Origin of the sequence: Sphingomonas longa, assembly GCF_016892685.1 — a bacterium.
GTDB lineage: Bacteria > Pseudomonadota > Alphaproteobacteria > Sphingomonadales > Sphingomonadaceae > Sphingomonas > Sphingomonas longa.
The window spans coordinates 1-111,777 of sequence record NZ_JAFEMC010000006.1 but is presented as its reverse complement, the minus strand read 5'-3'; the positions used below and the strand labels follow the sequence as shown (position 1 = coordinate 111,777).

Sequence of the window (111,777 nt, the reverse complement as noted above, 5' to 3'; positions counted from 1 at the left end):
GCTGACCCGCTACAGCCGCACGCTGAACGGCGTGAAGGCCGCCTACGAAGGCCGCACGATCCGCGCGACCGGCTTCGCCGCGAAGACCGACACGCTGTATGCGCGCGACGAGATCCAGGGCAACGGCCTGTCCGGCCCGTATCGCCTGTCGACGCGCCGCATCGTGCCGAACAGCGACAAGCTGCGCATCGAGACGCGCGACCGCTTCCGGTCGGAGCTGATCCTCGACGTGCGCCAGCTGACGCGCCACATCGATTACGACATCGACACGGCGGCGGGCACCGTCCGCTTCCGCAACCCGATCCTGAGCCGCGACGGCAACCAGAATCCGGTGTTCATCGTCGCCGATTACGAGGTCGAGGGTGGCCGGACGAGCAAGCTCGCCGCCGCCGCGCGCGTCGCCGCCCGCGTCGGTCGGGTCGAAATCGGCACCAGCATGATCCGCGACGAGACGATCGCCAAGTCGACCGTGATCGGCGCCGACCTGAAGGCGAAGCTCGGCGTCACCGAACTGCGCGCCGAACTGGCCGCAGGCGGACGCGGCGGCATCGGCGCCGGCACCGCCTATCTGGTCGAGGCGGACACGCACACCGGCGGCATCGACGTGCTCGCCTATGCGCGGCAGCAGGATGCGATGTTCGGCGTCGGCCAGCAGAATCTGGTCGAGGCGGGCACGCGCAAGCTGGGCGTCGACGGCCGCCTGAAGCTGAGCGATCGCCTGTCGGTCACCGGCACCGCCTGGTACCAGACGCAACTGGTCGGCCCGGGCGAGCGGATCGCCGCCGATGCGCGCGTCGAGTACCGCCGCAACACCGGCACGCTGTATGCCGGTACCCAAATCGCGTCCGACCGCGGCCTCGACGGGCGCGACCGCGACAGCCGGCTGTTGACGCTGGGTGGCACGCAGGCGCTGTTCGGCGACAAGCTGACGCTGGGCGCGGAGACGCAGATCGCACCGGGCGGCGACAAGGCGAGCACCGACTTCCCGGAGCGCACGCGCGTCACCGCCGGCTATCGCATCACGCCTGGCATCCGCCTGATCGGCGGGTACGAGATCGCCTCGGGCCGGGATTTCGTCGCGCACACCGCGCAGGCCGGTTTTGACCTGACTCCTTGGAGCGGTGCGAAGCTGTCGAGCACGCTGAACCAGCAGGCGGCGGGCGAGAATGGCAGCCGCACCTTCGCGCAATATGGCCTCAGCCAGTCGGTGCCGATCGGCACGCGCTGGACGATCGACGCGACCATCGATGCGGCGAACACCGTGAAGGGCAACATCTCGCCCCTCGCCGCGGTCAACGCGTTCCAGCCGGCGGCGTCGGGCGGCTTCCTGTCGCAGACGCAGACCAACGGCGACTATGCCGCGCTGACGCTGGGCACGACCTATCGCGGTCCGCGCTGGTCGTGGAACGGCCGCGCCGAATATCGCGATGCCGATACCGAGCAGCGGCTCGGCTTCACCAGCAACCTGCTGCGCGCGCTCGGCGAGGGACAGACGCTGGCGTCGTCGGTCCGCGCGTATCGCGTGCGGGACGAGGCGGGGCGGATCGCGGCGACGGCCTCTGCGGATATCGCGCTGGCGCTGCGCCCGCTCGACAGCCGCTGGTCGGTGCTGGAGCGGCTGGAGCTGCGTCACGAGCGGGCGGATAGCGGCTTCTCCGCCGCCAACGCGCTGGGGGTGCCCGCGTATGGCGGCGGCGACCAGATCACCGATCGCATCGTCAACAATCTGGCGCTGAACTATCGCACCGGACCGGAGGGGCTGTCGCACGGGACGGAAGCCACGCTCTATTACGGTGCGAAGTATGTCCGCGGCCGGTTCGCCGACGACGTGTACGACGGCTTCATCGACGTCGCCGGCTTCGAACTGCGCCACGACGTGGCCAAGCGCTTCGACATCGGCGTGCAGGGTTCGGTCAGCCACGCCTGGGACCGCGGCGTGTGGTCGTGGAGCGGCGGCCCTTCGGTCGGCGTCACCCCCGGCGGGAATGTGTGGGTCAGCGCCGGCTACAACATCGGCGGCTATCGCGACCGCGATTTCTCCGCCGACCGGTACACGCGAAAGGGGCCATATGTGACGATGCGCGTGAAGTTCGATCAATGGTCGCTGAAGTCGGTGGCGGGCCGACTCTTCGGGCAGCGGCCATGATCCGGGTCCGCTTCCTGACCGCGGCGATGCTGCTCCCGATCCTGACGGCGACGGCGCCGTTGACGATCGTGAAAACCAGCGCGGTCGCGGACGACAGGATCAGCACGCTCAATCCCAAGGCGCTGCCGGGGGCGCTGGTCGATTACAGCATCCTCGTCACCAACCCGCTGGGCACGTTCAGTGCGGGCAACACCGGCGCCGTGGTGACGGGCGAACAGTTCACCGATCCGATCCCGGTCAACATGTGCCTGGTGGTGACCAACTATCCGGGCGCGACCGCCCCCGTCGAACTGGCGGACGGCGTGGCGGCGGGCGCGCTGATCGGCAGTGGGCTGACGCTGCCGTACACCTCGCTTGCCAGCCTCACCGACGGAATCGAATTCTACGACGGCACGACCTGGAACTATGTTCCCGTACCCGACGCGAACGGGTGCGATGTGAAGGTGAAGCAGATCAGGATGAAGCTGAATGGAAACCATTTTACCGGCGGTACCTTCCGCCTCCGCTTCCGCACGCGAGTAAACTGATGCCCCCCCTCCCCCGCAACTGTAGCGATCATGGCAGCGACGTCACCGTCGTCGCCAAAATCTTCGTCACGCACAACGAAGCCAAGGCGGAGGCGTTGATCGCGACGCTGATCGCGGAGGCGCTGGAGCGCTGGTTGCTCGACGACGCGACCTTCTGGCAGCGGGTCCGGTACCGGACCCGGCAGCTTCGCGCGCAGGCGAGGCCGCGCGGGACGATGGGGGAGCCACGGTTTTGCTGAAGGACTATGATCTGCGGGACGACGGACTGGCCGCCGCGGGGGTGGCCGACCGGCGGCGACCGGGCAAACGCCACCGCGCCGTATTGTTGATCGGGCGCGCGACCTATGCGGGAACAGAGGTCGCGTGCCTGATCCACGACATCTCGGCGGGCGGGATGATGGCGCGGTTCGCGGTGCCGCCGGTGGTGGGAGACCGGATGACGATCGCGATGCGGGGCCTGGACATGGTGGAGGCGACCGTGCGCTGGGTGCGGGACCGCAAGGCCGGGCTGGAGTTCGCGATGCCGCAACCGGTGGAGCGGGTGTTCCAACCGGTCGACGAGGCCGGGCTGATCGCGCGCGCCCCCCGGTTCGCGCTGGTCCGGCCGGCGCTGCTCCGGTTCGGGGACAAGCGGCTGGCGGCACGGACGATCGACGTGTCGGCGGGCGGCGCGAAGATCGCAACACCGTGGCCGATGCGGGTCGGCGACACGGGACAGTTGCTGCTGCCCGACACGGGATCGTCGCTCTACGGGCGCATGTGCTGGGTGCGGCCGAGCGATGCGGCGGGCGAGGCCGGGGTGCGATGCGGTTTCCGCTTCGTCACGCCACTGTCGCTGGAGGCGCTGGCGCACATCCTGGCGGGCTGATCGTCTTATGGCGTGATCCCCGGCGGGGGGAATGCTCTATTCAGGGGATGTCTGGTGCGGTCGAGAAGACTCGAACTTCCACGTCCTTTCGGACACAACGACCTCAACGTTGCGCGTCTACCAATTCCGCCACGACCGCACGTGAACTCCGCCGGGTAACCGGCAGCTGGCAGGCCGCGGCCACTAGCAAGCGGTGCGGGGGACCGCAACGGGAATCGTCAGCGGCGTTGCGATCCTCGTCGCAGGGGGAGGCTTACTCTTGTCCCCTCCCCTTTAGGGGAGGAGCCGGGGGTGGGGCGGTGCCGCATGCTCATCGCGCGTGGAGAGGCCCCACCTCAACCCGTCCCCTCATGGGGAGGGGCTATATGCCTATGCTCCGCCGTCGCCGGCGAACGTCAGTTCCAGTTGTTTCGAATTGGAGGGCACGTCGAGTTTGGCGGAATTGAAGTCCAGCGTCGTTCCCGGTGCCAGCGTCCGGCGTTCGGGCGTGATCGTCCAGCTGTATACCAGCCGCCCCTGCGCATCGCGAAGTTCGGCGCGGATGTCGGGTACCCGCTGCCGCTCCGACGAGGGATTGATGACCTGACCGCTGACCGCGAACAGTTCCGACCCGTTCTCCAGCTCGCGCCGCTCGATCGGATTGTCGCGCAGCCGCAGCGGGCTTTCAGCCGGACCGATGCTCAGCCCCAGTTGCTGCGCCAGTCCGGGCGCGCCGACCCACAGGATCGCGGCCGCGCCGACCAGCATCAACAATCCGGCCAGTACCGCGAGCAACGTCCAGAACCGGGCGGGCTTGCGCCGCGGCTTGAACGGGGCCTGATGCGCGAAGGCATCGTAATCCTCCGCCTGCTGCTCCACCGCAGGACCGGCATAAACGGGTTCGGCGAAGGCGGGCTCCGGCTGCATCGGGTCCGAATAGCTGGGGTCGGCGAAGACCGGCGGCTCCTCGGGCTGCGGCGGTTCGGCCCGCACCGGTTCGGCCTCGGCGGCGAGAGGCGTGAGCGGCTCCGGCGGCAGGTCTACCGGCGTCGGTTCCTGAAACCAGCTATGCCGGCAATTGGCGCAGCGGACGGTCCGCCCCTCCACCCCGATGGCGCTGTCGGGCACCAGATAACGTGTTCGGCACTCTGGACATTCGAGGATCATGCTACGCCCCAGCACGCCGACGAAGCGCGGCCGTCATGAATGTGCCACGCCCGCGCCGCGGCTGGCAAGCGCGAAGCGGTGCGCCTCCGCACCGGCTGCCAAGCGCGAAGCGGCGCGCCTCCGCGCCGGCTCCCAAGCTTGAAGCGGCGCGCCGCACGTGCCAAGCACTGGGCGGCCATGACGACGATCGTGCAATTCGAGAATGTCGGCTTGCGTTATGGCACCGGCGCGGAGACGCTGACCGATATCAGCTTCAGCCTGCAGGCCGGGTCCTTCTATTTCCTGAGCGGGGCGAGCGGCGCGGGCAAGACGTCGCTCCTGAAGCTGCTGTACCTCGCGCAACGCCCCAGCCGCGGCGTGATCCGCCTGTTCGGCGAGGATGCGGTGGTGCTGCCGCGCGAACGATTGCCGGGTTTCCGCCGCCGTATCGGCGTGGTGTTCCAGGATTTCCGCCTCGTTCCGCATCTGTCGACCTGGGACAATATCGCGCTGCCTCTGCGCGTCGCCGGCATCGCCGATGCGGAGATCGAGCGGCCGGTGCGCGAGATGCTCGCCTGGGTCGGGCTGGCCGAGCGCGCCGACGCGAAGCCGGCCACGCTGTCCGGTGGCGAGCAACAGCGCGTGGCGATCGCGCGCGCGGTCATCACCCGGCCGGAGATGCTGGTCGCGGACGAGCCGACCGGCAACGTCGACCCGGATATGGCGGACCGGCTGATCCATTTGTTTGGATCGCTCAACGCGATCGGCACCACCGTGGTGGTCGCGACCCACGATCTGCACCTCGTGTCGCGCATCCCGACCGCGCAAATGATGCGGCTGGATCACGGCCGCCTGCTCGATCCCACCGGTGCGCTGCGCTATCCGCCGCCGCGAGGCGAGCCGTGACGCTCTTTGCGGCCCGCCGCCGCCCCGACACGACGCGCCTGCTCGACGAAGCCGGCGGCGTGCGCGCCATGACGTGGGTCATGGCGATCATGGTGTTCCTGACCGTGCTCGCCGCCGCACTCGGCCTCGGCACTGCGAGTGCGGGACGGCTGCTCGACCGGCAACTGGCGGGACGGTTGACCGTGCAGGTCGTCGAGGGCGAAGCAGCGCGTCGCGACGCCGCCGCTGCACGCGTCCTGGCGGTGTTGCGGACGATGCCGGAGGTGGCGCAGGCGACCCCCGTAGATCGCGCCGAGCTGACGCGGTTGCTGCGCCCCTGGCTGGGCAGCGACGCCGCTGATGCGGGCCTGCCGGTGCCGGCGATGATCGATGTCGATCTCGCCGCGAACGAAGACGGTGCCGCCGAGGATCGGGCAGCCGACCGCGTCGTCGCGCGCGTCACCGCGGCGAGCAAGGCCGCGCGCGTCGACCGGCACGCGCGCTGGATGTCGCCGGTCAGTGGCCTGATGCGCTCCGTCACCTGGCTGGCGGCGGGGGTCGTGCTGCTGATGGCGGGGGCGACGGCGGCGGTCGTGGTGCTGGCGGCGCGCGCGGGATTGGAGGCGCACCGCGCCACGATCGAGGTCATGCACATGCTCGGCTCGACCGACGTGCAGGTCGCTCGGCTGTTCCAGCGGCGCATCGCGCTCGACACCGGCATCGGCGGGATCGTCGGGACCGTCGTGGCGCTCGGCGTCATCGCGCTGATCGGCGGACAACTCGCGGCACTGGGGTCGGAACTGATCGGCGGCGTCACGCTGGGACCGGCGGACTGGGTGCTGCTCGCGATCCTGCCGCTGGGCTTCGTCGCGCTGGCGATGGCCGCCGCTCGCTTCGCCGTGACCCGTGCACTCAGGCGTACGCTGTGATCCGGCTGCTGGGGTTCCTGGGTCTGGTGTGGGCGCTGGGTTTCGCCGTGTTCATGGTCTCCTTGCCGCAACCGCTGGAGGGGACGACCACCGATGGCATCGTCGTGCCGACCGGCGGGGCCGGACGCATCGATCGCGGATTGGAATTGCTGCGCAGCAAACAGGCGAAGCGGATGCTGGTGACGGGAGTCGGCTCCGGGGTGAGGCCTGCCGATCTCGCGCGGACCTATCCGGGATCGACGCGTCTGTTCGCATGCTGCGTCGATCTCGGCACCGATGCCGTCGATACGCGCTCGAACGGCGAGGAGACGGCGCAGTGGGTTCGCGCGCACAATTACCGCACCGTGCGCCTCGTCACGTCAGACTGGCATTTGGCACGGGCGGGAATGGAATTGCGCGCGTCGATGGGCAAGGGCGTGCTGGTGCTGGGCGACGGCGTGCCGAGCAGCCCGCGGCTGGGTACGCTGGTCAACGAATACAACAAGCTGATCCTGCGCCGGGTCGCCATCTGGTTGGGAAGATCATGATCGTCCGGTTGCGTAATATCCTGTTCGCCTTGGTCTTCTGGACAGGATCGGTGCCGATCGTGCTGTTCGCGCCGGTCGGGGCGCTGTTCGGACGCCGCGTACTGCGCGTCTACGTGCGCGGCTGGGTGAAATATCACGTCTGGTGCGCGCGCATATTCCTGGGGATCACCGTGCGTGTCGAGGGGCCGAAGCCGACCGGACAGGTCCTGTACGTCGCCAAGCACCAGTCGATGTTCGACGCGATCATCGCGCCCGACCTGTTTCAGGCGCCCGTCATCGTGCTGAAACGCGAGTTGGCCGACATCCCCGTCTGGGGCTGGGCCGCCAAACGGTACGGCGCAATCGCTGTCGACCGCGAAGCGTCGGGCGTCGCGCTGCGCCGGATGCTGCGCGAAGCCGCCGCAGCACGAACCGCCGGCCGGTCGGTGCTGATCTTCCCGGAAGGGACTCGGGTCGCCGCTGGCGAGCAGCCACCGTTGCGGCCGGGCTTCGCGGGCCTGTACCGGTCGCTGAACCTGCCGATGGTGAGCATTGCCAACGACAGCGGCCGGCTCTGGCCCCGCAAAGGGTTGAAGCTGCCGGGTGTCGTGACGTTTCGATACGGCGAACCGGTCCCGCCCGGCCTGCCCCGCGACGAGGCGGAGGCGCAGGCGCACGCCGGGATCAACGTGCTGGATACGGCGGCCGATTGATCGCTCGCCGGGGCAACCGCCTCAACTGAAATGCAGCCGCCGGTATCGCCCGCGGAAGTACAGCAAAGGATCGCGGCGCGGTTCGAAGCGGACGCGCTGGACGTGACCGACCAGGATCACATGATCGCCCGCCTCGTGCCACGCGAACTTGGTGCAGTCGAAGCTGGCGAGCGAGTGCTCGATGATCGGCGCGCCTGTGTCCCACGTCTCCCACGGCGTCGCGGCGAAGCGGTCTTCGTGGCGGCTGGCGAAGCGGCCGGATACGGTCTGCTGCCCGGTGTGCAGTACGTTCACCGCAAACCCCTTCGCCGCGGCAAACGCCGGCAAAGACTGAACGGTGTTCGCGAGGCAGACGAGCAGCAACGGCGGGTCGAGCGACACGGCGGTGAAGCTGTTGGCGGTCAGCCCGACCGGCTTGCCCTCCACGTCGATCGTCGTGACCACCGTCACGCCCGTCCCGAAGCACCCGAGCGCATCGCGCAGCGTCCGCGGGTCGCTGCCCGCGCGATATTCCGGCACCGCGCGCGGCGCCGCCTGTTCGAGGAATTCGAGCAACAGCGCGTTGAACGCGTCGGCGCGATCGGCCGCAACCAACGGTCCACCTTCGGAAATGGCGGCTTTGCGTGCCCCCGCGATGTCGTGGCAGGGGCCGTCGATCACCAGCGTCGGCACCTTGATCCGGGTCGCCGCCGCATCGAGGCGCGTCCGCATCGGGGCGTCGCCCTCGTCTTCGTCGAGCAGGACCAGCCCGGTCGCGAGGTGCTCGCCCCCCTCCCCCAGCGTCGCCAGCGCGACCTGCGCACCGAGGCCGGAGCCGACCACGACCGGTCGCGACCCGAGCGTCTCCAGCACGCCGCGAACATCCGCGACGTGCGCGTCGAGATCCGCCGCGCCCTCGCTCGCCGCACGGCTTTCGCCGTGGCCGCGCAGGTCGAGCGCGATGACGTAGCGGCCAGCTTCGGCCAGCGCCGTCACCGCCTCCGCCCACATCGCCCGGCTTTGCCCTTCGCCGTGGAGCATCAGCACCGCCGGTGCGTCGGCGTCGCCCAGCGCCACGGCGACCAGCGACGCACCGGCTGGAACGGCGTCATATCCGCGGGGAGCGATCGTCATGCCGACGCCATGCGACAGCGCTTCGCGGCGCGCAACCCGGCTGCCGACCCGCCCCCCTTACTGAGAGAGCCGTCCGTCCTCTCCGGCGGCGGGATCATAGGCGAACAGGATGTCGGGATCGGGCCGCGGCAGGTCGTCGACGATCGCGGCCGGTGCGACCTGATGCAGGATATGGGCGATGATCGCACGGCGCGCGGCCTTCTTGTCGTCGGCACGGACGCAGTACCACGGCGCGATCGCGCTGTGCGTGCGCGCCAGCATCGTGTCGCGAGCGGCCGAGTACGCCTTCCACTTCTTCTGTGCGACGGCATCCATGTCCGACACCTTCAGCGCCTTGAGCGGATCGGTGCGGCGCGCGTCCAGTCGCTTCTTCTGTTCCTTCTTTGTAATATCCAGCCAGATCTTCACCAGCTTGATGCCACTTTCGACCAACATTCGCTCGAAATCTGGCGCGTCGCGAAGGAACTCCGCCTGTTCCGCCTTGCTGGAAAAGTCCATCACCACTTCGACGCCGGCACGGTTGTACCAGGAGCGATTGAAGATCACGAGTTCCCCGGCCGCCGGCAGATGTGCGACATAGCGTTGCAGATACCACTGCGTCCGCTCCCGGTCCGAGGGCTTGGGCAGCGCCACGACGCGAGTCGCGCGCGGGGACAAATGCTCGATGATCCGTTTGATTGTGCCGTCCTTGCCGGCTCCGTCGCGCCCCTCCAGCACCACGACGACGCGCTCACCGGACGCTGCCATCGCAGTCTGCAGATGCACAAGTCCCAATTGCAGTCGTTCCAGGCGGCCCTCCACATCGTTCCGATCATCGTTCATCGCGATACCTTTGAAAACAGCTTTTGAAACGCAGCGTTCGTGTTTCGCACACTCACGTGTTTACGTGCATTTGAGTCAACTATGTTGTATACGATGTTGGTCTGGGTGTTGACGCACTGTTGCGCATCGCTACGTACACTCGGACCAAAGGAGTAACTGATGTCCCCCGACACCACTGATACCAATGCCGTTGAATTGGCAACCGAGCTGACGATTGCTTGGCTCGGCAACCCCAACACTCGCACCTCCGCCGATGAAGTTCCTTCCTTCCTGGGCAAGATGCACGATACGGTCTCCGCGCTGCTGAACGCCGGCAGCCAGCCCGCTCCGACGGCCGAAACGTCGACCGAGTATGTACCAGCGGTCAGCGCGCGCAAGTCGCTCGCGTCCAAGGATCACATTATCTCGTTGATCGACGGGAAGCCGTACAAGACGTTGCGCCGCCATCTGGCGACCAACGGCCTGACCCCGGTCGAGTATCGCGAGCGTTATGGCCTGAAGCCCGACTATCCGATGGTCGCCGAGAACTACTCGGAAAGCCGTCGCGCGATGGCGAAGAAGATCGGTCTGGGCCGCAAGCCGGGCACCAAGGTCGAGAACCAGGGCGCGAACCGTCGTCGCAAGGCGACCGAGGCGCAGGCGGCGGAATAAGCCTCTGCCGACGCAAGGAAAAAGGGGCGGTCCGCTCGGCCGCCCCTTTTTCTTTGCCTACTGACCGAACACGCCGCTTCGATAGAGCAGGGTGATCGCGACGCGCCGGTTGCGCGGGTCGCTGGGGTCCTTGACGATCATCGGCTCGCGGTCGGCGACGCCCTCGATGCGTTCGAACCGGTTTTCCGGAATACCGCCGAGCGCCAGACGCCGCCGCGTCGCTTCCGCCCGGCCGGTCGCCAGCATCCAGTTGTTCATCGCGCGCGGATCGCCGTACGGCACGCTGTCGGTATGCCCGCGGATCATGATCGGGTTGGCGGTGCTGCGGATCGATTCCGAGATCATGCCGATCAACTCCGCCGCACGCGGGTCGAGCGCGGTCGTCCCCATCGCGAACATCGAATAATCGGCGTCGTCGACCAGATCGATGCGTAATCCCTCGTCGGTCCGCACGAACTTCACATGGCTCGCGAGCTTGGCGAGGTCCGCGGACTGTGCCATCTTCTGCATCACCTGCCGCTTCATCTGCTCGAAAGTCTTGATATCCTCCGCACGGCTGGCCGGCGTGCTGCGCAGCGAACCCTTCTTCCCCATGCCCACTTCGGGGCCGGCCTGGACCGACGCGGACGGGATACCCATCGACGCGATCGCCGCCGCCGCCGCTTTCGGGCCGGTCTTGTTGTTCGACATCATCGATTCGCCGCCCAGCGGTCCCGAGCCGCCGATGCCGAGCTTCTTCGAATCCATCAGCGTCGGCGCGAAGTAATCGGCCAATCCCTTGCGCTGCTTCTCGGTCGTCGCTCCAAGCAACCACAGCAAAAGAAAGAACGCCATCATCGCGGTCACGAAATCGGCATAGGCGACCTTCCACGCACCGCCGTGATGGCCGCCGTGACCCTCGATGTAGATCTTCTTGACGATCACCTTCGGCGGGACGTTGTGCCCGTGGGGAGCTGCCTTCGCCATCGTTTACTTGCCCCGGAGGCCGTCGAACACTTCGGCGAAGCCGGGCTGGTTCTTGTGCTTGATGCCGGAACGCGCCGCTTCAATCACCAGCGGCTGCGGATGGCCGTGGAGCGAGGCGATGATGATCTGCTTGACGACGTCGTAGATCGCGGCATCGGCGTCGATGACCTGCTTCAGGCGACCAGCGAGCGGCGACACGACGCCGTACGCCAGCAACACGCCCATGAAGGTACCGACCAGCGCCGAGCCGATCATGCCGCCCAGCACCGACGGCGGCTTGTCGATCGAACCCATCGTCTTCACGATGCCGAGCACCGCCGCGACGATGCCCAGCGCGGGCAGCGAATCGGCGAGGCTGGACAGCGTCGTATGCGGTCCCTCCACCTCATGGTGGTGGGTCTTGATCGAGTGGTCCATCACCTCTTCGACCGCATGCACGTCCAGCGTCCCCGACGACACCACGACCAGGCGCAGCGTATCGGCGATCAGGTTGATGAGCGTGTGGTCCTTCAGCAGCTTCGGGTATTCGGCGAAGACGGCGGAAGACTTGGGGTCCTCGACATGCGGCTCGACCGCGATCGGGCCCTCCATGCGCAGCATCTTCATCAGCTTCGACACCAGAAAGATGACGTCGAGATAATCCTGCTTCTTGTACTTCGGTCCCTTGAAGACCTTGCCCAGTCCGCCGCCCATCGCCTTCAGTTCGGCGCCCGAGTTGCCGATGATGAGCGCGCCGGCGGCCGCGCCGCCGATGATGAGCATTTCGTGCGGGATCGCGTGCATGACGGGGCCGAGCGCACCGCCGGTGAACGCGAAGCCTCCGAACACCATCGCGATCAGGACGACTATGCCGATGGTTGGGAACATTGTGGGGGCTGCCTCCGGTGGCCGGCATCGCCGGCGTTACCCCACCCGATTAGCGCAAAGTCGTCGCCATTCGGTTACCGGCCTAGTAACTCAGCGTAGATAATCGAACAATGACAGCTGCGACAGCTTGCTGAAGCTCTGCTGCGTCGCCTGCAACGCCGTCATCAGCTGCTGCATTTCGATATACGCCGCCGGAACGTCGGTATCCTCCAGCTTCGAGCGGAGTTCGCTGCGGTCCGTGCCAGTCGTCGTCTGCAACGACTGCTGAAGCTCGACGCGGGCAGACCGCGCGCCGACCGACGCCTGCACGACATCGACCCGGTCGCCGGCGACCTGAATCTCGTCGAGCGCGGCGCGTGCCGATGTTCCGTTGGGGTCGCCCGCGGTCAGCGCCTTGGCCAGCGTGTCGAGCATGTTCAGCGTGTCGCCGGTCGCGCCCTTGAAGATGCGGCTCGCGCTTTCGGTGGCCTGCACCGACTGGTTGTCGGCGATCGGCACTTCGGACACGTTGGTCGTCGCGTACTGGAAGACGCCGTCCGTATCGCGGGTGACCGCCAGCGTGCCGTCGGGCGTCCCGAACAGCGGCTGGCCGCGGACGTTGCGGGTGTTGGCCAGGCCGACGATCGCGTCGACGATCGACGCCAGTTCGGTGCCGATGATCCGGCGCGACTCGACCGTTTCCGTGCCGTTCGCGGCCTTGGTCACCAGTTCGCGGGCGCGCTGGATCTGCGTGCCGATCTGGCCGAGCACGCCGTCCGCCTGATCGAGCAGCGATCCCGCCAGCGTCATGTTCTTGCCGTAGACTTGCGCATCCTGGTCCTTGCGCGCGATCTCCGCCAGCTGCTGCGACACGGCGGGGTCCTGCGATGGCGCCTGCACCTTCTTGCCGGTCGCGATCTCCGTCTGCAGCTGCGTCGCGCGCGCCGTCATCGCGGAGATGCGCTTAGCATTCAGGTCGTAGAAGGATGCGGTCGATATCTGCATGGCGATCACCGGATATCCAGGATGGTTTGCAGCGTGTCGCGGGCGACCTGGATCACCCGGCTGGAGGCCGAATAGGCCTGTTGGAAGCGCATCAGCTCGACCGCCTCGCTGTCCATGTTCACGCCCGTCACGCTGGTCAGCGCGCTGACCGCGCCGTCGCGGATCGCGGTCTGCGCAGCGACGATCGTGTTCTTCTGATCGAGCGCGCTGGCGTTGTCGGTCGTGATCTGAGTCAGCTGACCTTCCCAACCGCTGTCCGTGCGCAGTTTCTGAAGGTCGGCGAGATTGCTGGCGTCGCGCTTGCCGAGGCCGCCCTTCGCCGCCGCGATCTTCGCGCCGCTGTCGAAGTTCAGCGAAATCTCCGTGGGCTTGGTGCCCACCTTGAACATCTCCACGCCGGTCGTGCCGGTCTGGTCCTCGCCCGCGAGCTGCGTCGTGTTGACCTTGTCGACCAGATCTTTGGCGACGTTGTTCAGGTTCGTGCGCGATGCGGCGGATTTCTGGGCACCGTCGACGATGCCCGCCAATTCGCCGCCGTTCAGCGACACGGTCAGGCGGTCGAAGCCGTTGACGACGGACAGGCCGACCGAACCGTCGGTGTTGCGCGAATAGGCGAGACCATTGACCGTGTTCTTCTCCACGAACGCGGTACCCTGTGAACCACCCAGCTTCACGCTGGCGCGACCGAGCGCGTCGAGCGTGACGCCGACATCCGCCAGCGTGCTCATCTGGTCGAGGATCTGGTCGCGCTGGTCCGCCAGCTGCGCCGCCGCCGCGCTGTCGGGCGGGGTCCGGCCGAGGCCTTCGTTGATCTGCACCAGCGACGTGGCGAGCGAGTTCAGCTGCGTCGTCGCCTGATTGCCGGCGGTGTCGAGATCGGCGTCGATCTGGTCGAACGCCTGCCCGGTCGCGGTGAACGCGATCGCCGCGGAGCCACCCGCGTTCAGCATCGTAGTGCGCAGCGCACCCGAATCGGGCTCGGCCGCCAGACCGGTCGCGGCGTTGAAGAAGCTGGTGACGCGACTGGCGAGTTGGTTGCCCGTCATCGCCTTCTCGATCCGGTCGAGCCACTGCGCGCCAGACGCCGAGCGGGCGAGGTCGGCGCCCGAGGACCGGACCGCCAGTTGCGCGTAGCCGTCGCCCGCACGGACGATGCCCGTCATCAGCACGCCGTTCGCGGCGCTGCGATCAACCGCGCCGACCCCGGCGCTGATCTCCGTCATCCGCACGCTGCGACGCGTGTAGCCGGCCGATCCGACATTGGCGATATTCTCGCCAGTGACGGTCAGCGCGCTCTGGTACGCACGGACGCCGGATGCGCCGATCGAGAGAAGATCGCTCATGACCGGCCGTTATCCGGGGGGCTGATTAAGATCTGGTTGAGAGCGCGACAGAAACTCCGTCATCGCCTTGCCGATGCCGAGCGGCGTGTGCTGCGCCATGTCCTTGACGGTCAGCTGATCCTGCATGTCGCGAAAGGTGTCGCTCGCCTTCGAATCGAACAGTGGGTCGGCCAGTTTTGCCTGGCGCATCGATTTCAGCATCATGCCGGTGAACACTGATTCGAATTTGTCACCGGCCTCTTTCAGATTGGCCTTGCTCGTCACCCGGCTCGAGTCGACCGAGATGCCGGTGGTCGGCGCCGCCGTCGCGGACGCAATGGACGGGATGTCGGTCACAGGACGATCAACTCCGCCTTCAGCGCGCCCGCTTCCTTCAGCGCTTCGAGGATCGCGACGAGGTCGGCGGGCGATGCGCCGATCGCGTTCACCGCCTTGACGACATCGGCCAGCTTCGGACCGGGCGTCAGCAGGAACATCGGCTTCTTCTCTTCGTCGACCGAGACGTTGGAACGTTGCTCGACCGCGGTCTGGCCGTTCGACAGCGGCGCCGGCTGGCTGATCCGCTGATTCTCGTCGATGCGCACGGTCAACTTGCCGTGCGTCACCGCCGCCGCCCCAACCCGCACCGCGGAACTGATGACGACGGTGCCGGTACGCGCATTGACGATGACCTTGGCAGGAGGTTCGGCGGAGACGACATCGAGATTCTCGATCGCCGACATCAGCGTTGCGCGCGGCTCCGCGCCCATCGGCGCGCGCACCTGCACCGACACCGCATCGATCGCCTGCGCGACGCCGGCGCCGAGGCGACCGTTGATCGCGGCGGCGACGTTCTGTGCCGTCGTGAAATCGGCGCGCTGAAGATTGAAGGTCAGATTCGGCGCGCTGTCGAACCCGGTCGCGACTGCGCGCTCGACCGTCGCACCTTCCGGAATACGGCCGGTCGAGGGGACGTTGACGACGATCTTCGATCCGTCCGCGCCTTCCGCGCCAAGACCGCCAACCGCCAGGTTGCCCTGCGCCATTGCGTAGATCTGGCCGTCCGCGCCCATGAGCGGCATCATGATGAGGCTGCCGCCGCGCAGCGACTTGGCGCGGCCCATCGATGCGACGGTGATGTCGATCCGCTGACCGGGCTTCGCAAAGGGCGGAAGGTCGGCGGTGACCATCACCACCGCGGCGTTCTTCATCGCCGGGTTGACGGTCGGCGGCAATTGCAGCCCGAAGCGCGAGGTCGCCGCCTTCAGCGACTGCACCGTATATTCGAGGTTGTCGTCCCCCGTGCCCGGCAGACCGACGACGACGCCGTAGCCGGTGAGCTGGTTCGAACGGATGCCCTGGAACCCGCCCAGATCCTTGATGCGATCGGCGCTCGCGGGAGCGATCCCCGCGGAAGCGGCGATCAGGATCGTGAGCGCGAGGAGGAGATGACGGATCATGGCCACCGTCTTGCCAGCAAGATGGTTACCGAATCGTTCACGTTTTCCGCCGTGCAGCAGCGAAGGCATCAGAACGGGCTCACCACCGAGAAGAAGCGCGACAGCCACCCCTGACGGCTGGCGCGCGCGACGTCGCCCTTGCCGGTATAGGAGATCTGCGCATCGGCGACGCGGGTCGAGGGAACGCGGTTGTCGAGATCGACATCGGCAAAGCGGACGATGCCCTTGATGCGGACATATTCGTCGCCGCGGTTCAGCGTGACGCGCTTCTGCCCCTGCACCATCATCGTGCCGTTCGGATAGACTTCAGCCACCGTGACGCTGACTTCGCCCGACAGCGAATTGGCCTGATCGGCAGACCCGCCGCCCTTGAAATTGCGATTGCCGCTGGCGGACGCGTCGGTCGGCGAGAACAGGTTGAGCAGGCCCGATGCCGGCGGCGTGATGCTGGCCCCGCCAGACGAGTCGAGCTTGGAATTAGCCGTCTTCGACGCGGCGGTGCGCTCGACCAGCACGATCGTCAGCGGATCGCCGACCCGGCGCGCGCGCCAGCCCTCGTACAAGGCGGCATAACCGCTCGACACCTGGAAGATCGCGCCGTTGGCAGGCGCGGCAACCGGAACCGGCAGAGGCAGCGGCGCAGGGCGGACCGCGGTGAAGTCCTCGACCGGCTTCTTTTTGCCGAACAGCCCGGCATGCGCGGGCGACGGAGCGGCGGCGGCGAGCACCAGCAGGCCCGACGCCGCGGCAAGCGCGACCTCGATCCACTGGAGCCGGACGGTGCGATGGGCGGATGTCACGATGCGACGCCTCACAGGTTCTGGTTGACGTATTTGAGCATGTCGTCGGTCGCGGAGATCATCTTCGAATTGACCTCGTAGGCGCGCTGCGTCTCGATCATGTCGACCAGTTCCTCGACGACGTTGACGTTCGATGCCTCCAGCATCCCCTGCCGCACGCGACCGCGGCCGTCCTGACCGCCGATGCCGAGATTGGCCGCGCCGCTCGCCGCCGTCTCAATCATGTAATTGTCGCCGGTCGATTGCAGGCCGGCGGCATTCGGGAAGCCCGCGACCTGGATCTGGCCGAGCTGCGACGCCTCCGCCTGACCCGGGATCGTTGCGGACACGGTGCCGTCGTTGCCGATCGTGATCGTCGTGGCGTTGGCCGGAATGGTGATGCCGGGCATCACCTGATAGCCTTCGCTGGTGATGATCTGCCCCTCCGGCGAGCGCGAGAAATTGCCGGCGCGCGTATAGCCCAGGCCACCGCCCGGTAACTGCACCTGGAAGTACCCGTCGCCGTCGATCGCCATGTCGAGGCTGTTGGTCGTCTGCTGCATCGACCCCTGCGTCTCGATCCGCGCGGTGCCCTGCACCTTCACGCCGGTGCCGAGGTTCAGGCCGGTCGCGTAGCGCGTCTCGCCGGTCGATTGCGCGCCGGGCGCGGTCACGACCTGATAGGACAGCGTCTCGAACGAAGCGCGATCGCGCTTGAACCCCGTCGTGTTGACGTTGGCGAGGTTGTTCGAGATGACCCGCATGCGCGTATCCTGAGCGTCGAGCCCGGTACGTGCGATGTGCATGGCGGCGTAGGTCATGCGATTTCTCCCTTAAGACGGCAGGCGCATCAGCGATGCACCGCTTTCATCCATGTCCTTGGCGGACTTCATCATGTTGGCGGACACTTCGTAGGCGCGCTGGTTCTCGATCATGTCGATCAGCGCCTGCGTCATGTTGACGTTGCTGCCTTCCAGTGCCCCGCCCTCCACCTTGGCGTCGAGATCGGCCGGCAGGGTGCCGCCGCCGCGCACGCGCAGCAGGTTGTCGAGACCCTTGACGGTGTCGGTGCCCTTGGTCGACGCCAGCTTCAGCCGGTCGACGATCTGGGGCGTGCCCGTCGCATCGCCCTGCGCCACGATCGAGATCGTGCCGTCGCCGCCGATCGTCACCGAATTGGCCGGCGGCAAGGTGATCGGGCCGGACTGGCCCATCACCAGAAAGCCGTCGCCGGTCTGGAGTACGCCCGACGGCGCGATCGTCAGGTCGCCACGACGGGTATAGGCTTCCGATCCGTCCGACGCCTGCACCGCCATCCACGAGTCGCCGGCCATCGCCACGTCGAGCGCACGGCCGGTGCGGCTGATGACGCCCGGCGAGCGATCGGCGTCGGTCACCTCCTCCGACGTCGGCGCACGCGCCTCGATCTGGGTGCCGCCGCCCTTCAGCTCGATGCGATCGAACACGACGCGGTCGGCGCGGAAGCCGGTGGTCGAGACGTTCGCCATATTGTTGGCGATCGCCGCCTGCGACGACATATGCGCCCGAAGCGCCGTCGCCGCGGTATAGACGAGCTTGTCCATCCTGTACCTCCGCGCCCCGCGTCAGATCAGCTGCGGATGTTGAAGATGGTCTGCGAAACCTGGCTGGCGGTATCCAGCGCCTTGGCGTTCGCCTGGAAATTGCGCTGTGCCGCGATCAGGTTGACCAGTTCCTCGGTGATGTCGACGTTCGAACCCTCGATCGTGCCCGACATCAGCTTGCCGAAGCCGTCCGCACTCGCCGAACCCAGCGACGCCTCACCGGACACGCCGGTCGCTTCCCAATAGGCGGTACCGATCTGGCGCAGGCCGGTGGGGGTCGAGAACTTCGCCAGCGCGACCTTGCCGAGCGGCACGATGTCGCCGTTCGAGAAGCTGGCGCGGATCAGGCCCGAGTCGGTCACCGTGACGCCGGCGAGCTGGCCGACCGCGATGCCGTCCTGCTTCTTGGTGCCGACCGAGAAGGCGCTCGACAGCTGCGTCGAACCCGAGAGGTTCAGCGACACCGTCTGCGATGCGGCGCCCGACGTCGGAACGAACGCATTGAACGTCACGGCGGCGGTCGGCGTCTTCAACGCGCCCTTGTCGTCGAACACCATCGTCACCTTGTCGACTGCGGGGCTGCCCGTCGTCATGCGCTGGTCGCCGATGAAGGTATAGACGTCCCACTCACCCGTCGTCGCCTCGACCGGCGGCTGCGCGGCCGGATCGGCGGCGGTACCCTCCTTGGTGCGGACGTAATAGCTGGTCATCGTCTGCGGATTGCCGTTCGCGTCGTACACGCGGGTCGCGACCGAGTTGTTGTAGGTCGACGTATCGGCGCGATCGAACTGGTAGTTCGCGGTGTTGCCCTTCAGCGTCGAGGTGGACGACACCTGCACCGGATACGACACGACGCCGGTCGCCTTGGGCGTACCGCTGGTCTGCTGGATCTGCAGGTTGGTCAGGCCGTCATTGCCGGTCGCGGTGACGTTGCCGTCGCTGTCGACCGGGTACACCATCAGATAGCTGCCCTGCGCATCGACGACGTTGTTGTTCGAATCGACCGAGAAGCTGCCGTTGCGCGTATAGTTGACGGAGTCGCTGGTGCCGGTCGACTTCATGATGAAGAAGCCTTCGCCGACCAGCGCCAGATCGAGCGCGTTCGACGTCGTCTGGAGGTTGCCCTCCTTGAATTGCTGCGTGTTGCCCTTCACGACCACGCCGGAACCGACCATCTTGCGCGGATCGGTCGACACGCTCGACGCGATGACGTCGGCGAATTCGGTGCGGCTCCTCTTGAAACCGGTCGTCGCGACGTTCGCCAGATTGTGGCTGATCGTCGCCATGTCGGTCTGCGACGCCTGGAGGCCGGAAAGCGCGGTGTAGAAGGACATTGGGTAGCTCCTGCGTGAAAGGGGTCAGGCGATCGGGGGCGGATCGCGCGGGGAAATCAGGCGATCGAGCGGATCGCGGAGGTCGGCACCTGGCCGAGGCCGGTGATGTTGAGCGTGGGTTCGCCGCCGGCGGGCACGGACACGGACTGGACCGGTGCCCAGACCAGACCGCGCGCGGTGACGGTGGTGCCGCCGTTCGCGGCATCTACCGTGACCTTGTACGGGCCGCCTTCGATCGCGTTGCCGGCGTCGTCCTTGCCGTTCCAGTCGTAGGTGGTGCTGCCCGCGGGCTGCGCGCCGAGTTGCAGCGTCTTGACGACACTGCCGTTGGCGTCGGCTATCGTCACGAGAACGTCGGTCGCCGGCTTGTCCAGTTCGACCGCGCCGGTGATACCGCCCGATTGACGCTCGTAGGCGGTATCGCCTTGGGTCAGCACGGTCTTGCCCACGAAGCTCATCGCGTCGGTCGCGCTGGTCGAGCCGAGCTTGGTCGAGATCGCCTTCATCGTCGCGTTCATCTCGCTGATGCCCGCAACCGACGAGAACTGCGCCATCTGCGCGACCATCTGCGTGTTGTCGACGGGGCTGAACGGGTCCTGGTTGTTCAGCTGCGCCGTCATCAGCTTGAGGAAATCCGTCTGGTCGAGCGATGATTTGGTGCCCGCAGTCGACACCTTCGACGCCATCTTGGCGGAATAGGCGTCGATGCCAGGCTGGATCGCATAATTGGTGTCGAGGGCCATGATATCAGCGTCCCAGCTTGAGGGTGTCGATGATGAGGCTCTTGGCCGTGTTCATCACCTCGATGTTGTTCTGGTAGCCACGCGCGGTCTCCATCATGTCGACCAGCTCGCGGGTTTCGTCGACGGCGGCGTCGAACACGTTGCCGTCCTTGTCCGCCATCGGGTTGGACGGATCGTAGCGTTGCGTCGGCGCTTCGCCGGCGGTGACGACCTTCTCGACATCCACCGTGGACATGCCGCTGGCGGCGTCGAAACTGGTGCGGAACACCGGCTTCATGGTCTTGTAGGCCGCCTCCGCCGTCGATGCTGAGTTGCCGGCATTGGCGAGGTTGGACGCGGTGGTGTTCATCCGCACCAGCTGCGCGCTCATGGCGCGGCCGGCGACCTGGAAGATGGAGAGCGGGCCGTTTCCGTTGACCTGCGACATCATTCGCCCTTCAGCGCGCGGGTGATCTGGCCGATGCGACCATTCAGGAACGACAGCGTCGTCTGATACTGGACCGCGTTCTCGGCGAAGGCCGTCTGCTCGTTGTTGAGCTCGACAGTGTTGCCGTCCATCGAGGTCTGCGTCGGCACGCGGTATTGGGTCGCGGCGTCGATGCCGCGATCGTTGCTGCCCTCGGCGGACTTCAGCGCCGCCTGGAAATCGATGTCGCGCGCCTTGAAGCCCGGCGTCGACGCATTCGCGATGTTCGATGCGAGTACGCCCATGCGCTTGGCACGCACCTCCAGCGCCGCACCGTGCACCCCGAAAAGACTGTCGCCTGCCATCATGGCCTCCGTCACGCCCCGATGGCGCAACCGACCATAAGCAACCGCCGTGCCAGTTTTCGGAAAACGCTTGTGGCGGCGTGATTTGCCGGCGATCGGCAAGGCGCGCGGCAGGATGTTGCCGGCCGCCGGCAACCGCCTTGCCGGGAGGTGCGCTGGAGATCGCCGGCGAAGCGGGGAAACCGAGGCGCAGGAGGTTTAACCCACGCCTCATCCGTCACTCCAGCGAACGCTGGGGGTCTCGACCGGCTTGTGCGGCGCGGTCTGGAAATAAAACGGGGGAGACGCCAGCTTCCGATGGGGTGGCGGAGTGATGGGTAAGCAGCCGATGGTGTTGCGGGGTGACGATGGGCGAGCGAGGCTTGGGTCCTTTCAACCGAGCCGCCATAAACCGGCACACCCCTTGCATTCACGACCCGCATGGATGTTTCCACCTTCATCGACCCGGCGGCGATGGCGATTGTCGGCGGCGGCACGCTAGCCGCCGTGATCCTGCGCACGCCGGCAGCCGATCTCGCCCGTGCACTCCACGCCCTTCGCGTCTTGCCGCGCCGCCGGTTCTCGGCCGAGCCGCTGCTGCTCCAGATCGGCGCGCTTGCGCGCATCGCGCAGCGGTGCGGCGTCGTCGCGCTCGACCGCACCGTCATCACCGACCGCGATCTGGCCGCCGGCATCGCCGCGATCGTCGACGGCGCGCCAGCGACCGAAGTCGAAATCCTGATCCGCGACGCGCGCCGCACCCGCATCGAACGCCATGTCGTCGCCGCCGATGTCTGGGCGGCCGCGGCCGAAGTCGCCCCGGCGATGGGCATGATCGGCACGCTGGTCGGCCTCGCCAGGATGTTCGCATCGATCGACGACGTATCGGCGATCGGCGGCGGCATGGCCGTCGCGCTGCTCGCCACGCTCTACGGGGCGGTCCTCGCCAACCTCGTGCTCGCACCGGTCGCGGGCCGTCTGCGCGCCGCCGGTCGCCGTGAAGCGTCCGAGCGCCTGCGGATCGAGGCGCCGCTCGTCGCCCTCGCGGCGCGCGAGACACCCGTGCATCAGTTGAGGAGCGCCGCATGAACGACTGGCCCGATACCGCCGCGCCCCGTCCCCTGTGGCTGGTGACGCTGGCCGATCTGGCACTGCTGCTGGTCGGCTTCTTCGTGCTGATCCAGGCGACCCGCGCTCAGCCGAGCGCGCTGGCGCACTCGCTGCGTGCAGGCTTCGCGGCGGATGAGCCGGTGCTGCCGGTCGCAGCCGAGGGCGTGATGGGCTTCGCGCCCGGATCGGCGGTCGTGCCGGACGGCGGTGCCGCGATCAGTGCCTGGGCGCGTGGCGTGCTGGCCGATCCGCGCGTATCGCTGACCGTGACCGGCGCGACCGACGGCACCGCGAACGATGTCGATGCCGCGACTGGCTCGGCCTCGCTCCTGGCCGCCGACCGCGCACGCGCCGTCGCGGCGATCCTCGCTCCGCTCGCGCCACGGCGTATCACCGTGTCCACCGCCAGCGCACGCGCGCGCGGCGTCACCGTTACCCTCGCCTTCACGGGTGACCGCCAGGAAAAGAAGCCATGATCGCTGTCTTGCTGCTCGCCGCCGCGACGCCGTCCTTCCAGAACGTTGCCGCCCTCGACCGGGCCGTCGCCGCCTTCACCGGCCGCGGCATCGGCGACGAAGGCGGCGCACGTGCGGGCATCGACCCGAGGTTACGGCTCCAGACCTGCCCCACCGTCGCGTTGTCGTGGCGTACGGCGGCCCACGACGCGGTCGTTGTCGCCTGTTCCGGCCCCGATTGGCGCCTGTTCGTGCCGGTGCGCACGCCACCGGGCCTCGTCGCCGCACCGCCGCCCACCGCCACGGCGGCGATCACCCGTCCCGCCAAGGTCGATCCGGTGATCCGACGCGGCGATCCGGTCGTGATCGAGGCGGGATCGAACGGATTCGCGATCAGCCGCGAAGGCGTGGCGATGGCCGACGCCGCGCCGGGCGCCCGTTTCATGGTGCGAGTCGACGATGGCAAGGCACCGGTCCAGGCAATGGCGCTTGCGTCGGGTCGCGCGACGCTGCCCGGATGGACCGAATAAAAAACGCTAAAGCCTTGCCGCGAACGGTCGTTTTCCCCGATGTCAGCGAGAACCGGAAGGTGCGGACGTCATGGACTCAATCGGAATCAAGACAGGGAGCATAGCGCGGATCGCGCCGAGCGCACCCGTGCAGGCGGCGAAGGCCGCGACCGAACCCGCGGTCCAGACATCCTCTGCGATCGATACGGCAGCCGTCGCCTCGGCCACGCTGACGAAGTCGATGGCGACCTCGCCGCCGGTGAACACCGAGCGTGTGGCCGAGATCAAGAAGGCGATCGCGACCGGCAAGTTTCCCTTGCTGCCGTCGACCATCGCCGACCGCCTCATCGCGTTGAAGCTGGAGTGGAACTCGAATGCAAAGGCGTGATGCTCTGATTCGGGTAATTGACGCCCTGCATGCGGAGATCGCCGCGCTGAAGTCCAACGATGTCCGCGGTCTTGAACGCGCCACCGCCGACAAGCTGGCCGGGATCGAGGCGATCGCCGTTGCCGGCACCGGCCCCGCCGCGCCCGAGCTGCGTGCGCTGGCCGATGAGGCGAACCGGCTGAACGAGACGTGCCGGATCTATGTGAACCTTATGGCGGCAAATACTCGCCGCCGCCTGCAAACCTTGACCGGCGACAGCTTTGCCGGTCACCGGCCGATGGTGAACGCCTACGCGTAAGGCGGTGGGCGCGCACTGCTCGCCAGCGCCGTCACCCGCCCTTCCCCGCCACCCCGGCGAAAGCTGGGGTTAAGCGGCTCCATCCCTGATCTGACCTCCAAAGACAGGAGACCTCAGCTTTCGCTGCGGTGACGGATGAGCCTTGGGTTCCGGTTAGCAACAAACTGGCACGCCCCTTGCTGTGATGCACTTCGAACAGAGGTGATCCAGCAACCGTGACCGTCAGTCCCATCAACACGAGCCGCATCCAGTCGGCCATCGCGCAGGCGTCGAGTACGACCGGCGTCGATTTCGATTACCTGATGGGGCAGGCCAAGCTGGAAAGCGGCTTCAACGCCAATGCCCGCTCGGGCACCTCCTCCGCGTCCGGCCTGTACCAGTTCATCGAATCGAGCTGGCTAGGCATCGTCAAGAAGCACGGCGCGGAACACGGCATGGGCTGGGCCGCGAACTCGATCGGTCAGACCGCGTCGGGCCGCTACACGGTCGCGCCGGGTGCACGTCAGGCGATCCTGAACCTGCGCAACGATCCAGCCGCCGCCAGCCTGATGGCCGCCGAGCACGCCGCCGACAACAAGGACGCGATCGAGGGTTCGCTGGGCCGGTCCGCGACCGGCACCGACCTGTACATGGCGCATTTTCTGGGGATCGGCGGCGCGACCAAGTTCCTGTCGGCGCGGGAGCGCAATCCGGACGCCAGCGCCGCGGCGCTGTTCCCGTCCGCCGCGCGCGCCAACCGCAGCGTCTTCTACGCCAGCAACGGCAGCCCGCGCTCGCTGGAGCAGGTGTATCAGCGCTTCGCCACCAAGCTGGGCGCAGCGTCCGACACCGTCGACGAGACGCGCAACGCCAACCTGACCTTCGCCGCACAGGCACTGAACATGGGCGACGCCACCGTCGTCACCGGCAACAACGAAAGCGCCGCCGATGCGCTGTCGTGGGCGCAGGGGAAGCTGGAGGGCGCGACGAACAGCGTCCTGCGCCCCACGCCCGATACCGCGCGGCTGGCGTACATGATGCTCAGCCGGATGGGGAACTGAGATGGGCAAATTGCTCGCCAATGCCCGCGGGACGGCGCTGCCGCTCGCGATCCTGCTGCTGGTCGTGGTCATGGTGGTGCCGATCCCGGCGCCGCTGCTCGACGTGTTCTTCATCGCCAACATCGCGATCAGCCTTGCGGTGCTGATGGTCGCGCTGAACGCGCAGAAGCCGCTCGACTTTTCGTCCTTCCCGACCGTGCTGCTGTTCGCGACGCTGTTCCGCCTCGGCCTCAACGTCGCCTCGACCCGCATCGTGCTGGTCCACGGGCATGAGGGCGAGAGCGCGGCGGGCCACGTCATCGAGGCGTTCGGCACGTTCCTGATCGGCGGCGACTATGTCGTCGGCATCTTCGTGTTCGCGATCCTGATGATCATCAACCTGATCGTCGTGACCAAGGGCGCGGGCCGCGTGTCCGAGGTCAGCGCGCGCTTCACCCTAGATGCGTTGCCCGGCAAGCAGATGGCGATCGACGCCGACCTGAACGCCGGCCTCATCACGCCCGATGAAGCCAAGGCGCGCCGCGTCGAAGTCTCGACCGAAGCCGATTTCTACGGTTCGATGGACGGTTCGTCCAAGTTCGTGAAGGGCGACGCCGTCGCCGCGATGCTGATCCTGGCGGCGAACGTCGTCGGCGGCCTGATCCTCGGGCCGGTCAGCCACGGCATGTCGATCGCCGACGCCGCCAAAGGCTATATCCTGCTCGCCATCGGCGACGCGCTGGTCGCGCAGTTGCCGTCGTTGATGCTGTCGATCGCCGCCGCCGCGATCGTGACCCGCGTGTCGTCCGACAAGGATCTCGCCGGCCAGATCGGCGGCCAGTTCGGGTCGCCCCGCACCTGGACCCCCGTCGCGGTCATCCTGGGCCTGCTCGGCCTGCTGCCGGGAATGCCGCACCTCATCATCCTGACCGCTGCCGGTATCGCCGGTTTCGCCGCGTGGAAGCTGCGCCAGATCGCCGCCCGCCCCGCCTTCGTCCCCGCCCCTATCGCCGAGGAAACGCCCGATCCATCGAAGATCGCATGGGACGAGGTCACCGACGCGATGCAGGTCAATCTCGACATCGGCTACGGCCTCGTGCCGCTGGTGGACGAGCGTCGCGGTGCGCCGCTGATGGGCCGGATCACCGGCGTCCGCCGGCAATTGTCGAAGGAGTTGGGCTTCGTCGTGCCGCAATGCCGGGTGCGCGACGACATCAATCTCGCCCCATACACCTATCGCATCATGGTCAACGGCGTCTGCGTCGGCGAGGATCAGGTGTCGCCCGACGAGATGCTGGCGCTCGACACCGGTCAGGCCTTCGGCTCGCTGTCCGGCAAGGCGACCAAGGACCCGACCTTCGGCCTCGACGCCACCTGGATCGCGTCCGGTGACGCCGATGCGGCGACCGGCGCGGGCTATCTGGTGGTCGATCCCGGCACCGTCATGGCGACGCATCTGAACCACGTGCTGGGCGTGCATGCGTCCGAGCTGCTGGGGCCGGACGAGGTCCAGTCGCTGCTCGACGGGCTGAAGGATCGCGCCGGCCAGCTGGTGGCGTCGCTCTGCCCCGCCCCGCTGCCGCTGACGACGCTGACCGCGGTCCTGAAGGGACTGCTGGCCGAGAACATCTCGCTCAAGGAATTCCGCCGCATCGCCGCCGCGCTCGCCACCGCCGCGCAGCGCACCCACGATCCGGAGGAGCTGATGGAGGCGATCCGCCCCGCACTCGGCCCGCTCATCATCCAGAAACTGTGCGGCGTCCGCGAGCCGCTGCGCGTCATGACGCTGGAGGGACAATTGGAAGGTCTGCTGGGACAGGCGATGCGCGCGGATACCGCCCGTCGCCACGTCATCGAACCCGATCTCGGCCGGCGTATCGTCGAGGCGCTGCAGATGGCGGCACAGCCGCTGCTGGCGGAGGCCAAGCCCTTCGCCCTCGTCGTTCAGCCCACGATCCGCATCGCCGTGCGCAAGCTGGTCAAGACCTGTCTTCCCGACACGCCGGTGCTGTCGTTCTTCGAAGTGCCCGAGGAGAAGGCCGTGGAGGTCGTCGCGATCATCGGCGGCGCGCATCAGCCGCAGGCGCTGGCCGCATGAGCGCCGAACCGATGCGCCATGCGTTCGCCGATGCCAGCCCGCTGATGGCCGGCCCGGTCGCGGCCCCCCTCACCTATCGCCCCGGCCAGCGCGCCACCGACCGCGACGCACTGGTGCGGCAGCATCTGCCGCTGGTGCGCAGGCTGGCGTGGCATGTGCACGGATCGATGTCGACGATCGTCGAGGTCGAGGATCTGGTGCAGGTCGGCCTCGTCGCGCTGGTCGAGGCGGCGGCCGGGTTCGAGGATCGCGGGCAGGTCACGTTCAAGCAATATTGCGTCACGCGCGTACGCGGCGCGATGATCGACGAACTGCGGCGTCAGGCGACCACCACGCGCGGCGCGATGAAGCGGAGGCGGCTCTATAGCAACGCGGTCGCGGAGCTGACCCGCGCCACCGGCCGCGCGCCGGACGAGGCGACGCTCGCGATGAAGCTGGACGTGACGGTCGAGCGGCTGCGCACCGACTATGCCACGGCGGAAGCGGTCCGATTCGACTCAATCGACGAAGTCTATGCCGACGACCTGCCCTGGTTCGCCGATAACGGCCCCGACGCGTTCGAGCAGCTGGCCGAAGGCGAGGTGCGCACGCGGCTGATCGCAGCGATCACCGCCCTGCCGGAGCGCGAGGCGCAGGTGATCCAGCTCTACTATATCGAGGAACTCAACCTGGAGGAAATCGGGCAGGTGCTGGGCGTCGGCGCAGCGCGGGTCTGCCAGATCAAGGCGGCGGCACACGCAAGGCTGAAAAAGGCGATGGGACGCAGCTAAACGATTGTTGCGGCACAACATGAAACCGCTGTTACTTTTTTACCTCAGGTCGTTCCGAAACGGGACTAGGCCTTTACGAACAAGATTAACCTTGCTTTAACCTTCGTATCGCGGGCCGGAGAACGGCCCCGCATAACGGGGGTTTAAAGACCATGAAGAAGTACGCACTCGCCGCGGTCGCGGCGCTCGTCGTCGCGCAGCCGGCATCGGCTATTACGATCAACCTGTTCAACACGGGCGGAGTCGAGCAGGGCACGGCTGCCTATAACGGCTTCCGCACCGCGGCGAACTTCTGGGAAAGCGTGCTTCGCAACAACAGCAGCGTGAACCTCAACGTCGGCTTCAGCGCGCTCGGGCCGGGCATTCTGGGTTCCACCGGCAGCACGACGAACGTCGCCTATACCGGCGACGTGCTCCGCGCGCTCGACCGCTCGCGCACCACCGCGCTCGACATGCAGACGTTGCTGCCCAACACCCGCAGCAGCAACTTCGTCGGCGGCGTGGCCGTCGATGCGGTCATCTCCGGCCCGAATGCGAACGGCAACGGCGTGCAACTGCCGTTGACCCGCGTCATCGACAACGATGCCAGCGCCAACAATTCGGCGCTGTCGGCCAACACTTCGCTGATGAAGGCGCTCGGCCTGACGCCGACATACGCCGCGAACAACCCGAACCAGATCGATGGCTCGGTCAGCTTCTCGTCCAGCTTCGCCTTCGACTTCAACGCCAGCGACGGCATCACTGCCGGCAGCTTCGACTTCCTGGCCGTCGCGATCCACGAGATCGGCCACGCGCTCGGCTTTCGGTCGGGCGTCGACGTCTATGACGGCAACACGGGTTTCGGCGGCAACCTGAACGGTTTCGCGATCATGTCGATCTGGGACCTGTTCCGCTACAGCGAGCAGAGCGCATCGGCGGGCGTGCTGGACTGGGCGATCGGCGGCAATCCGTATTTCTCGCTCGATCGCGGCCAGACGATCTACGACGCCAACTCGTACTTCTCCACTGGTCGCGCCAACGGCAACGGCCAGCAGGCGTCGCATTGGCTCGACACGCCGCCATCGCCCGAAATCCTCGGCCTGCTCGATCCGACGCTCGGCCGCGGCCAGATGGGTGCCGTCGAGGCGCTCGATCTCGCCGCCTATGACGCGATGGGCTGGGACGTTCGTCTCGACGTGCTGAGGAACAGGGATGCCTATTTCTCGACCGGCTTCATCCAGTCGGTCGGCGGCAACCTCGCCGTGCCGGAGCCCGCGACGTGGGCGATGATGATCGGCGGCTTCGGGCTGGTCGGTGGCGCTCTCCGCCGTCGCCGCGCGGTGAAGACGACCGTCAGCTTCGCCTGACCGAACGCATGCGCGGCCCGGTGGGTCGCGCGTCGCGCTCCTAAACGGAGAGTCGAAAACGGAAAACCCCGGCGGTCTCGCGACCGTCGGGGTTTTCTTCGCCCTATCGCCAATGCCTGGGGAGGCGGCGAATAGGGCCGATGCCGGCGCCCTGTCAGGCTTGGGGGGCTGGCGCCGGGATCGATCCGACCGTTCGGATTACTGGAGCAGCTTCAGCACGGACTGCTGCGACTGGTTCGCCTGGGCGAGCATCGCGGTCGAAGCCTGGCTGAGGATCTGCGCCTTGGCGAGGGCGGTCGATTCGGCGGAGAAGTCCGCGTCCTCAATCCGGCTCTTGGCATCCATCAGGTTGGTCGACGTGGTGGTCAGGTTGTTGACCGTCGACTGAAGGCGGTTCTGCACCGCACCCAGATCGCCGCGACCGGCGGAGATTTTGTCAAGCGCCGCATCGATCACCGCCATCGCTGCCGAGGCTCCGGTCTGGCTACCAATCGACACCGCCGACGTGCTGCCGACTGTCAGGCCCGCATCGGCCGTGCCCGTGCCGGTGATGTTCAGCGCCGCGCCCGGCTCCGCCGTCAGGGTGACGCGACCGACCGCCGCCGTCGTGACCGAGGCCAAGCTGGCATTGTCGATGCCCTTGGCATCGGACAGGCCGGTGGTCGTGCCGCCGAGCGTGATGTTGGTGCCGTCCTTGGCGGTCAGCTTCAGTCGACCGCTCTCGGTGCTGGCGACGATGTTGCCACCCGAGCCCGACACCTGATTGATCTTGGCGGCCAACGCCTCTGCGTTGCTTTCGGCCGGGCTGAGCGTAACGGACAGGCCGTTGATCGTCAGCGCGCCGGAGCTGGCGACCGCACCAACGGCGACGGTCATCGAGTTTTCTGCCGTCGCCGAGACGCGGGTCGTGCTGCTCTGTGCATTGACCGCCGTGGCGACCAAGCTGGCGTTGGCCGACGCTGCGATGATGTCGGCGCCGCCGTTGATCTGCAAATCGCCTGCACCCAGGGCAGCGGTCACGACTGTGCTCGTCACCTGCGCCTGAAGACCGAGGTCGGCGCTGGTCGCCTTGACCATCTTCATGTCGATCGTCTCGCCGGAGTTGATGCCGGTCTGGAGCTTGATCGTGCTGGCGCTGCCGTCGAGCAGCTTGACACCGTTGAAGGTGGTGGTCTTGCTGACATTGGCGATTTCGCTGGTCAGCTGCGACATCTCGGCCTGCAGGGCGGTGCGATCCGAGTCGCGCAGTGTGCCGGTGGCCGACTGGGTGGCCAGTTCCTTCATACGCTGCAACATCGAGGTGACCTCGCCGAGCGCGCCTTCCGCGGTCTGCGCCAGGCTCATGCCGTCGTTGGCGTTGCGGACGGCCATCGCCATGCTGCGCGCCTGGCTCGCCATGCGGTTCGAGATCGCCAGGCCGGCGGCGTCGTCCTTGGCCGAATTGATACGCTTGCCGGTCGAGAGGCGCTCCATTGCCGTCGACAGCGCGGAGGACGCGCTCATCGAAGCGTTGGCAGCGCGCATTGCCGAGGTGTTGGTCGCGATAACGGTCATCATCTGTCTCCGTTGGTCTACGGCTTCCCCGCCGCCCCCAGAGCGGAGGGCCGAGCCGTCACAGCAAGGAACGACAGGGAAGGCCGCGACTTAAGCGGAAAAAATGAGCGGTCGCGAAATAGCTTTCGGCGGCGGATCGGCACCCTCACGGGTGTGTCCGCGCCCGTAGGATGAACCCCGCGTACGACACGCTCGCGCGCGCCCGGAAAATATCTGCCGCCCCCGGCAAGGTGTTTACTCCGCGTTTACCGAACCGGGCGCAAAGCTTCAGCATTCCAGGGGGTATTCAGCCTTGCGTTCGATTTTTCCGTCTGCCGCCGTCACCCAGACCCGCTACGCGCTGCTGTCGTCGTTGCGCGCGCAGGGGCTCGGTATCGGCTCGTTCGAAACCGGCCAGCCCTTGCCGGGCGACCTGTTCATGGTCTGCGCCGGGGAGGCCGCTCCGGCTCCCGCGCGCACCGTGATCCTCGCCGAGCCGACACCGGGCGAAGGTCCGTCCGTGGTGCCGGGTCGCGACGGTGCGCCGCACCGCGTGACCTTCGACGCCAACGATGCCGCGGTGGGTTCCGCGATGGTCCGCGCGCTGGTCGGCGGGCCGGAGATGCCGACCGCCGCCGATCCGGAGACGCTGGCGCTGTTCGCGCTGGCCGAACGGGTGGCGCAGGCGGACATCACCGTCCTCATCAACGGCCCCACCGGCACCGGCAAGGAAGTGCTGGCACGCGCGATCCATATGGGATCGACCCGCGCCGCCAAGCCCTTCATTGCGATCAACTGCGCAGCCCTGCCCGAATCGATGCTGGAAGCGTTGCTGTTCGGTCACCAGAAGGGCGCGTTCACCGGCGCGTCTTCGGGTGGCGAGGGCTTTTTCCGCGCGGCGGAGGGCGGCACGATCCTGCTCGACGAGATCGCGGAGATGCCGCTGTCGCTTCAGGCGAAGCTGCTGCGCGTGTTGCAGGAGCGCGAGGTGGTGCCGATCGGCGCCTCCGTGCCGCAGCCGATCGACGTGCGCGTCGTCGCCTGCGCCAACCGCGACCTCCAGTCCGAAGTCGCCGCAGGCCGCTTCCGCGCCGATCTCTATTACCGCCTCGCCGTCTTCCCGCTGACGACGCGCTCGCTCGCCGACCGGCCGCAGGATATCCCGGCGCTCGCCGCGACGATGATCCTGCGCCATGCCGGCACCCGCGCCGTGGTGCCGTGGCCGACGCACCGCGCGATCGAGGCGCTGGTCCAGCACGACTGGCCAGGCAATGTCCGCGAGCTGGAGAATGTGATCCAGCGCGCGCTGCTCTTCGCCGGCGGTGCCACGATCGAGGCCGAGCATATCGTGTTCGACCGCCGCGTCGCCTTCACCTTCCAGCCCGCGTCCGCCCCCGTGCAGGCGGCGGCTCCGGTCGAGGCGACGTCACCCTCCACCTTGGGCAACGTCGTGCAGATGAGCGAGTTCGCGGCGATCCGCGAGACGCTGAAGGCGTGCGGCGGCAGCAGGATCGAGACGGCGAAGCGGCTCGGCATTTCCGAACGGACGCTGCGCTATCGCCTCGCCAAGGCGCGCGAACAGGGTGAGGATCTCGCCCGGGTGGCCAACTCGTGAGCGTCGGTCCAGTCGGCGGTGTCGGCGGCATCGACCGCGTGATGCAGCTTCGCGCCCAGATCCTCGAACGCAATCAGGCGCTCGCCCGCGCCAGCGCCGCGCCGGCTCCCACTGCCGCGACGGAGGCGAAGCCGACCAGCTTCGCCGACACGCTGGAAGGTGCGCTGAAGAGCGTCAACGACAGCCAGAACGAGGCCGCCAAGCTCTCCGAAAGCTACGAGCGCGGCGAGACGGTCGACATCGCCAAGGTGATGCTCGCCCGCCAGCAGGCCAGCGTCGGCTTCGAAGCCACGCTGCAGGTCCGAAACAAACTGCTGTCCGCCTACAAGGACATCATGAGCATGCCGGTCTAAGCCATGAGCACCGCCCTCACCACCACCTCCGCCGGCGGCCCCGAACGGTTCGCCAATCCCCTCCGCCAGATCCAGGGCGTCATGGCGCAGCCGGCCGTGCGCCGGACCGCGCCGATGGCGCTGATGGTCGGCCTGATCGGTGCCGCCGCGCTGGCATGGACCAGCCTGTCGACGCCGCCGCAGAAGACCTTGTTCTCCGGTCTCGCCGATGCGGACAAGGCCGCGGTCGTGCAGAGTCTGGAACAGGCGAGCATCACCGCGCATGTCGACGACGGCACCGGCGCGATCACCGTCGACGAAGACGCGTACAGCAAGGCGCGGATGCTGCTGGCGTCGCAGGGCCTGCCCAAGGCGGCACCCGGCGGCTACGCGATCCTCGACCAGTTGCCGATGGGCGTCAGCCGCGCCGTTGAGGGCGAGCGGCTGCGTCAGGCCCGCGAGACCGAGCTGGCGCGGTCGATCCAGGACATCGACGCCGTCGCCGAGGCGCGCGTGCATCTCGCGACACCCGAGGCATCGGTATTCGTCCGCGACAAGGCGGAGCCGACCGCGTCGGTGATCGTCAAGCTCAACGCCGGCCGCTCGCTGTCCGACGCGCAGGTGTCGTCAATCATCAACCTCGTTGCCTCGTCGGTGCCGGGGATGAAGCCCGATTCGGTGACGATCGTCGATCAGGCGGGCGCGCTTCTGACCAAGCCGGGCGGGCGCGACGCGCTCGGCGCGGCGGGCGACGAGCGCCTCGACGTGCAGAACCGGGTCGAGGACAAATACCGCCAGCAACTGACGCAGTTGCTGACGCCGCTGCTCGGCGCGGGCAATTTCAGCGCCGAGGTGCAGGCCGACGTCAATCTCGACGAGACGCAGGCGACGCGCGAAAGCTACGAGAAGCAGGGCGCGTTGCGGGCTGAAACCGGCAACTGGACGGGCAATCAGGCGTCCGGCGGGCAGGCGCCCGGCGGCATTCCCGGCGCACTGTCGAATACGCCGCCGCCCGCCTCGACCTTGCAGGTCCCGACGCCTGCGGTCGGCGCGAGTGGTGGACCGCAGCCGGTTGCCGGCGGTCCCGCCCCGGACGCCGCGAAACAGTCGGACAGCTACCAGCGCGCCTATGATCTGGGCCGCGAAGTCTCCGTCACGCGCGCTGCGCCGGGATCGATCAAGCGCCTGTCGGTCGCCGTCGTTCTGCGCGAGCCCGACAAGGGTCGGCGGACCGCGATGGAGATCACGCAGATCACCGATCTGGTGAAGAGCGCCGTTGGCTATGATGCCAATCGTCAGGATCAGGTCACCGTCATCAGCAAGAAGTTCGCCGGCTCGACCGACGCGGTCGTAGCTCCCGCGTGGTACGACAACGCGTGGCTGCCGATGGTGGCGCGCAACCTGACCGCCGTCGTCATCGTGCTGCTGGTGCTGCTGCTCGGCGTCCGCCCGCTCGCCAAGTCGCTGATGAAGAAGCGCGACGATGCGATGCCGGGTGCGGCGCAGGCCGGCGCCCCGCTTGGTGCCCTCGGCGCGGGCGTGACCACGGTCGGTCCGGACGGCGTGCCGGTCGTCACCGCCCCCGTCAGCCTCGACCAGATGGAGAATTCACGCGGTTATGACGAGCGGATCGGTGCGGTGCGCGGCTTCACGCGGGACAATCCCGCCCGCGCTGCATTGGCCGTGCGCGACATGATCAAGGCGGACGCGAAGTGAGCGAAGCCGCCGCCGGGGCACCACCCCGCAGCTATACCGGAATCGAACGCGCCGCCGTACTGATGATGATCGTCGGCGAGGAAGAGGCCGCAGCGATCCTTCAAAAACTGGAGCCCGACGAGGTTCGCCAGCTGGGCAGCGCGATGTTCGCCGTCGCCGACGTGTCCGAGGAGGAGGTCGAGCATGTCCTCGACGATTTCGTCGGCCGCGCCCGCGACCGGACCGGCATCACCTTCGATCCGGGTCCGCAGATCGAGGCGGTGATGAACCGTGCGCTCGGCCCCGAGAAGGCGGAGAGCGTGCTGGCGCGCATCACGCCGCCCGAGGCGGCGTGCGAGTTGGAACTGCTCGACTGGATGGAGCCGAACGAGATCGCGTCGATGATCGAGAAGGAGCATCCGCAGATCGCCGCCGTCGTCATCGCCAATCTCGATCCTGCGATCGGTGGTCAGGTACTGGAGCTGATGCCGGAGGTGGCCCAGCCCGACATCCTGCACCGCATCGCCAAGCTGGGCCCGATCACGCCCGATGCGGTCGAGACGCTGAAGGACGTGTTGTCGCGGCGGACCGGCGGCAGCAGCTCGACCGTGATGCTGGGCGGCGCACGCGAGGCGGCGAAGATCCTGTCGGGCGCGCGCAAGGCGACCGAGCAGCGGGTCATGCCCAAGCTGTTCAAGATCGACCGCGATGTCGCCAAGCAGATCGAGGAGGCGCTGTTCGTCTTCGACAACCTGCTGGAGATGGACGACAAGAACCTGGCGACGCTGATCCGCAACGTCGACGGCGAAGTGCTGGTCAAGTCGCTGAAGGGCGTGGACGAGGCGATCCGGGCACGCTTCCTGGGCTGCATGTCGGCCCGCGCCGCGGACGGTATCCGCGACGAGATGGAATCGCGCGGCCCGATGAAGCTGGCCGAGGTGCTGGAGGCGCAGAAGGCAATGATCGCCGTCGCCCGCACGCTGGCCAAGGACGGCACGATCATGATGGGCGCAGGCGAGGACGACTATGTCTGACTTTCAGCCTTCCGGCGGCTTCGTCGCGGGGTTCGCCGCGCGCCACGAAGTTGCAGCCGGCCTGTTGCAGGCAGCCTTCTCCCCGCCGGGGGGCTTCGCGCCGTCCGACCCGCGCGACCGGATCGCGACGGCGAGCGGAGGGATGCCGCGCCACTTCTCGCCCGCCAATCCGGGCAGCAACCCCACCGCGGGCTGGAACCCGCTCGATGCATGCGCACCCGCTGCGGAGCAGCCGCTCGTCGACCCCGTCGCCGCCGCGCGGGCGGAAGGCTATGCAGAGGGGCTGGCCGACGCCACGGCGCTGGCGGGGGCCGAGCGCGACCGCGATGCGGCGTTGATCCAGGGCATCGCCGGGCAACTTTCCACAGATCGTATCGACCGCACCGTGATCGCCGCGCAGCTTCGCCAGACCGTCATGCTGCTCGTCACCCGCGTCGTCGGTGATGTCGGCGTCGCCGCCGATCGCCTGAGTGCGCGGGTCGAGGTCGCCGCCAGGATGCTGGCCGATGCGCAAGAGTCCGCGATGCTGCGCGTCCACCCGGACGATGTCGCACTGCTGGAGGGGCGCCTGCCCGCGACCATCTTCGCGGTCGGGGACGCGCATGTCGCACGCGGCAGCTTCGTCCTCGAAAGCGCCTCGACGATGGTCGAGGACGGACCCGGTCTGTGGCTGGAGCAATTGACCGACGCGATCGATCGCGTGCCGCTCCCGCAGGGTGCCGTCGCATGCTGAACCGCTTCGCCGCCGATTACCTCGACACGCTCGCCAATGCCGATTTCCGCCCCACCGCCAAGGTGTCGGGCCGGCTGATGTCGTGCGACGGCCTGTTGATGGAGGCGGTCGGGCTGTCGTTGCCGGTCGGCACCGTCTGTATGGTCGGCGACACGGTGGAGGCGGAAGTCATCGGCTTTCGCGGCGAGCGTACGCTGCTGATGAATCTGGGCGGCCCCGCGCCGCTATTGCCGAAGGCGCTGGTGCGGCCGCTCGGTGCGGCCGGCGAGGCGGAGGTCGGCGACGCGATGCTGGGCCGCGTGGTCGATGGCGCTGGCAAGCCGATCGACGGGCTGGGCCCGATCCGCGGCGCGCAGACCTGGCCGCTGGCGGGCAAGTTGCAGGGACCGCTGGACCGTGGCCGCGTGCTGGAGCCGCTCGATGTCGGCGTCCGCGCGATCAACGGGTTGCTGACGGTCGGCAAGGGCCAGCGCATCGGCATCATGGCCGGCTCCGGTGTCGGCAAGTCGGTGCTGCTCGGCATGATGGTCCGCGCCGCCAAGGCCGACGTGATCGTCATCGGGCTGATCGGCGAGCGTAGCCGCGAGGTTGCCGACTTCCTCGATACCAAGGTCGCGGGTGAGGCGCGCAAGCGTTCGGTCGTCGTTGCTGTACCCGCCAACCACTCGCCGGTGCTGCGAATCCGCGGCGCGCTGCGCACGCATGCCATCGCGGAGTATTTTCGCGCGCAGGGCAAGAACGTGCTGCTCATCATGGATTCGCTGACCCGCGTCGCCCATGCCGGTCGCGAGATCGGGCTGGCGCTCGGCGAGCCGGCGTCAGCACGCGGCTATCCCCCCTCCGCAATCGCGATGCTGCCGAATTTGATCGAGCGCGCCGGCACCGACGCGCACGGAACGGGCGCGATCACCGCGATCTATACCGTGCTGGCGGACGGCGACGACGGCAACGATCCGGTCGTCGACTCCGCGCGATCGATCCTCGACGGGCATATCGTGCTCAGCCGTGCGCTGGCGGAGCGCGGCGTCTATCCCGCGATCAACGTCGGCCCCTCGGTCAGCCGCGTGATGACCGACATCGCCGGGCACGACCACCTCGCCGCCGCGCGCGTGCTGCGCCGGCATCTGGCGACCTATGAAGAGAACCGCGATCTGGTGCTGATGGGCGCATACCGGGCCGGCACCGATCCGGCGATCGACGCCGCCATCGCCTACCACCCCGCCGTCACCGACTATATCCGGCAGGACCCGGAGGAGACGGTGTCGCTGGGCGACGCCGCCGCCGAACTGGTCGGCGTGTTCGGCACCCCGTGAGCCCTGACGCATGAGCGCCGACAAGTCGAAGATGCTGGCGCGGCTGCACCGGGTCCGCACGCTCCAGCTCGGTCTGGCGCGCGCGGACGAGGTCCGGCATGCAGAAGCGCTCGCGAGCGAGCATCAACTGACGCAGCGTATCTCCGCGCTGGTCGACGCGGTCGCCCCGACGACGCAAGCGACGGGCGCGCACAGCCTGTCCGCCGCCGCCTATTACCGCGAGCGCCTGCAAAAGACCGCCGACGCCGCCTTTACGCGCGTCGAGATGGCCGAGCGCCGCGCCGATGCCGCGACGGAGGCCACGCGCGCTGCCAAGCGAGATCAGAGCGCCGTCGAGAAGCTGATGGAGCGCGCGCGCCAAGCCGCCACGATGAAGGAAATGCGCGCGCTGGAAGACGCGCCGGGCATCCCGCGGGGAAAACGGCACGGTCCTTGCTGATCGGGTCCTGAAAAGTCCGGGACACTGCCACGTCATGATCCAGTCCACTGCCGCCACGCTCCGCCTCGCCGTTTTGCCGGGCGCTGCCGCTCCCGGTGCGCCGGTCGCGGTGAACGGGGGCGGTGTGTTCACGCTGCCGGGCATCGACGTGGCCGGCGACGTGACGCCCGGCGCGTCGATGCCGAACCTCCCCGCAATGATGGTCGCCGGATCGGCCGACGATCGGCAGCCGAATGCCGCGACCGGCAAGGGCTTGCCGATGCCGGGCGTATCGCCGGCACTGCCGCCCGCGGGCGACGCTTCGCCCCGCGAGAGCCTGCCCGTGGCCCTGACCTCGTCGATGCCGCAGCCCGCACCGGACGCAGCAGACGACGAACCCATCTCGTGCGGGCTGATCATCGACAAGCCGCTGGGTTTGAAGCCGGTTGCGCCAGGCGATCCGCGACCGGTGCTGATGCCGACACCGAAGGTCCCGCTGCCCGTCAAGGCTCCGCGATCGGACACGCCGCCCGCGCCAGCGCCGGTAAACCCTGCCTCCCCACCGGTCGCCGGTGCTCCCGCCGTTGCGCCTGTCATCTTGACGCCGCCGACCGCCGTACCGATCGACGCTCCGACCGCAGCCCCGCAGCCTCAGGCGGATACGCCAGCGATTCTGCCCGACATTCTCACGCCACCGCTCATGCCGCCGGCGAGTGGCAAGCCGTTCGTGCCGCCCACCATCCTCACTCCGCCCGTCCCCGCGCCGCGGCCCACCGTCGCGGAGGAATTCCCGCTGCCGGTCGAGATCATCTATGTCGATGTCGACATGCCGGTGAAACAGGTGGCGGACGGCCCTCCGGTCGCGGCCGCTGCTGTCGTGGCGGCGCATACGCCGCCGCCGTCGAAGCCCGGCACGCCGCCTGTCGATGCCGACTCCGGGGGACCGACCGAATCGCCACCGAGCGACCCGGCGCCCGTCGGTGCCGACATCGCCGCGCCGATCGTATCGTCCGCCCCCGTCTTGCCGACCCTGACACCGACGCCGACGCCGACCCCGACGGACGTGTCGCCAGCGACCCTGCCCGTCACCGAGGTTGCGCCGCCTTTGGCGTCGGCCAGCGCGCCGGTCGGCGTGTCGAGCCACGTGGGCGTCAAGAAGGACAGGGCAGCGACCGCGCAGCTGCGGCCCGCCCGGACGCCTGTGCCCACGTCCGACCCCGTCGTGGCCAAGCCACCAGCGCCCGAGCAGATATCCGTCGCTCTCGACGCATCACCGACGATGACGCTCCCGCGATCGCTTCCGATCGTGGAACATGCGCCGGTAGACGCAGCACCGGTGCCGGTCGACGCGGCGAAACCGAGCACGGTTGCGGCACCTGCCGAGAATGCCGTGAATCCCGCCACGTCCGAAGCCCACATGCTACCCGTCTCGCCGCCGATCGTCGCACTGGCGGCGGCAGTCCCGATCGCCGGCGCCCTGGTCCAGCAGCCTGCACCAAAGGCGCCCGCCGGTGTCGCACCGGCGCCGCCGCGCGACGAGGTCGCAGAAATGGCGGCTGCGATGAACGCCACGATCACCGCGCCTGCACCAGTCACCGTCGCCACATCGCACCCGGACCCCGTCGGAGCGCGCGATGGGGCACCGGTCCTCGCAACACCGCCCGCATTTTCGGCTACGCCGGCACCGACGCCGGTGGCCTCGCCGCCTCCGACCCTGCCGATCACCACCGGGGCCGCGTCCCCGATCACGCCGGCTGCGGCCACTCCTCCGCTCGTCACCACACCCGTGACGGTAGCAGAGGTACCGGTCGCCGCTCGTACCATCGACAAGCCTGCGATCGAGACCCGCGCCGACGCCGTGCGGCCGGCTTCAGCCCCCGATCTGTCGCCCGCGCCGGTCGGCACCACAGCCGCCGCCGGCATCGTCTTCGGTGCCGCCAAGCTGGCGGCGCAGCGCAGCGAGCGCGAGGATCGCACCCTGACGCTCGGCAGCGAGGCGCTGGCGGCGACGACCGCGCCGGCCGAGCGGCTGGCGGTGGCCGCGACTCAGGGGGGCAACCAGCCCAGCCTAAACATGACGGACCAGCGATGGCCGCATGCGATGGTCGCGCATATCGAGGCGTTGCGCGATGCCGTCGCGGATGCCGCGAACGCCGCCGACACCCGCATCCGGCTGGTGCCCGACGCGCTCGGCGGGATCGACATCGGCGTGCGGCAGGACGGCGACACGCTGCACGTCCATTTCGCCGCCGATCAGCCGCAGACGCGCGCCTTGCTTCAGGAGGCGCAGCCGCGACTTGCGGAAGCCGCGGAAGCGCGCGGCCTGAAGCTGGGGCAGACCTCCGTCGGTACCGATGCGGGGCACAGCCAGCAGCGCCAGCAGCAACAGCCCCACCAATCCGCCGCCCAGCCGGTGCGCCGGAACAGTTTCACCGCGACGACCAGTGCCGACGAAACCGGCGACGGCCGCATCGCATAATTTTCGGGAGTTCGAACCATGAGCGAAGCCAAGGAAGACGCCGCGCCCGCCAAGAAGAAGGGCGGGAAGAAGAAGCTGTTGATCGGAGTCGTCGGCCTGCTGGTGCTGGTCGGCGGCGGCGTTGGCGCGGGCGTCTATGCGGCGCAATCTGGCATGATCGGCGGCAGTCACGACGCGAAGGCGGAGCATGAAGACCCGGACAAGCCCAAGCTCGTCCCGAAAAGCGAGCAGAAGCAGGCCGGCGAGGGTGCCGAGGGGGGTGAAGGCGGCGGCCACGGCGGCGGCGAAGGCGAGGAAGGCGCGTCGACCGCGCATGCCGGCAAGCCCACGCCCGAGGGCGAGGGCGGCGAGAAGTTCGCGTCCAATTATTTCGCGATGGAGAAGGATTTCACCTCCAACCTGCGCGATTCGGTGCACTTCGTCCAGGTCGGCGTCGCGGTGTCCACGCCCTATGACGACAAGGTCATCACCAACCTGAAGACCAACGACATCGCGGTCCGCTCGGCGATCCTGATGGCGCTGGGCGACACCACCGAGGAACAGGTTTTCAGCACCGAGGGGAAGCGCCAGCTCCAGGCGAAACTGGTGAAGGCAATCAACGACACGCTGGAGCAAAAAGAGGGATTTGGAGGCATTCGTAACGTTTACTTTACCAGTTTCGTTGTTCAGTGAGGCATGGTTAACGCCCCGCCAACATCCGATCGACGCACCCGCGAGCGCGAGCCCGCGCGGGAGACGGTGCTGGGCGCGGCGAAGCTGAACCCGTTCGGCGACCTCAATACGCTGCAACATCTGTCGGCGCGGCTGGCACGTACGCTGCGCCCGGTCTGGGAGCAGTTGCTGCGTCAGGAAATCCGCTGCTGGGCAGAGCCGCTGAGCGTCCAGCGGTTCGGCGACTACCGGGTGGAGCGCGGCGACGCGCTGACCGCCTGGGCCCCGCTGGGCATGTCGCCGGAGGCCGGCGCGAACGGCGGCAAGGCGTGGTGCGTGGTCGAGGGGCGGTTCGTGCTCGAACTGCTCGACCTGTTCTTCGGCGGATCGGGAACGGTATCGCAGCCGCTGCCGACCGAATTCTCGCCCGCTGCGGAGGCGATGGCGCAACGGATCGCGCGCGCGATCGCCACGCCGCTCGCCGCCGCGTGGGAACCCCTGACCCGCGTCGCGTTCCAGGCGGAGCGGACCGAGGCGAATGCCGACATTGATCCCGACGACGCCGTCATCGTCACCCGGTTCGGCATCGCCGCGGGCGACGCACAGCCGCAGTTCGTCGACATCCTGTACCCCGTCGCGGCGCTGAAGCCGCACGGTGCGACGCTGACCGGCAAGGTGCTCGACAAGGCCGAGCCCGATCCCGTCTGGCGCAACAACCTGACCCGCGCGACGATGGCCGTTCGCTTTCCCGTCCGCTCCGTGCTCGCCGAGCCGGTGGTGGCGCTGACGAAGCTGATGGACCTGAAGCCCGGCGACGTCATCCCGATCTCGATCAACGCCGACGTCCCCGTGATGGTCGGCCGCGACCGTCTCGGCTGCGGCACCGTCGGCACCTCCAACGGCCGCGCCGCCATCCGCCTCACCAGCCTCGCCTTTCCCGAAGGATCCGACCAATGAACGACATGACCGGCGGCTTCCCCGTCGACAGCGCCGTCGCCGCCAATTTCCGGCTGCTTCAGGACGTCGACGTGAAGCTCACCGTGGAGATCGGTTCGACCAACCTGACGCTGCGCGAATTGCTCGCGCTGGGCGAAGGCAGCGTCATCGAGCTCGATCGTCAGGCCAACGAGCTGCTCGACGTGTTCGTCAACGGCACGCTGATCGGTCGCGGCGAAGTCGTGACGGTCGGCGATCGTTTCGGCGTTCGGATGACCGAACTGGTTTCCCCCGACAAGCGCGGCTGATCCACGATGCTCTGGTCCTATATCCTGAAACTGGTCGTCCTGCTGCCGCTGGTCTGCGGCCTGATGATCGGATGCCTCTATCTCTGGCGCAAGCTGGAGACGCGGATGCCCGGCAAGTCGGCGACGCGGCTGATCGTGGTCAAGGAGACGATGATGATCTCCCCCGGCGTCCGCCTCGCGGTGCTGGAGTTCGAGGGCAGGAACCTGCTCGTCTCGGTCGCGCGCGGCGGCGTGACATTGGTCGACAAGATCGATGCGGGCCAGACCCTTCCGGTCCCGATCAGGACGGGAGCGATCCGGTGAGCCTCGCCGTTACCCTCAAGGCCCCGCGCGGCACGCTGTTGTGGATCGTGCTCGCGATCCTGCTGGCGATGATCGTGTCGGCCCCGGCGCTGGCACAGGCGGCGCCGGCCGCTGCCCCGGCCGCAGCGCCCGCTCCGGGTGTCGGCGACGCGGTCGACCGCGCGCTCGGCCAGCTCGGCGGGCAGCAGGGTCAGTCGGCGCCGCTGTCGCTGTCGCTGCAAGTGCTCATCATCATGGGCCTGCTGACGATCCTGCCCGGCATCCTGTTGATGATGACCAGCTTCACGCGGATCATCATCGTCCTGTCGGTCCTGCGTCAGGCGCTGGGGCTTCAACAGACTCCGCCCAATCAGGTGCTCGTCGGCCTGTCGCTCTTCCTGTCGCTGTTCGTGATGGCGCCGACGATCTCGCAGATCAACACGACCGCGATCCAGCCCTATGCCGCCGGGCAGCTTGCCGGCACGCAGATGATCCAGACCGCCGGCGCGCCGCTGCACGACTTCATGACGAAGCAGACGCGGGTGAAGGACGTGACGATGTTCGCCGGCATGGCGAAGGCGGGCCCGTTCGCCAGTCCCAAGGACATCCCGTTCGCGATCCTGCTGCCGGCCTACATCACGTCGGAACTGAAGACCGCGTTCCAGATCGGGTTCCTCGTCTTCCTGCCCTTCATCGTCATCGATCTCGTCGTGGCGACCGTGCTGATGGCGCTGGGCATGGCGATGCTGTCGCCGACGATCATCTCGCTGCCGTTCAAACTGCTGCTGTTCGTGCTGGTCGATGGCTGGGCACTGACGATGGGCAGTCTGGCGAACTCGTTCGCGGTCTAGACACTCCTCCTCCCCTTCTGGGGAGCGCCTGAACAACCCTCGTGATTGCGGACCGCCGAGACATGGACGCCGATTACTTCCTCACGATCGCGAACCAGACGATGTGGGTGCTGGCGCTAGCCAGCGCGCCCATTCTGGTGCCGGCGCTGCTCGCGGGCCTGATTCTGGGCATGGTGCAGGCGGCGACGTCGATCAACGAACAGACGCTGACCTTCGTGCCCAAGCTGGTCGTGGTGGCGGTGTCGATCCTGATCTTCGGCAGCCTGATCCTCGGCCTGCTCAGCGACTTCACCGTCGCGATGTTCGAGCGCATCCCGGATCTGGTGAAGTGAGGCGCAGCGCCAGCGCGGCCACGCCCCCGCGTCCGGCGCACGCCGGGGCGGAAGCCCGGCCGGCGGGGCGCAGCACCCGTCCGACGACGCGGCTTTGCCGCGGCGCGCCTCCCGTCCACAGCGTTGTAGCGCCGCGGCAAAGCCGCGCCGTCGGTCCTCGGCCCTGCCGAGGCCGGCCGGGCTTGCCCGCGTGGCGCGCAACGTGCGCGCTCTCGCAGGCCGCGCCGTGTTAGGACTCGGCCTCGCCATCGAGCCGCAGCTCTGGGCGCTGATCTTCGTCATGGTGCGGATCGGGGCGGCATTCATCGCCGCGCCCGTGTTCGGCGCGGTGGCGTTGCCGCTGGTGGTGCGCGTGTCGCTGACCGGCGCGATCGGCATCCTCGTCCTCGCCGCGCATCCGATCGTGCCGCCGCCCTCCGTCTTCTCTGTCACCACCTTCGTCTCGGTCGCGGCGGAGGCGCTGGTCGGCTTTTCGATGGGCTTCATCCTTCAGGTCGCGTTCGCCGGACCGCTGATCGCGAGCGAGATCATCGGCGGGTCGATGGGCATCGGCTTCGCCTCCTCGATCGATCCGCAGAACGGCAAGTCGACCCCGGCGCTCGGCCAGTTCTTCTCCGTCATGCTGACGCTGTTGTTCCTGTCGCTGGACGGGCATCTGGTGCTCGTCGACATGCTGGTGAAGAGCTATGACGCGCTACCCCCCGGTCAGGCGTGGCTGGGTGCGGAGAAGATCAAGGCGATCGCGTTCTTCGGCGGCTATGCGTTTCTCGCCGGGCTGTTGCTGGCGCTGCCGGTCGGGTTCCTGCTGCTCTGCCTCAACATCGTCGTCGGCATGATGAGCCGCGCGGCCCCTGCCCTCAACCTGTTCTCCGTTGGCATGCCGGCCAGCCTCGCGGTCGGCGTCATCGCGCTGGCGATCGCCTTCCCGGCGATGGGCGATTACATGCTCATCATCATCTCCGAGAGCCTCGGCGCGGTCCAGACGCTGGTGCTCGGCTGATGTCGGAGGGCGGCGAAAAGACAGAAGCCCCAACCCAACGCCGCCAGGAAAAGGCGGTCGAGGACGGCAACGTCCTGCGCTCCCGCGATCTGGCGACTGCGTTCGTCGTGCTGGCCGGTGTCGCGTGGGTGGTGTTCATGGGTCCCGCCCTGCTCGCTGCGTGCAAGGAGGTAATGGCCGCCAGCTTCCAGTTCGGGCGCGGCGATGTCGAGGAGTTCTCGCCCTGGCGACCGCTGGCCGAGGCCGGCTGGCGGCTGGCGATGCCGATGGCGTCGCTGTTCGCGGTCAGCGTCGCCGCGGCGATCGTCAGCGGCATGATGCTGGGCCATGTCGGCTTCAACGGCGCGCTGATGGCTCCCAAGTTCAGCCGCATCAGCCCCGCCGCCGGCCTGAAGCGCATCTTCGGCATGAACGGCTGGATCGAACTCGGCAAATCGCTGCTCAAGGTCATCCTGCTCGGCAGCATCGGCGGGTACATGCTGATGAAGGCGTCGCGGTCGACGTTGGGGCTGTCGTCGTCCAACCTTCAGGACGCGTTGGGGCAGGTCGGGGGTACCTTCACCGGCATCCTGATCGCGATGGCGCTGGGCCTGTTCGCAATCGCCGGCATCGATATCCCGATCCAGATCATCCAGCGGCTGAGCAAGCTGAAGATGACGAAGCAGGAGATCAAGGACGAGCACAAGGATAGCGAGGGCAATGCGGAAGCGAAGGGCCATATGCGCGCGCGCCAGCGTGCGATGCTGTCCGGCGGCGCGCGGGCCGCAGTGGCGGAGGCGCACGTCATCCTGACCAACCCGACGCACTTCGCGGTCGCCCTTCGCTACGACCGCGGGCGCGATCAGGTGCCGGTGGTGGTTGCCAAGGGTCGCGGCGCACTGGCGCTGGCGATCCGCGAGTTCGCCGGCACCGCGCAGGTGCCGATCCTGGAATATCCGGCGCTCGCCCGCGCCGTCTATTATACCAGCCGCGAGGGGCAGGAGGTGCGCGACGATCTGTACGTCGCCATCGCCGCCGTGCTCGCCTTCGTTTTCGGCCTCAACGCCGCGGCCGGAGGAGGAGCCCTGCCGCAGCCGCGGATCGATGTACCGCCGAGCGCCCGTTTCGACGAGCACGGCAACAAACAATCCTAAAGCCGGCCGGTCATCGGTCGTTTACCGGAATGAACGAAGGAGCGGCAGATGGCCACGACGACAGCGACCAGCGGCACGAGCGCCACCGCCTCCCTCGCCAGTTCGCTGGGCGTCGGCACCGGCGTCGATACCAAGGCGCTGGTCGCCAGCCTGGTGCAGGCGCAGTTCGCCGCCAAGACCGCGCAACTGACGAGCAAGAGCGAGACGCTGACCGCGCAGATCAGCGGTGTGGCGAAGCTGAAGAGCGCCGTCAGCGGCTTCGACAGCGCGCTGAAGTCGCTGGTGAAAGGCGGCACGCTGGCGACCGCGCCGCAAAGCTCCAACAGCAGCATCCTGACCGCCACGACCAAGACCGGCGGCGCGGTGTCCCCGAAACTGTCCGCGAGCATCACCGTCGAATCGCTGGCGCAAGCGCAGGCCGCCACCACCAATACGCCGGTCGCCGCGACGCAGGGGTTCAAGGGCGGCAAGTTGACCGTCGCGATCGGCGCCTACGACGCATCCGGTACGCTGGCGCCGAGCAGGACGGTCGATATCACGGTCGCCGATGGCGCGACGCTGGCCGACATCGCCAAGCAGATCACGAAGGACACCGGCCTCCAGACGCAACTCGTCAATGACGGCACCGGCCAGCGCCTGACCATCAAGGGCGCATCAGGGGCCGATCAGGCGTTCGAGATTGCCGTGGACCAGACCGGCACCGACGGTGCGCAGGCCGACCTTACGACGCTGGGCGTCGGCGGCGGTTCGGGCGGCGCGACGGTCGGCACGACCGCGAAGAATGCCGTCGTGGTGATGGACGGCGCGCGGTTCAGCCGACCGAGCAACACGATCGACGACCTGATCGACGGGGTAAAGCTGAACCTGGTTTCCACCTCCTCGACACCCGTGACGCTCGGGGCCAGTGCGCCGACCAGCGCGATCAGCCAGGGCCTCAGCGACTTCGTCGAGACGTTCAACCAGCTGTTGAGCATGGTTCGCGACGAAACCAACATCAACACCGGCACGCTGAAGAACGACAGCAGCGCAACCGCCATCGCGCGCTCGCTGTCGACGCTGACCACGACGAAGCTGGCGACATCGACCACGAACGGGCCGCAGACGCTGGCCGACATCGGCGTATCGACCAATCGCGACGGTTCGCTGAGCGTCGACACCGCCCGCCTGAACAGGGCGATGCTCGCCGATCCGGCGGGGGTCGAGGCGCTGTTCGCGGACGGAACCGGGGCGAGCGGCGGCGGCCTGGCCGCGGCATTCTCCGCCATCGCGACGCGGCTGACGAACAAGACCGGCGGACTGGATGCGGCGGCGACCCGATACACCAAGCAGCAGACGGATCTGAGCACGGCGCAGTCCAAGATCAGCGATCTGTCGACCGCCGCGTCGGACCGCCTGACCAAGCAATATGCCGCGATGGATGCGCGCGTCGCCGCCTACAAGGCGACGCAGGCGTTCATGACCAACCAAATCGCCGCCTGGAACAAGAGCAGCTGACATGGCCTATGCTTCCACCCTGCTCCGCGACCCCTGGTCCACATACCGCGAGATCGACGCCGCCGGCCGTACGGCGCAGGCGGCGACCGGCCCGGCCCTCGTGCAGCTGCTGTACAGCGAACTGGTCGCCGCGTTGCGCGCCGCCGCCTATGCCGCCGAACAACAGCAGTACCGGGTCAAGAGCGACCGCGTGACACGCGCGACCGCCATCCTGTTCGCGCTGGAATCTGGGCTGGATTTCGAACGGGGCGGCGACGTGTCGAAGACGCTGGCGCGGATGTATGCCGGTGCGCGGCGCACGATCGTCAACGCGTCCATTGGTCACGATCCGCAGCCGTTCCGTGACACTGCCGACACGCTCGACGAGATTGCCGCGGCGTGGCGGACGGCGTCGGGGGGCTGATCAGCCCTTCGGCGTCGCGGCGTCGGTCTTGACGATCTGCGCACCCGAGCGGCGGCAGTCGGCACCGATCATCGGGAAGGGCACGTCGGTATTGCGGGCGAGCTGGTCGGGCAGCGCGGCGCGGCACTGCGCCATCGTCGCATAGCGGGCCGGCACGATCCGCGCCTCGGTGCACTCGGTGTTACCGTCACCGCAGCCGAGGATCGCCATCACGAAAAACATCGGAGTCATTACGCGTCTCCCATCCTGTGCTATCCAACATATGATGCGGCGAACGGGTTCCATCGAAGGTCGGACGGCGCTTGACATGATGGTTAACGCCCGGGGAGTTGCGCGCGAGGCTCGGGCGCACGACATACGGACGCAATGCCGCCCTCCGCTCCGACCGCCAGTTCAGACCAGCCGCTGATCCCCACCCTCCGCCGTTTCCTGCCGTATCTGTGGCCGGCGGGGGAGCCGATGCTGCGTGCGCGCATCGTCGGCGCCATGCTGCTCGTCGTCTGCTCCAAGCTGGTGCAGGTGTTCGGTGCCGCCTATACCCTGAAATACGCGGTCGACCGGATGGCGGTCGGCGACCGGGGATTGGCGACGATCGTCATCCTGCTGGTGATCGCCTATGCCGCATCCCGCTTTTCCACGACGCTGTTCGACAATCTGCGCAATGCTGTGTTCGAGCGCGTCGGGCAGGACGCGACGCGGCGGCTGGCGGCGGATGTGTTCCGGCATCTGCACGCGCTGTCGCTGCGCTTCCACCTCGAACGCCGCACCGGCGCGGTCACCAAGGTGGTCGAGCGCGGGACGAAGAGCATCGACACGATGCTGTACTTCATCCTGTTCAACATCGCGCCGACGATCCTCGAACTGGCGCTGGTGCTCGGGATCTTCTGGCACAGCTTCGGCCCGTGGCTGGTCGCGGCGACGGTGGCGATGGTCGTCGTCTACATCTGGTTCACGCGGATCGTCACCGACTGGCGCAACGCCCTGCGCACGCAGATGAACGACCTCGACACCGGCGCGGTCGCGCATGCGGTCGATTCGCTGCTGAACTTCGAGACGGTCAAGTATTTCGGCGCGGAGGAGCGCGAGGCGCGCCGGTACGAGCGTGCGGTCGACGCCTATGCCAAGGCCGCTACCAAGTCCGAAAATTCGCTGGCGTGGCTCAATATCGGTCAGGCACTCATCACCAACCTGATGCTCGGCGGCGGCATGGCCTATGTCGCCTGGGGCTGGAGCCGGGGCGCGTTCTCGGCTGGCGACGTGGTGTTCGTATCGACGCTGCTGGCGCAGTTGTTCCGCCCCCTCGACCTGCTCGGCATGGTCTATCGCACGATCCGTCAGGGCGTGATCGACATGGCGAGCATGTTCGCACTGGTCGATACGCCCGCCGACGTGACCGACGCGCCCGACGCGACACCGCTGGACGTGGCGCACGGGCATGTCCGGTTCGAGGGGGTCAGCTTCGGCTATGACAAGGGGCGGCCGATCCTCGACGGCCTCGACATCGACGTGCCCGCGGGCACGACGCTGGCGGTGGTCGGCCCCTCGGGCGCGGGCAAATCCACGCTCGCGCGGCTCTTGTACCGGTTCTACGATGTCGGCACCGGGCGGATCACGATCGACGGTCAGGATATCGCCGCGGTGACTCAGGCGTCCTTGCGCGCGGCGATCGGCATCGTGCCGCAGGACACCGTGCTGTTCAACGACACGATCGGCTACAATATCGCCTATGGCCGCGAGGGCGCAGGTCCGGACGAGGTCGCGCGCGCCGCCGAGGGCGCGGCGATCGCCGGCTTCATCGAACGCCAGCCGGACGGCTACGACACCCGAGTGGGCGAGCGCGGCCTGAAGCTGTCGGGCGGCGAGAAACAGCGCGTGGCGATCGCCCGTACGCTGCTGAAGAACCCCCCGATCCTGATCCTGGACGAGGCAACCAGCGCGCTCGACAGCCGCACCGAGGCCGACATCCTCGCGACCTTGGAGGCGGTGGAGCGCGGTCGCACCACGATCGTCATCGCGCACCGCCTGTCGACGGTGGTCGACGCCGACCAGATCGCGGTCCTCGACCGTGGCCGGGTGGCGGAGCGCGGCACGCACGCCGAACTGCTGCGGCGCGGCGGGCTGTATGCCGAGATGTGGGCACGTCAGGCCCGCGAGCGCGACGAGGCGCTGGCGGCCGAGTAATAGCTCCGAAACGGAGCAGCTTCGATTTGAGCGTGGTCGGACCGGCCATCATCCTGATCCCGAGAGGGAGAAGGCATGAAGATCAACCCGAAAACGATTACCGGCAACTGGGACAAGGGGTTCGTTCTCGACAAGCATTCGGTGTCCAGCACCCATGTCGGCACGAACGAACACGGGCACCCTCAATACGAGACGCTCCGCACCGATGTCGGCGAAGCTTTGTACTTGCTGAAGTACAAGTTACAATGGGGCAACATCGTACCGCTGGCGATCGAACTCTCACGCGGCGTCAAACAGTCCTTCGGGAAGATCGACTTCATCGTTCCGATGGCCGCATCGAACGTGCGGCCACGCCAGCCGGTGACGGAGCTGGCCGTTGAGGTGGGCAAGCAACTCGGCCGCCCGGTGAACGCTGGCTTCCTGCTAAAAAGTTCGACATCGCCGATCAAGAACCTCAACACCCGTCAGGAGAAGGATGCCGCGCTTGCCGTCGCGTTCTCGACGAATGCCGCTGGTGTAGGACCCGGGCCGTTCGACATCCTGCTGGTCGACGATCTGATCCACTCTGGAGCGTCTCTCGATGCGGCTTGCACGGCGTTGAGGAGATCGGGAAAGATCGGCAAAATCTACGTCGCGGTGCTGACCTGGAGATGACGATGCCGAAGCGCGAAACCGTATTCATCGCCGGATCGATCGCCATCAGCCGGCTGCACCCGGCGATCTGCGAGCGGATCGGAAAGGCCGTCGAACGCGACCTGGCGATCGTCGTCGGCGACGCGGACGGTGCGGACACCGCGATCCAGCGCGTGCTGGCGGACCGCGGCGCACGGGCGGTGACGGTCTTTTGCAGCGGCGACACACCGCGCAACAACGTCGGCGAATGGCCGCTCGAGCACATCTATCCGGATGCACCGTCCGGCACCCGGCGCTGGTTCACGGCCAAGGACATCGCAATGGCGGAGGCCGCGGATTACGGGCTGATGATCTGGGACTCGCGAAGCACGGGTACCCTGTCCAACGTCATCGAATTGCTTGGTCAGGACAAGACATCGGTGGTCTTCGTCAACAAGAACAAGGAATTCGTGAAAGTCGCCGACATCGACGGTCTGGAACGGCTGGTAGACATGATGTCCGCGACGGCACGCGAGAAGGCCGAGCAGAAGATGCGGCTGACCGAACGAATGGCTGCGCTGCGCCACCGACAGGGGGCGCTGGCGCTCTGATCGCGGGCCGCCTTACGCCACCAGATCCCGATAGCCCGGATGCTTGCGGATGAAATCTGCGACGAACGGACACTGCGGCACGACCTTCAGCCCCCGGTCGCGGGCACTGTCGAGGGCGACGCGGATCAGGCGGCTGCCGACGCCGCGCCCCTCGATCGCGGGGGGCACGACGGTGTGGGTGAAGACGATCTCGTCGCCATAGAGTTGATAGGCGGCGACGGCGCGTTCGCCGTCCACCTCCAACGTGAATTCCTGTTCGGCCCGGTTGTCGCGTACTTCGTTCATGCGGACTAGATGCCCCTCTGCCGGACCGGGTTCAACCCGCAGCGGAAAGCCGACCGCAAACCTCGACCCACGGGGCCAGCGTCGCTACATGCGCCGACGACGATGCTCGATCCCCTCCCCATTCTCAGCAAGGTTTTCGGCTTCCCCGCGTTTCGCGGCGTCCAGGCGGACGTGGTGGAGCGCGTGCTCGCGGGTGAGCGGACGCTGGCGGTGATGCCGACCGGCGCGGGCAAGTCGCTCTGCTATCAACTGCCGTCCGTCATGCTGGAGGGGACGTGCGTCGTCGTCTCACCGCTGATCGCGCTGATGCACGACCAGTTGCGCGCCGCGACCGCCGTTGGCATCCGCGCCGCGACGCTGACCTCGGTGGACGAGAACCGCGCCGAGACGATCGCCCGGCTGAAGGCGGGGGATCTGGACCTGCTCTACGTCGCGCCGGAGCGGGCGTCGGGCACGCATTTCCGCGACTTGCTGATGCAGACGAAGCTGTCGCTGTTCGCCATCGACGAAGCGCATTGCGTCAGCGAATGGGGGCACGACTTCCGCCCGGACTATCGCCTGCTCGGCCCGTTGATGGAGGCGTTCCCAGAAGTGCCGCGGCTGGCGCTGACCGCGACCGCCGACGCGCACACGCGGGCGGACATCGCCAAGCAGCTCGGCATCCCCACGGACGGGATGATCGTGTCAGGCTTCGACCGGCCCAATATTCGCTACAGCATATCTGCCCGCGACACGATTGCGCGGCAGATCGCCGACCTGATCGCCGCCAATCCCGGCCCCGGCATCGTTTACGCGCAGACCCGCGCCGCGACCGAAAAGCTGGCGGAGCAACTGGCGCGCACCGGCCGGCCGACACGTGCCTATCACGCCGGCCTCGACCCGGCGATCCGCGCGCGCAACCAGGCGGATTTCGTCGCGAGCGAGGACATGGTCATCTGCGCCACGGTCGCGTTCGGGATGGGGATCGACAAGCCTGACGTGCGCTTCGTCGCGCATGCCGGCCTGCCGAAATCGATCGAGGCCTATTATCAGGAAACCGGCCGCGCCGGGCGCGATGGCGATCCCTCGGTCGCGCACCTGTTCTGGGGGGCGGAGGATTTCGCCCGCGCCCGCCAGCGCATCGGCGAGGTCGAGCCGGAGCGTCAGGCGGGCGAGCGCACCCGCCTCGCCGCGCTCGGCGCTCTGGTCGAGACGGGAGGCTGTCGCCGCCGCATCCTGCTGAAGCATTTCGGAGAGAACCCCACCGAGGACTGCGGCAATTGCGACAATTGCCTGGGGTCGAGCGATGCGGTCGACGCGACGGAAACCGCTCGCAAGTTCCTGTCGGCGGTGTTTCGCACCGGGCAGCTGTTCGGCGCGGGCTATATCGAGCAGGTGCTGCTCGGCCAGTCGACCGAGCGCAGCCTGACCAACGGACATGAGGCGCTGTCGGTGTGGGGCATCGCGACCGCCGACGAGGCGGCGCTGGTCAAGCCGGTGGTGCGCGCCCTGCTGCTGCGCGACGCACTGCGCACGAACGCGCATGGCGGGCTGGAATTCGGGCCGGGCGCCAAGCCGCTGCTGAAAGGCGAGGCGGCGCTGTCCGTCATCGTGCCGCCCAAGCGCGAGCGACGGCGGCGCGGTACACCCGTGGCGGCGAATGCGGCCGATAATCCGCTTTTCGAGGCGCTGCGTGCCTGCCGCCGCGATCTGGCGAAGGAGGCGGGAGTGCCGCCCTATGTGATCTTTCACGATTCCACGCTGCGCGATATGGCGGCACAACGGCCGAACAGCCGGGCGGCGCTGTCGCTGCTGTCAGGCATCGGCGCGCGCAAGCTGGACGCCTATGGCGATGCGTTCCTGCAAGTGATCCGCGACGCCGGGTGATCCGCGGGGAGCGGGCTCACGGGTCGCGGTAGAGCCTCTCCGCAAAAAGCCCTTTGCGGAGAGGCTCTCCCCTCTCGCCCTCAAGGGGGCGGGGAAAGCCCGGCCTAGACCGACTTCATCTTCGCCGCGATCAGCAGCGCCGCCTGATCTGACCTCATGGCGCGGATCGCGAGATAGTCCTGACCCGTGTAGAGTTCCGACACGATCCCCGCGACCAGATCGCATTCGTGCGTGACCGCGTGGCGCGCGAGGATTTCGGCATAGAAGCTACGGTTCTTGCCCTTGGTGCCCTTCACCGACTTGTAGATTGCCTTCCCCAGCCGATGCACGTTGGTGCCCATGGAAAGGCCGGTCGCGCCAAAGCCCTTCTTGACCCGCTTCGCCTTTTTCTTGGCGATGACGTACGGCAGTACCGTGTTGAAGATGGTGTCGTGATCGAGCGACATCTGGTCGCCGTAGTCGCGGGTCTTGCAGTTGCAATGGTGCTTCATGGAGCCGCGCATCTGCAATCCCTCCAGCGCATCGATATGCGCATGGGTCTTGATCCCCGATACGATCGACGTGCCGATGCCGACCGCAGACATCGCGATACCTGCCACGCCCAGACCTACGCCCGCTGTCCCGGCTCCCAGGACGGCAGCGCCGGCAACCCCGACCATCGTCAGGTTATGGGCTTGCCCGACCGCCGAAGTAGCGACGGACAAACCGGCCATCGCCTTGGAAACATGGCCATGTAGAACACGACTGTCGAGAGTATTGCCGCCGCCATACTTGAAGACACTGTTCATCGCGGACCAGTTGCCCGACGGACCCATGTCGAGCTCTTCATCGTCTTCCATGAAAGTTCCCCCCTCCAGATCGTCGTCCTTCCAAGCGCCAAAAGTAAGTTGCCGTCAATCCGGTAACCCCGCGTCGCCGTCCCGATCCAGAATGATGTTCGCCGCGCCGCGGCGTGCCATATCGTCGACGAAGGGCTGACGGCGGCCCTTCGATCCGATAGGAGCAGACCATGATCCGCCCGCTCAACGACGCGTTCGCCGTCGCTCCCCAGATCCGCCCCCAGGATGTTCCCGCGATCAAGGCCGCAGGGTATGTCGCGATCGTCAACAACCGTCCCGACGACGAGGAGTCCGGCCAGCCCGCGGGCGATGCGTTGCGTGCGGCGGCTGAGGCGGCGGGGCTGGGCTACACTGCGATCCCGGTGACGGCCGCCGGCTTCTCCCATCCGCAGCTCGACGCGATGGCAGCGGCACTGACGGCGGCGGACGGCCCCGTGCTCGCCTACTGCCGGTCGGGGACGCGAAGCTGCAATCTGTGGGCACTGGCGGCGGCGAAGGCGGGCCGCGATCCGGGGCTGCTGACCACGCAGGCGGCCGGCGCGGGATACGACCTGTCGGGCATCCGGCCGATGCTCGACGCGCTGGCGGGGCCGAAGGCGGAATGATCGCCGGCTTGGCGGGCAGCGTCAGCACCGTCCAGATCGTCGCCGCGGCGGCGGTGTTGATCGCGCTGGTGATCGGCGCGGTACTGTTCGTGCGCACCCGCCGGCCGAACCGGATCGGCAGCCCGGAGGATGCCGCCGCCGCCTGCGAAGCGACGTTGCAGGGTTTCAACGTGACCGGTGCGGTCGTCGGTGCGGATGGCGGCGGCGCGCTGGCGGTCAGCGGCGACGGGCGCGTCGCGGCGGTCAAACGGCTGGGCCGCGGCCTCGTCGCGCGCGAAGTGATGTGGCGCACGGTCCGCTCCACCGCCGACGGGATCCTGGTGGAAACCGGCGACCGGCAGCTGGGAGAGGTCCGGCTGGCGGGCGTGAACGTGCTCGATATCCGCCGACTTGCACCGCGCCACGTGGCGCTTTGACCGCAACGCGGTTAGGTCCGCGCCCATGACACCGCGCGACGCCGTTCACTGGGTGGACCAACCGGGGCCCCACAGCCTGCCGGGCCTTTGGCATCAGTTCATCGACTGGATCGGTGACGGTACCGGTTTGCCCGACACGATCCTGCATATCCACGCCGGAATGGCGGTGCTCATGCTGGCACGGGTCGTGACGCGACGCTCGCTCGGCAGCTTCGTGCCGCTGTCGGTGGTGATCGTCGCCGAGGGCTTCAACGAGGTTATGGACCGGCTGCAGTTCGGATCGTGGCGTTGGCCGGACACCACGCTCGACATCGTCAACACGCTGTTCTGGCCGACGATCATCTGTCTGGGCATTCGCTTCCGCCCGATGATCGCCCGCCGCCGCGGCGGCTTCGGCCGCCGTTGAGGAGCACCGGGCCTGCCCAGCAGCAGGCCCGGTTCCGGATCAGCCCTGCATGTCCTCCAGCTCGCGACCGCGCGTCTCGTTGACCATCGCCCGCACGAAGAAGAACGATACGGCCGCAAAGAACGCATAGCCGAAATACGTCACCGCCAACCCCGGCGACACCGCCAGCGCCGGGAAGCTGACGGAGATCGCGGCGTTCGCGATCCACTGCGCGAAGCCCGACACCGCCAGCCCGGAACCGCGAATCTGGTTCGGGAACATCTCTCCCAGCATCACCCACATGACGGGGCCCCAGCTGGCGTTGAAGAAGATGACGTAGAGGTTCGCCGCGACCAGAGCGATGATGCCGTTGTTACCCGGCAGGCTGACCGCCCCCGCCGCATCGGTGACCGCGGTGGAGAACGCCCAGGCGACCACTGCCAGCGTCACCGCCATGCCGGCCGATCCGACCAGCAGCAGCGGCTTGCGGCCGATCCGGTCGACGGTCGCGATCGTGAACAGGCATGCGCCGATCGACAGCACGCCCGACAGGATATTGATCTGAAGCGCATTGTCCTCGGTGAAACCGACTGCCTCCCACAGGGTCGCGCCGTAATAGAAGACGACGTTGATGCCGACGAGCTGCTGGAACACGGCGAGGCCGATGCCCGCCCACAGGATCGGGCGGATCTTGCCGGTCGTCTTGTCGACCAGATCGGACAGCTTGGGCTTGTGGTGGTCGGCGGCCAGCGAGCCGCGGATCTCGGCGACCTTGCGGTCCGCCTCGTCCGATCCGAACAGGCGCGTCAGCACGACATGCGCCTCGGCATCGCGACCCTTGGCAACGAGATAGCGTGGGCTTTCCGGGATGATGAGCAAGGCGCACAGGTAGATCGCGGCCGGAATCGCCTGAAGCCAGAACATCCAGCGCCACGCCTCGTACCCCAGCCAGAAGTCTGCGGTGGAGCCACCGGCATAGCGCGCCAGCGCGAAGTTCGCGACGAACGCGCCGGTCAGGCCGGAGATGATCATCACCTGCTGCACCGACGACAGCCGGCCGCGGATCGACGCGGGCGTGACTTCGGAGATGTAGACGGGGGAGATGACGCTCGCCGCGCCGACGCCCAGACCGCCGATGATGCGCGCGAAGATGAAGATCGCGGAGCTGCTCGCCGCACCGGCCAGCAACGCGCTGGCGAGGAACAGGATCGCCGACAGCATCATCACGCCGCGCCGGCCGATCCGGTCCGCCAGACGGCCCGCGCCGAACGCACCGATCGACGACCCGATCAGGATCGCGCCGACATTGACGCCGATCCCCAGCTTGCCGAGATCGAACGCCGCCTCCAGCCCCTTCTGGGTGCCGTTGATGACGCCCGAGTCATACCCGAACATGAAGCCGCCGATCGTCGCCACCGCGACGATGGCGGCGATAAAGCCGATATTTACGCGTTGATCGCCCACGTCCCTCGTCATCCGTCCCGCTCCTGATCTGTTTTTTCGTTGTCGTTGCTTCGTTCTAGATTTTGGCCGGTGTCACCGGCATGCCCGCGACGTCGGGGTCGAAGGCGAACACATTGCCTGCCAGTGGCTGACCTTTCAGCGCCTCGGCATCCAGCCCCTTGCGCGCCGTCGTCGCGTACGCCGTGCGCAGGTCCGGCCCGCCGAACGCCATCTTGGTGACGTTCGCGACCGGGAACTCCACCGTCTGGACCAGCTTGCCCGCCGGGTCGTAACGGCGGATGCCGTGGCCGGCGTACAGGCCGACCCAGACATGATCCTCGGCGTCGCAGACCGATCCGTCGGGATAGCCGGCACCGTCCTCGATCGTGACGAACACCTCCGGCTTCGACAGCGTGCCGTCCGCATCGACCGCCACGCGCCAGATCGTTCGACCGCCCGTATCGGTGTGATACAAGGTGCGCGCGTCGCGGGTGATCGCCGGGCCGTTGGTGATCGTCACCGGCGGCAATCCGGTGTCGAGGCACACGCCCCCGGTGCAGCGATACAGCCGCCCGGTCGGGTTCGCCTCGCCATCGTCCATGCTGCCGAACCACAGGCGACCGGTGCTGTCCGTCGCCGCATCGTTCAGGCGGTTGCCGGGCAGCGATGGCTCCGGATCGTGCAGCAGCGTGAATTTACCCGTCGCCGGATCGAAGCGGTGCAGCCCGGTCTTGACGCCGACGATCATGCCGCCGCCCTCGGCCGGCAACACCCAGCCGACCTGATCGGGCGCTTCCCAATGGCGGCTCTCGCCGGTCTTCGGATCGAAGCGATAGACGCGGTGCGCCTTGATATCGACGAACCACAGGCGGTCACCGATCCAGACCGGCCCCTCCCCCAGCGTGGCACCGACGTTCAGGACCGATTGCACCATGTCAGCGCCACCCCGCATCGACGAAATAATCATGTCCCGTGCACATCCGCGCGTCGTCGGACGCGAGGAACAGCGCCAGCGCAGCGATGTCGACCGGCTGGATACGCCCGTCTAGGCACTGCGCCGCCACGATTTCCGCCTCGCCCTCCGGCGTGTACCATTTCTCCTGCCGCGGCGTCTGGACGTTGCCGGGCACGATCGTGGTGACGCGGATGTTGTCGCGGCCCAGATCGCGCGCCAGGCTGCGCGTCAAACCCTCGATCGCGGCCTTCGCGGTCTGGTAGAGGACGAGGTCGGGCAGGCCGAGATGCCAGCTGATCGATCCGAAATTGACGATCGCGCCGCCGCCCGCCGCCTTCATAGCCGGCACGACCGCCTGCGCCGCGAAGAACAGGTGGCGCAGGTTGGTCGCCATCCGCTCGTCCCAATAGGCGGGGGTGACCTCCTCGATGCTATGACGGTCGTCGCGCGCGGCGTTGTTGATGAGGATGTCGACGCCGCCGAGCTGCGCCGCAAACCCATCCAGCGTCGTCTTCAGCGCGTCGAGGTCGCGCAGGTCGCAGCCCGAAAAGATGGTGCCGTCCAGCCGCGCGGCCAGTGCCTCGCCCGCCTCGACATCGATATCGAGGAACGCGACCCGCGCCCCCTGCCCCGTAAACGCCTCCACCAGCCCCGCACCGATGCCGGTCGCGCCGCCGGTGATGACGACGCGCTTGTCGCGCAGGCTGGGATAGACCGCACGGTTCATGCGAGCAGGCCACGTTCGGCGAGGTTGCGGTAGAAGGCGCCGATCCCGACCGTCCACGGCGCCGCATCGGCGGAGGTGACGACGCGGTTCTCCAGCCGCCCGAGCCGGGTGCTGTCGATCGCGACCACGTCGCCGACCTTATGCGTAAAGCCGCGGCCGGGCTCGTCGCGGTCCTGCACCGGCGCGAACAGCGTGCCGAGAAACAGGACGAACCCGTCGGGATACTGGTGTTCGCTCAGCGTCTGCTTCACAAGCTCCAGCGGATCGCGGCTGATCTCCGCCATGTTGCTGCGCCCTTCGAGGACATAGCCATCCTCCCCCTCGATCCGCAGCCCGACCTCCGCCTGCCGCACATCGTCGATCGTGAAGCTGCTGTCGAAGATGCGGACCAGCGGCCCCAAAGCGCAGGACGCATTGTTGTCCTTGGCCTTGCCAAGCAGCAGCGCCGACCGCCCCTCAAAATCGCGCAGGTTCACGTCGTTGCCGAGCATCGCGCCGACCGTGTTGCCGCGGCTGTCGACCAGCAGCGCGATCTCCGGTTCCGGGTTGTTCCAGCCCGAATCGGAGCGGATGCCGATCTCCGCGCCCGCACCGACCGTCGCCAGTACCGGTGCCTTGGTGAAAACCTCCGCATCGGGGCCGATCGCAACCTCCAGATATTGCGACCACAGGCCGTCCTCGATCAGCGCCGCCTTTAGCGCCGCCGCTTCGGGGGAGCCGGGCACGACCGCACGGATCGACCCGCCCATGCTCTCTTCCAGCCGGCTGCGGATCGCCGCCGCCGCCGCCCAGTCGCCGCGCGCACGCTCTTCGATCACGCGCTCCAGCGCCGACACCGCGAAGGTGACGCCGCAGGCCTTGATGCATTGAAGATCAACCGGGCTGAGGAGATCGTGGACTGCCGGATCAAACCGCCCGAGCGACGTGCCGCCCGCGCCGGAGAAGTCCCCCGCCTCGACCAGGGCCGACACGGTCGGCGCGACATGGGCCATGTCGAGCACCTCGCCGTCCCGAACGATGATCGGGCTCGGCCCGTCGGCAGTCTGGATGCGGCCGAGAAAAAGTCCGGTTTCCCAATCCGCCGGCAGCATCGCCGCGGGCTCAACGTCGCCCATCATATCCCCTCCACTCGACTATCGTCGCTGATAGCGCTACCAGCACGTCGTGACCGGCGCTGTCAAGGCCGCTCGGACCCGGTTATAGGCAGGCTCTCGATAAGGGCAACGCGGGAGGGTTCCGAATGGCATCGACGGGTCATGTTCTGTGCTTCGGCGAGCTGCTTCTGCGCCTGTCCGCGCCGGGGCGGGGACATCTGTTCCAGGAACCGCGGCTCGACGCCAATTTCGGCGGAGCGGAGGCCAACGTGGCGGTCGCGTTGGCGCGGCTGGGCGTGCCGAGCGCGATCGTGTCCGCCGCCCCCGACGATGCGCTAGGCGACGCCGCGGTGGAGGCGATGCGCAAGCACGGCGTGGATATGAGCCGGGTGCGGCGCGCGGCCGGACGGCTCGGCCTGTATTTCCTCACGCCCGGCGCCGGCCTGCGCGCGTCGGCGATCGTCTACGACCGGGAGAACAGCCTGTTCGCGGAGACGCCCGCCTACGCCTATGACTGGCCGACCTTGCTTCAGGGCGCGGGGCGGCTGCACCTCTCGGGCATCAATCCGGCGATCGGGCCACAGATGGTGGAGGTCGCGCTCGCCGCAATCGCCGCAGCCAACGAAGCGGGCGTACCGGTGTCGTTCGACGGCAATTTCCGCGCCAGCATGTGGGCGCGCTGGTGCGACGCCCCCTCCCCCATCCTCGCGCGACATATCGAGGGATGCGACCTGATGTTCGGCAGCCACCGCGACATCGCGCTGCTGCTCGGCCGCGACTTTCCCGGCGCAGGGCCGGAGCGGCGCCGCGCCGCGGCGCTGGCGGCGTTCGAGCGCTTCCCCCGCTTGCGCTACATCGCCACCACCACGCGGCACGTCCGCAACGCCGACCACAACACGCTGTCCGCGCGCATCGACACACAAGATGAGGCCGTCGAGACGGGCGAGGTGGAGATCACCGGCATCGTCGACCGGATCGGCACCGGCGACGCATTCGCGGGCGGCGTACTCGCCGGCCTGCCGCACGGGCTGGAAGAGGCAGCGCGCACCGGCCTTGCCCTCGCCGCGCTGAAGCACGCGACGCCGGGCGACCAGAGCCTCACCACCCGCCGCGAACTCGCGACCTTCCACGAAGGCGGGCTGGACGTGCGGCGCTAAATCCTCCCCTACAAGGGGAGATGGCAGGCCGACGCCCTGACGGAGGGGTGTCGCCCTCTCGACAGCGGGTCATCCCTCGTCGCTGCGCGCCACCTCCCCTTGCAGGGGAGGATTAGCGGGGTCACCCCTCCGGTGCTGCGCACTCCCCTTCGAGGTATGGAATGGTGTAGGGCCATCCGCCCCGACCCTTAGGAAATCTCCGAGTGCCCACCGTTCACGTCAATGACGTCGATCTCTATTACGAGGAAGCCGGCGATCCGCGGGGACCGGTGGTGCTGCTCGTGATGGGACTGGCGACGCAGTTGATCGCGTGGCCCGATCCGCTGATCGCCGCGCTGGTCGATGCCGGCTACCGCGTCGTCCGCTACGACAATCGCGACGTGGGCCTGTCGACGCGGCTGGATGGAACGCCGGCGCTGCATCCCTTGTGGGTGCTGGGCGCGAGCCGGCTGCGGATGCCGTTTCCGCTCGCCTACACGTTGCGCGACATGGCGGCGGACGCGGTCGCGCTGCTCGATGCGCTGGGTGTGGAGCGCGCGCATGTCGTCGGCGCGTCGATGGGCGGGATGATCGCGCAGCATATCGCCGCCGGCTGGCGCGAACGGGTCGAAAGCCTGACGACGATCATGTCGTCCAGCGGCGCGCCCGGCCTGCCGCCGCCCAGCCCGGCGCTGATGCGGCGGCTGGTGATGCGCTGGCCGGCGACCCCCAGCCGCGACGAGGCGGTGGCGGCGACGATCGCGACGCTGGCGCTGATCTCCCATCCCGAAGCCGCGCGCGATGTCGAGGCGCTGGCATTACAGGCGACGCGCGCGGTCGATCGCGGCCATTACCCGGTCGGCGGGCGGCGACAACTGGCGGCGATCATCGCCGACACCGGGCGGCCGGTGCTGCTGACGCATATCGTCGCGCCAACGCTCGTGATCCACGGCGCGGTCGATCCGCTGATCCCGCTGGGGCACGGCGAGGACCTCGCGCGCCGGATCGAGGGGGCCAAGCTACTGATCGTGCAGGCGATGGCCCACGATCTGGCCCCCGCCGCCCTGCCGGAGGTAACGTCAGGGCTGCTCGATCATCTGGCCGGTAGCGCACCCGCGACGGGCTCGCCGATCAGTGCGCGGGCGGTGCGGTAGCAATCCTCGACATGCGCGTCGCCGGCCAGCTTCATCGCGCCGAAGCTGATCGTCGCCGCCACCGCCGATCCGATGAACGGCACGAACTTCGCCACCGACGCGGTCGCGATCCGCACGCCCATCCGGCGCAAAACTGCCGTCACCAGCTTGCGCGTGACGATGCGGCCGATGAAGGTGTTGCCGGCACTGGTCGCGAGCACCAGCACCTGCTGCGCCATGTTCGGCTCCATTTTTTGCACCTGTTCGTGGTTCAGCCCGAACTTCGTGCTGATCGCGGGCAGCAGGTTGGTCAGCAGGCCGATGTCGGCGACGATGTCCGCACCGGGGATCGGCACCACCGCCGCCCCCGCGGACGCGAGCGAGCGCTTCGTCACCAGCGTGTGACATTCGGCGCGGATACGGTCCAGCTCGGCAAGGTCGCGGATCATTGGGGACTCCAGAACAATCGATGCCCGTTCCAACGCACACGCATCGACTTCGGCTCGCCGCCCTTAGGCAACCCTGTCCTGCCTGCGCGCGACCCCGCGACTGATTGAAATCAAGTAATTGGAAAGATTAGTTTTATCGTAGCCGCGTTTGGAACCCGCGACCAACCGCATGCGCTATCGACCCTGTCTGTTCCAGATCAGCATGGGAAATCCGATGGCCGACCTTGCGAACCCGCAGAGCGACGACGCGCCGCTCGATACCTCCAAACGCAGCGCTGCGCCGGCCGATGCCGCGGGCCGGTTACCCGAGGGCCAAGGCGACAGCTTCGCCAATGCCACCGTCACGATCGGCAAGCCGGTGGCGGAAGTATTCGCCCACTTCCGCGACTTCGCCAACCTGCCCGGCTTTATGGAGAACGTCGTCCGTATCGACGTGCTCGATCGGCAGCGCTCGCACTGGGTGGTGAAGGCCCCCGGTGGCGGCACGGTCGAATGGGATGCCCGCGTCACCGATGAGGCGGAGAACGCCTTCATCGCGTGGACCAGCGAGGAGGGCGCGGACGTACCGAATTCCGGCCGCGTGGATTTCCGCGATGCCGGCCAGCGCGGCACGGTCGTCAGCGCGACGATACTCTACGACCCGCCAGCGGGCATCGTCGGCAAGATCGTCGCCAAGATGTTCCAGCGCGAGCCCAAGATCCAGGCTCGCCGCGATCTGACCCGCTTCAAGCAATTGCTGGAGACGGGCGAGATCGCCACCCCTGCGATGAACCCCAAGCAGTTCGAGGAGATGGGACTGTGAAAGCACTCGCCTGGCACGGTAAGCACGATGTTCGCATCGACAACGTCCCCGATCCCGAGATCGTCAATCCGCGTGACGCGATCATCAAGGTCACGTCGACCGCGATCTGCGGATCGGACCTCCACCTCTATGACGGCTATATCCCGACGATGCAGGCCGGCGACATCCTGGGCCATGAGTTCATGGGCGAGGTGGTCGAGGTCGGCTCCAGATCGACGCTGAAGAAGGGCCAGCGCGTCGTCGTGCCATTCACGATCGCGTGCGGCGAATGCTTCCATTGCGGCAAGCATCAATATTCCGCCTGCCCCAACGGTCTGCCGGCGGACAATCAGGATATCGCCCGCGAACTGTACGGCACGGAGATGTCCGGCCTGTTCGGCTATTCGCACATGACGGGCGGCTATGCCGGCGGTCAGGCGGAATATGTCCGCGTGCCGTTCAGCGACGTCGGCCCGATCGTCATCCCCGACGGTGTCGAGGACGACAAGGTCCTGTTCCTCAGCGACATCCTGCCCACCGGTTGGCAGGCGGCGGAATATGCGCAGATCGAACCGGGCGATACCGTGGCCGTCTGGGGCTGCGGCCCGGTCGGGCTGTTCGCGGTGCAGTCGGCGTTCCTGATGGGCGCGGAGCGCGTCATCGCGATCGACCATTATCCGCACCGTCTGGAACTCGCCAAGCGGTTCGGCGCGGAGACGCTGAACTTCAAGGAAAGCGCGACCTACGAAGCGCTGATGGAGATGACCGGCGGCATCGGTCCCGACGCCGTCATCGATGCGGTCGGGCTGGAGGCGCACGGCCTGTTCGTCGACAACGTGGTCGATCAGGTGAAGGCGTCGCTGTTCCTCGGCACCGATCGCCCCCATTCCATCCGTCAGGCGATCATCGCCTGTCGCAAGGGCGGGCGCGTGTCGATGCCGGCGGTGTACGGCGGCTTCGTCGACAAGTTCCCGCTCGGCGCGTTCATGGAGAAGGGCCTGACGCTGAAGACCGGCCAGACCCATGTCCAGCATTACCTGCCCGGCCTGCTCAACGCGATCATGGAGGGGAAGATCGAGACCGAGTTCCTGATCTCCCACCGCATGCCGCTGAACGACGCGCCCAAGGGCTACAAGATGTTCCACGACGAGCAGAACGAGACGACCAAGATCGTGCTGAAGCCCGGCATGGTCGCTGCTTGATCTCTACGCTGACAGGAGACTGATGATGGCTGACAGATACGCGATCGTGACGGGTGCCTCGACCGGCATCGGCTTCGAACTGGCGACGCTCGCCGCGAAAGACGGTTACGATGTGCTGATCGTTGCCGACGAGCCGCTGATCGAGGCGGCGGCGCAGGACCTGCGCCAGTTCGGCACCGAGATCACGCCGGTAGAGGCGGACCTGTCGACGTTCGAGGGTGTCGACGCGCTCTTGGCCGCCACCAACGGCCGCCGCATTAACGTGCTGTGCGCGAATGCGGGCAAGGGCCTCGGTCACGCGTTCCTCGACCAGAGCGTCGAAGACTGGAAGCGGGTGATCGACACCAACATCGTCGGCACGATCTACCTGCTGCAAAAAGTCCTGCCGGCGATGGTCGCGCGCAACGAGGGCAAGGTGCTGGTGACCGGATCGATCGCCGGCTACATCCCCGGCTCGTTCCAGGCGGTCTACAACTCGTCGAAGTCGTTCATCGACTATTTTACCGATGCGCTGCGCAACGAAATCAAGGATGCGGACGGCGTAACGATCACCACGCTGAAGCCCGGCCCCGTCGAAACCGAGTTCTTCGACCGCGCCGACATGCTCGACACCTCGGTCGGCCAGTCGGACAGCAAGAGCGATCCCGTCGACGTCGCGAACGACGGCTGGAGCGCGATGAACAAGGGCGAGGCTTCGATCTTCTCCGGCTGGAAGACGAAGCTGCAAGGCGCGATGACGGGCATCACGCCAGCGGCGGTATTGGCGGAACAGCACCGCAAGATGGCCGAACCGGGTTCGGGCGAGGGGTAACCCGACGCTTCTTCTCCCCCCTGCTTTCCTGACCCATCTCGCTTCTGACAGTCTGAGTGTGAAGACGCCGATGGGTAATGCGGCCGATGATCGGGAGGGAGATGGCCGCGGTCATCGGCTGCATTTGTGTAAACAGACTCTCAGAAAAGGGAGAGCGGACGAAGCCGTCAGCCGCCTTCGGCGCGTTCGATGTCGGCGCCAACGGCGGACAGTTTTTCCTCCAGCCGTTCGTAGCCGCGGTCGAGGTGGTAGATGCGGCTGACCTGCGTCTCGCCCTCGGCGGCGAGACCGGCGAGGATCAGGCTCATCGAGGCGCGCAGGTCGGTGGCCATGACGGGCGCGCCCGTCAGCTTGCCGACGCCGCGAACCACGGCGGTCCGGCCCTGCACGAGGATATCCGCACCCATCCGCGCCAGTTCGGGTACGTGCATGTAGCGGTTCTCGAAGATCGTCTCGGTCAGCACGCTCGCGCCGTCAGCCAGCGTCAGCATCGCCATGAACTGCGCCTGCATGTCCGTCGCGAAGCCGGGGAACGGTGCGGTCGTCAGCGTCAGCGGGCGCAGCGGATCGGGCGCGGAGACGCAGACCGATCCGGGCTTGAGCTGGATCAGCACGCCCGCATCCGCCAGCGCCGACAGCGTCGCGCCCATGTCGCCCGCATCGACCCCCGTCAGCTCCAGCGAGCCGCCGGTGATGGCGGCGGCGCAGGCATAGCTACCCGCCTCGATCCGGTCGGGCATCACGCGGTACGTCGCGCCGTGCAGCCGGTCGCGGCCCTCGATCGTCAGCGTCTCGGTGCCGATCCCGTCGATCGACGCGCCCATCGCGACGAGGCAGCGGCACAGGTCGACGATCTCCGGCTCGCGCGCGGCATTTTCGATCACGCTGGTGCCGCTGGCAAGCGAGGCCGCCATGACCACGTTCTCGGTCGCGCCGACCGACACGACGGGGAAGCGATAGCGGCCGCCCTTCAACCGGCCGCCGGGCGCGGTCGCCTTCACATAGCCTGCCGCCATCTCCAGTTCGGCGCCGATCGCCTCCAGCGCCTTCAGGTGCAGATCGATCGGACGGTTGCCGATCGCGCAGCCGCCGGGCAGCGACACCCGCGCCTCGCCACCGCGACCGAGCAATGGCCCCAGCACGAGGATCGACGCGCGCATCTTGCGAACGATGTCGTACGGGGCCTCGGTCGAGGTCAGCGACTTCGCGTGGATCGTCATCGTGCGGCCGAACTCGTCGGGGCGCGTACCCTCGACCGCGGTCGACGCGCCCAACTGGTTCAACAGATGGCCGAACCCGTCGACGTCGGCGAGACGCGGAAGGTTCGAGAGCACCAGCGGCTCGTCGGTCAGCAGCGCGCACGGCATCAGCGTCAGGGCTGCGTTCTTCGCGCCGGAAATGGGCAGGCGGCCGGACAGGCGATTGCCGCCGCGGATCAGGATACGGTCCATCCGTCACGCTCTATCGCGCACGGCGCGGGGTGCAAGAGCGGTGCGCGGCCGTCCGTCGCAGCGGCGGCTCTCCACCCCGCCGTAACACACGGAAAAACGCGAGAATTCCGCCGATCCCCCTACGGTTGATCGACTTTAATGCATCCGCGCCGACCTCTTGCCTAATTGGGTCGATTACCGGGGGGATTGGTCTCTAGTGCCGCACAGTTGTTTCGCCGACCGTCTCGGCGACCTGATCACCTTGACGCCCGTCGAACGTGCCGCGTTGTCGGCGTTGGAGGATCGGGAACGCCGCCTGCGGCGCGGAGCGATCCTCATCAGCGAGAATGATCGCCTGTCCGAACTCTATATCCTGAAGCAGGGCATGATGATGAGCTACGTCCTGCTCCACGACGGGCGGCGGCAGATCCTGCGCTTCCTGTATCCCGGCGACATGATGGCGATGTCCGCGCTGGCCTTTGGGACGTCGCCGGAGACGATGATGGCGTTGACCGAAGTGGTGGTCGGTTCGTTCGACCGGGTGGTGCTGGCCAAGCTGCTGGCGGATCATCCGCGAATGGCGAGCGCGATAATGGCGCTGGACCAGATCAAGCGCGTGTCGCTGACCGACCGGCTGGCGGCGATCGGCCGAACCTCGGCGAAGGCGCGGGTCGCCGCGCTGCTGCTCGATATCCGCAACCGTCTGCGTCGAGGAGATCCGGCGATCGCGGACAGCTTCCATCCCGGTATCACGCAAGAGGAGATCGGCGACGCGACCGGGCTGACCGCGGTCCACGTCAACCGCATGCTCCGACAGTTGGAGGAAGAGGGGCTGATCGCACGCGACGGCGGCCGCTACACGTTGCTGAACGAGCAGCGGCTGGTGCGGGCGGCGAGTTATGTCGACCGGTATGCGCAGGCGAATCTGGGGTGGTTGCCGGCGGCGGAGTAAAGGTTTTGGCGTCGAGAGCGCAGAGTACCTGACCCAGCCCCTTTCGACGCGGAGGGAAGCCTGAAAAATCAGGCGGCTACGCCCTACGCCTTCTCCAGCGTGCACTGGAGCGGGTGCTGGTTCTGGCGGGCGAAGTCCATCACCTGGCTGACCTTGGTTTCCGCAACTTCGTAGGAGAAGACGCCGCAGACGCCGACGCCGCGCTGGTGGACGTGGAGCATGACGCGTGTTGCCTCTTCCATGTCCATGCGGAAGAAGCGCTGGAGGCAGAGGACGACGAACTCCATCGGCGTGTAGTCGTCGTTCAGCATCAGCACGCGGTAGGGCGTCGGCTGCTTCGTCTTGGCGCGGGTCTTGGTAGCGATGCCCGTCCCGGTATCGTCACCATCGCTGTCTCGGCGCTCGGCCATCGTCGGCGTCATCGCGAAGGATGCGCCGGTAGGTGCGGGCCAGGTCGCCGTGGCAGCCGTCATGAGGGGGGTTTCGATCAGTCGCTGCATGGGAATGCGGGATATGGCACCGCGCCGCCACGGGGCAAGACCCGACATCGGGTTCCGTGCATCGCGATGCGACGGAACGGCACCTGCATCACCCCTCGTCGGGGCGAGAAAGGGCGGGATCACGAAAAAGGGCGGCGCATCGCTGCGCCGCCCCGTTCCACAGCCGGGCGAGCCCGGACCTCGTTTCAGAGGCCGGGCGAACTCGGCCAAGGTGCCAGTTACGCGGCGACCTTGATCTTCTCGGCAGCGACCGCGATGCGGTTCGAGATCGGCTGTGCGACCTCGCCGGCCAGCTTCAGCGACGCTTCGGTCGACTTCGAGGTGTGCGCCATCATCGCATCGAACGCCGAGCGGGCGTAGTCGGCCTGCAGCTTCATGAACTCGGCCGGCGACTTGACCGACGACAGCGTCTTCATCGCTTCCGAAGCATGTTCGAACGACGACTTGGCATAGGCGACGGCGTCCTGGCTCATCGTCTCGATGCCGCGGGCGGCGATCTTCGACGACTCGACGAGCGCCTCGACATTGCCCTTGCCGAACTCGGTGGCGTCGGCGAACAGCTTCTGGCCCTTTTCGACCGCACCCTTGCTGCGCTCGGTCATGTCGGTGAACACGGCCTGGGCCTTGGCCGAGGTGTCCTGAGCGGCGTTCTGCGCGTTATCGATGACGGTAGCCATGACGGGTTCCTTTGCTTCGGTAGTGGCGGCCGGTGCGGCCGTTGGGGTGGTCGCGACCGGTGCGGGCGCGGGAGAAGCAGGTGCGGCAGGCGCCGCCACGGCTTCGATGATCGGCGCTGCCACCGCCTTGACGGCATCAGCGACGGATGGGGTGACCGGCTTCGGCGCCGGTGCGGGTGCCGAGGCTTTCGCTGCGGGCATCGCGGCTTTCGCGGGCGACTTCGGCGCGATGGACTTGGCTGCGACCGGCTGAGCCGCGGCAGGCATCGGGGCCGGAGTCGAGACGGGAGACTTTGGAGCCGCTACCGGAACCCTGGGGGCCCCGGCGGGCTTGGCAACGACAGGATTGGCTTCCGGTGCCTCGACGGTATTGGTGGCCGACAATGCGGGCGGCACCGAAGTCGGGCCGTCGACGCGCTTCAGCGCGGGCACCACGGGTGCCGGTCCAGCTGGAGTCGGCTTACGCCCACCTGCCTTGCGTCCAGTCGTCGCCATGCCGCACCTCTCCATTGCTGCACTGCACAAATGGAGGCCTAACGAAGATTTGTCAAATACAAATTGTGCAGTGCAGCAACAAAATTGTCATTTGGTGCGAACATATTGGCCGGGCGCCGGCTCCAGCGGAGCAAGTTTTCCCTTGCCGGGAATGCGCGCGCCCTTGGCTGGCACGTCCGCGTCATCGATGCCGCGCAGCCAGGCCAGCCAGTCGGGCCACCAACTCCCCTTCGTCTCGGTCGCCCCCGCCACGAAGTCGGACAGCGACTCGGTCTTCGTGTCGTTGGTCCAGTATTGATACTTGCCCGCGGAGGGCGGGTTGACGACGCCGGCGATGTGCCCCGACCCCGCCAGCACGAAGCGCAACGGCCCGGCGAAATGATGCGTCAGTTTCCAGACGCTTTCGGCAGGCGCGATATGATCCTCTCGCCCGGCCTGGACATAGGTCGGCGTCGTCACCGTCGTGAGATCGATCGGAGTGCCGCCGACCGACAGCGCGCCGGGCGTCACCAGCAAATTGTCGCGGTACAGATCACGCAGATACGATAGATGCCACTTCGCCGGCAGGTTCGTCGTGTCGCCGTTCCAGTGGAGCAGGTCGAACGGCGCATAATCCTTGCCGAGCAGATAGTTGTTGGTGACGTAGTTCCAGATCAGGTCGCGACCGCGCAGCGCGTTGAACGTCGCTGCCATGTAGCGGCCGTCGAGGAATCCGTCCGGCGACAGTTTCTCCAGCATCGTCAGCTGCTCGTCGTCGACGAAGTGCTGGAGGTCGCCGGCACCGGAGAAATCGACTTGCGCGGTGAAGAAGGTGGCGCTGGCGACCTTGTCCGCCCCGCCCCGCGCCGTCTCCACCGCCAGCGTCGCGGCGAGCGTGGTGCCGGCGACGCAATAGCCGACGGTGTGGACCGCGGGCACGTCGAGCAGGTCGCGGACGGTGTCGATCGCATCGACCTGCGCGGCGACGTAATCGTCCCACATCACGTCCTTCATCGTCGCGTCGGCGGATTTCCACGACACCATGAACACGGTGATGCCCTGCTCCACCGCCCAGCGGATGAAGCTCTTCTCCGGCGTCAAATCGAGGATGTAGAAGCGGTTGATCCACGGCGGGAAGATCAGCAGCGGCGTCGCCAGGACCTTCTTCGTCGCCGGGTTATACTGAATGAGTTCGTACAGGTCGGTGCGCTTGACGACCTGACCCGGCGTAGCGGCGAGGTTGCGACCGACCTCGAATGCGGAACCGTCGGTGTGCGTCATCTGCCCGCGGCCCATGTCCGCCAGCATGTTCTGGAGCCCCTTGAGCAGATTCTCGCCGCGCGTCTCGACCGTCCGCTCCAGCACCGCCGGATTGGTCAGCGCGAAGTTGGTCGGGCTCATCGCATCGACGAAGCCGCGGGTGGCGAAGCGAAGCTGCTCTCGCTGCTTCGGATCGATACCGTCGATCGCGTCGACGCCGCGCAGCATGTGGTCGGCGATCGTGTTGTAGCTCTGACGGATCAGGTCGAAGACCGGGTTCTCGCGCCATTGCGGGTCCTTGAACCGCTTGTCGCGCGCCTGTTCGGGGGTTTCCGCGGTCGGCGGCGCGCTGGTGGGATCGAGAAACCGCTGCCACAGCGTCAGACTGTCGGTCCAGAAATCGCGGGCCCGCTCCAGCGTGGCGGGATCGTTGAAGCCGGGTATGGTCGGCAGCGCGGCGATGCCCTGCTCCATCATCATCTGCTGCGCACGGCCGAGGACCCATGTCCAATGCTGCATGTCCTTCAGGGTCGGCTGCTCGGGTGCGTCGGCCATGCGCGGTCTCTCCTCGATCCTGTAGACGGGCGTAGTGCATTCGCAGTTCCACGTCAGCTTTCGCGACGGGCCGCTTCGCTGTAGATGCGTCGGCGAAAGGTACTGCCATGACCGACCCGTCCGACGATTTCTATCGCATGAAGCGCCTGCCCCCGTACGTGATCGCGGAAGTCAACGCGATGCGGGCGGCGGCGCGCGCGGGCGGCGAGGACATCATCGATCTCGGCATGGGCAATCCCGACCTGCCGCCGCCCGAGCACGTCATCGAGAAGCTGATCGAGGTGACGCGCAAGCCCGACGCGCATGGCTATTCACAGTCGAAGGGCATTCCCGGACTGCGCCGCGCGCAGGCGAATTACTACGGGCGACGGTTCGGGGTCGAGTTGAACCCGGAGACCGAAGTCGTGGTGACGATGGGATCGAAGGAGGGGCTGGCCAGCCTCGCTACCGCGATCACCGCGCCGGGCGACGTCGTGCTCGCACCGAACCCCAGCTATCCGATCCACACCTTCGGCTTCATCATCGCCGGGGCGACGATCCGCGCGGTGCCGACGACGCCTGACGAAGCGTATTTCGAGAGCCTGGAACGGGCGATGGCGTTCACCGTGCCGCGGCCGAGCGTGCTCGTCGTCAACTACCCATCGAATCCGACGGCGGAGACGGTCGACCTCGCCTTCTACGAGCGGCTGGTGGCGTTCGCGAAGGAGCAGGGCCTCTGGATCCTGTCCGACCTCGCCTATTCGGAGCTATACTACGACGGCAATCCGACGCCTTCGATCCTGCAGGTCAAGGGCGGCAAGGACGTCGCGGTCGAGTTCACGTCGCTGTCCAAGACGTACAGCATGGCCGGCTGGCGAATCGGCTTCGCGGTCGGCAACGCTAAACTGATCGCGGCGATGACGCGGGTGAAGTCGTACCTCGATTACGGCGCGTTCACGCCGATCCAGGCGGCGGCGTGCGCGGCGCTGAACGGGCCGCAGGACATCGTCGAGAAGAACCGGGTGCTCTATCACAAGCGTCGCGACGTGCTGGTCGACAGCTTCGCGCGCGCCGGCTGGGACATCCCAAGCCCACGCGCGTCGATGTTCGCCTGGGCACCGTTGCCGCCGGCACTGGCGCATCTGGGGTCGCTGGAATTCTCGAAGCAGATGCTGACCGAGGCGAAGGTCGCAGTCGCGCCGGGTGTCGGATATGGCGAAAACGGCGAAGGCTTCGTCCGCATCGCGCTGGTCGAGAACGAACAGCGACTGCGTCAGGCGGCGCGGAACGTAAAACGGTATTTGGCGTCGATGGGGGTGAATACCCCGGCGCAAGGGGCGGGGTGAAGCTGCGAAACCACGATCACGATCGGTGGCGTTTGCCGGTCTTTCTCCTGTCGAAGGCCATAAGAACGCTACCGTCGCAGGCTCAGCATCAAGGCGCCGGTGAACCAGACCGGCAATCCGACGATGATGATGCTCGTCGCGAAGGGTTGAGTTTGCGGCTCGGGCCAAGAGAAGAAGTTTGAACGCGGCCTCGGCACCGCCGCCCATATCCGTCCGCAGATAGGCAAGGCCGCGCTCGGCTTGGCTAACGACGATGTTGGGCGCATATCCGCCGGCCCCGACCTTTACGTTCCGCTAGGTGTAGGACGCGACGGCCGGGCTGTCCGGAAAATCGGCGGATGCGCGGTCGCCGTCAGCGCCAGCGTCATCGTCAACCATAACCTAGCCACGCGCGCGATAGCGGAAGTTGCGGAACCTGGCCCGGCCGTCTCCGGCTGCGAACACGCCCGGCCTGAGGCTGAGGAAACCGTCGGCGACGTTATGATTGTACCCGGCTACCTCCACCGATCGATCCTTGGTCCAGTTCCGGCCGTCGCGGCTGTAGAAGAACGTCACGACGTTCTCGTCGTTCACGGCGCGGATGTGCAATCGCGTCGCGTCGATCCTGGCTCCCGGCGGCCATCGCTCCTCCTGACCGATCCGGTACGCATGGAGTTGCCTGGGCCCGATGGCCAAGCCGCAGAAGAGCTTGTCGTTGTAGAAGAGCGTCACCCCTGCGGTGCTGGTTCCCAGGATCTCGACCTCCACCGACAGCTCATACGAACGGTCTCCTGCCACGAACAGCAAGGGTGAACTGTTTGCCGGCCCCACCCCCTGCCCGGCCAGCGTCAACACTCCCTCGTCGACGCTCGCCCGCCTCAGATAATCGCCCTTCGCCGGATCGAAGAACTGCATCTTGGTGCCGAACATGTCTGGCGAGAAGTTCGATAGCGTTGTTCCATGCGGTCCGGGCAACCCGCCCCGTGGCGCGGCGATCGGCGTGGATAGGTCGCCGCCCGCGGCGCGCGGCCACCCGTCTTCGGTCCACGTGATCGGCTCCAAAAGCATCTGGCGGCCGAGTGTGCGGAATCCGTTCTCATAGCCGTGATACGCCAGCCACCAGCTTCCGTCGGGTGCCTCGACGGCTGTGCCGTGCCCGCGCGACCACCACGGTTCGTCCCGGCTGAGCGTGCGGACGACGGGGTTGTGGGGGCAGTTCTGCCACGGCCCGTCGATGGAGCGCGATCGCGCGACCACCACCATGTGGCTGGTCGGCGGTCCTGCCGTCCCGCCCTGTCCCGAAATCAGATAGAACCACTCGCCCCGGCGCAGGACCTTCGGCCCCTCCAAGGCGAAACCCTCGATCACATAGTCGTCGGGGATCGGCCAACCTGAGTAGACGTGCTCGACCGGCCCAACGGCGGACAGGCCGTCGGCGCTGATGCGGACCCGGCGACCGCCATTGAAGAACAGGTAGCGCTGACCGTCTTCGCCGACCGCGTGGCCGGGATCGATGAAGCCGTCCAGCTTCATGTCGATGGGCTCGCTCCACGGCCCGCTCATGCTCGACGCGTGGATGACGAACGTCTTTTGTGGGCGCTCGGAATCGTCGAGCGTCGGAATGTAGATGAAGTAGCGGCCATCATGTTTGGCGATATCAAGCGCCCAGACGATGCCGATGTTCGTGCGGAGCGCAGCCGCGATGGGCGTCCAGTCGATCAGGTTGCGCGAATGCCAGATCGGAATGCCGGGATAATATTGGAAGGACGAGAAGGTAGCGTAATAATCCGCGCCGTCCTTCAGAATGCTCGGGTCGGGCCGGTCGCCCGACAGCACCGGATTGACGTATCGCCCATCGCCCAGACTGGCTCGCCTTTGTCCCTCCATCCCCGGTCGTCCGTGCAGGCGGGGTGCGCGGTCGCACGCCACCGCGTCGGGGCGCGACTGCCCGGCGGTCTCGGCTGGTATCGCCGCAGCCCCCGCGGTCGCCAGCGCGAGGGTCAGGGCTTCACGGCGCGAAGGATGCATGCTGGAGTTCCGGTGTAGAGAGTCGATAGTGTGGGATACTCCCGCCGACGCGCCCCGAGCCCGAATATCGGGCTGAGAAGTACTGCGCTTCCGCTAGAAGACCGTCTGCGGCAACGCACGGACAGCTTGGGGCGTCAGTCCCAGCTCGACGAGCGTTTTGGTTGCGCCCGGTAGCACCGCGTCGTTGAACCCAGTACCAGCAACGTCGTGAAACGTGCCGTGACAGCACGCGGAGCGAAGATCGAACTCGTCCACCGACGTCCTCAACCGCGCCAGAATGTCGGCATAACCCAGCGCACGCGGAACGCACGCCCCCGGCAGAAAGATCGATCGGCTCACCCGCGCGCGCGCGGTCGGGCAAGACGGTTCGCGCCAACGCTCGCTGTGCCTGCGCCGCGCACCCCGGCGGCCCGGCGTTCGTCATCACTACCGCAACTGGGAGGTGCCGATATGTCATCCACGTCATGCAGCGTTCGCCAGATCGGCGCGACAATGCCGGTCAATGAACGCGTCGTGGCGTGGCATCGCCGCGGCGGTCTTGGCGATCATGTCGCGCAGGTGGTGCATGAAGCGTCCCGCTTCCTCCACCGGCAGCGTATCGACCAGCGGGTCGTAAGAAGTCGGTGCCGGCTCCTGACCGGCCAGAACCGCGATCCAGCTGTCGTCGGTGAACAGCCCGCCCTGATCGCGGATGACGCGCGCCCGGCTGCGCCACAGTGCGATCTTGCCCGACAGCGAAGCCGGAATGTCCATCGTCCGGCAGTGGTTCCAAAAGGGAGAATCGTCGCGGGTGGTGGCATGATAGTGCAGGATGATGAAATCTCGGATCTGCTCGTATTCCAGCCGCAGCAGCCGGTTGTATTCGTCGCGCTCGGCGCTGGCGAACCCCGTATCTGGGAACAGGCTCAACAGGCGCGAGATGCCCGACTGCACCAGATGGATGCTGGTCGACTCCAGCGGTTCCAGAAAGCCGCCCGCGAGCCCGAGCGCGACGCAGTTGCCCTCCCATAGCCGCTGCCGGACGCCCGCGACGAAGCGAAGCCTGCGCGCATCCCCCAGCGCCGCGCCGTCAAGGCCGCGCAGCAGATCGTCCTCGGCCTGCGCTTCGTCCTGAAACGCGCTGGCATAGACATGGCCGTTGCCGACGCGGTGCTGAAGCGGGATGCGCCACCGCCATCCCGCCGTACCGGCGGTGGCGCGGGTGTAGGGCAGCAACGCGGCGGTACTGGTACTCGGCACCGCCAGCGCCCGGTCGCAGGGCAGCCAATGCTGCCAGCTGTCGAACGCCACGCCCATCGCATCGCCAAGCAGCAGCGATCGGAAGCCGCTGCAATCCACGAACAGTTCGCCGTCGATCCGCCGCCCTCCGTCGAGCACGACCGCAGCGATATGACCATTATGCTCCGATCGCTCGACGGCCGTGACCCTGCCCTCGATCCGGGTGACGCCGGTCCGTTCCGACAGCTGCCTCAGATAGCGCCCGTACAGCCCCGCGTCGAAATGAAACGCGTAGCCTAGCGAGGCGAGCACGGTGGCCGGGTTGTCCGAAGGCCGCGTGAACCGGCCCGCGTGCGCGGCGACGGCGGACAGGCAATATTCGTCCAGCCGGCCGACATCGCCGGCGGCGCCATCGATCCGCGACTGCCGCAGCCAGAGCTGGTGGAACTTCACGCCCTCGACATCGCGGCCGTGCGTGCCGAACGGATGCATGTACCGGTCGCCGATGCGGCCCCAGCCGACGAACTCGATGCCCAGCTTGAACGTCGCGCGGGTGGCGCGGACGAATGCGTCCTCGTCGATCCCGAGCAGGCGGTTGAAGTCGTGTAGCGACGGGATGGTCGCCTCGCCGACGCCGATCGTCCCGATGTCTTCGGATTCGACCAGCGTGATCGCGACTCCGGCGGCGGTCAGACGGGACAGCGCGGCAGCGGCCATCCAGCCTGCCGTTCCTCCACCGACGATGACGACCTTGCGGATCGGTCGGGGTACGTCGGCGCTCACGCCGCGGCCCGGCGCTGGCCGAAGCGATGCGACCGGGCATATTCTACCAGATCCCGGTTCGACGGCAGGTTCGCAATGGCATAATCCGCCTGCCGCCTTACCTCCGCGAATGCCCGCCGCGCATCCTCATGATAACGGAGCGAGCCGGCCTTGGCGCTGAGATCGGTCTTCCAGCCCATGCCGTACAGGACATATTGCCAGCTCGGCTCGGTGAAGATGTCGATCTGGGCATCGATGTCGAGTTCGTTCGGCCACCGGTACCGCCAGCGATCGAGCATCTCATGGAGCGAGTCGGGGATCGACGCGGCGGCGACGTTGTCGCGCCAGAATTCGGTGTCGCGCCGTTCGGAGATGCAATAATGCAGCTTGATGAAGTCCAGCGCGCGTTCGTAGCGGCGGCGCAGGTTCAGGTTGAACTGCCGCGCCGAGGTCTCGTAATCGCCTCCCCAGGGAAACAGGTTGGCGATCATCCCGGCGGACACTTCGGCGAAGGCGATTCCGGTTGCCTCCAACGGCTCGAAAAAGCCGCTCGATAATCCAACGGCGACGCAGTTCTTGTGCCAGTTGGTTTCGCGATACCCCGCATCGAACTTGAACCGGCGCACCTCCGCATCGGCCCCTGCCGCACCCAGATAGCCGCGCAGCACGCGCTCGGCGGCCTCGTCGTCCGTGTGATCCGACGAATAGACGTGGCCGATACCACGGCGGCGATCCAGCCCGATGTCCCACGTCCATCCCGCCTGCTGCGCCGTGGAGATGGTGTAGGACGCGATCGGGTCCCGCTCTCCCGTGTACGGCAGCTGCGCGGCGACCGCCCGGTCGCAGAACAGCACGTCGCGGCAGGAGCGGAACGGGATGTTCATCGCCTTGCCGATCAGCTCGGCCCGGAAACCCGTGCAGTCGACATACAAATCGGCCGTCAGCGACCCGTTCCGCTCGGTCGAGACGCTGTCGATCGCGCCGTCCGCGTCGAGGCTCACCTGCGTTACGGTGTCGATCAGGTGCCGGACGCCGTTGGCGATCCCCTGCTCGCGCAGCAGCCCGGCCAGCGCGATCGCATCGAAGTGGAACGCGTAGTTGAGCGGCCCGACATAATCCTCGTGGCTCGGCAGCTTGGGCGCGCGTCGGGCATCCGCCGCCTTTTTCTGTGGATTGGAAACCTCGTCCCAGTTCTCGGTCCCGCCCTCGCCCAACAACCAATAGGGCAAGAGTTCGAGCCCGCCGCTGGAATCCGCGACCTGGAACGGGTGCGAATAATGGTCGGTCGCACCTTCGCCCGGTACGTTGCGCCAGTTCACGAACTTGGCGCCCTGTTTGAAGGTCGCGCCACAGCGGCGGACGAGGTCGGCCTCGTCGATGCCGATCGTCGCCAGCGTTCGCCGGATCGTGGGAAAGGTGCCTTCGCCGACGCCCAGGACGCCGATGTCGTGCGATTCCACCAGCGTGATCGCAACCCCGCCGGGCAGATCGGCACCGAGGCGCTTGGCGAGATACCCTGCGGTCAGCCACCCGGCCGTGCCACCGCCGACGATCAGGATCTGCTTTCTCATCCGCCTCTCCCGAACCGGTTTGACTGCCGTCGCCGTGACCGGGAACGCTCCCGGTTGCAGCGACGGTAGCCGATGTCCGTCAGAATGACAGATTGATGCCGGTACTGATGCGACGATCGCTCTGGAACCAGCTGCGACCGACCAGGTTGCCGCCCGGATACCCGCCCATCAACGTGCGCGCGGTCGCCCCGGTCAGGTTCGTCCCCTGCACACCGAACGAGAAGTTCTCCGTCACCTTGAACCGGACGCCCGCATCCAGCGTCCCGTACGAGGCGCTGTAGACCGGCAGCGCGATCTGGATCGGCGTCGCGGCGCCCGGTGTCGCATAATAGTTATACGTCGGGTTGGTGCCGTTGCTGTTGGTCGATTGCAGGTATTTCGACCGCCAGGAATAGGCGACGCGCAGGGAGAACGGGTTACGCTCGTATAGCAACGCGGCATTGGCGTTGTGTTTGGACAGGCCGACCAGTGGCGCGTCCGACCGGATCACGCCATTGATGTCCCGATACACGTCGCCGGGGTTCTTGCTGTCGATGAAGGTATAGTTCGCCTCGACGCCAAACCCGCTGATCGGCCCGTCGAACATATCGAGGAAGAAGCGTCCGCCGACTTCGACGCCCTTGATCGTGGCGGCTTTAGGCGAGTTGATGAAGTCCGAGGCGGCGGCGTTGACGATCTCGGTCTGGCCATTGGTGAACACCACCGGCACCTGCCGCGTCGTCAGCGAGAAGATCGGCAGGTCGGTCAGGCGCTTGTAGAAGGGCGCGATGTGGAACGTCGTGCCGCGCTCGCCATAATATTCCAGCGACAGGTCGAAATTGTTCGATATCGTCGGCTTCAGCAGCGGATTGCCCGTCTCCGCGGTAAAGTTCGTGAAGATGCCGGGCTGCCCCGCCACGGGGTTGTTCGTCGTCGCGACACCGACGGAGCCGGACGAACGCAGCGCGTTGAAGCTCGGCAGGTCCAGCGTGATGTTATAGCCGCCGCGTAGTTTCACGCGATCCGAAGGCGAGAAGACCAGATTGACGCTCGGCAGGACGCGCGTGAAATCGGCCTTGCCGCCGCGCGCAATGAACTGCGTGCCCAGCGACACGGTCTGGCCGTTGCGAATGAACGTATTGCCATTCTGCTGGATGAAGCCGCTGCCTTCGTTCTCGATATGGACGACGCGCACGCCGACATTGCCGGAGATGCCGTTCGCCGTCCCCTGCGGACCGAAGCGAACGAGGGCGTAGCCAGCCATGTTCTCCGTACGATTGTCCACCTGATCGCCCGGCAGGATGAAGCCCGGCTGCCGGATACCGGACAACCCGCCATAGCCACTGCGCGGCAGGGGACCGGATGCCGAGCAGTTGGATTCGGTACCCGGCGGGCAGAAGCCGGCCGGCGGTGGCGTGACGAGACCGGTGCGGTCCTCGTTGAACCGATCGGCCAGGCTTTCGCTCGCGAACAGCAGGCTACCCGGCAACAGCGCCTCGCCACGGAAGAAGTCCTTAAAGGCATGTGCCGACACATCTCCGGGCGCGGCGTTCGCATAGGTCAGCTGCGGATCGCCGTTCCAGCCACGGCCCAGCGCGGTCCAGTTATAACCGTTCTGGAGGTCGCGCTCCGTCCGCTTGGCGTAGCGCCCACCGACCTTGATCGACCGGAAGAAGCTATCGTCGAACTTGTATTCCGCATCGAGCTGGGCCGTATCCAGCCGACCCCTGTTGCGCTCGTTGTGGGGCATCGATGCCGACCAGAAGTAGTTGGCGGGATCTGCGAACGATGCCTGAGTGGCAGGGCTGACGCTGATCTGCGGGAGATCGCCGGTCAGGTCCATGCCGAACGCCGGCCCGAAACTGACCTCGCGGAAGATGTCGATGCGATCGTAGATCTGCCGCGAATCGACCCGCTGGATCGAGCCGGTGATCGACAGCGGGCCACCCTCCGGCGCCCACGCGAAGGACAGCGAATAGTCGCGGGTGCGCGTATCGCTTTCCACAAAACCCTTGTTGCCGCTGCTCGTCACCTGCCCGCCGGGCAGGAATGTCGCCGGGTCGCGGTTGAACAGCGAACTCGTCTTCAGCAACAGGCCGTTTTCGTCGAAGGTGCTGGTCGCGGGGTCGACCGCCAGCGTTTGCGACGAAACCTGCGCCCCGTAATCGCTCGACTGGCTCTTGTAGCGCGACTGGAAGAAGCTGGCGGTGAAGGTCAGGTCGTCCGAGGGGGCCCACTGGGCCGCGCCGTAGATGCCGTTGCGGCGGTACTGGAACGCCTCATCACCATAGGTGAAGCCGCCGGGGATGAACCGGTCCGCGCCGCCGACGTTCGTCTTGAAATAGGGTTCGGTGCGGATGAACTGCGACAGCGAGCTGAACTGGCTGTACGCGATATCGGCGAGCAGGCCGATGCGACCGATCGGCGTGTCGAACGAGTCGGTGACCAGTACCGACCCCATCGGATCGGCCTTGTTCGCCATATCTCCAAGGCTCAGTTCCGCCGTGCCGGCGACGTGGAACTTGCCGTTGAAGTCGAACGGCATCTTCGTGCGCAGGTCGATCTGGCCGCCGGTGCCGCCCTCGATCAGGTCCGCGGTGGACGCCTTGTAGACGTCGACCGCCGCCATCAATTCGGGCGTGACGTCGCTCCACAGGATGGCGCGGCCGTTATTCGCGCTGAAAATTTCGCGACCGTTCAACCGAGACGCGACGCCCGTCAGCCCGCGCACCTGAACGCCGGACCCTTGAACGGAAAAGTGATCGGGATCGCCGAGCGCGGCGAACCGGACGATCGACACGCCCGACACGCGCTGCAGCACTTCGGTGATGGAATTGTCGGGCAGCTTGCCGGCATCATCGGCAACGACCGAGTCGACGATGGTTTCGCTGCGGCGCTTGCGCTCGGTCGCGGCTTCGAGAGCTGCGCGACGACCTGTGACAACGATGTCAACATCACCCGAAGAATCGGCCTGCGGTTGATTTTGTTCGGCTCCCGGCGCGGCCGCCTGCGTCGTATCCGGAGAGATGGCCTGCACTTCCGCCTGAGCCCAGGCTTGACCGCTGATCCCTGACGCCAACACGGCCATCAACGAGATGCCGGCTCGTGCGGTAGAGCGTCGACGAATTGGCGTCTGAACGTGCATTGAAACCCCTCTCCTAGCATTATCCGACCAGCGAACATGCTGGCCGTGCGCCTAGCGCATCGTCTCAGCGATGCTACCGCTACCATAATTAGTAATATCATTCACGATTGCAAGCGCCTTATACCAGTTGAAGTTGGCACCCTGCCGTTGCGAGAAAATCCACAGCCTTGCGTTCGCTGGTTTGCGGATCGCCCATCTCAGGCCGTGCCTTTCACGCGATCATATCCCTCATCGATCACCGCCTTCATCGCTAACCCGGCACCCGCCGCGTCGCGCTGCTCGATCGCATCGGCGATCCTCGCGTGAGTGGCCACCGTTTGAGCCATCGCGAAAGCGTCCAGCGGCGTGGTCAAGCCCAGGAAAGCTCGCAGCGCCGTCTCGACCACGCCAGCGAAGGATCGGAATAGCGGGTTGCCGGAGCCCAGCGCGATCGCGATGTGGAATGCCAGATCGGCCTCGCCGAAAGCACGCCGATCGGACCCGGCCTGCGCCATATCGCCCAATGCCTGCCTCATGGACCGGATGTGAACCGCCTGATGCTGTTCGGCCGCCAGCGCCGCCGCGGCCGGCTCCACGGCATACCGCATCTGTGCGAGGTGCCGGAGAAACGCCTGATCCAAGCCGACGCTGACGCGCCACGTTAGCAGGTCCGAGTCGAACCAGTTCCATGCGCTCGGCGGCAGCACCACGGTGCCAACCCGGCTTTTGCCGGCAATCAACCCTTTTGCGGTCAGGGTCTTCGCAACCTCGCGCACCAGAACGCGAGACACGCCGAAGCGCTCGAATAACTGTTCCGCTGATGGCATACGGCTGCCCGGAGGCCGAGCACCGGACAGGATCTCGGCAGCCAGCCTCGCGGCCACAGCATCGTGCCCGTACACCGACCGTGACCGGTCAAGAACGGTGTCCTCCGACATGATTTCGTCACTCCCACCACGATGCTCTCACAGGCACCATCGCTCGATCCAAGGATCATGTGGTTGCCTGGGGCAGCTTGACGGTAACGTTAACACAGAGAGCAGACGGTTGTCATGGCCCACCGGGTGGGGCTCTCTTTCTTCACAGCTTGTTCCGACAGTTAGCCCGAGGAGAATAGCTTCCGTCGGCCGAACCGTGGCACGGCTACTTTTGCTGTGCCGCCTGCTACCCGCCACCGCACGAGCTGTAGGATAAATCCGAAAGCTTTATTGACAGGATGGCCGTTGACGGCTTGATCGCTGCGCAAAAGCAAATCGTCGGCGAGGATATCAAGAATGCACATCAGCTTACACCAGGCGTGCGCCACGATCGCACTCTCGACAGCCTGCATGCCGGTATCCGCCGCCGTATCGCAGTCCGCAGTTTTGCCCGGCGTGACAACGATGTCATCCGTGGCGCATCCCCCGCAATGGCCGGTCCTGCCGCTGAAGCGACAACGTGATCCGAAGGTCGAAGCACGTGTCGAGGCGCTACTCGGAAAGATGTCGATCGAAGATAAGGTCGGGCAGTTGTTGCAGGTCGACATCGCCAGCATCACGCCCAAAGATCTTGAGACGTACAAGCTCGGCTCGATCCTGAACGGCGGCAATAGCGCGCCGAACAACGATGAGCTTGCTCCCGCGGCGGAGTGGCTAAATCTGTTCGATGCGTTCTACGATGCATCGGTGAAGCGCAGCGACGGTCGCCCCGTCGTCCCCGTGATCTGGGGCACCGATGCGGTGCATGGCGCCAACAATATCGTTGGTGCGACGCTGTTCCCTCACAATATCGGCTTGGGCGCCATGCGTGACCCCGCCCTGATCAAGCGAATCGGTGCGGCGACCGCCGCAGAAACCGCCGCGACGGGTATCGACTGGAGCTTCGCGCCCACTGTTGCGGTCGTTCAGGACGACCGATGGGGCCGTACCTATGAAAGCTATTCGGAAGATCCGACGATCGTCGCCGCCTATGCCGGCCAGATGGTCGAAGGCATCCAGGGCACGGTCGGACAGGATTTCATGAAGCCCGGCCACGTCATCTCGTCCGTTAAACACTTCCTGGGCGACGGCGGCACCGGCGGTCGCGATCAGGGCGACACCAGGGTTCCCGAAGCCGTCCTGCGCGATGTGCACGCGGCCGGCTACCTGACCGCCCTTCCCGCCGGCGCGTTGACCGTCATGCCGAGCTTCTCCAGCTGGAACGGCGAGAAGATGACCGGCAACAAGAGCCTCCTGACCGAAGTCCTGAAGGAGCGGATGGGCTTCGACGGCTTCACGATTGGCGACTGGAACGCGCATGGTCAGGTGACCGGCTGCACCAACGAGGATTGCGCGCCCGCCATCAATGCCGGGCTCGACATGTTCATGTATTCCGGTCCGGGCTGGAAGCAGCTCTATGCCAACACGTTGCGCGAAGCAAAGGACGGAACGATCCCCGCCACCCGTCTCGACGATGCGGTCCGTCGTATCCTGCGCGTCAAAGTAATCGCCGGGACGTTCGATGCGGGACGGCCCTCGTCGCGGCCAACCGCGGGTAAGTTCGCCCTGCTCGGTGCGCCGGAGCATCGGGCGGTTGCCCGGCAGGCGGTACGCGAGTCCCTGGTTTTGCTGAAGAACAACGGCAACGTCCTGCCTCTCAAGCCGTCCGCCAACATCCTCGTGGCGGGACGCGGCGCAGACAATATCGGACAGCAGGCCGGGGGTTGGTCGATCACTTGGCAGGGTACGGATGTCACCAACAAGGACTTCCCGAACGGCCAGTCGATCTGGTCGGGTATCGATCAGGCGGTCCGCGCCGGCGGCGGCAAGGCCATGCTGGCCGTCGACGGCACCTATGCTGCAAAGCCCGATGTCGCGATCGTCGTGTTCGGCGAGACGCCCTATGCCGAGTTCACCGGCGACCGCCCGACGCTGGAATATAGTCCGGACGACAAGAGCGATCTGGCGCTGCTCAAGAAGCTGAAGGCGGCAGGTATCCCGGTCGTCGCCGTGTTCCTGTCGGGTCGTCCGCTCTGGGTGAATCCCGAACTGAATGCCGCCGACGCCTTTGTGGCCGCGTTCCTGCCGGGAACCGAAGGCGGCGGTGTCGCCGATGTCCTGATCGCGGGCAAGGATGGTCGCCCTGCCAACGACTTTCGCGGCAAGCTGAGCTTTTCCTGGCCCAAGCGCCTCGACCAATACGTCCTGAACAAGCGCGACGCCGGCTATGATCCGCTTTTCCCGATCGGCTATGGCCTGACCTATGGTGCGACATCGACGCTCGCCAAGCTCGACGAGAGCCGGCCAGCCGTATCGGCGGGCGACCAGAACGCGCTGTTTGTTCGCGGCCGGGTCGTTGCCGGCGCAAGATTCAACAGCGGCGGGCCGCTGGCTCAGACGCGCACGGACCGCAGCGCGCAGGAAGACAGCCTCCGGCTCGTGTGGAACGGCAAGGGGAACGGCGAGGCTGCGATCGAGCAGGCGACGCCGATCGACGTCACGCGGGAGACGAATGGTCAGCTGAGCCTGATCGTCGACTATCGCGTCACTGCTGCGCCGTCCGCTCCCGTCACTTTGGGCATGGCCGATCCGGCGAAGTCGGCGACGGTGCCGCTCAACGGCGGGCTGACCAAGGGCGACTGGACGACGATTGCGGTGCCGCTGCGCTGCTTCGCCGATCAGGGCCTGAACATGAAAACGATCGTCAAGCCGTTCGCCCTCGCCACGTCGGGCACGTTAAGCATCGACGTCTCGGCGATCCGAATCGGCAGTGCGCCCGCCGGCCCGGTCAGGTGCGGCGTGAAGTGATCGAAGAATCCGACTGCAGCGGTTCACGCCCCGATCGATCGATTCCCGCTTAAATTTATGTCGGCGTGCTCGCGGCACGTCATGCTCTTGCAAGGAAATCCCATGCCGGTCTTCCCCCGTCAGCCTCTTCTCAAGGTCCTGCCGCACGCGCTGCTGGCGTGCACGTCGCTCGCGACCATGGCTTTCCCCACTGCCGCGGGGGCCACGGCGATGGCCACGGTCAATCGCAACGGCAGCCTGGTGTCGGTCGAGCCTTATGCGCCCAACATCGTCCGCGTGACGATCGCCGTCGACCGGGCTCAGGCCGATGCTCCGCCGGGAGACGGCCCCAATGCGAAAGCCGATTCCGCCGGGTGGACGCACCGCACCGATGCCGATGGCGACGTCTTCGCCTCCTCTGCACTGACGCTGACCGTCAAGGCGCAGCCTTGGCCCAAAGCGCCGTCGCAGATGGAGCGGTATTTCGCGCCGTCGCTGCCACCGGTCGCGCTGCGGATCACCGATGCCGCTGGCAAGCCGCTGACCGAGATGACCGGTTGGGAGATGGCGCCGCACACCGTCAATGGCGAGAAGACCTTCCGTGTCGGCGCGAGTTTCTCCGTCGCGCCGGGCGAGCATTATTATGGGCTTGGCCAAAATCAGGAGGGCATCCTGGACCTGAAGGGGCGGACGATCGACTGCCGCCACAACTATGACGCTCCCGCAGGCGAGACGGTCTGCGTCCCCTTCATGGTCACCAACAAGGGCTATGGCATCGTCTGGGACAATCCCTCCGTCACCACCGTATCGCCCGGCCTGAATAATGCGACCCACTGGCAGTCCGAAGTCGGCGAGCGCGTGTCCTTCTTCGTGATCACCGGTGCGACCACCGACGAGCTCTACGCCGGCTATGCCAGGCTGACCGGTCAGACGCCGCTGCCGCCGAAAGCCGCGTTTGGCCTGATCCAGAGCAAGGCACGGTACGAAACGCAGAAAGAACTGCTCGACATTGCAGACGGCTATCGCAGTCGACAACTGCCGCTGGACGTGATGGTGCTCGACTGGTTCCACTGGTCACGCATGGGCCAGCTCGACATCGACCGCACCTATTTCCCCGATCCCAAGGGCATGAACGACAAGCTGCATGCCATGGGCCTGCGCTCGATCATCAGCGTCTGGCCGCGGTTCGAAAAGGAATCGCGCTACTTCAACATGCTCGCCAGCAAGGGCTGGTTCCTGAAGGACAAGGACGGCAACGTCGTCGACGGGCTGCCGATCCGGTCCGACCGGGCGGGCGCGTTGATCGATACCACCAACCCCGACGCCCGAAGCTGGTTCTGGGATCGCATCCGCGACAACATCGCCAGCGAGGGCTTCGACTGGTTCTGGCTGGACGAAACCGAACCTGATCTGGTGCCCGACGGCAACTTCTTCTCGATCGGCTCTGGCGACCGCTATCACAACATCTTCCCGCTGCTCCACACCACCGGTGTTGCGGAGGGATCGGCGCGCGACCGGCCGAAGATGCGCAACCTGATCCTGTCGCGCGCCGCGTATCTGGGTGTGCAGCGCAACGGCGCGCTGTTCTGGTCGTCGGACATCAAATCGACATGGGAAGCCTATCGCCGCCAGATCCCGACCGGGCTGGGCTTCACCGCCACCGGCATGGCCTATTGGGGAAGTGATATCGGCGGCTGGCAATGGCCGAACGGACCCAAGGCGGAGAAGACGGTCCTGCTCGATCCGGCCGGGGCGACGGCGATGGCGCCCAGCTATGCCGATTATCCGGAGCTGTTCACGCGCTGGTTCGCCTATAGCGTATTCACGCCGACGCTGCGGATCCACGGACAGCGGCCGGGAGCGGCGCTCTGGGAATATGGCACCGCAGCCGAGCCGGTGCTCGCGAGCTTCCTGAAGCTGCGCTACGCGTTGATGCCCTACATCTACTCGCTGGGTCGCCACACCTATGAAAGCGGCGCACCGTTCATGCGCGCGCTGTTCATGGATTTCCCGAACGACCCCAACGTCGCGAATATGGGCGACGAATATATGTTCGGCCCTGCCTTCCTCGTCGCGCCGGTGACCGAGCAGGGCCAGACGAGCCGCACGGTCTATCTGCCCGCCGGCGCAGACTGGTATGACTACTGGACCAACCAGCGGCATACGGGCGGTCAGAGCGTGACCGTACCCACCCCGATCGACCGCATCCCCCTGTTCGTGCGGGCGGGATCGATCGTGCCGATGGGCGTCCAGGTGCCGAGCACCGCGACCAGGCAGGCCCTGGAGAGCATTCGGGTCTATCCGGGCGCCGATGCCAGCTTCGCGATCTATGACGACGACGGCGTGACCAACGCGTACAAGGCCGGCAGGAACGGCACCACCGCGACGCTTCGGTGGGACGACGCGACCGGCCGGCTGCGGACGGTAGGCAAGCTGCCGACCGGTCAGGATGCAACGGCGTTGGTGCAGGTGATCGGCGCGCGATAGCGCGCGCCGAAAACGCCGGGCCGGTGGCGCAAGCGAGGACATGATGATGGGTTTCACCCGCCCTTCTGTCCTGGCCGGGGTCGCCGCCGCCGGCATCGCCCATCATGTGCTGGCCCGCAGCCTGCTACAGGTACCCGACGAGCTGTTCGCACGGTAAAAGCGTGCCGGTGCAAGCATTTCGTCAGTCTGACACCACGACAACCTCGACTGGTTCCGCCCCCGGCGCGACGGCGACGCCCTGCACGTCGATCGGACGCCGCGCCCGGCGAACGGCTTCGTTCCCATGCTGCGGCTTGACGGACCCGGGCTGGTCTGATGCGTCCGGCAATCGTCGTCAGCGATAGCGACCCATCGTCACCCTCAACAGCACAGGCCGATCGATGATGTTGATGCCGTAGTCGGTCTGGTCGCCGTTCCAGATGCGGTCGGTGGCCCACTGGCCGTTGACGAAACGCCCCTCCTCCACCTTGACGACCATGCCGTTCGCCGGTCCGCCCTTCCGGGTCGCGAAGGTAAGACGGACGTGGTCGCCAGTGAACAGGAACTGATCGGCGGATAGCTGGGCGACAGCGACGCCGCCGATCGGCTCCCGGCTCCACGGTGCTGGCTCCGACTTCAGCCAGGTCCACTCCCTCATGCCGAACTGCCACTCGCCCCAACTGGCGGTGATCGTCCAGTCGCCCATCGTCGTCGAAACCGGGGCGCCATCGTCGGGCTTGCCTGCGCCCCAGGTTGGATGCTCGAAGGCGAGCTTCGCCCATTCCCGGTTCATGCCCTGGAACACTGCATAGGGTTTGGCGAAGGCATCGAGCGTCTCGGCGTCCAGCGCCTTCGCCCCGAGCGGATAGTTGAAGAAGCCGGTATCATCCATGCCGAACGGCGCGAAGCCGATCGCGCCACGGCCGACGGCGTCGTAAAAATAGCGCGCGAACGTACGGGAATTGCCGATCTCCGGCACCATCAGCGCATTGTCCGGCCGGCTGTACGCGTCGAGATACAGGCCGACATTCCTGCTGACGTTGTCGTAGATGTCGGGAGCCGCGAAATCGATCGACGGCGCCGCCGCCTTCCAGATGTCGAGCACGTCCTGCTGCGGCCCGCCACTGGCGACACCGGTCGGATCGGGAACATTGGACGGCCCGGCCAGCGCCGCGTTGACGTACATCGGCAGCGGCTTCACCTTCTTGCCGGCCGCCACGATCTCATCGATGAATTTCGCCGTGTACCACGTGTTGAAGGCCCGGTCCGCCTGCCCCGCGAACACCTCCGTCCAAGTGCCCGACTTTCCGACCTTGCGCGCCAGCGGTGCCGGGATCGGGCGTGCGAACAACGTGTTCGAAGTGGCGCTGTAGTCACGCGGATTGCGGTAGCTTCCCACCTCGTTCTCGGGCTGCACCAGGATTACGGTGTTCTGCGCGTCGTGATCCTTCAAATAGGTCATCAACGCCACGAACGCGCGCTTGTCCGCCTCCAGCGTGGTTCGCGCCATGGGTGACAGGACGTAATGATCCTCTCCCGCCTTGTTCTTCATTCGGGGGAAGCGACGATTGTCCAGCTTGACCCAATCCGGCGTGTAGCTGGGCGACGTATTCTTCCACGTTCCGAACCACAGGAGCACGATCCGCTTGTCATGCGCGCGCGCCTGGTCGAGCAGCGTCTGAACGAAGCCGAAGTCGAACTGCCCCTCCCTGGGCTCGATCTGCTGCCACGCGACGGGAATTTCGATGGTGTTGGCGTGGATGCGGTCGAGCACCGGCCAGACCTGCGGCAGCGCCGACGCATAGTTGCTCGAATTATTGACTTGGCCTGCCAGAACCAGAAACGGCGCACCGTCCACGAATAGCGCGTGACGGCCATTCCGGGTTTCCAGATGCGGTACGGCCGTCTTGGCAGGCTGCGCGAAACCCGGCGTGGCGGTGGCGAGCAGCAAGCCGGCGGCGAGGTTGGCTAAACGTGTCACGGGTTTCCTACTCTGGCGGCAAAGCATGACCAGCGATCGTGCCCCGGACGCGTTTTAAGTCAGCGTCAGGCTGCTCTCAAGCCACAACGCGGCACGTCGAAGTTCGTGAACAATGACGTCGCGAATGGAGGGCCCGGTCCCTCGGCGATCGCGGCCAAGCACGAAACCACCGGGGTGTTGAGGAACCCCTGCTCGACGCCTTGTGCTGCCCGAATGCCCGAAGGTGTCTGGCGCTACCCTTCAACGATGTCGAACCGGGTCGCGGCTCCGGTGAGGCTGGAATCAGGCTCGAAAATGCAGTGCCGGCTGAGGACTAGTTGGCAGGCGTACAATTGCTCCGGGCAGCCCGATCAAGCAGCTACGAGGTCGAGCACGGCGTACACGAGACGCCGAGCGGCGGAGAGACAGCGCCACCTTCAGTGCACGTGGGCGTGCTTGCTAGATGCTTGCTGGCTCTAGGCTACAGAAGCAAAAATCTAGCCAAGCCGTTGAATTTGTTGGTCGGGGCGACAGGATTCGAACCTGCGACCCCCACACCCCCAGTGTGATGCGCTACCAGGCTGCGCTACGCCCCGACCGAGGACCGCGCCGGATTGATCCGGTGCCGTCCAGAGCCGGGGCCTCTACGCGGCACCGCCCGCGGATGCAAGCGCCGCGATCCTGACCGACATTGCGTCGGCGTGCGGGGGGTGGTAGCGGCCCTGTCCAACGCGCGGGCGGGTTTCCCGGCCCGGCCGATCAGTCACGTCGGGACATCATGCTCATTTCACCAGCCTACGCCCAGACCGCGGGCGGCGCCGCGCAGGCCAGCGGGATCGCTTCGTTCCTCAGCTTCGCGCCTATCATCCTCGTTTTCATCGTTTTCTACTTCCTGATGATCCGTCCCCAGCAGCGCCGCGTGAAGGCGTTGCAGGATGCCGTGTCGGCGGTGAAGAAGGGCGACTCGGTCGTGACCGCGGGCGGAATCGTCGGCCGCGTGACCAAGGTGGAGGACAGCATCGTCGAGGTGGAGATCGCACCGAACACGCGCGTGCGGATTGTCAAGGCGACGATCGCCGAGGTGACGAACCCCCTGTCCGCCAAGCCGGCGAACGACTGATGCTCGACTTTCCCCGCTGGAAGGTCTGGTCGATCTGGGGGCTGCTCCTGGCGCTATGCGCGCTCGCGGTCCCGAGTCTGGTGCCGGAACGCTATTCGCCCGCATGGATGACGCGGGCGCGTCACATCAATCTCGGTCTCGACCTCGCCGGCGGCAGCTATCTGCTGCTGGAAGCGGATGTGAACGACCTTGCAGCCACTCGCCTCGAATCGATGCGCGATCAAGTGCAGACGGAGATGCGCCGCGGCAATCCGCGCATCGCGATCGGCGACATCTCGACACGCGACGGCCAGCTGAGCTTCATGGTCCGCGACACGACTCAAGTCGATGCCGCGCGCGAACGCCTGCTCGGGATCATGGGCAGCGGCGCGGGCATGACCGGCCAGCGCGAATGGGACATCCAGGTCGTCGATTCGAACCGCTTCGTGCTGCGCCCGACCCAGGCGGGGCTGAAGCAGGCAGTCAACACCGCGATGAACGACGCGACGGAGGTGGTCCGCCGCCGCATCGACGCGCTCGGTACGCGTGAGCCGACGATCCTGCGCCAGGGCGACGACCGCATTCTGGTGCAGGTCCCCGGTCTTGGCGATCCGCAGGCGCTGAAGAGCCTGATCGGCAAGACCGCCAAGCTGGAATTCAAGCTGGTCGACGAGGTCGGCAATCAGGACACCGCCGCCATCGCCCGCCGTCAGGCGCCGATCGGCAGCGTCATCCTGCCCTATCCCAGCAATCCGTCCGGCGTCCCGCTGATCGCGCTGAAGCGACAGACGATCCTGTCGGGCGAGCAGATCGCCGACGCACAACAGACGTTTGATTCGCAGACTAACGCGCCGCAGGTCGCCCTGACCTTCAACGGCCCCGGTGGTGCGCGATTTGCGCGCGTGACTCAGGAGAATGCGGGCAAGCGGTTCGCGATCATCCTCGACAATTCGGTGATCTCCGCGCCGTCGATCAACGAGCCGATCCTTGGCGGTCGCGCGTCGATCTTCGGCAGCTTCACCGTCGAATCGGCGAATCAGCTCGCGATCGCGCTGCGGTCGGGCAGCCTGCCGATCACACTAAAGGTGATCGAGGAATCGACCGTCGGACCCGAACTCGGGGCCGACTCGATCCGTGCCGGCGTCCTCGCCTCCGCGGTCGCGGTCGCGCTGGTCGTCGCGTTCATGTTCGTGACCTATGGCCGGTTCGGCGCCTATGCGAACCTCGCCGTCGTCATCAACGTGTTCGTAATCCTCGGCGTGCTGTCGTTTCTAGGCGGCACGTTGACGCTGCCGGGTATCGCCGGGTTCATCCTGACGATCGGCACCGCGGTCGACTGCAACGTGCTCATCAACGAACGTATTCGTGAGGAGCGGCATCGCGGGCGCAGCGTCGTGCAGGCGGTCGAGCTGGGCTACAAGGAGGCCAGCCGCACCATCTTCGAGGCGAACGTGACGCACGCGATTTCGGGCTTCATCATGCTGGTGCTGGGCTCCGGGCCAGTGAAGGGCTTCGCGGTCGTGCTGCTGATCGGCATCGCAACGTCGGTCTTCACCGCCGTGACCTTCACGCGCATGCTGACCGCGCTGTGGATCCGGCGCACGAAGCCCAAGACGATCAATATTTGAGGCCGGGCCCATGAAACTCCTGAAGCTCGTCCCCGACGACACCAACATCGACTTCGTCCGCCTGCGCACATGGGCGTTCGGCCTGACGCTCGCCCTGTCGCTGATCGCGATCGGACTCGTCGCCACCCGTGGTCTGAACATGGGCGTCGATTTCGCCGGCGGTCTGATGATCGAGGAGAAGTTTCCGACTCCTCCCTCGCTCGACCACGTCCGCGAGGTCGTAAACGCGCAAGGCTTCGGTGAGGCGCAGCTCCAGCAGGCCAGCGACCCTCGGACGATCACCATCCGCCTGCCCGCGCAGCAAAATGCCGACGAGGGCGCCACCAACGCCGTCGTTCGCAAGGTGGAAACCGCGCTGGGACAGGCCTTTCCCGGCGCGACGTTCAATCGTTACGCGACGGTTTCGGGCAAGGTATCGAACGAGCTGATCCAGAACGGCCTGCTGGCGGTCGTTCTCGCCGTGCTCGGCATCGGCCTGTTCGCGATCTTCCGGTTCGAATGGCAGTTCGGCGTGTCGACCATCGTCGCTATCGTCCACGATCTGTTGATGACGGTCGGCTTCTTCGCGTTGACGCGGTTCGAGTTCGACCTCAACATCGTCGCCGCCGTGCTGACGATCATCGGCTATTCGATCAACGACAAGATCGTCATCGACGATCGTATCCGCGAGAATATGCGCCGCTATCGCAAGATGGAGATGCGCGAGATCATCAACCTGTCGGTCAACGAGACGTTGCCGCGGACCGTCATGACCTCGCTGACGATCCTCCTCGCGCTGGCGGCCTTGCTGGTGCTCGGCGGCCATGTGCTGCGCGGCTTCACCGCGGCGATGATCCTCGGCATCGTGGTCGGCACCTATTCGTCGATCTACGTGTCGTCGTCGCTGCTGATCGCGCTGGGTCTGCGGGCCGAGCCGACCCGCGAGAAGCCGGGCACGACCGACAGGACGCGTATCAGCGATGCCGAGCGCATCGCGCCGCGCGAGCCGCGCGCCTGAGCCTTCTGCGATGAGGATGGCGCGATGAGGATGGAACGCGGCCAGCCGGCGAGCGGCCCGGTGATCCGGGGCTTCACCGCCGCCGGCTTCCGGCTGGACGACGTCACCGTCGCTCCCGCGCTGCTGCTGACCGAAGACCGGGCGATCGATTGGACGCCCCCGCCGATCGCCGACCTGTCGATCGAGGCATTGGAGCCGGCGCTGACGCCGACGCCGGAATTCGTCATCCTCGGCACGGGCGCCCGCCTTGCCCGCCCGCCGCAATGGCTGGTCCGCGCCCTCGACGCCCGCGGGATCGGGATAGAGGCGATGGACAGCCGCGCCGCCGCCCGTGCCTGGGGCGTCCTGCGCGACGAGGGCCGGCGCGTAGCCGCCGCGCTGTATCCCCTCGACGCCTGACCCGCCGGCGGAACTGGCGGGCGGTTTCGTGCTCAGCCTCGTCGACGGCCCTCAGCCACCAGCCTGCGCAGATGCGCCGCCAGTTGCGCGGCATTGGTGTCCCACCCGAACGCGGCCACGCTCGCCGTCACCCCCTCGACCGGCAGCGGATCGGCGAGCAGCGCCCCGATCGCCTCCGCGAAGGCCTCCGGCGTGCGTTCGGCAAGGCGTCCTGCCGCGGCCGTGACCACCTCCGCCGCGCCGCCGGCGGGCGTGACCACCACCGGCGTGCCGCACGCCAGCGCCTCGACCCACGCATTGGCGAGCCCTTCGGAGGCGGAGGCCAGCGCCATCACGTCCGCCGCTGCGATCCGCGCCGGCAGATCGTCATGCGGCACCGCGCCCAGCAGCCGTACGCGATCACCGACGCCCAGCGACGCGATCAGCGCCGCCAGCCGCTCCCGCTCCGGCCCCTCGCCGGCAATGTCGAGCGTCACGCCGGGCAGCGAGGCGACCGCGCGGATCACCACGTCATGCCCCTTGCGCGGGATCAGTGCTCCGACCGCAACCACTCGGCGCCCCGGCACCCGCCCGCGTGGATGGAAGCGGTCGCGGTCGATGCCCGTGCGATGGACCGCGATCCGCTCCGCCGGCATCCCCAGCGCGATCATATCGTCGCGGATCGCCGCGCTGACGGCGAGCAGCCCGTCCGCGTCCCGTCCCGCCGCCAGCACCTGCTTTGCGGTCGCCGTCGAGCGCCCCCAATAGTGAATGTCGGCCCCGCGCGCCTTGATCGACACCGGCACGCCGTAACGCCGCCCCAGCGCCACCGCCGCCGGTCCGTCCGGAAAGAAGAAAGACGCATCGATCACGTCGAATTGGAGCCTGTCCAGCACTGGCACCAGCGCTCGCTCCAGCGCCGCGGCATGCCAGCGCCCCTGCGTTCCCGGTATCGTCGTGAACCGCGGGCGATGCACGTCAAGGCCGTGCCACGTCTCGCGCTGGGGTAATTGGGCGAGCGAACGATAGTGCCCCGATCGCGACAACGGCCACGGCGGCAGGCCGACCGGGGCCACGACGGTGACCTCGACGCCCGGCACAGCGGCCAGCCCACGCGTCTGCCGCTCCACGAACACCCCGAAATTGGGCCGAGACGCGTCGGGGAACAGCGTGGAGAGGGTCAGTACGCGCATTGTCGGCGGCATAGCGGGCGGACGTTAACATCCCCCCCGGTCACTGCTGCCGCCACACTACGTGCCACCCAGGCGAAGGCCGGGGGCCAGCATCGGCGCACATAGTGAGACCCACAGCATGATCGGCAACTGAACCCCGGCCTTCGCCGGGTGGGACGGCAACGAGAGGATCGGGTTAAGGCGCGGGCTGCCCCCTACTCCACCCAATCCAATCCAATATCGCGGTACAGTTCGCGATCCTCGTCCCAGCCCGGCTTCACCTTCACGTGCAGGTACAGGTGCACTGGCCGATCCATCAGCGACGCCAATTGGTTGCGCGCCCGCGCACCGATCTCGCGGATGCGCGTGCCGCCCTTGCCCAGCACGATCGCGCGCTGCGTCGGCCGCTCGACCAATATCTGCTGGTGGATCTCGACCGATCCGTCCTCACGCTCCTTGAACGCTTCGGTTTCGATCGCACTCGCATAAGGCAGTTCGGCATGAAGCTGCAGATAGAGCTGCTCGCGGGTCACCTCCGCCGCCAGCGCGCGCTCGGTCGCGTCGGAAACCTGATCCTCCGGATAATGCCACGGACCTGCGGGCATCGCCGCGGCCAGTGCCTTCTTCAACTCGGGAACACCATCACCCGTTTCGGCACTGACGAACCACGTTTCGGCAAAAGCGACCTGCGCGTTCAGGCGTTCGGCGTGCAGCAGCAGCTTGGCCTTGTCGGCCAGATCGACCTTGTTGAGGATCAGGTGCTTGGGCTCCGGCCGGTCCTTCAGCGACTCCGCGATGTCGGTCACCTTCGGCCCCAGCCCGCCCTTGGCATCGACCACCAGCGCCAACACGTCGGCTCCCTCCGCCCCGCCCCATGCCGCGGCAACCATCGCCCGGTCCAGCCGGCGTTTGGGTTCGAAGATGCCGGGGGTATCGACCAGCAGGAGTTGCGTATCGCCCTCGATCGCGACGCCCATCAGGCGCGCGCGCGTCGTCTGCGCCTTGGGGCTGACGATCGCCACTTTCTGGCCGACGAGCGCGTTGACGAGCGTCGATTTGCCGGCGTTCGGTGCGCCGACCACGGCGACGAGGCCGCAATGCTGTTCCTGATCCATCGGTGCCGGATGACGGAAAACAGCTTCAGCGACAAGGTCGGGGGTTATCCCCCCCCGACCCTGCGCCGTCGATTGGTCACGCGGGAACGGCGTCCGCCTTCGCGTTGATCTTGCTGGTCGCCATCCGCGTCAGCTTGTCGTCGGTCGCATATTCCTCATCCAGCGTCTCCTGCAGGATGCTCGCGATCTCGGTCCGGTCGAGCTGCTTCGCCCACGCGATCAGCGTGCCGTAACGCGCGATCTCGTAATGCTCGACCGCCTGTGCCGCCGCGATCAAGCCCGCATCCAGCACGTCCTTGTCCGAAATTTCGCCGGCGACCTCGTTAGCCTCCTTGATGATGCCGTCGATCGCCGGGCAGGTCACCGCCTTGGCCTTCTCGCCGAGCAGGTCGAACACGCGCTCCAGACGCGTGATCTGCGTCTCCGTCTCGCTCAGATGCCGTTCGAAGCCCTGACGCAGGTCCTGCGCCGTCGCCTTCTCGATCATCTTTGGCAGCGCCTTGGTGATCTGGTTCTCGGCATAATAGATGTCCTGCAACTGGTGCAGGAACAGGTCGTCGAACGTCGAGATGTCTTTGCTGAACAGGCCCATGATACGTCCTTCCGAGGAGGTGTCGATGGGTGTCCAACGGTCGGTAGCGTCGGGAGTTCAGTGACTTGCCCGAACAAACCGCTCGGCTCGGCGCTATGCGTCCACGTGTTCGAGCAGCGCCGCCGCCGCCGCGATCTCCGCTTCCTGCTTGTTGCGCCCCGTGGCCGTCGCGGACAGCGCCTTGCCGACCGTCACCGCGATCGTGAAGCGCGGCGCGTGATCGGGGCCAGAGCGATCGACCACGGTATAAACCGGCGGCGCGCGGCCATTGGCGGCCGTCCATTCCAGCAGCGCCGATTTGGGGTGACGCTGCATCGGCGCGGTCGGCCGCGAACCCCAGGCGCGGTGGATCAGAGCCCGTGCGGGCTCCAGCCCCGCCTCCCGATACCACGCGCCGATCAGCGCCTCCATCACGTCGCCCAACACATTGTCGCTGTTCGACGCGCCGTCGTCGCGCGCCTGTTTGCCGAGACGCAGATGATCGCGCACGCCCAGCTCGCGCGCCACCTCCGCGCAGACTGCGCCGGTCACCAGCGCGTTGAGCCGCTTGGACAATTGTCCCTCCGGCTCCTGCGGGAACAGCTCCCACAGCCATTCGGCCATGACGAGGCCCAGCACGCGATCGCCGAGAAACTCCAGTCGCTGATACGTCTCGGTCGCGTGGCTGCCATGCGTCAGCGCGCGGTTGAACGGCACCAGATCGGCGGGCACCCGGCCGAACAGGCCGGCCAGCCAGTCTTCCAGCGGCGGCGTCAGAAGCCTTCTCCGATCCGCTCCCACCGCGCCGCCGAGAACCATGTCCACGGCTTCAGCCATTCCGCCGACCCGTCGGTCGAGAAGAAGCCGACCATCGCCTTGCCCTCGATCCGCTCCAGCGGGATGTAGCCCATCCCGCGCGGGGCGGCGAAACGACTATCGGCGCTATCGTCGCGGTTGTCGCCCATCAGGAACACGTTGCCGGCGGGGACGGTGTAGAGGCCGGTATCGTCCGCCTCCGGGATGTCGCGCTGGTCGAGCACGCGGTAGCTGCGCCCGCCGGGCAACGTCTCGCGATACTGGCGATACCGGCAGATCGGCTGGCCCGCCGCGTCGGTGTCCTGAAAGTCGGACTCGCAATGCGTCGCGTCGAAATTGGGTGTCAGCGGTAGCGTGAAGTCGGCGATCCGCTGCTTCGGGATCGGCTTGCCGTTCAGGATCACCTGACCGCCGCGCACCTGGATCGTGTCGCCGGGCAGGCCGATGACGCGCTTGATGACGTCGTGGTCGTCGTGCGCCGGATCGGTATCGCCGGGCTCCGGGTCGGGCGACCGGAAGACGACGGTGTCGCCCCGCTCCGGCACCGATCCGAAGATGCGTCCGGGGATCAGAGGCACGCCCCATGGCAGCGACCAGCGCGAATAGCCGTAGTTCCACTTCGACACGAACAGGTAGTCGCCGATCAACAGCCGCGGCAGCATCGATTCCGACGGGATCGAGAACGGCGCGATGATGAAGCTGCGGAACACGAACACGATCAGCGCCAGCTTCAGCAGGAAGCGGATCGTCTCGTTCGTTTCCGAACGCTGCTTGCCGGAGAGCGGCTTGCCGGATGGAGCTTTGGCCATGATTTAAGGCGTGGCGTGCACCGTTGGCGGCGTCAAGATGGCCGGATCGTTTGCGCGTCCCATGCGTCCCCGCTAGCGACAAACCCGAAACGATTATCCCCCGGAGGTTTCATGAGCGACTGGTCGGCCATCGAGGCGCTACCCTCTTCCACGCTGCTGGAACTGTTCGACGCCGACCCCTCTCGACTCGACCTGCTGACGCTCGACACTGCGGGCATCCACTTCGACTGGTCGAAGACGCACCTGACCAAGGACGCCATCGACGCCTTCGCCGCGCTGGCCAAGGCCCGGAACCTCGCCGGCAAGCGCGATGCGATGTTCGGCGGCGAGCATGTCAACGTCACCGAGGACCGCCCGGTCGAGCACACCGCCGAACGTGGCGAGGGCAAGGCGGACAGCGTCGCGCGGGCCCGGCAATATCACGCCCGCATGCGCGCGCTGATTGACGCGATCGAGGCGGGTGCCCTCGGCGAAATCCGCTCCGTCCTGCACGTCGGCATCGGTGGCTCCGCACTGGGGCCGCACCTGCTGGTCGATGCGCTGGGGCGCGACGATCGCCGGTACGACGTGGCGATCGTGTCGAACGTCGACGGCATCGCGCTGGAGGATGCGTTCGACCGCTTCGATCCCGCGACCACGCTGCTGGTGATCGCATCGAAGACCTTCACCACGACGGAGACGATGCTCAACGCCAATTCGGCGATCCAGTGGATGACCGAGCACAATGTCGAGGACCCGTACGGCAAGGTCATCGCGCTGACCGCATCGCCCGACAAGGCGGTCGAATGGGGCGTGGACGAGACGCGGGTGCTACCGTTCAGCGAGGGCGTCGGTGGTCGGTACTCCTTGTGGTCGTCGATCGGTTTCCCCGCCGCGATCGCGCTCGGCTGGGACAAGTTCGAGGAGTTGCTGGAGGGTGCGGCCGAGATGGACCGGCATTTCCGCCTGTCCGCGCTGCACGAGAACGCACCCGCGCTCGCCGCCTTCGCCGACCTCTACTACACACAGGTCCGCCACGCGGAGACGCGCGCGCCCTTCGCCTATGACGAGCGCCTGCGCCTGTTGCCCAGCTACCTTCAGCAGCTGGAGATGGAGTCGAACGGCAAGGCGGTGACGGTCGATGGCCAGCCGGTCGGTCGCCCGACCGCGGCGATCACCTGGGGCGGCGTCGGCACCGACGCGCAGCATGCGGTGTTCCAGTTGCTGCATCAGGGCACGCATCTGGTGCCCGTCGAATTCATCGCGGTCATCGAACAGTACGACACGCTGGCGGAGGATCATCACCGCCAGTTGCTGCTGAACGCCTTCGCGCAGGGTGCGGCGCTGATGAAGGGCAAGCAGGCCGACGATCCGGCGCGCAGCTATTCGGGTGACCGGCCGTCGTCGACGCTGCTGCTCGACACGCTCGACGCACGGACGCTGGGGGCGCTGATCGCCTTTTACGAGCACCGCGTGTTCGTGAACGGCGTACTGCTGGGCATCAACAGCTTCGACCAGTTCGGCGTCGAACTGGGCAAGGAGATGGCAAAGGCCGCGGATCAGGGCGGCGGTGATTTCGACGTGTCGACGCAGGACCTGATCCGCCGCGCCGGTCTCGCCGCCGGCCTGAACGGATGACGGCCCTGCTGGCGCTCGCCGCCGCGGCCGCCGCCGCCGCCGGGCCGGCCATCGCCGATCTGCGGTGGGAACGGCGTGTGCTGGTGGTCGCCGCGCCGCGTGCCGACGATCCCGCTTTCCTGGCGCAGCGGCGCGCGCTCGGCGGGTGGGACGGTGCCGCCGACCGGGATGTGACGGTGGTCGAGGTAGCGGGCGACCGCGTTACCGGCGTCAGGGACGATGCGGCTGCGATCCGTAACACCTACGCGCTGCCAGCCGCACGTTTCGCGGTGATCCTGATCGGCAAGGACGGGCACGTGGCGGTTCGATCCGGGGAACCGATCCTCGCCGAATCCATTCAGTCGCGGATAGACGCGATGCCGATGCGCCGCGCGGGACGTCGCTGATGCGACCCCCGGCCCAGCCACAAGGGACAGGTGAAGATATGGCCATGGAAGGGCCCGGCAGCCGGGTTGCAAACGCGCGTCGATTGATCGTGGAAGCGCTCGACATTCTCGATTCGGAACAGCTCTTCATCGTCGCTGCGCATCTCGGCCACGCGCTCGACCTGCTGGACGCGGGCAGCGGCCAGGCTATGCCACCGCCGACGCGCTGAGCAACCGCTCGACGCGCGCCACACCGGCGTGGCTGAGCTGCACGATACCGCTCTCCCGGCAATCCCGATCGATATAGCCCTTCGCCTCCAGCGCATTGAGCCATCGTTCCGCCATCCCAGCGGTCATCGTCGTCGCGTCCGCCAACTCCTCCGCACGGATCAGCCTCCCCTCGGCTTCGGCCAGATAGGTCTGCAACAGGATACCCCAGGCGTGATCGGCGAACAGGTCGTCGCCCAGCTCGGCGCGGCGCAGTTGCATCATCTTCGCGATCTCGCGCGCGGCATGCCACAGCCGCTCGGGCCCCTCGGCCTGCTCACCCTGCCCGATGCGATGGATCGTACCGACCAGACGCCCTACCGCGCCGGACTGCAAGCGCGACACATAGACCTCGCACCAGACCAGCGTGCCGTCACCACGAACATAGCGCTTGCGGACCCGCAGCGGGCCTTGACCGATCGTCAGTGCATCGACGGCGCTGCGGTTTCGCACCACGTCCCCGGAATGCGTGAAGTCGGCGTAGTTCATGCCGACAAGTAGGCGCTCTGGCCGCTGCAACAGGTCGCACAGCGCCCGGTCCATCGTCAGGATGCGGCCATCCGCGTCGGAAACTGAATGACCTATCAGCATTGTCGTACCACTAAAGTCATCTACGCCCGGGCGGCCGACGTGCCAACCCATGTTAACCGGACATAGGTTGGCAACGTATGCTGCCGGGGCCCCTTGCCCCGTTCCGATGCCCGCGCCATGTGACGGCTCATCGGAAGGACCCCCATGCCTCAGTACGACTATGACCTCTTCGTCCTCGGCGCTGGCAGCGGCGGTACGCGCGCCAGCCGGGTCGCAGCCGCGCACGGCGCGCGCGTCGCGGTGGCGGAGGAGTACCGGGTCGGCGGCACCTGCGTCATCCGCGGATGCGTCCCGAAGAAGCTGCTCGTCTACGGCGCGCATTTCGCCGAGGATCTTCGCGATGCGCAGCATTTCGGCTGGGACGTGCCCAGCCCGTGCAGCTTCTCGTGGCAGCGACTGCGCGACAACGTGCTGAAGGAGGTCGACCGGATCAACGGCGCCTACACGCAGACGCTGGAGACGCATAAGGTCGACATCATCCCGCAACGCGCGGTCGTCACCGGCCCCAACAGCGTGAGACTGGCGGACGGCACCGAGAAGACGGCGGAGCGGATCCTCGTCGCGGTCGGGGCGCATCCGGCCATTCCGGAATGTCCCGGCCACGAACACGGCATCACCTCGAACGAGGCATTCCACCTCGACGCCGTGCCGAAGCGTATCCTGATCGCCGGCGCCGGCTATATCGCCAATGAGTTCGCTGGCATCTTCCACCAGTTCGGCGCGCACGTCATCCTCGCCAACCGCAGCCAGGAAATCCTGCGCGGCTATGATGCGCAGATTCGCGACCGCCTGCTTCAGATCTCGATGATGAAGGGGATCGAGTTCAAGTTCGACGCAGCGTTCCAGGGGATCGAGAAACTGGAGGACGGCTGCCTCAAGGTCAGCCTCGCCAACCACGATCCGGTCATCGTCGACTGCGTGATGTTCGCCACCGGTCGCCGTCCGAATACGGAGGGACTCGGGCTGGAGAGCGCCGGCGTCGAGCTGGACGAGATGGGCGCGATCAAGGTCGGTGACGACAACCGCTCCACCTGTCCGTCGATCTACGCGATCGGCGACGTTACCAACCGCATCCAGCTGACGCCCGTGGCGATCCGCGAGGGACAGGCGTTCGCCGATACCGTCTATGGCGGCAAGCCGACCACGGTCGATTACGAATGCGTGCCCGCCGCGGTCTTCAGCCACCCGCCGCTGGCCGGCGTCGGCCTGACCGAAGCGCAGGCGCGGCGGAAGCTGGGATCGGTGAAGGTCTACTCGTCGGACTTCCGCCCGATGAAGAACGTGCTGGCCGGGCGCAACGAACGCGCGCTGTACAAGATGGTGTGCGACGGCGACACCGGCCGCGTCGTCGGCATCCACATGATCGGCCCCGACGTGCCGGAGATCATCCAGGCCTGCGCCGTGGCGGTCAAGGCCGGGCTGACCAAGGCCGATTTCGACGCGACCGTGGCGCTGCATCCGAGCATGGCGGAGGAACTCGTTTTGATGAGGTGAGGCCGCGGGGCAGGCACGGCCACGTCCGTGCCGATGCGCGAAGCGCAGCCCCCGGTCCGGCCGGCGGGTCGGCAACGCCGAACCCGTCCGACGGCGCGGCTTGGCCGCGACGCCCCTTCTTCCTGTCGCCCCTTCTTCCTTTCCGGCGGGGGAACCCTCACTCCCCAGAGAACCGCCCCGGCCGCCGCTCCGCCACCGCGCGCACACCCTCCGCAAAGTCGGCGGTCTTCTGCAACCACGCCTGTTCCGCCAGTTCGTGATCCGTCTGCGCCGTCACCAGCGCGTACAGATCGCCGCGCATCGTCGCACGGGTGGATCGCACCGCCAGCGGCGCGCCCGCCGCGATCTCCTGCGCCAGCGCCAGCGCCCCAGAGTCCAGCGCATCCGGCGCGACCAGCGCGTCGAGCAAACCCCACGCCGCCGCTTCGTCACCGCGGATGCGCCGGCCGGTCAGGCACATCAGGTTCGCGCGCTGACGCCCGATCACCCGCTCCAGCACCGCGGAGATGCCGAAGCCGGGGTGAAAGCCGATCTGCACGAAGTTCGCCACGAACCGCGCGTCCGGCGTGCCGACGCGAAAGTCCGCGACCAGCGACAGGCCCAGCCCCGCGCCGACCGCGCTGCCCTGTACGGCGCACACGACGGGCGTCTTCACCGCGAACAGCCGCGCCGCCGCGACGTAGAACGGGTTGCGCTCCGCCGTGACGCCGTCGGCCACCGGATTGGCGTTGACCAGATCCGCACCCGCGCAGAATACCCGCCCCTCCGACCGCAGCACGATGGCGCGCACGTCGCGATCGGCATCCGCCGCGTCGAACGCCGCCCCGATCGCCGCGATCATCGTCAGGTCTGCAAAGTTCACCGGCGGGCGGGCGAAGCTGACGATCACGACATGCCCGTCGCGGCTGGTGGTGACGGTCATGCCGCCACTGTACCGCCGCGCGCCGCCATGCCAAGCTGTTCGAAAATCGGGGAGAGGATGCATGAACAAGCTGCTGATGGCTGCCGCGCTGTTCGCCACGACCGCGGGTGCCGTCGAACCGGCCGGGCCGATCGTCGGCCAGACGCCGCATATCGCCTATCGCACCGGCGACTATGCTTTCCAGATGTTCGTCCCGCGCGGCTATACGGATGATCGCCGGACCCGCTGGCCGCTGATGATCTTCCTCCACGGCTCGGGGGAGCGCGGCACCGACGTGTCCGTCGTCGCGAAATGGGGGCCGCCGGCGGTCGTCGCCAAGCATCCCGGTACGCCGATGCTGATCGCCTCCCCGCAACTGCCGGAGGGGGACTGGGATGTGGCGAAGCTCGACCGACTGCTCGCCGACCTGCGCCGCACCTACCGCGTCGACGATGCGCGCATCTACCTGACGGGCCTGTCGCTCGGCGGGATGGCGACATGGCGCTGGGCGCTGGCGCATCCGGCGCTGTTCGCGGCGATCGCGCCCGTTGCGGCGAAGACGCCGACCGACGCCGCCTGCACGCTGAAGGACCTGCCGATCTGGGCGCTGCACGGCGACCGCGACGAGGCGGTGCCGGTCCGCGGCGATTTCGAGATGGTGGAGGCCGTCCGCGCCTGCCGCGGCAGCGTTGCGCCGCGCCTGACCGTCTATCCGGACACCGACCATTTTTCATGGGTGCCCGCCTATGACGATCCCGCATTGTGGCGCTGGATCAGCGAGCAGCGCCGGGTCAACTCGCGGTAGCAGGCACCCGTCGCGCGCTGCGCAGGCTGTCGCTCGCGTACAGCGCACACCCGCCCCAGATCAGCGCGAAGGTGACGAGGTGGACCCAGCGCAGCGGCTCGCCGAACAGCAGCACCGCCTCCGCGAACTGCAAGGTCGGCGCGATATACTGGAGCAATCCCAGCGTCGTGTACTTCATCCGCCGCGCCGCCACTGCGAACAGCAACAGCGGCGCCGCCGTTACCGCGCCCGCCAGCACCAGCAGCAGATCGAGCCGCGTGTCCGTGCCCCACGCGCCCTGTCCGTGCAGCGCCGCCCAGCCCAGCACCGCCAGCGCCGCGGGTGCGAGGATCAGCGTCTCCACCGTCAATCCGCCCAGCGCGTCGATCGCCGCCACCTTGCGGATCAACCCATAGGTGCCGAAGCTCAGCGCCAGCGTCAGCGAGATCAGGATCGCGCCGCCCCCCGCCACCGCCATCACGACGACGCCCACCGCAGCGACGGCGACCGCCACCTTCTGCACGCGCGACACCCGCTCCCCCAGCACCGCGACGCCGAGCGCCACGTTGACCAGCGGATTGATGAAATAGCCGAGGCTGGCCTCCAGCACATGGCCGTTCTGCACGGCCCAGATGTACACCAACCAGTTCACCGCGATCAGGCTGGCGCTCGCGACCAGCAAGAGCAGCGTCCGCCCCCGCGCCGCCGCCGCGATCCCGCGCAACCGCCCCAGCGCCACGACGATCACGCCCAGCAGCAGCAGCGACCACACCACGCGGTGGCTCAAGACCTGAAGTGCCGGCACGTCCTTCAACAGCTTCAGATAGAGCGGCAACAGTCCCCAGAGGACATAGGCGCTGACCCCCAGCCAGGGCGCGGCGCGATCGGGGGGTGCAGAGGCCATGCACCCTCATCGCCGCTTCTGCGCTGCACCGCAACGAAGTTGGTCTTGCCGACGCCAAGGGAGTGCCGGGCAGGCACCGCCGCGAGGGATACCTACGTCATGCCGGGCGCGTCCCGGCATGACGGTGGGTGGTGCGGCGACTCCCCATCCCTCAGTCCGCGAAGAGCAACACCGGCGTTTCCAGCATCTTCTTCAGCGCCTGCACGTAACTGGCGGCGTCCCAGCCGTCGACGACGCGGTGATCGCAGCTGATCGACAGGTTCATCAACTTCGCGCGGACGATGTCGTCGCCCCCCTGACCGTTCGGCCGGAACACCGGACGCTCGACGATCTTGTTCGGGCCGATGATCGCGACCTCGGGCCGATTGATGACCGGGGTCGTCGCGATGCCGCCGAGCGGACCGAGCGAGGTGACGGTGATCGTGCCGCCGCCCAGTTCGTCCGGCTTCAGCTTGCCGGCCCGCGCCGCATCCGCCAGCCGCACGATCTCGGTCGCGAGCTGCCACACGTTGCGGTCCTGCGCGTCGCGGATGACGGGCACGGTCAGCCCGGCGTCGGTCTGCGCCGCCATGCCGACATGCACGCGACCATGGCGCGTCACCACGCCCGCCTCGTCGTCATAGCGCGCGTTGAGCATCGGGAACTTGGGCAGCGTCCGGCACATCGCCACGATCATCAGCGGCAGCAGCGTCAGCTTGGGCCGGTTGCCGCGATGGTCGTTCAGGTCGGCGCGGACCCGCTCCAGCTCGGTCACGTCGATCTCGTCGACATAGGTGAAGTGCGGGATGTTGCGCTTCGCCGCCGCCATGTTCTCGGCGATCTTGCGCCGCATGCCGATGACGCGGATCGCCTCGTCCGGCCGCGCGCGGCTCGCACCCGGCGCTGCATAGCCCTGATCCGTGCCGTAGCGCAGGAACGCGTCGAGGTCGGAATGACGGATGCGATCGGAGTCCGACTTCACCTGCGACAGGTCGACGCCGAGGTCCTTCGCGCGGGCACGGACAGCGGGGGATGCGAGGACCGGCGCGTCTCTCGCGTCTTCTCCCCTCCCTTTCAGGGAGGGGTTGGGGGTGGGTAGGGGCTTGGCAAGGCCGCTGGGAGACTCACCACCCATCCCCGGCCCCTCCCCAAGAGGGAGCGGAGAAGAGGAAACCACCTCCTCCACACCCGGATTCTCCGCCTCATATTGCTCGGCGACCTCCTCCTGCTCGCTCGACGCAGGGGCGGCCTTCAGTTCGACATCGACCGGCCCCAGCGCCGGCGCTTCCTCGGCGGAGGCATCGACGTCGGTTTCGATCACTACCAGCGCCGCACCGATCGCGACCTGATCGCCGACCTCGCCCGCCAGTTCGACGACGGTGCCGGACACCGGCGACTCCATCTCGACCGTCGCCTTGTCGGTCATCATGTCGGCGATGTTCTGGTCTTCCTCGACGCGCTCGCCGATGCGGACGTGCCAGGCGACGATCTCGGCCTCGGCGATGCCTTCGCCGATGTCCGGGAGGCGGAAGGTGAAACGTGCCATGTCCTACGCGTCCTTCATGATCTTCTTGAGCGCCTCGCCGATGCGCACCGGCCCCGGAAAATAGGCCCATTCCAGGCTGTGCGGGTACGGCGTGTCGAACCCCGTCACGCGCTCGATCGGCGCCTCCAGATGGTAGAAGCATCGCTCCTGCACCAGCGCCGACAGCTCCGCGCCGAAGCCGGACGTGCGCGTCGCCTCGTGCACGATCATGCAGCGGCCGGTCTTGCGCACCGACGCCTCGATCGTCTCGATGTCGAGCGGCACCAGCGTCCGCAGGTCGATGATCTCCGCGTCGACGCCCGCCTCCGCGACGACCGCGGTGCAGACGTGGACCATCGTGCCGTACGCCAGGATCGTCAGCGCCTCGCCCGGCCGCACCACCTTCGCCTTGCCCAGATCGACGCGGTAGTAGCCGGTCGGCACTTCACCGGCGGGATGCTTCGACCAGTTTTGCGACGGTCGGTCCCAGTATCCGTCGAACGGGCCGTTGTAGATGCGCTTGGGCTCGAAGAAGATGACCGGGTCGTTGTCCTCGATCGCCGCGATCAACAGGCCCTTGGCGTCGTAGGGGGTCGACGGGATCACCGTCTTCACGCCCGACACGTGCGTGAAGATACCCTCCGGCGACTGCGAGTGCGTCTGCCCGCCGAAGATGCCGCCGCCGAACGGCGACCGCACCGTGATCGGCGACGTGAACTCCCCCGCCGAGCGATAGCGCAGCCGCGCCGCCTCGCTGACCAACTGGTCGAGCGCGGGGTAGATGTAGTCGGCGAACTGGATCTCCGGCACCGGCCGCAGCCCGTACGCGCCCATGCCGACCGCAACGCCGATGATGCCGCATTCGGTGATCGGCGTATCGAACACGCGCGTCTTGCCGAACTTCGCCTGAAGCCCGGCGGTCGCGCGGAACACGCCGCCGAAATAGCCGACATCCTCGCCCATGACGATCACGTCGGGATCGCGCGCCATCATCACGTCCAGCGCGGAATTGATCGCCTGGATCATGTTCATGCGGGTGGTGTCGCCGTCTGCGGCGATGTCCGCGGCGGTGTCGTTCTGAACGTCGTTATCAGTCATGGCTTCACTCATTGTCCCTCTCCCGTCGGGAGAGGGAGGGAGCCGCGAAGCGGCGGAAGGGTGAGGGCAGGACAGCCGTACGGACTGCCCTCACTCTTCCCACGCGGCGATGCCGCGCGGGACCCTTCCCTCTCCCAAGGGGAGAGGGAGCTATGCAGCATCACTTCCGGTCCCACGGCCGGCCGCTCGCCGCTTCTTCGGCCATCATCTGCGCCTGCTGCTCGCGAAGGTGCCACGGCATCTCCTCGAACACGCCGTCGAACAGCGTATCCAGCGGCTGGTGCAGACCGTGACCGAGGATGCCGTTCTTTTCGGCCTCCTTCTGCGCCGCCTTCACCTGCTCGGCGAGTTCGCGGTCCTGCGCGGCGTGCCGCTCCTCGTCCCACTCGCCCAGCGCGATCAGGTGATCCTTCAGCCGCCGGATCGGATCGCCCAGCGGCCACGCGGTCGGCTCACCGGCGGAGCGATATTGCGTCGGATCGTCGGAGGTCGAATGCCCCTCGGCGCGATAGGTGAAATGCTCGATAAGCGTCGGCCCCTGATTGGTCCGCGCCCGCTCCGCCGCCCACTGCGTCGCCGCATAGACCGCGAGCGCGTCGTTGCCGTCGACGCGCAGTCCGGCGATCCCGTACCCCACCGCGCGCGCCGCGAAGGTCGTCGCCTCCGCGCCCGCAAAACCGGAAAAGCTGGAGATCGCCCACTGGTTGTTGACGATGTTCATGATGACGGGTGCGCGGTACACCGTCGCGAACGTCAACGCCGAGTGGAAGTCGCCCTCCGCCGTCGATCCTTCGCCGCACCACACCGCCGAGATGCGCGTATCGCCCTTCGCGGCGGAGGCCATCGCCCAGCCCACCGCCTGCGGGTACTGCGTGGTCAGGTTGCCGGAAATCGAGAAGAACCCGGCTTCCTTCGCCGAATACATGATCGGCAACTGCTTGCCCTGCAGCCGGTCGCCCTTGTTCGAATAGATCTGGTTCATCATGTCGACCAGCGACCAGTCGCGCGCGATCAACAGCCCCTGCTGACGGTAGGAGGGGAAACACATATCCTCGTAATCCAGCGCATGCGCAGCGGCGACCGACACCGCCTCCTCGCCCGTTGCCTTCATGTAGAAGCTGGTTTTCCCCTGCCGCTGCGCCCGAAACATCCGCTCGTCGAACGCGCGCAGCAGCGCCATGTGGCGCAAGATCCGGCGCAGCGTGTCGGCGGACAGGCGCGGGTCCCACGGACCGACGGCGCGGTTGTCCTCGTCCAGCACCCGGACCATCGTATAGGCGAGTTCGGTGAAGTCGCGCGGCGAGGCGGCGGTATCGGGGCGCGGTGCGGAGCCGGCGGGCGGCACCTCGACGCCGACGAAATCGACCGCGTCGCCGGGCCGGAACTTCGGCTCGGGCACGTGCAGGGACAACCGGGGCAGGTTGGCGCGCGTCGGATCGGCCACTCGTCTCTCCATCTACGACGGCCACGGGGCTGTTCCCCTCGCGACCTCCCGACCCTCTTGCCGCTTTGAAATAAAATTTCAAGCGTCGTTCGGTGCTGCGCCTGCACTCCGCCTGTGCCGAGCGGCTCGCGCGCCCTCCACCAGCCTGCGGCAACATCGCTGTTTCCGCGGCCTCTATCTAACTTATGCTATTGTAAAACAAAGGAACTGTCGACCGCCGTGCCTGTTCGAAACGCATCGGACACAGGAGATAGGACATGGCACAGAAAGGCGCAGGCGGTAATCCCGGAGCGATCACGACCAAGGGCGGCGACGGCGCCCGCGGCAGCCTTGGCACGGGCCGGGGCGGCGGCACCCGCACCGGCGCCAAGAAGACCGCCTCGGCCAAGGATGACGAGGGCGGCAACGCCGGGCAGAAAGTCAACGGAGCCTAAGCCGGGCCGGCCGGGCGTCCCGTCACGCCCGGCCGTGGCGCTCGCGCCCTGCCCTTGATCGAAAGCGCCCTTCGGATCACTCCACGGTCTGCTCGATCACCCCGAAGATGGGATGATGGCGGTCGTCCTCCGCCCAGATCCGCACCGTGTCGCCCTTTTTCAGGAACGGCGTCACCGCCTGTCCGCCGGTGATCGTCTCGATCGTGCGAACCTCCGCCAGACACGAATAGCCGACGCCGCCCTCCGCGATCGGCTTGCCCGGTCCGCCGTCCGGCCCGCGGTTCGACACCGTGCCCGACCCGACGATCGTCCCCGCGCCGAGCCTGCGCGTCTTCGCCGCGTGCGCGACGAGCGTACTGAAGTCGAAATTCATGTCCTCGCCCGCCTCGGCGCGCCCGAACGGCTGGCCGTTCAGGTCGACGTTCAGCTTGCGGTGCAGCTTGCCGTCCCGCCACCAGTCGCCCAGCGCATCCGGCGTCACGAACACCGGCGAAAAGGCGCTCGCCGGCTTCGACTGGAAGAAGCCGAACCCCTTCGACAGTTCGCCGGGGATCAGGTTGCGCAGCGACACGTCGTTGGTCAGCCCGACCAGCCGCACCGCCGCCAGCGCCTCGTCGCGGCTCGCGCCCAGCGGCACGTCGCCGGTGACGACCACCACCTCCGCCTCCAGATCGCAGCCCCAGCTTTCGTCCGCCAGCGGGATCGCGTCGCGCGGCCCCAGGAACCCGTCCGACCCGCCCTGATACATCAGCGGATCGTGCCAGAAGCTGTCCGGCATCTCCGCCGCCCGCGCCTGCCGCACCAGCGCGACGTGGTTCACGTACGCGGACCCGTCCGCCCACTGGTAGGCGCGCGGCAACGGCGCCGCGGCGGCGTGCTCGTGAAAGCGATCGCGCGGGATCACCTCATGCTCCAGATCGGTCGCCAGATTGCGCAGGTCCGGCTCCAGCCGGTCCCAGTCGTCCAGCGCCGCCTGCAAGGTCGGGGCGATGTGGCCGGCATCCGCGCACCAGGCGAGGTCGTTCGACACCACGACGAGCTTGCCGTCACGGCCATGCTTCAGGCTGGCGAGTTTCATGTGGGGGACCTCTCCTTGTTTGACTCGAAGGGTACGTCCGACCCTCGCGTCCGACAAGCGCAGCTTGACTTTTCCGCGGTGCAGCGTATTTGGCGCACCATCGAGGCGTCATGCAGCGTGATCGGACCTTTATCGGTTCGGGCTCCGTCTCGGTCCAGCCAACGGCTTCCCTACTCACGCGGGGTGTCAATTTCCCCCGCCAAGCGAGCGCATCCGTGCGCGCGGCCTTGGCATCTGTTCTAAGGTTACCCCATGTCCTTTATCGATCTCGGCCTGTCCGAGCCGCTCGTCCGCGCGCTCGAAGCCAAGGGCTATTCCACCCCTACGCCGATCCAGGCGCAGGCCATTCCGACCGTGCTGGAGGGCGGCGACCTGCTCGGCATCGCGCAGACCGGCACCGGCAAGACCGCGGCGTTCACGCTGCCGTCGATCCAGCGCATGGCCGCCGCGCCGAAGCGCGTGCTGCCGACCCACTGCCGCATGCTCGTCCTCGCCCCGACGCGTGAACTCGCCAGCCAGATCGCCGACAGCGCGCGCGACTATGGCAAGTTCTCGAAGATGTCGGTCGCGACCGTCTTTGGCGGCACCAGCATCAACAAGAACCGTCAGGACATGAGCCGCGGCGTCGACATCCTCGTCGCCACGCCGGGCCGCCTGATTGATCTGGTCGAGCAGGGCTTCGTCAACCTGTCGATGATCGAGATCCTCGTCCTCGACGAGGCCGACCAGATGCTCGACCTGGGCTTCATCCACGCGTTGAAGCGCATCGTGAAGATGGTCCCGCGCAAGCGCCAGACGCTGTTCTTCTCGGCGACCATGCCGACCTCGATCCGCGAGTTGGCCAGCCAGTTCCTGCACGAGCCGGCGACCGTCTCGGTCAAGCCCGCCGCCACGACGGCGGAGCGCGTCGACCAGCACGTCATCTTCGTTAACCAGGCGGAGAAGCAGGCGCTGCTGACGCTGACGTTGCAGGATGCGGCGATCGACCGCGCGCTGGTCTTCACCCGCACCAAGCACGGCGCGGACCGCGTCGTGAAGCTGCTGGCCGGCAACGGCATCGCCGCGAACGCGATCCACGGCAACAAGAGCCAGGGACAGCGCGAGCGCGCGCTCGGCGAGTTCAAGTCGGGCAGCGTCCGCATCCTCGTCGCGACCGACATTGCGGCGCGCGGCATCGACGTCTCGGGCGTCAGCCACGTCGTCAACTTCGAACTGCCGAACGTGCCGGAACAGTATGTCCACCGCATCGGCCGCACCGCGCGCGCCGGCGCATCGGGCATCGCCATCGCGTTCTGCGCCGATGACGAGCGGCCGTACCTGCGCGATATCGAGCGCACCACGCGCCAGAAGATCCCGGTCCAGGCTCTGCCCGAGGATTTCCAGAACAAGGCGAACGCGATCAAGTCGCAGCGCGTCAAGGCGATCGGCGAGGATCCCGCCGCCCGCGCCGACCGCCCCCGCCAGCAGCGCGGCCCCGCCAAGCCGCGCGCCACCCACGCGCCGCAGCACACCGGCGCGACCGGCCGCAACTACGCCAACGCCAGCCGCGGCGGTCGCCCGGCCGGCGGT

Annotated in this window: 111 protein-coding genes, 2 tRNA genes and 4 pseudogenes (1 of these 117 only partly in view); 66 read left to right on the top strand and 51 right to left on the bottom strand. The window is 67.1% G+C overall.

Annotated features, from left to right (window positions below; genetic code table 11):
• The 4 genes in view from ILT43_RS17440 to ILT43_RS17425 are tightly spaced (each overlapping or abutting the next) and all read left to right on the top strand, a layout consistent with a single transcriptional unit that may run on beyond the window.
• Positions 1-2,146 carry the 3' portion of a DUF11 domain-containing protein gene (locus tag ILT43_RS17440; RefSeq protein ID WP_204200263.1) on the top strand. The gene continues 2,840 nt to the left of window position 1, outside the view, so only the last 2,146 of its 4,986 coding nucleotides appear in the window; the start codon falls outside the window, past its left edge; its stop codon occupies positions 2,144-2,146.
• Positions 2,143-2,673, top strand: coding sequence for a hypothetical protein (locus tag ILT43_RS17435; RefSeq protein WP_204200262.1), 531 nt, complete (start codon positions 2,143-2,145; stop codon positions 2,671-2,673). Before ILT43_RS17440 ends, ILT43_RS17435 begins: the two co-directional genes overlap by 4 nt.
• Positions 2,673-2,912, top strand: a complete 240-nt coding sequence (locus ILT43_RS17430; RefSeq protein ID WP_204200261.1) for a hypothetical protein — start codon at positions 2,673-2,675, stop codon at positions 2,910-2,912. The genes ILT43_RS17435 and ILT43_RS17430 overlap by 1 nt, the downstream gene beginning before the upstream one ends.
• A complete protein-coding gene (locus ILT43_RS17425) occupies positions 2,906-3,541 on the top strand; it encodes a PilZ domain-containing protein (RefSeq protein WP_204200260.1) in 636 nt (211 codons plus the stop codon). The genes ILT43_RS17430 and ILT43_RS17425 overlap by 7 nt, the downstream gene beginning before the upstream one ends.
• Before the next feature lie 52 nt (positions 3,542-3,593).
• On the opposite strand, the gene ILT43_RS17420 is transcribed toward ILT43_RS17425, so the two are convergent.
• Together ILT43_RS17420 and ILT43_RS17415 are read right to left on the bottom strand one after the other, a co-directional pair.
• Positions 3,594-3,680 (bottom strand) — tRNA-Leu (locus tag ILT43_RS17420).
• A 230-nt stretch (positions 3,681-3,910) separates the two neighbouring features.
• The gene (locus tag ILT43_RS17415; RefSeq protein ID WP_204200259.1) at positions 3,911-4,648 is read right to left on the bottom strand and encodes an MJ0042-type zinc finger domain-containing protein; all 738 of its coding nucleotides are present in this window, start codon (positions 4,646-4,648) and stop codon (positions 3,911-3,913) included.
• Positions 4,649-4,864: 216 nt separating this feature from the next.
• Between ILT43_RS17415 and ftsE the strand changes: the two genes are divergently transcribed.
• The 4 genes from ftsE to ILT43_RS17395 are packed head-to-tail and all read left to right on the top strand — an operon-like array spanning position 4,865 to position 7,699.
• Positions 4,865-5,572, top strand: coding sequence for a cell division ATP-binding protein FtsE (ftsE, locus tag ILT43_RS17410; protein ID WP_204200258.1), 708 nt, complete (start codon positions 4,865-4,867; stop codon positions 5,570-5,572).
• Positions 5,569-6,480, top strand: a complete 912-nt coding sequence (locus ILT43_RS17405) for an FtsX-like permease family protein (protein ID WP_204200257.1) — start codon at positions 5,569-5,571, stop codon at positions 6,478-6,480. The genes ftsE and ILT43_RS17405 overlap by 4 nt, the downstream gene beginning before the upstream one ends.
• A gap of 53 nt (positions 6,481-6,533) precedes the next feature.
• Positions 6,534-7,007: a YdcF family protein gene (locus tag ILT43_RS17400; RefSeq protein ID WP_239475016.1), complete on the top strand. Its 474-nt coding sequence runs from the start codon at positions 6,534-6,536 to the stop codon at positions 7,005-7,007.
• Positions 7,004-7,699: a lysophospholipid acyltransferase family protein gene (locus ILT43_RS17395; RefSeq protein ID WP_204200255.1), complete on the top strand. Its 696-nt coding sequence runs from the start codon at positions 7,004-7,006 to the stop codon at positions 7,697-7,699. Before ILT43_RS17400 ends, ILT43_RS17395 begins: the two co-directional genes overlap by 4 nt.
• Positions 7,700-7,720: 21 nt before the next feature.
• On the opposite strand, the gene ILT43_RS17390 is transcribed toward ILT43_RS17395, so the two are convergent.
• Together ILT43_RS17390 and ppk2 are read right to left on the bottom strand one after the other, a co-directional pair.
• Positions 7,721-8,812 (bottom strand): alpha/beta fold hydrolase, encoded by a 1,092-nt coding sequence (locus tag ILT43_RS17390; RefSeq protein WP_204200254.1) that lies wholly within the window; start codon positions 8,810-8,812, stop codon positions 7,721-7,723.
• Between the two features lie 57 nt (positions 8,813-8,869).
• Complete coding sequence (gene ppk2 / locus ILT43_RS17385) at positions 8,870-9,634, bottom strand: polyphosphate kinase 2 (protein WP_204200253.1); 765 nt, start codon at positions 9,632-9,634, stop codon at positions 8,870-8,872.
• 159 nt (positions 9,635-9,793) lie between these two features.
• On the opposite strand from ppk2, the gene ILT43_RS17380 reads away from it, so the two are divergent.
• Entirely contained in the window at positions 9,794-10,285 is a 492-nt protein-coding gene (locus ILT43_RS17380) for a Ros/MucR family transcriptional regulator (protein ID WP_204200252.1), read from the top strand.
• Between the two features lie 57 nt (positions 10,286-10,342).
• On the opposite strand, the gene ILT43_RS17375 is transcribed toward ILT43_RS17380, so the two are convergent.
• The 13 genes from ILT43_RS17375 to ILT43_RS17315 all read right to left on the bottom strand — a co-directional run bounded on the left by ILT43_RS17375 (position 10,343) and on the right by ILT43_RS17315 (position 21,097).
• On the bottom strand, positions 10,343-11,251 hold the full coding sequence (locus ILT43_RS17375) for a flagellar motor protein MotB (protein ID WP_204200251.1): 909 nt from the start codon (positions 11,249-11,251) through the stop codon (positions 10,343-10,345).
• A 3-nt stretch (positions 11,252-11,254) separates the two neighbouring features.
• Positions 11,255-12,118: a flagellar motor stator protein MotA gene (motA, locus tag ILT43_RS17370; protein WP_204200250.1), complete on the bottom strand. Its 864-nt coding sequence runs from the start codon at positions 12,116-12,118 to the stop codon at positions 11,255-11,257.
• Between the two features lie 90 nt (positions 12,119-12,208).
• Complete coding sequence (locus tag ILT43_RS17365; RefSeq protein WP_204200249.1) at positions 12,209-13,102, bottom strand: flagellin N-terminal helical domain-containing protein; 894 nt, start codon at positions 13,100-13,102, stop codon at positions 12,209-12,211.
• Positions 13,103-13,107: 5 nt separating this feature from the next.
• Entirely contained in the window at positions 13,108-14,445 is a 1,338-nt protein-coding gene (gene flgK, locus ILT43_RS17360) for a flagellar hook-associated protein FlgK (protein WP_204200248.1), read from the bottom strand.
• A 9-nt stretch (positions 14,446-14,454) separates the two neighbouring features.
• The gene (locus tag ILT43_RS17355; protein WP_204200247.1) at positions 14,455-14,781 is read right to left on the bottom strand and encodes a rod-binding protein; all 327 of its coding nucleotides are present in this window, start codon (positions 14,779-14,781) and stop codon (positions 14,455-14,457) included.
• A complete protein-coding gene (locus ILT43_RS17350) occupies positions 14,778-15,884 on the bottom strand; it encodes a flagellar basal body P-ring protein FlgI (protein WP_211534586.1) in 1,107 nt (368 codons plus the stop codon). The genes ILT43_RS17355 and ILT43_RS17350 overlap by 4 nt, the downstream gene beginning before the upstream one ends.
• A gap of 68 nt (positions 15,885-15,952) precedes the next feature.
• On the bottom strand, positions 15,953-16,648 hold the full coding sequence (locus tag ILT43_RS17345; RefSeq protein WP_343283981.1) for a flagellar basal body L-ring protein FlgH: 696 nt from the start codon (positions 16,646-16,648) through the stop codon (positions 15,953-15,955).
• A gap of 47 nt (positions 16,649-16,695) precedes the next feature.
• Entirely contained in the window at positions 16,696-17,484 is a 789-nt protein-coding gene (flgG, locus tag ILT43_RS17340) for a flagellar basal-body rod protein FlgG (protein WP_204200244.1), read from the bottom strand.
• A gap of 12 nt (positions 17,485-17,496) precedes the next feature.
• Positions 17,497-18,246, bottom strand: a complete 750-nt coding sequence (locus ILT43_RS17335) for a flagellar basal body rod protein FlgF (RefSeq protein ID WP_204200243.1) — start codon at positions 18,244-18,246, stop codon at positions 17,497-17,499.
• A gap of 26 nt (positions 18,247-18,272) precedes the next feature.
• Positions 18,273-19,580 carry a flagellar hook protein FlgE gene (locus ILT43_RS17330; protein ID WP_204200242.1) on the bottom strand — a complete coding sequence of 436 codons (1,308 nt, stop codon included), beginning with the start codon at positions 19,578-19,580 and terminating at the stop codon, positions 18,273-18,275.
• Positions 19,581-19,636: 56 nt separating this feature from the next.
• Entirely contained in the window at positions 19,637-20,323 is a 687-nt protein-coding gene (locus ILT43_RS17325; protein ID WP_204200241.1) for a flagellar hook assembly protein FlgD, read from the bottom strand.
• Positions 20,324-20,327: 4 nt separating this feature from the next.
• Complete coding sequence (gene flgC, locus ILT43_RS17320; RefSeq protein ID WP_204200240.1) at positions 20,328-20,753, bottom strand: flagellar basal body rod protein FlgC; 426 nt, start codon at positions 20,751-20,753, stop codon at positions 20,328-20,330.
• Positions 20,750-21,097: a flagellar basal body rod protein FlgB gene (locus tag ILT43_RS17315; RefSeq protein ID WP_204200239.1), complete on the bottom strand. Its 348-nt coding sequence runs from the start codon at positions 21,095-21,097 to the stop codon at positions 20,750-20,752. The genes flgC and ILT43_RS17315 overlap by 4 nt, the downstream gene beginning before the upstream one ends.
• Positions 21,098-21,514: 417 nt before the next feature.
• Here ILT43_RS17315 and ILT43_RS17310 point away from each other — a divergent pair, with 417 nt between their 5' ends.
• The 10 genes and pseudogenes from ILT43_RS17310 to ILT43_RS19935 all read left to right on the top strand — a co-directional run.
• Positions 21,515-22,162, top strand: a complete 648-nt coding sequence (locus ILT43_RS17310) for a motility protein A (protein WP_204200238.1) — start codon at positions 21,515-21,517, stop codon at positions 22,160-22,162.
• Positions 22,159-22,659 (top strand): hypothetical protein, encoded by a 501-nt coding sequence (locus ILT43_RS17305; RefSeq protein ID WP_204200237.1) that lies wholly within the window; start codon positions 22,159-22,161, stop codon positions 22,657-22,659. Before ILT43_RS17310 ends, ILT43_RS17305 begins: the two co-directional genes overlap by 4 nt.
• Positions 22,656-23,168: a flagella basal body P-ring formation protein FlgA gene (locus ILT43_RS17300; protein ID WP_204200236.1), complete on the top strand. Its 513-nt coding sequence runs from the start codon at positions 22,656-22,658 to the stop codon at positions 23,166-23,168. The genes ILT43_RS17305 and ILT43_RS17300 overlap by 4 nt, the downstream gene beginning before the upstream one ends.
• A gap of 70 nt (positions 23,169-23,238) precedes the next feature.
• On the top strand, positions 23,239-23,535 hold the full coding sequence (flgM, locus tag ILT43_RS17295) for a flagellar biosynthesis anti-sigma factor FlgM (protein ID WP_204200235.1): 297 nt from the start codon (positions 23,239-23,241) through the stop codon (positions 23,533-23,535).
• Positions 23,522-23,833, top strand: a complete 312-nt coding sequence (locus ILT43_RS17290) for a hypothetical protein (RefSeq protein ID WP_204200234.1) — start codon at positions 23,522-23,524, stop codon at positions 23,831-23,833. Before flgM ends, ILT43_RS17290 begins: the two co-directional genes overlap by 14 nt.
• A gap of 215 nt (positions 23,834-24,048) precedes the next feature.
• Positions 24,049-24,873 carry a transglycosylase SLT domain-containing protein gene (locus ILT43_RS17285; protein ID WP_204200233.1) on the top strand — a complete coding sequence of 275 codons (825 nt, stop codon included), beginning with the start codon at positions 24,049-24,051 and terminating at the stop codon, positions 24,871-24,873.
• Position 24,874: 1 nt separating this feature from the next.
• Complete coding sequence (gene flhA / locus ILT43_RS17280; RefSeq protein ID WP_204200232.1) at positions 24,875-26,950, top strand: flagellar biosynthesis protein FlhA; 2,076 nt, start codon at positions 24,875-24,877, stop codon at positions 26,948-26,950.
• Positions 26,947-27,720 (top strand): sigma-70 family RNA polymerase sigma factor, encoded by a 774-nt coding sequence (locus ILT43_RS17275; RefSeq protein ID WP_204200231.1) that lies wholly within the window; start codon positions 26,947-26,949, stop codon positions 27,718-27,720. The genes flhA and ILT43_RS17275 overlap by 4 nt, the downstream gene beginning before the upstream one ends.
• A gap of 152 nt (positions 27,721-27,872) precedes the next feature.
• A pseudogene (locus ILT43_RS17270) lies at positions 27,873-28,871 on the top strand (NF038122 family metalloprotease); the annotation flags it as partial.
• 87 nt (positions 28,872-28,958) lie between these two features.
• Positions 28,959-29,066 (top strand): annotated as a pseudogene (locus ILT43_RS19935) (PEPxxWA-CTERM sorting domain-containing protein); the annotation flags it as partial.
• A gap of 198 nt (positions 29,067-29,264) precedes the next feature.
• Here ILT43_RS19935 and ILT43_RS19930 read toward each other — a convergent pair.
• Positions 29,265-29,534, bottom strand: a pseudogene (locus ILT43_RS19930) (flagellin); the annotation flags it as partial.
• Between the two features lie 678 nt (positions 29,535-30,212).
• Positions 30,213-30,620 (bottom strand): annotated as a pseudogene (locus ILT43_RS19925) (flagellin N-terminal helical domain-containing protein); the annotation flags it as partial.
• 292 nt (positions 30,621-30,912) lie between these two features.
• Here ILT43_RS19925 and ILT43_RS17260 point away from each other — a divergent pair.
• The 18 genes from ILT43_RS17260 (at position 30,913) to ILT43_RS17175 (ending at position 47,608) form a co-directional block, all read left to right on the top strand.
• On the top strand, positions 30,913-32,214 hold the full coding sequence (locus ILT43_RS17260; RefSeq protein ID WP_204200228.1) for a sigma-54 interaction domain-containing protein: 1,302 nt from the start codon (positions 30,913-30,915) through the stop codon (positions 32,212-32,214).
• Between the two features lie 41 nt (positions 32,215-32,255).
• A complete protein-coding gene (fliE, locus tag ILT43_RS17255) occupies positions 32,256-32,567 on the top strand; it encodes a flagellar hook-basal body complex protein FliE (protein ID WP_239475013.1) in 312 nt (103 codons plus the stop codon).
• Positions 32,568-32,570: 3 nt separating this feature from the next.
• A complete protein-coding gene (fliF, locus tag ILT43_RS17250) occupies positions 32,571-34,262 on the top strand; it encodes a flagellar basal-body MS-ring/collar protein FliF (protein ID WP_204200226.1) in 1,692 nt (563 codons plus the stop codon).
• Positions 34,259-35,275: a flagellar motor switch protein FliG gene (gene fliG / locus ILT43_RS17245; RefSeq protein ID WP_204200225.1), complete on the top strand. Its 1,017-nt coding sequence runs from the start codon at positions 34,259-34,261 to the stop codon at positions 35,273-35,275. Before fliF ends, fliG begins: the two co-directional genes overlap by 4 nt.
• A complete protein-coding gene (locus ILT43_RS17240) occupies positions 35,268-36,008 on the top strand; it encodes a FliH/SctL family protein (RefSeq protein WP_204200224.1) in 741 nt (246 codons plus the stop codon). Before fliG ends, ILT43_RS17240 begins: the two co-directional genes overlap by 8 nt.
• Positions 36,002-37,321, top strand: coding sequence for a FliI/YscN family ATPase (locus ILT43_RS17235; protein WP_204200223.1), 1,320 nt, complete (start codon positions 36,002-36,004; stop codon positions 37,319-37,321). Before ILT43_RS17240 ends, ILT43_RS17235 begins: the two co-directional genes overlap by 7 nt.
• Positions 37,322-37,331: 10 nt before the next feature.
• The gene (locus ILT43_RS17230) at positions 37,332-37,760 is read left to right on the top strand and encodes a hypothetical protein (protein WP_204200222.1); all 429 of its coding nucleotides are present in this window, start codon (positions 37,332-37,334) and stop codon (positions 37,758-37,760) included.
• A 34-nt stretch (positions 37,761-37,794) separates the two neighbouring features.
• Positions 37,795-40,218, top strand: a complete 2,424-nt coding sequence (locus tag ILT43_RS17225) for a flagellar hook-length control protein FliK (RefSeq protein WP_204200221.1) — start codon at positions 37,795-37,797, stop codon at positions 40,216-40,218.
• 18 nt (positions 40,219-40,236) lie between these two features.
• Positions 40,237-40,890: a flagellar basal body-associated FliL family protein gene (locus ILT43_RS17220; protein WP_204200220.1), complete on the top strand. Its 654-nt coding sequence runs from the start codon at positions 40,237-40,239 to the stop codon at positions 40,888-40,890.
• Positions 40,891-40,893: 3 nt separating this feature from the next.
• Positions 40,894-41,826, top strand: a complete 933-nt coding sequence (locus ILT43_RS17215; RefSeq protein ID WP_204200219.1) for a flagellar motor switch protein FliM — start codon at positions 40,894-40,896, stop codon at positions 41,824-41,826.
• On the top strand, positions 41,823-42,113 hold the full coding sequence (fliN, locus tag ILT43_RS17210) for a flagellar motor switch protein FliN (RefSeq protein WP_055846664.1): 291 nt from the start codon (positions 41,823-41,825) through the stop codon (positions 42,111-42,113). The genes ILT43_RS17215 and fliN overlap by 4 nt, the downstream gene beginning before the upstream one ends.
• A 6-nt stretch (positions 42,114-42,119) precedes the next feature.
• Complete coding sequence (locus ILT43_RS17205) at positions 42,120-42,416, top strand: flagellar biosynthetic protein FliO (protein ID WP_204200218.1); 297 nt, start codon at positions 42,120-42,122, stop codon at positions 42,414-42,416.
• Between the two features lie 68 nt (positions 42,417-42,484).
• A complete protein-coding gene (fliP, locus tag ILT43_RS17200) occupies positions 42,485-43,246 on the top strand; it encodes a flagellar type III secretion system pore protein FliP (RefSeq protein ID WP_204200382.1) in 762 nt (253 codons plus the stop codon).
• A gap of 62 nt (positions 43,247-43,308) precedes the next feature.
• Positions 43,309-43,578 carry a flagellar biosynthesis protein FliQ gene (gene fliQ / locus ILT43_RS17195; protein ID WP_204200217.1) on the top strand — a complete coding sequence of 90 codons (270 nt, stop codon included), beginning with the start codon at positions 43,309-43,311 and terminating at the stop codon, positions 43,576-43,578.
• A 226-nt stretch (positions 43,579-43,804) separates the two neighbouring features.
• The gene (gene fliR, locus ILT43_RS17190; protein WP_343283980.1) at positions 43,805-44,578 is read left to right on the top strand and encodes a flagellar biosynthetic protein FliR; all 774 of its coding nucleotides are present in this window, start codon (positions 43,805-43,807) and stop codon (positions 44,576-44,578) included.
• Positions 44,578-45,711 (top strand): EscU/YscU/HrcU family type III secretion system export apparatus switch protein, encoded by a 1,134-nt coding sequence (locus ILT43_RS17185; RefSeq protein ID WP_204200215.1) that lies wholly within the window; start codon positions 44,578-44,580, stop codon positions 45,709-45,711. Before fliR ends, ILT43_RS17185 begins: the two co-directional genes overlap by 1 nt.
• Positions 45,712-45,759: 48 nt before the next feature.
• On the top strand, positions 45,760-47,205 hold the full coding sequence (fliD, locus tag ILT43_RS17180) for a flagellar filament capping protein FliD (protein ID WP_204200214.1): 1,446 nt from the start codon (positions 45,760-45,762) through the stop codon (positions 47,203-47,205).
• Between the two features lies 1 nt (position 47,206).
• Entirely contained in the window at positions 47,207-47,608 is a 402-nt protein-coding gene (locus tag ILT43_RS17175; protein ID WP_204200213.1) for a flagellar protein FliS, read from the top strand.
• Here ILT43_RS17175 and ILT43_RS17170 read toward each other — a convergent pair whose 3' ends face one another.
• On the bottom strand, positions 47,609-47,839 hold the full coding sequence (locus tag ILT43_RS17170) for a hypothetical protein (protein ID WP_204200212.1): 231 nt from the start codon (positions 47,837-47,839) through the stop codon (positions 47,609-47,611).
• 135 nt (positions 47,840-47,974) lie between these two features.
• On the opposite strand from ILT43_RS17170, the gene ILT43_RS17165 reads away from it, so the two are divergent.
• The 3 genes from ILT43_RS17165 (at position 47,975) to ILT43_RS17155 (ending at position 51,012) form a co-directional block, all read left to right on the top strand.
• Positions 47,975-49,789: an ABCB family ABC transporter ATP-binding protein/permease gene (locus ILT43_RS17165; RefSeq protein ID WP_204200211.1), complete on the top strand. Its 1,815-nt coding sequence runs from the start codon at positions 47,975-47,977 to the stop codon at positions 49,787-49,789.
• Between the two features lie 75 nt (positions 49,790-49,864).
• Positions 49,865-50,443: a ComF family protein gene (locus ILT43_RS17160; protein ID WP_204200210.1), complete on the top strand. Its 579-nt coding sequence runs from the start codon at positions 49,865-49,867 to the stop codon at positions 50,441-50,443.
• A gap of 2 nt (positions 50,444-50,445) precedes the next feature.
• The gene (locus ILT43_RS17155; RefSeq protein ID WP_204200209.1) at positions 50,446-51,012 is read left to right on the top strand and encodes a hypothetical protein; all 567 of its coding nucleotides are present in this window, start codon (positions 50,446-50,448) and stop codon (positions 51,010-51,012) included.
• 12 nt (positions 51,013-51,024) lie between these two features.
• Here ILT43_RS17155 and ILT43_RS17150 read toward each other — a convergent pair whose 3' ends face one another.
• Entirely contained in the window at positions 51,025-51,297 is a 273-nt protein-coding gene (locus tag ILT43_RS17150) for a GNAT family N-acetyltransferase (protein ID WP_204200208.1), read from the bottom strand.
• A gap of 102 nt (positions 51,298-51,399) precedes the next feature.
• On the opposite strand from ILT43_RS17150, the gene recQ reads away from it, so the two are divergent.
• Positions 51,400-53,163 (top strand): DNA helicase RecQ, encoded by a 1,764-nt coding sequence (gene recQ / locus ILT43_RS17145; protein WP_204200207.1) that lies wholly within the window; start codon positions 51,400-51,402, stop codon positions 53,161-53,163.
• Between the two features lie 104 nt (positions 53,164-53,267).
• Here recQ and ILT43_RS17140 read toward each other — a convergent pair whose 3' ends face one another.
• Complete coding sequence (locus ILT43_RS17140) at positions 53,268-54,002, bottom strand: hypothetical protein (RefSeq protein ID WP_204200206.1); 735 nt, start codon at positions 54,000-54,002, stop codon at positions 53,268-53,270.
• A gap of 170 nt (positions 54,003-54,172) precedes the next feature.
• Between ILT43_RS17140 and ILT43_RS17135 the strand changes: the two genes are divergently transcribed.
• Genes ILT43_RS17135 through ILT43_RS17125 form a run of 3 tightly spaced genes read left to right on the top strand, consistent with a single transcriptional unit; the run spans position 54,173 to position 55,429 of the window.
• Positions 54,173-54,607, top strand: a complete 435-nt coding sequence (locus ILT43_RS17135) for a protein tyrosine phosphatase family protein (RefSeq protein WP_204200205.1) — start codon at positions 54,173-54,175, stop codon at positions 54,605-54,607.
• Positions 54,604-55,023, top strand: a complete 420-nt coding sequence (locus tag ILT43_RS17130; RefSeq protein WP_204200204.1) for a hypothetical protein — start codon at positions 54,604-54,606, stop codon at positions 55,021-55,023. Before ILT43_RS17135 ends, ILT43_RS17130 begins: the two co-directional genes overlap by 4 nt.
• Positions 55,024-55,048: 25 nt before the next feature.
• Positions 55,049-55,429 (top strand): hypothetical protein, encoded by a 381-nt coding sequence (locus ILT43_RS17125; protein ID WP_204200203.1) that lies wholly within the window; start codon positions 55,049-55,051, stop codon positions 55,427-55,429.
• A 39-nt stretch (positions 55,430-55,468) separates the two neighbouring features.
• Here ILT43_RS17125 and ILT43_RS17120 read toward each other — a convergent pair whose 3' ends face one another.
• From ILT43_RS17120 to ILT43_RS17105, 4 genes are read right to left on the bottom strand one after another with little or no spacing between them, the layout of a single operon-like run.
• The gene (locus ILT43_RS17120; RefSeq protein WP_204200202.1) at positions 55,469-56,884 is read right to left on the bottom strand and encodes a sugar porter family MFS transporter; all 1,416 of its coding nucleotides are present in this window, start codon (positions 56,882-56,884) and stop codon (positions 55,469-55,471) included.
• Between the two features lie 43 nt (positions 56,885-56,927).
• Entirely contained in the window at positions 56,928-57,785 is an 858-nt protein-coding gene (locus ILT43_RS17115; protein ID WP_204200201.1) for an SMP-30/gluconolactonase/LRE family protein, read from the bottom strand.
• A 1-nt stretch (position 57,786) separates the two neighbouring features.
• Positions 57,787-58,533 (bottom strand): D-xylose 1-dehydrogenase, encoded by a 747-nt coding sequence (xylB, locus tag ILT43_RS17110; RefSeq protein WP_204200200.1) that lies wholly within the window; start codon positions 58,531-58,533, stop codon positions 57,787-57,789.
• Positions 58,530-59,648, bottom strand: coding sequence for a fumarylacetoacetate hydrolase family protein (locus ILT43_RS17105; protein WP_425530311.1), 1,119 nt, complete (start codon positions 59,646-59,648; stop codon positions 58,530-58,532). The genes xylB and ILT43_RS17105 overlap by 4 nt, the downstream gene beginning before the upstream one ends.
• Before the next feature lie 125 nt (positions 59,649-59,773).
• Here ILT43_RS17105 and ILT43_RS17100 point away from each other — a divergent pair, with 125 nt between their 5' ends.
• Positions 59,774-60,784: a sugar kinase gene (locus ILT43_RS17100; protein WP_204200198.1), complete on the top strand. Its 1,011-nt coding sequence runs from the start codon at positions 59,774-59,776 to the stop codon at positions 60,782-60,784.
• 203 nt (positions 60,785-60,987) lie between these two features.
• The gene (locus ILT43_RS17095) at positions 60,988-61,917 is read left to right on the top strand and encodes an alpha/beta fold hydrolase (RefSeq protein WP_204200197.1); all 930 of its coding nucleotides are present in this window, start codon (positions 60,988-60,990) and stop codon (positions 61,915-61,917) included.
• Here the strand turns inward: ILT43_RS17095 and ILT43_RS17090 are convergent.
• Positions 61,857-62,345 (bottom strand): hypothetical protein, encoded by a 489-nt coding sequence (locus tag ILT43_RS17090; protein WP_204200196.1) that lies wholly within the window; start codon positions 62,343-62,345, stop codon positions 61,857-61,859. The two genes, ILT43_RS17095 and ILT43_RS17090, sit on opposite strands and share 61 nt — an antisense overlap.
• A gap of 214 nt (positions 62,346-62,559) precedes the next feature.
• Here ILT43_RS17090 and ILT43_RS17085 point away from each other — a divergent pair, with 214 nt between their 5' ends.
• From ILT43_RS17085 to ILT43_RS17075, 3 genes are read left to right on the top strand one after another with little or no spacing between them, the layout of a single operon-like run.
• Entirely contained in the window at positions 62,560-63,147 is a 588-nt protein-coding gene (locus ILT43_RS17085; protein WP_204200195.1) for an SRPBCC family protein, read from the top strand.
• A complete protein-coding gene (locus tag ILT43_RS17080; protein WP_204200194.1) occupies positions 63,144-64,328 on the top strand; it encodes an alcohol dehydrogenase catalytic domain-containing protein in 1,185 nt (394 codons plus the stop codon). Before ILT43_RS17085 ends, ILT43_RS17080 begins: the two co-directional genes overlap by 4 nt.
• 25 nt (positions 64,329-64,353) lie before the next feature.
• Positions 64,354-65,139, top strand: a complete 786-nt coding sequence (locus tag ILT43_RS17075) for an SDR family NAD(P)-dependent oxidoreductase (protein ID WP_239475005.1) — start codon at positions 64,354-64,356, stop codon at positions 65,137-65,139.
• Positions 65,140-65,306: 167 nt separating this feature from the next.
• Here the strand turns inward: ILT43_RS17075 and murA are convergent, their stop codons facing one another.
• A complete protein-coding gene (murA, locus tag ILT43_RS17070) occupies positions 65,307-66,590 on the bottom strand; it encodes a UDP-N-acetylglucosamine 1-carboxyvinyltransferase (protein ID WP_204200192.1) in 1,284 nt (427 codons plus the stop codon).
• Between the two features lie 196 nt (positions 66,591-66,786).
• Between murA and ILT43_RS17065 the strand changes: the two genes are divergently transcribed.
• Positions 66,787-67,521 (top strand): cyclic nucleotide-binding domain-containing protein, encoded by a 735-nt coding sequence (locus ILT43_RS17065; protein ID WP_204200191.1) that lies wholly within the window; start codon positions 66,787-66,789, stop codon positions 67,519-67,521.
• An 83-nt stretch (positions 67,522-67,604) separates the two neighbouring features.
• On the opposite strand, the gene clpS is transcribed toward ILT43_RS17065, so the two are convergent.
• Both clpS and ILT43_RS17055 read right to left on the bottom strand, forming a co-directional pair.
• Positions 67,605-67,931, bottom strand: a complete 327-nt coding sequence (gene clpS / locus ILT43_RS17060; protein ID WP_204200381.1) for an ATP-dependent Clp protease adapter ClpS — start codon at positions 67,929-67,931, stop codon at positions 67,605-67,607.
• A 308-nt stretch (positions 67,932-68,239) separates the two neighbouring features.
• On the bottom strand, positions 68,240-68,698 hold the full coding sequence (locus tag ILT43_RS17055; protein WP_204200190.1) for a phasin family protein: 459 nt from the start codon (positions 68,696-68,698) through the stop codon (positions 68,240-68,242).
• Here ILT43_RS17055 and ILT43_RS17050 point away from each other — a divergent pair.
• Entirely contained in the window at positions 68,697-68,951 is a 255-nt protein-coding gene (locus tag ILT43_RS17050; protein ID WP_204200189.1) for a hypothetical protein, read from the top strand. The genes ILT43_RS17055 and ILT43_RS17050 overlap by 2 nt on opposite strands.
• Positions 68,952-69,280: 329 nt before the next feature.
• Here ILT43_RS17050 and ILT43_RS17045 read toward each other — a convergent pair whose 3' ends face one another.
• Positions 69,281-70,987 carry a PHA/PHB synthase family protein gene (locus tag ILT43_RS17045; protein WP_204200188.1) on the bottom strand — a complete coding sequence of 569 codons (1,707 nt, stop codon included), beginning with the start codon at positions 70,985-70,987 and terminating at the stop codon, positions 69,281-69,283.
• Positions 70,988-71,094: 107 nt separating this feature from the next.
• Here ILT43_RS17045 and ILT43_RS17040 point away from each other — a divergent pair, with 107 nt between their 5' ends.
• On the top strand, positions 71,095-72,312 hold the full coding sequence (locus ILT43_RS17040) for an LL-diaminopimelate aminotransferase (protein WP_204200187.1): 1,218 nt from the start codon (positions 71,095-71,097) through the stop codon (positions 72,310-72,312).
• Positions 72,313-72,693: 381 nt separating this feature from the next.
• Here ILT43_RS17040 and ILT43_RS17035 read toward each other — a convergent pair whose 3' ends face one another.
• From ILT43_RS17035 to ILT43_RS17010, 6 genes are all read right to left on the bottom strand, one after another.
• Positions 72,694-74,319 (bottom strand): family 43 glycosylhydrolase, encoded by a 1,626-nt coding sequence (locus ILT43_RS17035; protein ID WP_204200186.1) that lies wholly within the window; start codon positions 74,317-74,319, stop codon positions 72,694-72,696.
• 93 nt (positions 74,320-74,412) lie between these two features.
• The gene (locus tag ILT43_RS17030) at positions 74,413-74,658 is read right to left on the bottom strand and encodes a hypothetical protein (protein WP_204200185.1); all 246 of its coding nucleotides are present in this window, start codon (positions 74,656-74,658) and stop codon (positions 74,413-74,415) included.
• A 123-nt stretch (positions 74,659-74,781) separates the two neighbouring features.
• Positions 74,782-76,320, bottom strand: a complete 1,539-nt coding sequence (locus tag ILT43_RS17025; protein ID WP_204200184.1) for a tryptophan 7-halogenase — start codon at positions 76,318-76,320, stop codon at positions 74,782-74,784.
• Positions 76,317-77,870 (bottom strand): tryptophan halogenase family protein, encoded by a 1,554-nt coding sequence (locus tag ILT43_RS17020; RefSeq protein ID WP_204200183.1) that lies wholly within the window; start codon positions 77,868-77,870, stop codon positions 76,317-76,319. Before ILT43_RS17020 ends, ILT43_RS17025 begins: the two co-directional genes overlap by 4 nt.
• 79 nt (positions 77,871-77,949) lie before the next feature.
• Positions 77,950-80,886 (bottom strand): TonB-dependent receptor, encoded by a 2,937-nt coding sequence (locus tag ILT43_RS17015; RefSeq protein WP_204200182.1) that lies wholly within the window; start codon positions 80,884-80,886, stop codon positions 77,950-77,952.
• 305 nt (positions 80,887-81,191) lie between these two features.
• The gene (locus ILT43_RS17010) at positions 81,192-81,911 is read right to left on the bottom strand and encodes a FadR/GntR family transcriptional regulator (protein WP_204200181.1); all 720 of its coding nucleotides are present in this window, start codon (positions 81,909-81,911) and stop codon (positions 81,192-81,194) included.
• Between the two features lie 278 nt (positions 81,912-82,189).
• Between ILT43_RS17010 and ILT43_RS17005 the strand changes: the two genes are divergently transcribed.
• From ILT43_RS17005 to ILT43_RS16995, 3 genes are all read left to right on the top strand, one after another.
• Positions 82,190-82,414 (top strand): hypothetical protein, encoded by a 225-nt coding sequence (locus tag ILT43_RS17005; RefSeq protein ID WP_204200180.1) that lies wholly within the window; start codon positions 82,190-82,192, stop codon positions 82,412-82,414.
• On the top strand, positions 82,356-84,737 hold the full coding sequence (locus tag ILT43_RS17000; RefSeq protein WP_239474987.1) for a glycoside hydrolase family 3 protein: 2,382 nt from the start codon (positions 82,356-82,358) through the stop codon (positions 84,735-84,737). The genes ILT43_RS17005 and ILT43_RS17000 overlap by 59 nt, the downstream gene beginning before the upstream one ends.
• 177 nt (positions 84,738-84,914) lie before the next feature.
• Positions 84,915-87,203: a glycoside hydrolase family 31 protein gene (locus ILT43_RS16995; RefSeq protein WP_239474999.1), complete on the top strand. Its 2,289-nt coding sequence runs from the start codon at positions 84,915-84,917 to the stop codon at positions 87,201-87,203.
• A gap of 334 nt (positions 87,204-87,537) precedes the next feature.
• Here the strand turns inward: ILT43_RS16995 and ILT43_RS16990 are convergent, their stop codons facing one another.
• Together ILT43_RS16990 and ILT43_RS16985 are read right to left on the bottom strand one after the other, a co-directional pair.
• Positions 87,538-89,190, bottom strand: a complete 1,653-nt coding sequence (locus ILT43_RS16990; RefSeq protein WP_239474985.1) for a DUF5597 domain-containing protein — start codon at positions 89,188-89,190, stop codon at positions 87,538-87,540.
• 471 nt (positions 89,191-89,661) lie between these two features.
• Positions 89,662-89,738 (bottom strand) — tRNA-Pro (locus ILT43_RS16985).
• Between the two features lie 182 nt (positions 89,739-89,920).
• Here ILT43_RS16985 and yajC point away from each other — a divergent pair.
• Genes yajC through ILT43_RS16965 form a run of 4 tightly spaced genes read left to right on the top strand, consistent with a single transcriptional unit; the run spans position 89,921 to position 93,265 of the window.
• Positions 89,921-90,262: a preprotein translocase subunit YajC gene (gene yajC, locus ILT43_RS16980; protein ID WP_211534582.1), complete on the top strand. Its 342-nt coding sequence runs from the start codon at positions 89,921-89,923 to the stop codon at positions 90,260-90,262.
• Complete coding sequence (gene secD, locus ILT43_RS16975) at positions 90,262-91,869, top strand: protein translocase subunit SecD (RefSeq protein ID WP_204200176.1); 1,608 nt, start codon at positions 90,262-90,264, stop codon at positions 91,867-91,869. Before yajC ends, secD begins: the two co-directional genes overlap by 1 nt.
• A 10-nt stretch (positions 91,870-91,879) precedes the next feature.
• A complete protein-coding gene (secF, locus tag ILT43_RS16970) occupies positions 91,880-92,866 on the top strand; it encodes a protein translocase subunit SecF (RefSeq protein WP_204200175.1) in 987 nt (328 codons plus the stop codon).
• A gap of 24 nt (positions 92,867-92,890) precedes the next feature.
• Positions 92,891-93,265 (top strand): Mth938-like domain-containing protein, encoded by a 375-nt coding sequence (locus ILT43_RS16965; RefSeq protein ID WP_204200174.1) that lies wholly within the window; start codon positions 92,891-92,893, stop codon positions 93,263-93,265.
• A 32-nt stretch (positions 93,266-93,297) separates the two neighbouring features.
• Here the strand turns inward: ILT43_RS16965 and ILT43_RS16960 are convergent, their stop codons facing one another.
• The 5 genes from ILT43_RS16960 to lepB form a co-directional block, all read right to left on the bottom strand.
• Positions 93,298-94,437: a glycosyltransferase gene (locus tag ILT43_RS16960; RefSeq protein WP_204200173.1), complete on the bottom strand. Its 1,140-nt coding sequence runs from the start codon at positions 94,435-94,437 to the stop codon at positions 93,298-93,300.
• A 194-nt stretch (positions 94,438-94,631) separates the two neighbouring features.
• The gene (era, locus tag ILT43_RS16955) at positions 94,632-95,531 is read right to left on the bottom strand and encodes a GTPase Era (protein ID WP_204200172.1); all 900 of its coding nucleotides are present in this window, start codon (positions 95,529-95,531) and stop codon (positions 94,632-94,634) included.
• A gap of 76 nt (positions 95,532-95,607) precedes the next feature.
• Positions 95,608-96,123: a YciE/YciF ferroxidase family protein gene (locus ILT43_RS16950; protein WP_204200171.1), complete on the bottom strand. Its 516-nt coding sequence runs from the start codon at positions 96,121-96,123 to the stop codon at positions 95,608-95,610.
• A 93-nt stretch (positions 96,124-96,216) separates the two neighbouring features.
• Positions 96,217-96,921: a ribonuclease III gene (gene rnc, locus ILT43_RS16945; RefSeq protein ID WP_204200379.1), complete on the bottom strand. Its 705-nt coding sequence runs from the start codon at positions 96,919-96,921 to the stop codon at positions 96,217-96,219.
• Positions 96,876-97,727, bottom strand: coding sequence for a signal peptidase I (gene lepB / locus ILT43_RS16940; RefSeq protein ID WP_204200170.1), 852 nt, complete (start codon positions 97,725-97,727; stop codon positions 96,876-96,878). The genes rnc and lepB overlap by 46 nt, the downstream gene beginning before the upstream one ends.
• A 111-nt stretch (positions 97,728-97,838) precedes the next feature.
• On the opposite strand from lepB, the gene pgi reads away from it, so the two are divergent.
• From pgi to ILT43_RS16925, 3 genes are read left to right on the top strand one after another with little or no spacing between them, the layout of a single operon-like run.
• The gene (gene pgi, locus ILT43_RS16935; RefSeq protein WP_204200169.1) at positions 97,839-99,344 is read left to right on the top strand and encodes a glucose-6-phosphate isomerase; all 1,506 of its coding nucleotides are present in this window, start codon (positions 97,839-97,841) and stop codon (positions 99,342-99,344) included.
• Entirely contained in the window at positions 99,341-99,730 is a 390-nt protein-coding gene (locus tag ILT43_RS16930) for a DUF4174 domain-containing protein (RefSeq protein ID WP_204200168.1), read from the top strand. Before pgi ends, ILT43_RS16930 begins: the two co-directional genes overlap by 4 nt.
• A 38-nt stretch (positions 99,731-99,768) precedes the next feature.
• Complete coding sequence (locus ILT43_RS16925; RefSeq protein WP_204200167.1) at positions 99,769-99,939, top strand: hypothetical protein; 171 nt, start codon at positions 99,769-99,771, stop codon at positions 99,937-99,939.
• Here ILT43_RS16925 and ILT43_RS16920 read toward each other — a convergent pair.
• The gene (locus ILT43_RS16920) at positions 99,917-100,567 is read right to left on the bottom strand and encodes a PAS domain-containing protein (protein WP_204200166.1); all 651 of its coding nucleotides are present in this window, start codon (positions 100,565-100,567) and stop codon (positions 99,917-99,919) included. The two genes, ILT43_RS16925 and ILT43_RS16920, sit on opposite strands and share 23 nt — an antisense overlap.
• Positions 100,568-100,711: 144 nt before the next feature.
• On the opposite strand from ILT43_RS16920, the gene gorA reads away from it, so the two are divergent.
• Positions 100,712-102,061, top strand: coding sequence for a glutathione-disulfide reductase (gene gorA / locus ILT43_RS16915; protein ID WP_204200165.1), 1,350 nt, complete (start codon positions 100,712-100,714; stop codon positions 102,059-102,061).
• 157 nt (positions 102,062-102,218) lie between these two features.
• On the opposite strand, the gene ILT43_RS16910 is transcribed toward gorA, so the two are convergent.
• Positions 102,219-102,983 carry an enoyl-CoA hydratase/isomerase family protein gene (locus ILT43_RS16910; protein ID WP_204200164.1) on the bottom strand — a complete coding sequence of 255 codons (765 nt, stop codon included), beginning with the start codon at positions 102,981-102,983 and terminating at the stop codon, positions 102,219-102,221.
• Between the two features lie 61 nt (positions 102,984-103,044).
• Here ILT43_RS16910 and ILT43_RS16905 point away from each other — a divergent pair, with 61 nt between their 5' ends.
• Entirely contained in the window at positions 103,045-103,767 is a 723-nt protein-coding gene (locus ILT43_RS16905) for a carboxylesterase family protein (RefSeq protein ID WP_204200163.1), read from the top strand.
• Here the strand turns inward: ILT43_RS16905 and rarD are convergent.
• The 4 genes from rarD to ILT43_RS16885 form a co-directional block, all read right to left on the bottom strand.
• Positions 103,754-104,650: an EamA family transporter RarD gene (gene rarD / locus ILT43_RS16900; protein WP_204200162.1), complete on the bottom strand. Its 897-nt coding sequence runs from the start codon at positions 104,648-104,650 to the stop codon at positions 103,754-103,756. The two genes, ILT43_RS16905 and rarD, sit on opposite strands and share 14 nt — an antisense overlap.
• 151 nt (positions 104,651-104,801) lie before the next feature.
• A complete protein-coding gene (locus ILT43_RS16895) occupies positions 104,802-106,175 on the bottom strand; it encodes a dihydrolipoamide acetyltransferase family protein (RefSeq protein WP_204200161.1) in 1,374 nt (457 codons plus the stop codon).
• Between the two features lie 3 nt (positions 106,176-106,178).
• A complete protein-coding gene (locus tag ILT43_RS16890) occupies positions 106,179-107,186 on the bottom strand; it encodes an alpha-ketoacid dehydrogenase subunit beta (protein ID WP_204200378.1) in 1,008 nt (335 codons plus the stop codon).
• A gap of 226 nt (positions 107,187-107,412) precedes the next feature.
• Positions 107,413-108,696 (bottom strand): 3-methyl-2-oxobutanoate dehydrogenase (2-methylpropanoyl-transferring) subunit alpha, encoded by a 1,284-nt coding sequence (locus ILT43_RS16885; RefSeq protein WP_204200160.1) that lies wholly within the window; start codon positions 108,694-108,696, stop codon positions 107,413-107,415.
• A 257-nt stretch (positions 108,697-108,953) separates the two neighbouring features.
• On the opposite strand from ILT43_RS16885, the gene ILT43_RS16880 reads away from it, so the two are divergent.
• The gene (locus ILT43_RS16880) at positions 108,954-109,130 is read left to right on the top strand and encodes a hypothetical protein (protein WP_204200159.1); all 177 of its coding nucleotides are present in this window, start codon (positions 108,954-108,956) and stop codon (positions 109,128-109,130) included.
• A 76-nt stretch (positions 109,131-109,206) separates the two neighbouring features.
• Here the strand turns inward: ILT43_RS16880 and ILT43_RS16875 are convergent, their stop codons facing one another.
• Positions 109,207-110,208, bottom strand: coding sequence for a fumarylacetoacetate hydrolase family protein (locus tag ILT43_RS16875; protein WP_204200158.1), 1,002 nt, complete (start codon positions 110,206-110,208; stop codon positions 109,207-109,209).
• 252 nt (positions 110,209-110,460) lie between these two features.
• Here ILT43_RS16875 and ILT43_RS16870 point away from each other — a divergent pair.
• Positions 110,461-111,777, top strand: a 1,317-nt coding sequence (locus tag ILT43_RS16870) for a DEAD/DEAH box helicase (protein ID WP_204200157.1), incomplete at its 3' end; no start/stop codon positions are given.

Excerpts from the sequence above, each read along its gene's own strand:
- ILT43_RS17435 (WP_204200262.1), top strand. The coding sequence starts at position 2,143 with ATGATCCGGGTCCGCTTCCTGACCGCGGCGATGCTGCTCCCGATCCTG.
- ILT43_RS17430 (WP_204200261.1), top strand. The coding sequence starts at position 2,673 with ATGCCCCCCCTCCCCCGCAACTGTAGCGATCATGGCAGCGACGTCACC.
- ftsE (WP_204200258.1), top strand. The coding sequence starts at position 4,865 with ATGACGACGATCGTGCAATTCGAGAATGTCGGCTTGCGTTATGGCACC.
- ILT43_RS17400 (WP_239475016.1), top strand. The coding sequence starts at position 6,534 with ATGGTCTCCTTGCCGCAACCGCTGGAGGGGACGACCACCGATGGCATC.
- ILT43_RS17395 (WP_204200255.1), top strand. The coding sequence starts at position 7,004 with ATGATCGTCCGGTTGCGTAATATCCTGTTCGCCTTGGTCTTCTGGACA.
- ILT43_RS17390 (WP_204200254.1), bottom strand. The coding sequence starts at position 8,812 with ATGACGATCGCTCCCCGCGGATATGACGCCGTTCCAGCCGGTGCGTCG.
- ppk2 (WP_204200253.1), bottom strand. The coding sequence starts at position 9,634 with ATGAACGATGATCGGAACGATGTGGAGGGCCGCCTGGAACGACTGCAA.
- ILT43_RS17380 (WP_204200252.1), top strand. The coding sequence starts at position 9,794 with ATGTCCCCCGACACCACTGATACCAATGCCGTTGAATTGGCAACCGAG.
- ILT43_RS17375 (WP_204200251.1), bottom strand. The coding sequence starts at position 11,251 with ATGGCGAAGGCAGCTCCCCACGGGCACAACGTCCCGCCGAAGGTGATC.
- motA (WP_204200250.1), bottom strand. The coding sequence starts at position 12,118 with ATGTTCCCAACCATCGGCATAGTCGTCCTGATCGCGATGGTGTTCGGA.
- ILT43_RS17365 (WP_204200249.1), bottom strand. The coding sequence starts at position 13,102 with ATGCAGATATCGACCGCATCCTTCTACGACCTGAATGCTAAGCGCATC.
- flgK (WP_204200248.1), bottom strand. The coding sequence starts at position 14,445 with ATGAGCGATCTTCTCTCGATCGGCGCATCCGGCGTCCGTGCGTACCAG.
- ILT43_RS17350 (WP_211534586.1), bottom strand. The coding sequence starts at position 15,884 with ATGATCCGTCATCTCCTCCTCGCGCTCACGATCCTGATCGCCGCTTCC.
- flgG (WP_204200244.1), bottom strand. The coding sequence starts at position 17,484 with ATGACCTACGCCGCCATGCACATCGCACGTACCGGGCTCGACGCTCAG.
- ILT43_RS17335 (WP_204200243.1), bottom strand. The coding sequence starts at position 18,246 with ATGGACAAGCTCGTCTATACCGCGGCGACGGCGCTTCGGGCGCATATG.
- ILT43_RS17330 (WP_204200242.1), bottom strand. The coding sequence starts at position 19,580 with ATGTCCTTCTACACCGCGCTTTCCGGCCTCCAGGCGTCGCAGACCGAC.
- ILT43_RS17325 (WP_204200241.1), bottom strand. The coding sequence starts at position 20,323 with ATGGCCCTCGACACCAATTATGCGATCCAGCCTGGCATCGACGCCTAT.
- flgC (WP_204200240.1), bottom strand. The coding sequence starts at position 20,753 with ATGATGTCGCAGGTCAACGGAAACGGCCCGCTCTCCATCTTCCAGGTC.
- ILT43_RS17315 (WP_204200239.1), bottom strand. The coding sequence starts at position 21,097 with ATGATGGCAGGCGACAGTCTTTTCGGGGTGCACGGTGCGGCGCTGGAG.
- ILT43_RS17310 (WP_204200238.1), top strand. The coding sequence starts at position 21,515 with ATGGATGTTTCCACCTTCATCGACCCGGCGGCGATGGCGATTGTCGGC.
- ILT43_RS17305 (WP_204200237.1), top strand. The coding sequence starts at position 22,159 with ATGAACGACTGGCCCGATACCGCCGCGCCCCGTCCCCTGTGGCTGGTG.
- ILT43_RS17300 (WP_204200236.1), top strand. The coding sequence starts at position 22,656 with ATGATCGCTGTCTTGCTGCTCGCCGCCGCGACGCCGTCCTTCCAGAAC.
- flgM (WP_204200235.1), top strand. The coding sequence starts at position 23,239 with ATGGACTCAATCGGAATCAAGACAGGGAGCATAGCGCGGATCGCGCCG.
- ILT43_RS17290 (WP_204200234.1), top strand. The coding sequence starts at position 23,522 with ATGCAAAGGCGTGATGCTCTGATTCGGGTAATTGACGCCCTGCATGCG.
- flhA (WP_204200232.1), top strand. The coding sequence starts at position 24,875 with ATGGGCAAATTGCTCGCCAATGCCCGCGGGACGGCGCTGCCGCTCGCG.
- ILT43_RS17275 (WP_204200231.1), top strand. The coding sequence starts at position 26,947 with ATGAGCGCCGAACCGATGCGCCATGCGTTCGCCGATGCCAGCCCGCTG.
- fliE (WP_239475013.1), top strand. The coding sequence starts at position 32,256 with ATGCAGCTTCGCGCCCAGATCCTCGAACGCAATCAGGCGCTCGCCCGC.
- fliF (WP_204200226.1), top strand. The coding sequence starts at position 32,571 with ATGAGCACCGCCCTCACCACCACCTCCGCCGGCGGCCCCGAACGGTTC.
- ILT43_RS17240 (WP_204200224.1), top strand. The coding sequence starts at position 35,268 with ATGTCTGACTTTCAGCCTTCCGGCGGCTTCGTCGCGGGGTTCGCCGCG.
- ILT43_RS17235 (WP_204200223.1), top strand. The coding sequence starts at position 36,002 with ATGCTGAACCGCTTCGCCGCCGATTACCTCGACACGCTCGCCAATGCC.
- ILT43_RS17230 (WP_204200222.1), top strand. The coding sequence starts at position 37,332 with ATGAGCGCCGACAAGTCGAAGATGCTGGCGCGGCTGCACCGGGTCCGC.
- ILT43_RS17225 (WP_204200221.1), top strand. The coding sequence starts at position 37,795 with ATGATCCAGTCCACTGCCGCCACGCTCCGCCTCGCCGTTTTGCCGGGC.
- ILT43_RS17220 (WP_204200220.1), top strand. The coding sequence starts at position 40,237 with ATGAGCGAAGCCAAGGAAGACGCCGCGCCCGCCAAGAAGAAGGGCGGG.
- ILT43_RS17215 (WP_204200219.1), top strand. The coding sequence starts at position 40,894 with ATGGTTAACGCCCCGCCAACATCCGATCGACGCACCCGCGAGCGCGAG.
- fliN (WP_055846664.1), top strand. The coding sequence starts at position 41,823 with ATGAACGACATGACCGGCGGCTTCCCCGTCGACAGCGCCGTCGCCGCC.
- ILT43_RS17205 (WP_204200218.1), top strand. The coding sequence starts at position 42,120 with ATGCTCTGGTCCTATATCCTGAAACTGGTCGTCCTGCTGCCGCTGGTC.
- fliP (WP_204200382.1), top strand. The coding sequence starts at position 42,485 with ATGATCGTGTCGGCCCCGGCGCTGGCACAGGCGGCGCCGGCCGCTGCC.
- fliQ (WP_204200217.1), top strand. The coding sequence starts at position 43,309 with ATGGACGCCGATTACTTCCTCACGATCGCGAACCAGACGATGTGGGTG.
- ILT43_RS17185 (WP_204200215.1), top strand. The coding sequence starts at position 44,578 with ATGTCGGAGGGCGGCGAAAAGACAGAAGCCCCAACCCAACGCCGCCAG.
- fliD (WP_204200214.1), top strand. The coding sequence starts at position 45,760 with ATGGCCACGACGACAGCGACCAGCGGCACGAGCGCCACCGCCTCCCTC.
- ILT43_RS17175 (WP_204200213.1), top strand. The coding sequence starts at position 47,207 with ATGGCCTATGCTTCCACCCTGCTCCGCGACCCCTGGTCCACATACCGC.
- ILT43_RS17170 (WP_204200212.1), bottom strand. The coding sequence starts at position 47,839 with ATGACTCCGATGTTTTTCGTGATGGCGATCCTCGGCTGCGGTGACGGT.
- ILT43_RS17165 (WP_204200211.1), top strand. The coding sequence starts at position 47,975 with ATGCCGCCCTCCGCTCCGACCGCCAGTTCAGACCAGCCGCTGATCCCC.
- ILT43_RS17160 (WP_204200210.1), top strand. The coding sequence starts at position 49,865 with ATGAAGATCAACCCGAAAACGATTACCGGCAACTGGGACAAGGGGTTC.
- ILT43_RS17155 (WP_204200209.1), top strand. The coding sequence starts at position 50,446 with ATGCCGAAGCGCGAAACCGTATTCATCGCCGGATCGATCGCCATCAGC.
- ILT43_RS17150 (WP_204200208.1), bottom strand. The coding sequence starts at position 51,297 with ATGAACGAAGTACGCGACAACCGGGCCGAACAGGAATTCACGTTGGAG.
- recQ (WP_204200207.1), top strand. The coding sequence starts at position 51,400 with ATGCTCGATCCCCTCCCCATTCTCAGCAAGGTTTTCGGCTTCCCCGCG.
- ILT43_RS17140 (WP_204200206.1), bottom strand. The coding sequence starts at position 54,002 with ATGGAAGACGATGAAGAGCTCGACATGGGTCCGTCGGGCAACTGGTCC.
- ILT43_RS17135 (WP_204200205.1), top strand. The coding sequence starts at position 54,173 with ATGATCCGCCCGCTCAACGACGCGTTCGCCGTCGCTCCCCAGATCCGC.
- ILT43_RS17130 (WP_204200204.1), top strand. The coding sequence starts at position 54,604 with ATGATCGCCGGCTTGGCGGGCAGCGTCAGCACCGTCCAGATCGTCGCC.
- ILT43_RS17125 (WP_204200203.1), top strand. The coding sequence starts at position 55,049 with ATGACACCGCGCGACGCCGTTCACTGGGTGGACCAACCGGGGCCCCAC.
- ILT43_RS17120 (WP_204200202.1), bottom strand. The coding sequence starts at position 56,884 with ATGACGAGGGACGTGGGCGATCAACGCGTAAATATCGGCTTTATCGCC.
- ILT43_RS17115 (WP_204200201.1), bottom strand. The coding sequence starts at position 57,785 with ATGGTGCAATCGGTCCTGAACGTCGGTGCCACGCTGGGGGAGGGGCCG.
- xylB (WP_204200200.1), bottom strand. The coding sequence starts at position 58,533 with ATGAACCGTGCGGTCTATCCCAGCCTGCGCGACAAGCGCGTCGTCATC.
- ILT43_RS17105 (WP_425530311.1), bottom strand. The coding sequence starts at position 59,648 with ATGGGCGACGTTGAGCCCGCGGCGATGCTGCCGGCGGATTGGGAAACC.
- ILT43_RS17100 (WP_204200198.1), top strand. The coding sequence starts at position 59,774 with ATGGCATCGACGGGTCATGTTCTGTGCTTCGGCGAGCTGCTTCTGCGC.
- ILT43_RS17090 (WP_204200196.1), bottom strand. The coding sequence starts at position 62,345 with ATGATCCGCGACCTTGCCGAGCTGGACCGTATCCGCGCCGAATGTCAC.
- ILT43_RS17085 (WP_204200195.1), top strand. The coding sequence starts at position 62,560 with ATGGCCGACCTTGCGAACCCGCAGAGCGACGACGCGCCGCTCGATACC.
- ILT43_RS17075 (WP_239475005.1), top strand. The coding sequence starts at position 64,354 with ATGGCTGACAGATACGCGATCGTGACGGGTGCCTCGACCGGCATCGGC.
- murA (WP_204200192.1), bottom strand. The coding sequence starts at position 66,590 with ATGGACCGTATCCTGATCCGCGGCGGCAATCGCCTGTCCGGCCGCCTG.
- clpS (WP_204200381.1), bottom strand. The coding sequence starts at position 67,931 with ATGGCCGAGCGCCGAGACAGCGATGGTGACGATACCGGGACGGGCATC.
- ILT43_RS17050 (WP_204200189.1), top strand. The coding sequence starts at position 68,697 with ATGACGGGTTCCTTTGCTTCGGTAGTGGCGGCCGGTGCGGCCGTTGGG.
- ILT43_RS17055 (WP_204200190.1), bottom strand. The coding sequence starts at position 68,698 with ATGGCTACCGTCATCGATAACGCGCAGAACGCCGCTCAGGACACCTCG.
- ILT43_RS17045 (WP_204200188.1), bottom strand. The coding sequence starts at position 70,987 with ATGGCCGACGCACCCGAGCAGCCGACCCTGAAGGACATGCAGCATTGG.
- ILT43_RS17040 (WP_204200187.1), top strand. The coding sequence starts at position 71,095 with ATGACCGACCCGTCCGACGATTTCTATCGCATGAAGCGCCTGCCCCCG.
- ILT43_RS17035 (WP_204200186.1), bottom strand. The coding sequence starts at position 74,319 with ATGCATCCTTCGCGCCGTGAAGCCCTGACCCTCGCGCTGGCGACCGCG.
- ILT43_RS17020 (WP_204200183.1), bottom strand. The coding sequence starts at position 77,870 with ATGAGAAAGCAGATCCTGATCGTCGGCGGTGGCACGGCCGGGTGGCTG.
- ILT43_RS17010 (WP_204200181.1), bottom strand. The coding sequence starts at position 81,911 with ATGTCGGAGGACACCGTTCTTGACCGGTCACGGTCGGTGTACGGGCAC.
- ILT43_RS17005 (WP_204200180.1), top strand. The coding sequence starts at position 82,190 with ATGGCCGTTGACGGCTTGATCGCTGCGCAAAAGCAAATCGTCGGCGAG.
- ILT43_RS17000 (WP_239474987.1), top strand. The coding sequence starts at position 82,356 with ATGTCATCCGTGGCGCATCCCCCGCAATGGCCGGTCCTGCCGCTGAAG.
- ILT43_RS16995 (WP_239474999.1), top strand. The coding sequence starts at position 84,915 with ATGGCTTTCCCCACTGCCGCGGGGGCCACGGCGATGGCCACGGTCAAT.
- ILT43_RS16990 (WP_239474985.1), bottom strand. The coding sequence starts at position 89,190 with ATGCTTTGCCGCCAGAGTAGGAAACCCGTGACACGTTTAGCCAACCTC.
- yajC (WP_211534582.1), top strand. The coding sequence starts at position 89,921 with ATGCTCATTTCACCAGCCTACGCCCAGACCGCGGGCGGCGCCGCGCAG.
- secD (WP_204200176.1), top strand. The coding sequence starts at position 90,262 with ATGCTCGACTTTCCCCGCTGGAAGGTCTGGTCGATCTGGGGGCTGCTC.
- secF (WP_204200175.1), top strand. The coding sequence starts at position 91,880 with ATGAAACTCCTGAAGCTCGTCCCCGACGACACCAACATCGACTTCGTC.
- ILT43_RS16965 (WP_204200174.1), top strand. The coding sequence starts at position 92,891 with ATGAGGATGGAACGCGGCCAGCCGGCGAGCGGCCCGGTGATCCGGGGC.
- ILT43_RS16960 (WP_204200173.1), bottom strand. The coding sequence starts at position 94,437 with ATGCGCGTACTGACCCTCTCCACGCTGTTCCCCGACGCGTCTCGGCCC.
- era (WP_204200172.1), bottom strand. The coding sequence starts at position 95,531 with ATGGATCAGGAACAGCATTGCGGCCTCGTCGCCGTGGTCGGCGCACCG.
- ILT43_RS16950 (WP_204200171.1), bottom strand. The coding sequence starts at position 96,123 with ATGGGCCTGTTCAGCAAAGACATCTCGACGTTCGACGACCTGTTCCTG.
- rnc (WP_204200379.1), bottom strand. The coding sequence starts at position 96,921 with ATGGTTCTCGGCGGCGCGGTGGGAGCGGATCGGAGAAGGCTTCTGACG.
- lepB (WP_204200170.1), bottom strand. The coding sequence starts at position 97,727 with ATGGCCAAAGCTCCATCCGGCAAGCCGCTCTCCGGCAAGCAGCGTTCG.
- pgi (WP_204200169.1), top strand. The coding sequence starts at position 97,839 with ATGAGCGACTGGTCGGCCATCGAGGCGCTACCCTCTTCCACGCTGCTG.
- ILT43_RS16930 (WP_204200168.1), top strand. The coding sequence starts at position 99,341 with ATGACGGCCCTGCTGGCGCTCGCCGCCGCGGCCGCCGCCGCCGCCGGG.
- ILT43_RS16925 (WP_204200167.1), top strand. The coding sequence starts at position 99,769 with ATGGCCATGGAAGGGCCCGGCAGCCGGGTTGCAAACGCGCGTCGATTG.
- ILT43_RS16920 (WP_204200166.1), bottom strand. The coding sequence starts at position 100,567 with ATGCTGATAGGTCATTCAGTTTCCGACGCGGATGGCCGCATCCTGACG.
- gorA (WP_204200165.1), top strand. The coding sequence starts at position 100,712 with ATGCCTCAGTACGACTATGACCTCTTCGTCCTCGGCGCTGGCAGCGGC.
- ILT43_RS16910 (WP_204200164.1), bottom strand. The coding sequence starts at position 102,983 with ATGACCGTCACCACCAGCCGCGACGGGCATGTCGTGATCGTCAGCTTC.
- ILT43_RS16905 (WP_204200163.1), top strand. The coding sequence starts at position 103,045 with ATGAACAAGCTGCTGATGGCTGCCGCGCTGTTCGCCACGACCGCGGGT.
- rarD (WP_204200162.1), bottom strand. The coding sequence starts at position 104,650 with ATGGCCTCTGCACCCCCCGATCGCGCCGCGCCCTGGCTGGGGGTCAGC.
- ILT43_RS16895 (WP_204200161.1), bottom strand. The coding sequence starts at position 106,175 with ATGGCACGTTTCACCTTCCGCCTCCCGGACATCGGCGAAGGCATCGCC.
- ILT43_RS16890 (WP_204200378.1), bottom strand. The coding sequence starts at position 107,186 with ATGAACATGATCCAGGCGATCAATTCCGCGCTGGACGTGATGATGGCG.
- ILT43_RS16880 (WP_204200159.1), top strand. The coding sequence starts at position 108,954 with ATGGCACAGAAAGGCGCAGGCGGTAATCCCGGAGCGATCACGACCAAG.
- ILT43_RS16875 (WP_204200158.1), bottom strand. The coding sequence starts at position 110,208 with ATGAAACTCGCCAGCCTGAAGCATGGCCGTGACGGCAAGCTCGTCGTG.